This is a genomic window from Pseudomonas sp. HP_08, from assembly GCF_055284095.1.
In genome coordinates this window covers 115,344-226,042 of record NZ_JBTOQC010000053.1, presented here as the reverse complement: position 1 = coordinate 226,042, position 110,699 = coordinate 115,344, and the positions used below count along the sequence as shown (strand labels likewise).

103 protein-coding genes and 6 tRNA genes (2 of these 109 cut by a window edge) are annotated in these 110,699 nt (G+C 61.7%); 55 read left to right on the top strand and 54 right to left on the bottom strand.

The genetic code is table 11. The features are described from left to right. Window positions 1-24 carry the final stretch of a lipid kinase YegS gene (gene yegS / locus ACYAS9_RS30075; protein WP_463572139.1) on the top strand. 918 nt of this gene lie to the left of the window's left edge, so 24 of the gene's 942 nt are visible here — the last part of the coding sequence; its start codon lies off the left edge, out of view; the stop codon is at window positions 22-24. Here the strand turns inward: yegS and ACYAS9_RS30070 are convergent. The 3 genes from ACYAS9_RS30070 to ACYAS9_RS30060 form a co-directional block, all read right to left on the bottom strand. Continuing rightward, window positions 8-667: a response regulator gene (locus ACYAS9_RS30070; RefSeq protein WP_463572138.1), complete on the bottom strand. Its 660-nt coding sequence runs from the start codon at window positions 665-667 to the stop codon at window positions 8-10. The two genes, yegS and ACYAS9_RS30070, sit on opposite strands and share 17 nt — an antisense overlap. A gap of 10 nt (window positions 668-677) precedes the next feature. Next, window positions 678-1,583, bottom strand: coding sequence for a sensor histidine kinase (locus ACYAS9_RS30065; protein WP_463572137.1), 906 nt, complete (start codon window positions 1,581-1,583; stop codon window positions 678-680). A 79-nt stretch (window positions 1,584-1,662) separates the two neighbouring features. Beyond that, the gene (locus ACYAS9_RS30060; RefSeq protein ID WP_463572136.1) at window positions 1,663-2,052 is read right to left on the bottom strand and encodes a hypothetical protein; all 390 of its coding nucleotides are present in this window, start codon (window positions 2,050-2,052) and stop codon (window positions 1,663-1,665) included. Between the two features lie 552 nt (window positions 2,053-2,604). Between ACYAS9_RS30060 and ACYAS9_RS30055 the strand changes: the two genes are divergently transcribed. Together ACYAS9_RS30055 and ACYAS9_RS30050 are read left to right on the top strand one after the other, a co-directional pair. Further along, the gene (locus tag ACYAS9_RS30055) at window positions 2,605-3,537 is read left to right on the top strand and encodes a chemotaxis protein CheV (protein WP_463572135.1); all 933 of its coding nucleotides are present in this window, start codon (window positions 2,605-2,607) and stop codon (window positions 3,535-3,537) included. Window positions 3,538-3,604: 67 nt separating this feature from the next. Next, window positions 3,605-4,414, top strand: a complete 810-nt coding sequence (locus ACYAS9_RS30050; RefSeq protein ID WP_463572134.1) for an MOSC domain-containing protein — start codon at window positions 3,605-3,607, stop codon at window positions 4,412-4,414. 27 nt (window positions 4,415-4,441) lie between these two features. Here the strand turns inward: ACYAS9_RS30050 and ACYAS9_RS30045 are convergent, their stop codons facing one another. After that, window positions 4,442-6,370, bottom strand: a complete 1,929-nt coding sequence (locus tag ACYAS9_RS30045) for a transglycosylase SLT domain-containing protein (RefSeq protein WP_463572133.1) — start codon at window positions 6,368-6,370, stop codon at window positions 4,442-4,444. 214 nt (window positions 6,371-6,584) lie between these two features. Here ACYAS9_RS30045 and ACYAS9_RS30040 point away from each other — a divergent pair, with 214 nt between their 5' ends. Then, complete coding sequence (locus ACYAS9_RS30040) at window positions 6,585-8,501, top strand: ATP-binding cassette domain-containing protein (RefSeq protein WP_463572132.1); 1,917 nt, start codon at window positions 6,585-6,587, stop codon at window positions 8,499-8,501. Between the two features lie 48 nt (window positions 8,502-8,549). Here the strand turns inward: ACYAS9_RS30040 and ACYAS9_RS30035 are convergent, their stop codons facing one another. Further along, a complete protein-coding gene (locus ACYAS9_RS30035; protein WP_463572131.1) occupies window positions 8,550-8,990 on the bottom strand; it encodes a universal stress protein in 441 nt (146 codons plus the stop codon). Window positions 8,991-9,127: 137 nt separating this feature from the next. Here ACYAS9_RS30035 and ACYAS9_RS30030 point away from each other — a divergent pair, with 137 nt between their 5' ends. From ACYAS9_RS30030 to ACYAS9_RS30000, 7 genes are all read left to right on the top strand, one after another. Next, a complete protein-coding gene (locus ACYAS9_RS30030) occupies window positions 9,128-9,568 on the top strand; it encodes a hypothetical protein (RefSeq protein ID WP_463572130.1) in 441 nt (146 codons plus the stop codon). Between the two features lie 551 nt (window positions 9,569-10,119). Next, window positions 10,120-12,276, top strand: a complete 2,157-nt coding sequence (gene fadB / locus ACYAS9_RS30025; RefSeq protein WP_463572129.1) for a fatty acid oxidation complex subunit alpha FadB — start codon at window positions 10,120-10,122, stop codon at window positions 12,274-12,276. Between the two features lie 4 nt (window positions 12,277-12,280). After that, window positions 12,281-13,456 carry an acetyl-CoA C-acyltransferase FadA gene (fadA, locus tag ACYAS9_RS30020; RefSeq protein WP_463572128.1) on the top strand — a complete coding sequence of 392 codons (1,176 nt, stop codon included), beginning with the start codon at window positions 12,281-12,283 and terminating at the stop codon, window positions 13,454-13,456. A 105-nt stretch (window positions 13,457-13,561) separates the two neighbouring features. After that, window positions 13,562-13,798: a DUF1653 domain-containing protein gene (locus ACYAS9_RS30015; RefSeq protein WP_463572127.1), complete on the top strand. Its 237-nt coding sequence runs from the start codon at window positions 13,562-13,564 to the stop codon at window positions 13,796-13,798. Window positions 13,799-14,065: 267 nt separating this feature from the next. Continuing rightward, window positions 14,066-16,678: a type I DNA topoisomerase gene (gene topA, locus ACYAS9_RS30010; protein WP_463572126.1), complete on the top strand. Its 2,613-nt coding sequence runs from the start codon at window positions 14,066-14,068 to the stop codon at window positions 16,676-16,678. A 79-nt stretch (window positions 16,679-16,757) separates the two neighbouring features. Then, complete coding sequence (locus tag ACYAS9_RS30005) at window positions 16,758-17,279, top strand: DUF6586 family protein (RefSeq protein ID WP_463572125.1); 522 nt, start codon at window positions 16,758-16,760, stop codon at window positions 17,277-17,279. A 65-nt stretch (window positions 17,280-17,344) separates the two neighbouring features. Next, window positions 17,345-17,581 (top strand): hypothetical protein, encoded by a 237-nt coding sequence (locus ACYAS9_RS30000; protein ID WP_459745103.1) that lies wholly within the window; start codon window positions 17,345-17,347, stop codon window positions 17,579-17,581. A gap of 18 nt (window positions 17,582-17,599) precedes the next feature. Here ACYAS9_RS30000 and sulA read toward each other — a convergent pair whose 3' ends face one another. Together sulA and lexA are read right to left on the bottom strand one after the other, a co-directional pair. Then, entirely contained in the window at window positions 17,600-18,076 is a 477-nt protein-coding gene (gene sulA, locus ACYAS9_RS29995; protein WP_463572124.1) for an SOS-induced cell division inhibitor SulA, read from the bottom strand. Between the two features lie 14 nt (window positions 18,077-18,090). Further along, entirely contained in the window at window positions 18,091-18,702 is a 612-nt protein-coding gene (lexA, locus tag ACYAS9_RS29990; RefSeq protein ID WP_459745105.1) for a transcriptional repressor LexA, read from the bottom strand. Window positions 18,703-18,932: 230 nt separating this feature from the next. Here lexA and ACYAS9_RS29985 point away from each other — a divergent pair, with 230 nt between their 5' ends. After that, window positions 18,933-19,658 (top strand): TetR/AcrR family transcriptional regulator, encoded by a 726-nt coding sequence (locus ACYAS9_RS29985; protein ID WP_463572123.1) that lies wholly within the window; start codon window positions 18,933-18,935, stop codon window positions 19,656-19,658. 90 nt (window positions 19,659-19,748) lie between these two features. Next, window positions 19,749-20,747, top strand: coding sequence for a beta-N-acetylhexosaminidase (gene nagZ / locus ACYAS9_RS29980; protein ID WP_463572195.1), 999 nt, complete (start codon window positions 19,749-19,751; stop codon window positions 20,745-20,747). Between the two features lie 9 nt (window positions 20,748-20,756). Here the strand turns inward: nagZ and pssA are convergent, their stop codons facing one another. Both pssA and ACYAS9_RS29970 read right to left on the bottom strand, forming a co-directional pair. Further along, entirely contained in the window at window positions 20,757-22,100 is a 1,344-nt protein-coding gene (gene pssA, locus ACYAS9_RS29975) for a CDP-diacylglycerol--serine O-phosphatidyltransferase (RefSeq protein ID WP_463572122.1), read from the bottom strand. 81 nt (window positions 22,101-22,181) lie between these two features. After that, window positions 22,182-23,327: a glycerophosphodiester phosphodiesterase gene (locus ACYAS9_RS29970; protein WP_463572121.1), complete on the bottom strand. Its 1,146-nt coding sequence runs from the start codon at window positions 23,325-23,327 to the stop codon at window positions 22,182-22,184. A gap of 166 nt (window positions 23,328-23,493) precedes the next feature. Here ACYAS9_RS29970 and ACYAS9_RS29965 point away from each other — a divergent pair, with 166 nt between their 5' ends. From ACYAS9_RS29965 to ACYAS9_RS29940, 6 genes are all read left to right on the top strand, one after another. After that, a complete protein-coding gene (locus ACYAS9_RS29965) occupies window positions 23,494-24,765 on the top strand; it encodes a diguanylate cyclase domain-containing protein (protein WP_463572120.1) in 1,272 nt (423 codons plus the stop codon). 52 nt (window positions 24,766-24,817) lie between these two features. Then, the gene (locus ACYAS9_RS29960) at window positions 24,818-25,756 is read left to right on the top strand and encodes a 2-hydroxyacid dehydrogenase (RefSeq protein WP_463572119.1); all 939 of its coding nucleotides are present in this window, start codon (window positions 24,818-24,820) and stop codon (window positions 25,754-25,756) included. A 120-nt stretch (window positions 25,757-25,876) separates the two neighbouring features. Next, complete coding sequence (locus ACYAS9_RS29955) at window positions 25,877-27,499, top strand: methyl-accepting chemotaxis protein (RefSeq protein WP_463572118.1); 1,623 nt, start codon at window positions 25,877-25,879, stop codon at window positions 27,497-27,499. A gap of 259 nt (window positions 27,500-27,758) precedes the next feature. Continuing rightward, window positions 27,759-28,163 (top strand): TraR/DksA family transcriptional regulator, encoded by a 405-nt coding sequence (locus ACYAS9_RS29950; protein ID WP_463572117.1) that lies wholly within the window; start codon window positions 27,759-27,761, stop codon window positions 28,161-28,163. Between the two features lie 175 nt (window positions 28,164-28,338). Continuing rightward, window positions 28,339-29,949, top strand: coding sequence for a methyl-accepting chemotaxis protein (locus tag ACYAS9_RS29945; protein ID WP_463572116.1), 1,611 nt, complete (start codon window positions 28,339-28,341; stop codon window positions 29,947-29,949). A 275-nt stretch (window positions 29,950-30,224) separates the two neighbouring features. Continuing rightward, on the top strand, window positions 30,225-31,694 hold the full coding sequence (locus ACYAS9_RS29940; RefSeq protein WP_463572115.1) for a T6SS phospholipase effector Tle1-like catalytic domain-containing protein: 1,470 nt from the start codon (window positions 30,225-30,227) through the stop codon (window positions 31,692-31,694). A gap of 57 nt (window positions 31,695-31,751) precedes the next feature. On the opposite strand, the gene ACYAS9_RS29935 is transcribed toward ACYAS9_RS29940, so the two are convergent. Beyond that, the gene (locus ACYAS9_RS29935; protein ID WP_463572114.1) at window positions 31,752-31,991 is read right to left on the bottom strand and encodes a DUF2789 domain-containing protein; all 240 of its coding nucleotides are present in this window, start codon (window positions 31,989-31,991) and stop codon (window positions 31,752-31,754) included. 272 nt (window positions 31,992-32,263) lie between these two features. Between ACYAS9_RS29935 and ACYAS9_RS29930 the strand changes: the two genes are divergently transcribed. Continuing rightward, complete coding sequence (locus tag ACYAS9_RS29930) at window positions 32,264-32,731, top strand: hypothetical protein (RefSeq protein ID WP_463572113.1); 468 nt, start codon at window positions 32,264-32,266, stop codon at window positions 32,729-32,731. Between the two features lie 21 nt (window positions 32,732-32,752). On the opposite strand, the gene ACYAS9_RS29925 is transcribed toward ACYAS9_RS29930, so the two are convergent. The 9 genes from ACYAS9_RS29925 to ACYAS9_RS29885 all read right to left on the bottom strand — a co-directional run bounded on the left by ACYAS9_RS29925 (window position 32,753) and on the right by ACYAS9_RS29885 (window position 41,978). Further along, window positions 32,753-33,130, bottom strand: coding sequence for a Na+/H+ antiporter subunit G (locus ACYAS9_RS29925; RefSeq protein ID WP_463572112.1), 378 nt, complete (start codon window positions 33,128-33,130; stop codon window positions 32,753-32,755). Further along, entirely contained in the window at window positions 33,127-33,405 is a 279-nt protein-coding gene (locus ACYAS9_RS29920) for a K+/H+ antiporter subunit F (RefSeq protein WP_463572111.1), read from the bottom strand. The genes ACYAS9_RS29925 and ACYAS9_RS29920 overlap by 4 nt, the downstream gene beginning before the upstream one ends. Further along, the gene (locus ACYAS9_RS29915) at window positions 33,402-33,890 is read right to left on the bottom strand and encodes a Na+/H+ antiporter subunit E (RefSeq protein ID WP_463572110.1); all 489 of its coding nucleotides are present in this window, start codon (window positions 33,888-33,890) and stop codon (window positions 33,402-33,404) included. Before ACYAS9_RS29915 ends, ACYAS9_RS29920 begins: the two co-directional genes overlap by 4 nt. Next, window positions 33,887-35,569 (bottom strand): monovalent cation/H+ antiporter subunit D, encoded by a 1,683-nt coding sequence (locus ACYAS9_RS29910; RefSeq protein ID WP_463572109.1) that lies wholly within the window; start codon window positions 35,567-35,569, stop codon window positions 33,887-33,889. The genes ACYAS9_RS29915 and ACYAS9_RS29910 overlap by 4 nt, the downstream gene beginning before the upstream one ends. Beyond that, entirely contained in the window at window positions 35,566-35,910 is a 345-nt protein-coding gene (locus ACYAS9_RS29905) for a Na+/H+ antiporter subunit C (RefSeq protein ID WP_459745120.1), read from the bottom strand. Before ACYAS9_RS29905 ends, ACYAS9_RS29910 begins: the two co-directional genes overlap by 4 nt. Beyond that, window positions 35,911-38,895: a monovalent cation/H+ antiporter subunit A gene (locus tag ACYAS9_RS29900; RefSeq protein WP_463572108.1), complete on the bottom strand. Its 2,985-nt coding sequence runs from the start codon at window positions 38,893-38,895 to the stop codon at window positions 35,911-35,913. 269 nt (window positions 38,896-39,164) lie between these two features. Beyond that, window positions 39,165-40,085 carry a hypothetical protein gene (locus ACYAS9_RS29895; protein WP_463572107.1) on the bottom strand — a complete coding sequence of 307 codons (921 nt, stop codon included), beginning with the start codon at window positions 40,083-40,085 and terminating at the stop codon, window positions 39,165-39,167. 100 nt (window positions 40,086-40,185) lie between these two features. Further along, window positions 40,186-40,653: a hypothetical protein gene (locus ACYAS9_RS29890; protein WP_463572106.1), complete on the bottom strand. Its 468-nt coding sequence runs from the start codon at window positions 40,651-40,653 to the stop codon at window positions 40,186-40,188. A gap of 401 nt (window positions 40,654-41,054) precedes the next feature. Beyond that, the gene (locus ACYAS9_RS29885; RefSeq protein WP_463572105.1) at window positions 41,055-41,978 is read right to left on the bottom strand and encodes a DMT family transporter; all 924 of its coding nucleotides are present in this window, start codon (window positions 41,976-41,978) and stop codon (window positions 41,055-41,057) included. A gap of 100 nt (window positions 41,979-42,078) precedes the next feature. Between ACYAS9_RS29885 and ACYAS9_RS29880 the strand changes: the two genes are divergently transcribed. Both ACYAS9_RS29880 and ACYAS9_RS29875 read left to right on the top strand, forming a co-directional pair. Beyond that, window positions 42,079-42,645, top strand: a complete 567-nt coding sequence (locus ACYAS9_RS29880) for a helix-turn-helix domain-containing protein (protein WP_463572104.1) — start codon at window positions 42,079-42,081, stop codon at window positions 42,643-42,645. A gap of 30 nt (window positions 42,646-42,675) precedes the next feature. Next, window positions 42,676-44,073, top strand: coding sequence for an FAD/NAD(P)-binding protein (locus ACYAS9_RS29875; RefSeq protein ID WP_463572103.1), 1,398 nt, complete (start codon window positions 42,676-42,678; stop codon window positions 44,071-44,073). On the opposite strand, the gene soxR is transcribed toward ACYAS9_RS29875, so the two are convergent. Then, complete coding sequence (gene soxR / locus ACYAS9_RS29870) at window positions 44,064-44,525, bottom strand: redox-sensitive transcriptional activator SoxR (protein ID WP_463572102.1); 462 nt, start codon at window positions 44,523-44,525, stop codon at window positions 44,064-44,066. The two genes, ACYAS9_RS29875 and soxR, sit on opposite strands and share 10 nt — an antisense overlap. A 111-nt stretch (window positions 44,526-44,636) precedes the next feature. Between soxR and ACYAS9_RS29865 the strand changes: the two genes are divergently transcribed. Continuing rightward, a complete protein-coding gene (locus ACYAS9_RS29865; RefSeq protein ID WP_463572101.1) occupies window positions 44,637-44,951 on the top strand; it encodes an antibiotic biosynthesis monooxygenase in 315 nt (104 codons plus the stop codon). A gap of 11 nt (window positions 44,952-44,962) precedes the next feature. On the opposite strand, the gene ACYAS9_RS29860 is transcribed toward ACYAS9_RS29865, so the two are convergent. Both ACYAS9_RS29860 and ssuD read right to left on the bottom strand, forming a co-directional pair. Next, window positions 44,963-46,051 carry a sigma-54 interaction domain-containing protein gene (locus ACYAS9_RS29860; RefSeq protein ID WP_463572100.1) on the bottom strand — a complete coding sequence of 363 codons (1,089 nt, stop codon included), beginning with the start codon at window positions 46,049-46,051 and terminating at the stop codon, window positions 44,963-44,965. Next, on the bottom strand, window positions 46,051-47,196 hold the full coding sequence (gene ssuD / locus ACYAS9_RS29855; RefSeq protein WP_463572099.1) for an FMNH2-dependent alkanesulfonate monooxygenase: 1,146 nt from the start codon (window positions 47,194-47,196) through the stop codon (window positions 46,051-46,053). The genes ACYAS9_RS29860 and ssuD overlap by 1 nt, the downstream gene beginning before the upstream one ends. A gap of 322 nt (window positions 47,197-47,518) precedes the next feature. Between ssuD and ku the strand changes: the two genes are divergently transcribed. The 3 genes from ku to ACYAS9_RS29840 all read left to right on the top strand — a co-directional run bounded on the left by ku (window position 47,519) and on the right by ACYAS9_RS29840 (window position 51,892). Then, on the top strand, window positions 47,519-48,385 hold the full coding sequence (gene ku, locus ACYAS9_RS29850; protein ID WP_463572098.1) for a non-homologous end joining protein Ku: 867 nt from the start codon (window positions 47,519-47,521) through the stop codon (window positions 48,383-48,385). A gap of 24 nt (window positions 48,386-48,409) precedes the next feature. After that, entirely contained in the window at window positions 48,410-50,869 is a 2,460-nt protein-coding gene (gene ligD / locus ACYAS9_RS29845; protein WP_463572097.1) for a DNA ligase D, read from the top strand. 204 nt (window positions 50,870-51,073) lie between these two features. Beyond that, the gene (locus tag ACYAS9_RS29840; RefSeq protein WP_463572194.1) at window positions 51,074-51,892 is read left to right on the top strand and encodes an aldo/keto reductase; all 819 of its coding nucleotides are present in this window, start codon (window positions 51,074-51,076) and stop codon (window positions 51,890-51,892) included. 9 nt (window positions 51,893-51,901) lie between these two features. Here ACYAS9_RS29840 and ACYAS9_RS29835 read toward each other — a convergent pair whose 3' ends face one another. The 3 genes from ACYAS9_RS29835 to mfd form a co-directional block, all read right to left on the bottom strand. Then, window positions 51,902-54,616 (bottom strand): DEAD/DEAH box helicase, encoded by a 2,715-nt coding sequence (locus ACYAS9_RS29835; protein ID WP_463572096.1) that lies wholly within the window; start codon window positions 54,614-54,616, stop codon window positions 51,902-51,904. A gap of 74 nt (window positions 54,617-54,690) precedes the next feature. Next, window positions 54,691-55,227 (bottom strand): CsiV family protein, encoded by a 537-nt coding sequence (locus ACYAS9_RS29830; protein ID WP_463572095.1) that lies wholly within the window; start codon window positions 55,225-55,227, stop codon window positions 54,691-54,693. An 11-nt stretch (window positions 55,228-55,238) separates the two neighbouring features. After that, window positions 55,239-58,691 carry a transcription-repair coupling factor gene (gene mfd / locus ACYAS9_RS29825; RefSeq protein ID WP_463572094.1) on the bottom strand — a complete coding sequence of 1,151 codons (3,453 nt, stop codon included), beginning with the start codon at window positions 58,689-58,691 and terminating at the stop codon, window positions 55,239-55,241. A gap of 189 nt (window positions 58,692-58,880) precedes the next feature. Here mfd and ACYAS9_RS29820 point away from each other — a divergent pair, with 189 nt between their 5' ends. Then, window positions 58,881-60,344 carry a glyceraldehyde-3-phosphate dehydrogenase gene (locus tag ACYAS9_RS29820; protein ID WP_463572093.1) on the top strand — a complete coding sequence of 488 codons (1,464 nt, stop codon included), beginning with the start codon at window positions 58,881-58,883 and terminating at the stop codon, window positions 60,342-60,344. 93 nt (window positions 60,345-60,437) lie between these two features. Here ACYAS9_RS29820 and tcuC read toward each other — a convergent pair whose 3' ends face one another. Next, the gene (tcuC, locus tag ACYAS9_RS29815; protein WP_463572092.1) at window positions 60,438-61,724 is read right to left on the bottom strand and encodes a tricarballylate/proton symporter TcuC; all 1,287 of its coding nucleotides are present in this window, start codon (window positions 61,722-61,724) and stop codon (window positions 60,438-60,440) included. Between the two features lie 339 nt (window positions 61,725-62,063). Between tcuC and sthA the strand changes: the two genes are divergently transcribed. Continuing rightward, the gene (gene sthA / locus ACYAS9_RS29810; protein WP_463572091.1) at window positions 62,064-63,458 is read left to right on the top strand and encodes a Si-specific NAD(P)(+) transhydrogenase; all 1,395 of its coding nucleotides are present in this window, start codon (window positions 62,064-62,066) and stop codon (window positions 63,456-63,458) included. Window positions 63,459-63,500: 42 nt separating this feature from the next. On the opposite strand, the gene ACYAS9_RS29805 is transcribed toward sthA, so the two are convergent. Both ACYAS9_RS29805 and ACYAS9_RS29800 read right to left on the bottom strand, forming a co-directional pair. Continuing rightward, window positions 63,501-64,223 carry a glycerophosphodiester phosphodiesterase gene (locus tag ACYAS9_RS29805; protein WP_463572090.1) on the bottom strand — a complete coding sequence of 241 codons (723 nt, stop codon included), beginning with the start codon at window positions 64,221-64,223 and terminating at the stop codon, window positions 63,501-63,503. A 26-nt stretch (window positions 64,224-64,249) separates the two neighbouring features. Beyond that, entirely contained in the window at window positions 64,250-64,819 is a 570-nt protein-coding gene (locus tag ACYAS9_RS29800; RefSeq protein WP_463572089.1) for a PilZ domain-containing protein, read from the bottom strand. Window positions 64,820-64,920: 101 nt separating this feature from the next. Here ACYAS9_RS29800 and ACYAS9_RS29795 point away from each other — a divergent pair, with 101 nt between their 5' ends. The 3 genes from ACYAS9_RS29795 (at window position 64,921) to ACYAS9_RS29785 (ending at window position 68,170) form a co-directional block, all read left to right on the top strand. Beyond that, window positions 64,921-66,171 carry a lipoprotein-releasing ABC transporter permease subunit gene (locus ACYAS9_RS29795; protein ID WP_463572088.1) on the top strand — a complete coding sequence of 417 codons (1,251 nt, stop codon included), beginning with the start codon at window positions 64,921-64,923 and terminating at the stop codon, window positions 66,169-66,171. A 7-nt stretch (window positions 66,172-66,178) separates the two neighbouring features. Beyond that, complete coding sequence (gene lolD, locus ACYAS9_RS29790; RefSeq protein WP_463572087.1) at window positions 66,179-66,862, top strand: lipoprotein-releasing ABC transporter ATP-binding protein LolD; 684 nt, start codon at window positions 66,179-66,181, stop codon at window positions 66,860-66,862. 63 nt (window positions 66,863-66,925) lie between these two features. Further along, window positions 66,926-68,170 (top strand): lipoprotein-releasing ABC transporter permease subunit, encoded by a 1,245-nt coding sequence (locus tag ACYAS9_RS29785; RefSeq protein WP_463572086.1) that lies wholly within the window; start codon window positions 66,926-66,928, stop codon window positions 68,168-68,170. Between the two features lie 4 nt (window positions 68,171-68,174). Here ACYAS9_RS29785 and ACYAS9_RS29780 read toward each other — a convergent pair whose 3' ends face one another. Together ACYAS9_RS29780 and ACYAS9_RS29775 are read right to left on the bottom strand one after the other, a co-directional pair. Continuing rightward, complete coding sequence (locus tag ACYAS9_RS29780; RefSeq protein WP_463572085.1) at window positions 68,175-69,518, bottom strand: heavy metal sensor histidine kinase; 1,344 nt, start codon at window positions 69,516-69,518, stop codon at window positions 68,175-68,177. Then, on the bottom strand, window positions 69,515-70,192 hold the full coding sequence (locus ACYAS9_RS29775; RefSeq protein WP_463572084.1) for a heavy metal response regulator transcription factor: 678 nt from the start codon (window positions 70,190-70,192) through the stop codon (window positions 69,515-69,517). Before ACYAS9_RS29775 ends, ACYAS9_RS29780 begins: the two co-directional genes overlap by 4 nt. A gap of 155 nt (window positions 70,193-70,347) precedes the next feature. Here ACYAS9_RS29775 and queF point away from each other — a divergent pair, with 155 nt between their 5' ends. Beyond that, window positions 70,348-71,178 (top strand): NADPH-dependent 7-cyano-7-deazaguanine reductase QueF, encoded by an 831-nt coding sequence (gene queF / locus ACYAS9_RS29770; RefSeq protein WP_463572083.1) that lies wholly within the window; start codon window positions 70,348-70,350, stop codon window positions 71,176-71,178. Window positions 71,179-71,259: 81 nt separating this feature from the next. Here the strand turns inward: queF and ACYAS9_RS29765 are convergent, their stop codons facing one another. Both ACYAS9_RS29765 and ACYAS9_RS29760 read right to left on the bottom strand, forming a co-directional pair. Then, window positions 71,260-71,529 carry a DUF4404 family protein gene (locus ACYAS9_RS29765; protein ID WP_463572082.1) on the bottom strand — a complete coding sequence of 90 codons (270 nt, stop codon included), beginning with the start codon at window positions 71,527-71,529 and terminating at the stop codon, window positions 71,260-71,262. Window positions 71,530-71,638: 109 nt separating this feature from the next. Further along, the gene (locus tag ACYAS9_RS29760; RefSeq protein WP_463572081.1) at window positions 71,639-72,250 is read right to left on the bottom strand and encodes an HAD family phosphatase; all 612 of its coding nucleotides are present in this window, start codon (window positions 72,248-72,250) and stop codon (window positions 71,639-71,641) included. Between the two features lie 179 nt (window positions 72,251-72,429). Here ACYAS9_RS29760 and ACYAS9_RS29755 point away from each other — a divergent pair, with 179 nt between their 5' ends. Next, window positions 72,430-73,131: an MlaA family lipoprotein gene (locus ACYAS9_RS29755; RefSeq protein WP_463572080.1), complete on the top strand. Its 702-nt coding sequence runs from the start codon at window positions 72,430-72,432 to the stop codon at window positions 73,129-73,131. Window positions 73,132-73,192: 61 nt separating this feature from the next. Here ACYAS9_RS29755 and ACYAS9_RS29750 read toward each other — a convergent pair whose 3' ends face one another. Then, window positions 73,193-73,672, bottom strand: coding sequence for a GNAT family N-acetyltransferase (locus ACYAS9_RS29750; protein ID WP_463572079.1), 480 nt, complete (start codon window positions 73,670-73,672; stop codon window positions 73,193-73,195). 90 nt (window positions 73,673-73,762) lie between these two features. Between ACYAS9_RS29750 and ACYAS9_RS29745 the strand changes: the two genes are divergently transcribed. Continuing rightward, window positions 73,763-74,692 (top strand): LysR family transcriptional regulator, encoded by a 930-nt coding sequence (locus tag ACYAS9_RS29745; RefSeq protein WP_463572078.1) that lies wholly within the window; start codon window positions 73,763-73,765, stop codon window positions 74,690-74,692. Between the two features lie 4 nt (window positions 74,693-74,696). Here ACYAS9_RS29745 and ACYAS9_RS29740 read toward each other — a convergent pair whose 3' ends face one another. Then, on the bottom strand, window positions 74,697-74,996 hold the full coding sequence (locus ACYAS9_RS29740; protein ID WP_463572077.1) for a PilZ domain-containing protein: 300 nt from the start codon (window positions 74,994-74,996) through the stop codon (window positions 74,697-74,699). A gap of 271 nt (window positions 74,997-75,267) precedes the next feature. Here ACYAS9_RS29740 and rssB point away from each other — a divergent pair, with 271 nt between their 5' ends. Both rssB and rssC read left to right on the top strand, forming a co-directional pair. Then, window positions 75,268-76,449, top strand: a complete 1,182-nt coding sequence (gene rssB / locus ACYAS9_RS29735) for a two-component system response regulator RssB (protein WP_463572076.1) — start codon at window positions 75,268-75,270, stop codon at window positions 76,447-76,449. Then, window positions 76,449-76,934 (top strand): anti-sigma factor antagonist RssC, encoded by a 486-nt coding sequence (gene rssC / locus ACYAS9_RS29730; RefSeq protein ID WP_056840091.1) that lies wholly within the window; start codon window positions 76,449-76,451, stop codon window positions 76,932-76,934. Before rssB ends, rssC begins: the two co-directional genes overlap by 1 nt. Window positions 76,935-76,998: 64 nt before the next feature. On the opposite strand, the gene tal is transcribed toward rssC, so the two are convergent. Further along, entirely contained in the window at window positions 76,999-77,925 is a 927-nt protein-coding gene (tal, locus tag ACYAS9_RS29725) for a transaldolase (RefSeq protein ID WP_463572075.1), read from the bottom strand. A 200-nt stretch (window positions 77,926-78,125) separates the two neighbouring features. On the opposite strand from tal, the gene ACYAS9_RS29720 reads away from it, so the two are divergent. Then, the gene (locus tag ACYAS9_RS29720) at window positions 78,126-78,761 is read left to right on the top strand and encodes a LysE family translocator (RefSeq protein WP_463572074.1); all 636 of its coding nucleotides are present in this window, start codon (window positions 78,126-78,128) and stop codon (window positions 78,759-78,761) included. A 23-nt stretch (window positions 78,762-78,784) separates the two neighbouring features. On the opposite strand, the gene ACYAS9_RS29715 is transcribed toward ACYAS9_RS29720, so the two are convergent. The 3 genes from ACYAS9_RS29715 to ACYAS9_RS29705 form a co-directional block, all read right to left on the bottom strand. Continuing rightward, window positions 78,785-79,114, bottom strand: coding sequence for a type II toxin-antitoxin system RelE/ParE family toxin (locus ACYAS9_RS29715; protein ID WP_463572073.1), 330 nt, complete (start codon window positions 79,112-79,114; stop codon window positions 78,785-78,787). Beyond that, window positions 79,111-79,575 (bottom strand): hypothetical protein, encoded by a 465-nt coding sequence (locus ACYAS9_RS29710; protein WP_463572072.1) that lies wholly within the window; start codon window positions 79,573-79,575, stop codon window positions 79,111-79,113. Before ACYAS9_RS29710 ends, ACYAS9_RS29715 begins: the two co-directional genes overlap by 4 nt. Before the next feature lie 132 nt (window positions 79,576-79,707). Next, complete coding sequence (locus ACYAS9_RS29705) at window positions 79,708-79,848, bottom strand: hypothetical protein (RefSeq protein ID WP_463572071.1); 141 nt, start codon at window positions 79,846-79,848, stop codon at window positions 79,708-79,710. A gap of 34 nt (window positions 79,849-79,882) precedes the next feature. Between ACYAS9_RS29705 and dusA the strand changes: the two genes are divergently transcribed. Together dusA and ACYAS9_RS29695 are read left to right on the top strand one after the other, a co-directional pair. After that, window positions 79,883-80,899 (top strand): tRNA dihydrouridine(20/20a) synthase DusA, encoded by a 1,017-nt coding sequence (dusA, locus tag ACYAS9_RS29700; protein ID WP_463572070.1) that lies wholly within the window; start codon window positions 79,883-79,885, stop codon window positions 80,897-80,899. A 252-nt stretch (window positions 80,900-81,151) separates the two neighbouring features. Then, window positions 81,152-81,583 carry a universal stress protein gene (locus ACYAS9_RS29695; protein WP_463572069.1) on the top strand — a complete coding sequence of 144 codons (432 nt, stop codon included), beginning with the start codon at window positions 81,152-81,154 and terminating at the stop codon, window positions 81,581-81,583. An 8-nt stretch (window positions 81,584-81,591) separates the two neighbouring features. Here ACYAS9_RS29695 and ACYAS9_RS29690 read toward each other — a convergent pair whose 3' ends face one another. From ACYAS9_RS29690 to ACYAS9_RS29675, 4 genes are read right to left on the bottom strand one after another with little or no spacing between them, the layout of a single operon-like run. Further along, window positions 81,592-82,056 carry a response regulator gene (locus tag ACYAS9_RS29690; RefSeq protein ID WP_463572068.1) on the bottom strand — a complete coding sequence of 155 codons (465 nt, stop codon included), beginning with the start codon at window positions 82,054-82,056 and terminating at the stop codon, window positions 81,592-81,594. Further along, window positions 82,053-84,386: an ATP-binding protein gene (locus ACYAS9_RS29685; RefSeq protein ID WP_463572067.1), complete on the bottom strand. Its 2,334-nt coding sequence runs from the start codon at window positions 84,384-84,386 to the stop codon at window positions 82,053-82,055. Before ACYAS9_RS29685 ends, ACYAS9_RS29690 begins: the two co-directional genes overlap by 4 nt. Further along, entirely contained in the window at window positions 84,383-85,042 is a 660-nt protein-coding gene (locus ACYAS9_RS29680; protein ID WP_463572066.1) for a response regulator, read from the bottom strand. Before ACYAS9_RS29680 ends, ACYAS9_RS29685 begins: the two co-directional genes overlap by 4 nt. Next, entirely contained in the window at window positions 85,039-86,226 is a 1,188-nt protein-coding gene (locus ACYAS9_RS29675; RefSeq protein WP_463572065.1) for a sensor histidine kinase, read from the bottom strand. Before ACYAS9_RS29675 ends, ACYAS9_RS29680 begins: the two co-directional genes overlap by 4 nt. A gap of 174 nt (window positions 86,227-86,400) precedes the next feature. On the opposite strand from ACYAS9_RS29675, the gene ACYAS9_RS29670 reads away from it, so the two are divergent. After that, window positions 86,401-86,940: an SgcJ/EcaC family oxidoreductase gene (locus ACYAS9_RS29670; RefSeq protein ID WP_463572064.1), complete on the top strand. Its 540-nt coding sequence runs from the start codon at window positions 86,401-86,403 to the stop codon at window positions 86,938-86,940. Here ACYAS9_RS29670 and ACYAS9_RS29665 read toward each other — a convergent pair whose 3' ends face one another. From ACYAS9_RS29665 to ACYAS9_RS29625, 9 genes are all read right to left on the bottom strand, one after another. After that, on the bottom strand, window positions 86,941-87,861 hold the full coding sequence (locus ACYAS9_RS29665; RefSeq protein ID WP_463572063.1) for a metal ABC transporter solute-binding protein, Zn/Mn family: 921 nt from the start codon (window positions 87,859-87,861) through the stop codon (window positions 86,941-86,943). Further along, on the bottom strand, window positions 87,862-88,761 hold the full coding sequence (locus tag ACYAS9_RS29660; RefSeq protein ID WP_463572062.1) for a metal ABC transporter permease: 900 nt from the start codon (window positions 88,759-88,761) through the stop codon (window positions 87,862-87,864). Beyond that, window positions 88,761-89,528: a metal ABC transporter ATP-binding protein gene (locus ACYAS9_RS29655; RefSeq protein WP_463572061.1), complete on the bottom strand. Its 768-nt coding sequence runs from the start codon at window positions 89,526-89,528 to the stop codon at window positions 88,761-88,763. Before ACYAS9_RS29655 ends, ACYAS9_RS29660 begins: the two co-directional genes overlap by 1 nt. Then, complete coding sequence (locus tag ACYAS9_RS29650; protein ID WP_463572060.1) at window positions 89,525-90,454, bottom strand: metal ABC transporter substrate-binding protein; 930 nt, start codon at window positions 90,452-90,454, stop codon at window positions 89,525-89,527. The genes ACYAS9_RS29655 and ACYAS9_RS29650 overlap by 4 nt, the downstream gene beginning before the upstream one ends. 35 nt (window positions 90,455-90,489) lie before the next feature. After that, on the bottom strand, window positions 90,490-91,074 hold the full coding sequence (locus ACYAS9_RS29645; RefSeq protein WP_463572059.1) for a DUF6162 family protein: 585 nt from the start codon (window positions 91,072-91,074) through the stop codon (window positions 90,490-90,492). Continuing rightward, window positions 91,071-91,394: a hypothetical protein gene (locus ACYAS9_RS29640; protein WP_463572058.1), complete on the bottom strand. Its 324-nt coding sequence runs from the start codon at window positions 91,392-91,394 to the stop codon at window positions 91,071-91,073. The genes ACYAS9_RS29645 and ACYAS9_RS29640 overlap by 4 nt, the downstream gene beginning before the upstream one ends. After that, window positions 91,391-91,930: a thiamine pyrophosphate-binding protein gene (locus ACYAS9_RS29635; protein ID WP_463572057.1), complete on the bottom strand. Its 540-nt coding sequence runs from the start codon at window positions 91,928-91,930 to the stop codon at window positions 91,391-91,393. Before ACYAS9_RS29635 ends, ACYAS9_RS29640 begins: the two co-directional genes overlap by 4 nt. Beyond that, entirely contained in the window at window positions 91,927-93,153 is a 1,227-nt protein-coding gene (locus ACYAS9_RS29630; RefSeq protein WP_463572056.1) for a PepSY-associated TM helix domain-containing protein, read from the bottom strand. The genes ACYAS9_RS29635 and ACYAS9_RS29630 overlap by 4 nt, the downstream gene beginning before the upstream one ends. A 247-nt stretch (window positions 93,154-93,400) precedes the next feature. Then, window positions 93,401-94,597: an amino acid aminotransferase gene (locus ACYAS9_RS29625; protein WP_463572055.1), complete on the bottom strand. Its 1,197-nt coding sequence runs from the start codon at window positions 94,595-94,597 to the stop codon at window positions 93,401-93,403. A gap of 306 nt (window positions 94,598-94,903) precedes the next feature. On the opposite strand from ACYAS9_RS29625, the gene uvrB reads away from it, so the two are divergent. From uvrB to ACYAS9_RS29575, 10 genes are all read left to right on the top strand, one after another. Beyond that, window positions 94,904-96,919 (top strand): excinuclease ABC subunit UvrB, encoded by a 2,016-nt coding sequence (uvrB, locus tag ACYAS9_RS29620; RefSeq protein ID WP_463572054.1) that lies wholly within the window; start codon window positions 94,904-94,906, stop codon window positions 96,917-96,919. A 176-nt stretch (window positions 96,920-97,095) separates the two neighbouring features. Further along, a complete protein-coding gene (gene gltX / locus ACYAS9_RS29615; RefSeq protein WP_463572053.1) occupies window positions 97,096-98,577 on the top strand; it encodes a glutamate--tRNA ligase in 1,482 nt (493 codons plus the stop codon). Window positions 98,578-98,755: 178 nt separating this feature from the next. Continuing rightward, window positions 98,756-98,831, top strand: a tRNA-Ala gene (locus tag ACYAS9_RS29610). 45 nt (window positions 98,832-98,876) lie between these two features. Beyond that, window positions 98,877-98,952 (top strand) — tRNA-Glu (locus ACYAS9_RS29605). 52 nt (window positions 98,953-99,004) lie between these two features. Then, window positions 99,005-99,080, top strand: a tRNA-Ala gene (locus ACYAS9_RS29600). A 45-nt stretch (window positions 99,081-99,125) separates the two neighbouring features. Further along, window positions 99,126-99,201 (top strand) — tRNA-Glu (locus tag ACYAS9_RS29595). Window positions 99,202-99,253: 52 nt separating this feature from the next. After that, window positions 99,254-99,329 (top strand) — tRNA-Ala (locus tag ACYAS9_RS29590). 44 nt (window positions 99,330-99,373) lie between these two features. Then, window positions 99,374-99,449: transfer RNA gene (locus ACYAS9_RS29585), tRNA-Glu, on the top strand. 155 nt (window positions 99,450-99,604) lie between these two features. Next, window positions 99,605-100,066 carry an acyl-CoA thioesterase gene (locus tag ACYAS9_RS29580; protein ID WP_463572052.1) on the top strand — a complete coding sequence of 154 codons (462 nt, stop codon included), beginning with the start codon at window positions 99,605-99,607 and terminating at the stop codon, window positions 100,064-100,066. 29 nt (window positions 100,067-100,095) lie between these two features. Beyond that, the gene (locus ACYAS9_RS29575) at window positions 100,096-101,058 is read left to right on the top strand and encodes a tRNA dihydrouridine synthase (RefSeq protein ID WP_463572051.1); all 963 of its coding nucleotides are present in this window, start codon (window positions 100,096-100,098) and stop codon (window positions 101,056-101,058) included. A gap of 1 nt (window position 101,059) precedes the next feature. On the opposite strand, the gene ACYAS9_RS29570 is transcribed toward ACYAS9_RS29575, so the two are convergent. Together ACYAS9_RS29570 and ACYAS9_RS29565 are read right to left on the bottom strand one after the other, a co-directional pair. Further along, window positions 101,060-103,213, bottom strand: coding sequence for a putative bifunctional diguanylate cyclase/phosphodiesterase (locus ACYAS9_RS29570; protein WP_463572050.1), 2,154 nt, complete (start codon window positions 103,211-103,213; stop codon window positions 101,060-101,062). A gap of 63 nt (window positions 103,214-103,276) precedes the next feature. Then, on the bottom strand, window positions 103,277-104,155 hold the full coding sequence (locus ACYAS9_RS29565) for a LysR family transcriptional regulator (protein WP_463572049.1): 879 nt from the start codon (window positions 104,153-104,155) through the stop codon (window positions 103,277-103,279). A 153-nt stretch (window positions 104,156-104,308) separates the two neighbouring features. On the opposite strand from ACYAS9_RS29565, the gene leuC reads away from it, so the two are divergent. The 5 genes from leuC (at window position 104,309) to asd (ending at window position 109,581) form a co-directional block, all read left to right on the top strand. Then, window positions 104,309-105,733, top strand: coding sequence for a 3-isopropylmalate dehydratase large subunit (gene leuC / locus ACYAS9_RS29560; protein WP_463572048.1), 1,425 nt, complete (start codon window positions 104,309-104,311; stop codon window positions 105,731-105,733). A gap of 10 nt (window positions 105,734-105,743) precedes the next feature. Beyond that, entirely contained in the window at window positions 105,744-106,385 is a 642-nt protein-coding gene (leuD, locus tag ACYAS9_RS29555) for a 3-isopropylmalate dehydratase small subunit (protein WP_459745183.1), read from the top strand. A 103-nt stretch (window positions 106,386-106,488) separates the two neighbouring features. After that, window positions 106,489-107,253, top strand: a complete 765-nt coding sequence (locus ACYAS9_RS29550; RefSeq protein WP_463572047.1) for a class I SAM-dependent methyltransferase — start codon at window positions 106,489-106,491, stop codon at window positions 107,251-107,253. Window positions 107,254-107,319: 66 nt separating this feature from the next. Beyond that, window positions 107,320-108,402, top strand: coding sequence for a 3-isopropylmalate dehydrogenase (gene leuB, locus ACYAS9_RS29545; protein WP_463572046.1), 1,083 nt, complete (start codon window positions 107,320-107,322; stop codon window positions 108,400-108,402). A 66-nt stretch (window positions 108,403-108,468) separates the two neighbouring features. Next, window positions 108,469-109,581, top strand: a complete 1,113-nt coding sequence (gene asd, locus ACYAS9_RS29540; protein WP_056840058.1) for an aspartate-semialdehyde dehydrogenase — start codon at window positions 108,469-108,471, stop codon at window positions 109,579-109,581. Between the two features lie 55 nt (window positions 109,582-109,636). Here the strand turns inward: asd and ACYAS9_RS29535 are convergent, their stop codons facing one another. Continuing rightward, window positions 109,637-110,699: the 3' portion of an acyltransferase family protein gene (locus ACYAS9_RS29535; RefSeq protein ID WP_463572045.1), read on the bottom strand. The gene runs 92 nt beyond the window's last position; only the last 1,063 of its 1,155 coding nucleotides appear in the window; its start codon lies off the right edge, out of view — the gene reads right to left on this strand; its stop codon occupies window positions 109,637-109,639.

Sequence of the window (110,699 nt, the reverse complement as noted above, 5' to 3'; positions counted from 1 at the left end):
CCGTGGCTCAGTCGTCCAGACTGATGATCCGTTCGCGCACGCAATACAGCACCAGGCCTGCGACATCGTAGATGTGCAGGCGCTTCATGATCTGTGCGCGGTGGGTCTCGACGGTCTTGACGCTCAGGTTCAGGCCGCAGGCGATGTCGCGGGTCGTTGTGCCGCGCGCGATCAGGCGCAGGATTTCCAGTTGGCGGGCGGTCAGGTTATGCGTGTCGGCCTGCGGCGGCTTGCCGGGCTGGTTGATCAGCAATGCCTGGTTTATCACCGTATGGGCGATGGCAGGGCTCAGGTAGCGCTCGCCATCGCGCAAGGCGTGCAGGGCGTGCTGCAGTTCGCTGGCAGTGGTGTCCTTGAGCAGATAGCCGTGGGCCCCAAGGTGCAGGGCGCGCATGATCAGCTCGGGCTCGGTGTGCATCGACAGAATCAGCACCTTGCTGTCGGGCAGCACCTGCAACAAGTGGCTCAGGGCATCCAGGCCGTGGGTGCGTTTCATCGAGAGGTCGAGCAGGACGATGTCTGGCGCCAGTTGCAGGGCCAGGCGGCTCAGTTCGTCACCATCGCAGGCTTCGCCGATCACGCTGTAGCCGGGAATATCCGCCACCAGGGCGCGAATGCCGGCGCGAATCAGCGCGTGGTCATCGATCAACAGTAGCGTGCAGGTCATGGTCGGGTCTTCAGTGTGGCAATTGCGTGTGGGCGCGGGCATGGCTGCGCGGCGCCCAGGGAAGAACAACGTTGATGCGCGTGCCGTGACCCGGCGCGCTGTCCAGGGTCCAGCGGCCGCCGAGTAATGTCACCCGTTCACCGATACCGGCAATCCCGCGTTGGCCGGCCTGGGTCGGATTGCTGGCGGGGATGAAGCCTTCGCCGTCATCCTCGATGAACAGCGCCAGGCCTTCGGGTAAACGCTGCAGGCGCACCAACAGGTTACCGGCGCCTGCGTGACGCAGCATGTTGGTGACCGCTTCCTGGGTGATGCGAAAGGTCGCCACCGCCATTTCTTCGGCAATGCCGTGCAACGACTGATGGCAGTCCAGGCTCCAGTGCACCGGGCTACCGCCCAGGGTATTGATCAAGTGCAAGCGCAGGCTGGCTTCCAGTCCGAGGCTGGATAACTGCCGCGGGTTGAGAATGGCCGACAGGTCGCGGATCTTGTCCAGGGTTTCTTCCAGCGTGGCGTCGAGTTGTGTGCCGGGCGCCTGCAGATCGTCCGGCAAGCGCCGTTGCAGCCAGCCGAGTTGCAGCCTGGCGGCGGTCAGCATCTGGCCGATGTCGTCATGCAGTTCACGGCTCAGGCGATGACGCTCGCTTTCCTGAACCTGCAGCAGGCGGCTGGCCAGCTCACGGGGGTGCAGGCTGATGGCCCGCTTGCTGCGCAGACGCGCCAGCCAGATGCTGGCGAAGGTCAGTACATTGAGCAGCAACAGCGCTGCCGGCAGCGGTTGCTGATGTCCATACACGGCGATATTGCCCAGCACCGCGCCAATGCACAGGGTCGCCGTCAACCACTGCGCGGTTTTGCCGCTCAATGATCGAGACTTGCGATGTGTACGGTGCAAGGGCGTAGAGGATGAAATCATCGAATGGTCATGCTTGAGAGTCTGCTACAGGCCACGACCCTAACAATGCTGCCGGGTGATTGAAAGGACTGTGATCGACTCAGGTGTCGAACCTGTTCAACAATGCGTGCTGTTCTTCATCGTCAAGCGCCAGTCCGCCGGTGTACGGGTCAATCAATTCCAGTTGCCAGGCGATCAGATCAAGGCACTGCCTTAATGTCTCGATGGCCTCGGCATTCAGGGCATTGCGCTTGAGCCGCGGCCCTAGTCGATCCAGCAATTGCCCGGTGAATTCTGCGATGTTGTCCTGTGAGACCCGGGCTGACTGGTCGGCCAGGTTCAGCAGTGCCGCCTGCAAACCCGCAATGGCGTCTTCGTCGTCGGCGAACATCTGCAGGTGGGCCACGCATTCTTCCGAGCGCTGCAACAGGGCCTGGGACTGGTTCACAAACTCATTGTGTCGATGCAGCCATTGATTGCTGTTCAGCATCCTTGATCTCCATGCTTGATGGATGACGGGCGCAGGACGCCCGTTGTGAATGCCTGACAGTTAATTTTGATTTCATTGGAATGTCTGTAGGGCGTTTCTGAATGTTGCGTGATAGTGACATCAAGGCACTTTAAACACGCAATGTTCGGGGCCGGACGCAGGTGTTCAGGCGCAATGCGGGGTTCCCAAACGGTTTGCCGCTCGGGAAGACACAGGGGCCGCAAGGCCTGGGCAAAGATCAACTGCCTGACTCCATTCATGCATTGAGAAGGGCGTCACAATAATGGCTATTGATTATTGCGAATATCAGGCCAGCCCTGAGGGAGACTCAGGCGTACCCTTACTATCGAATTTTTAGATTTGTCGATCAGCCTTATATAAAGGCGCGCTTGTATCAGACAGTTGGCAATACACAATCAGTGAAGCATGATGCCGGTATGACATCAATGGCCTTGCGCACGCTCTTTAACGGGCCGTTAAGGTCTTGGCTTTAGCCGCCGATATACCGGCTGGCAGACTCATCGTTATCAACGCTCCAGGAGCTATAAACAAATGGCCGGCATTCTCGACACAGTAGATCAGCGCACGCAATTGGTGGGCGAGAATCGCCTGGAAATTCTCATGTTCCGCCTGGCCGGTCGCCAGTTGTTCGCGATCAACGTCTTCAAGGTTCAGGAAGTGCTGCAGTTGCCGAAACTGACGCTGATGCCGCAACGCCATTCGTTTGTGTGCGGTGTGGTCAACCTGCGTGGCCAGACCCTGCCGGTGATCGACCTGTCGCAGGCCATCGGCATGCGCCCGCTGGTGCCAGGCCCTGACAGCACGATTATCGTCACCGAGTACAACCGCACCGTGCAGGCGTTTCTGGTCGGTGGCGTGGACCGCATCATCAACCTGAACTGGGAAGCCATCATGCCGCCGCCGGCCAGCGCCGGTCGTCAGCATTACCTGACCGCGATCAGCAAGGTCGATGACCAGCTGGTAGAGGTCATCGATGTGGAAAAAGTGCTCGCCGAGATCGTGCCCTACAACGCCAAGGTTTCGCGCGAAAAACTCGAAGACCCGATTCTGGACCACGCACGCGGGCTGGAAGTGCTGCTGGTGGACGACTCCAAAGTCGCCCTGGCGCAGTTGCGCGATACCTTGTCGCAGCTCGGCCTGAAGTTGCACGTGGCCAGCGACGGCCTCAAGGGCCTGAACATGCTCAAGGCCTGGGCCGACAGCGGCGTGGACATGACCGAAAAACTGCTGATGGTGTTTACCGACGCAGAAATGCCGGAAATGGACGGCTATCGCCTGACCACCGAAATCCGCAACGATCCCCGCCTGAAAGGCCTGTACGTAGTGCTGCACACCTCGCTGTCGGGCAGCTTCAACGAGTCGATGGTGAAAAAGGTCGGCTGTGACAGCTTCCTGTCCAAGTTCCAGCCCGACAAGCTGGTCGACATCGTCCGCGAGCGCTTGAAAATGGTGCTTGAGGGCTAAAAGCCAGCGTAAAGCCTGTAAGCTGTGACGCGACTCTTTAGTGCTCGCGTCACACAAGGAACAGGCCATGTTGCAGCTCAGCGCGCTTTACCGTTATCCCCTCAAATCCTGCAAACCCGAGGTGCTCGACAGCGCGCATTTCGATGCATTGGGGCTGTCCGGTGATCGACGCTGGATGCTGGTCGATGCGGCCTCCGGCCGCTTTCTCACTCAGCGTGCCTTGCCGCACATGTCGCAGTTGTCGGTGCTGTGGAATGCCGCAGGCGGAGTGACTTTCGCCGCAGACGGCTTCGAGCCGCTGGAGGTTGCGCTGCCTGTTGAGCAGGCCGACACGTTGCGTGGCGTCACGGTCTGGCGCGACAGCCTGCAAGTGCCGGATGCGGGCGATGCCGCTGCCGACTGGGCCAGCGCGTTTATCGGCAAGCCGACCCGTGTGGTGTACATGCCCGAAGCCCGCGCCCGCTGGCTGCCCGACGGCTACGGCACAATCGAAGACAAGGTGAGTTTTGCCGATGGCTTTCCGTTGCTGCTGATCGGCCAGGCCTCGCTGGACGATCTGTCAGCGCGCATCGGCCGTCCTCAGGAAATGCTGCGCTTTCGGCCCAACCTGGTGATCAGCGGCGCCGAACCCTATGCCGAAGACCGCTGGAAACGCATTCGTATCGGCGCACTGGAGTTCCGGGTGCTCAAGGCCTGTTCGCGCTGCATCCTGACCACCATCGACCCGGCCACCGGCCAACGCAACCCCGACCGTGAACCGCTCGCCACCCTCAAGACCTATCGCCAGGTCGAGGGCGAAATCCTGTTCGGGCAGAACCTGGTGAGCGACGGGGCAGGGCAACTGACGGTGGGGATGAAGGTTGAGGTGCTGGAATAGGGCGGTGTTGCCACCGCCCCATGGCCATTACAGGTCGTCGAAGAAGCGTTCGTGCCAGTCCACCAGTGGCTGCGGCGAGTTGAGCTTCTGGCCGTAGATCACCGAATAAGACAGCACGTTTTGCACGTACTGGCGGGTTTCATCGAACGGGATGCTTTCTACCCACACATCGAACGCCAGGTGATTGGCGCCCTTGAGCCATTGCCGTACACGGCCCGGACCTGCGTTGTAGGCCGCCGAGGCCAGGACACGGTTGCCGTTGAACTGGCCGTGTACCTGGCTGAGGAAGGCGGCGCCCAACTGGATATTGGTGTCGGGGTTGAACACCTGCTGCGGTGAAGCCAGCGGGATGTTGAAGCGCTTGGCGGTCTCTTTGGCGGTGGCCGGCATCAGTTGCATCAGGCCGCTGGCACCGACGCCGGAGCGGGCGTCGTCCATGAATGCGCTTTCCTGACGGGTAATGGCGAACACCCAGCTCGAGTGCAGGCCACGCAGCTTGGCTTCGCGCACCAGCGTGTCGCGGTAGGCCATCGGGAAGCGGATATCCAGATCGTCCCAGTACTGCGCCTGGCTGATGGTGCGAATGGCCGGGAAATACCATTTCAGGTCATAGGCCAGCCTGGCCTGGGCAACCATTTCGTCGCGGCTGAAATGCCGGCTGACGTGATACCACTCGCGACGCCCGTCGACGATCTCGCCACGGTCGTGGAATTCCAGCGCGCGGCGCACACCCGGTGTGTTGCGTACTTTGGTGATCAACGCCTGGCTGAGCAGCAAGGGCTTGTTGTTGAGCTGATAAGGGTTCTGTGTGCGGTCGGCGGCCAGGAAACCGTAAAAGTCACGCTCCTTGGCCACTTCCTTGTACAGCGTCGGAATCTGCGGGTTGTTCGGTTGCGCCAGTTCCAGCGCGCGCGCTTCCCAGTAACGCCAGCGGTTGGTGTTGGCCAGGTCCGGCGGCAGGCGGCGCGCCAGGTCGTAGGCATCCTGCCAGCGGCCCAGGCGCAGCAGCAGGCGCATTCGCCATTCGCTGACGGTGTCGTCGCGCAATTCAGGGTCGTAGCGGGTCATGACGTCCAGCGCACGGTCGTCATAGCGGCGCGCCAGGGTCAGGCCGATCTCTTTGGCGATCTCGACCTGTTCTTCACGGGAGAAGCGCAGCGTGGTGGCATAGCCATCGAGCATCGACAGGGCTTTTTGCGGGTCCTGGCGCGCCAGGCGGCGCAGGCCCAGGCCAACGACGTCGGACATGGCTTCATCGACCGGCATGAACTGCGCCGGGTTGTTGAGCATTTCCGGTTTCTGCGCCACGGCCAGCAGCAGCTTGCCTTGCGGTGCCAGCGAATTGAGGCTGTCGACCAGGGTCTTGGCGAGCGTGTAGTTGCGAGCCTGCGCGGCCAGCTTGGCGCGTTGCCAGCGTTTCTGCTCGGTCAACTGGCCGGCGGCCGCCCACTGGGCGAAGAATGCATCGCAGGCGCCCGGCAGGGTTTTGCTGGTCATCCACAGCTTGTCGGCGCTGGCATAGCCTTCGGCGCGCTGCCCGCTACTGATCTGGTACTGGCCATACAGGCAGTCCAGTTCGGTGAAGTTCATCTTTGGGTCGTAGTATTTGACGAAGGTCTGCCAGTCGCCACGCTCGGACAGCCAGCGCAACCAGCGCAGCTTCATCCAGTTGGCCTGCGGCAGGTCGCCGTGCTCGGCCAGAAATTTCTCGATCTCGGCGTTGCTCGCGCTTTTCAGGCGCGCGGTCAGTTCGTCGTATTCGAGGTAGGGCTGCAACGGGTAATCGGCCAGTGCTGCAGTGCTGGCAAAGTAGGGACCGGTGTCACCTTTGGCCAGGGCGCGCTTGGCCTCGTCATAGAGTTTGCGCTGTTGGTTGATGTCCGCAGCCAGGGCAGGCGTGGCGGCTGTGATAGAGAGAAGCAGACAGGATACAAGGCTGAGCAAACGACCGCGCATGGGACTTCCGGGCTGGTGAGTCGTAAAAGTGCCGCTAGCTTAGCCTTTTGCCAGCTCCGGTTGAAAGCATTGCGGCCAATCGTGACTCACCTGGAAATAAATCTTTGCCCCACAGGCGCTCAGGGCCGGGCCTCAAGCACATTACCCGGCCATCGGATACCGACATTCGTGCGCCATCTCAGGTAGAATGCGCGCCCGGTTTTTGGAGAAGATCATGACCCTGCTCAAATTCAGCGATGTGTCCCTTGCCTTCGGCTCTATGCCATTGCTGGACAAGGTCTCCTGGCAGATCGCCCGTGGCGAGCGGGTGTGCATCATCGGCCGCAACGGCACTGGCAAATCCAGCATGTTGAAGCTGGTCAAGGACAGCCAGAAGCCTGACGAAGGCTCGATCTGGCGTGCGCCGGGGCTTAAAATCGGCGAATTGCCGCAAGAGCTGCCCGAAGCCGACGAGCGGACGGTGTTCGATGTGGTTGCCGAAGGCCTCGACGGCGTTGGCGCGCTGCTCGCCGAATACCATCACCTGGCGCAGAACTGCGTCACCGAAGAGGACCTCGACAAGCTGATGCATGTTCAGCAGGCCCTCGAAGCGCGTGATGGCTGGCGTCTGCAACAGGTGGTCGAAAGCACCCTGAGCCGCCTGCAATTGCCGGCCGAGAAAACTCTGGCCGAACTGTCCGGCGGCTGGCGCCGGCGTGTGCTGCTGGCGCAGGCGCTGGTGTGCGAGCCTGATCTGCTGCTGCTCGACGAACCAACCAACCACCTGGACATCGGCGCCATCGCCTGGCTGGAAGAAGCCCTCAAGGATTTCCAGGGCGCGGTGCTGTTCATCACGCACGACCGCTCGTTCCTGCAGAACCTGGCGACGCGCATTCTTGAACTCGACCGTGGCGGCCTGATCGACTGGAACGGCGACTACGCCAGCTTTCTGGTGCACAAAGAGGCCGTGCTGTCCGCTGAAGAGACCGCCAACGCGCTGTTCGACAAGCGTCTGGCCCAGGAAGAGGTGTGGATTCGCCAGGGCATCAAGGCGCGCCGTACCCGTAACGAAGGCCGCGTGCGTGCCCTCAAGGCCTTGCGTGTCGAGCGCGGCGAGCGTCGTGAACGCACCGGCAAGGCCAACATCCTGATCGAGTCGGCCGACAAGTCCGGCAAACAGGTGATCGTGCTGGAAAACGTCAGCTTCGCTCATCCGGGCGGCCCACAGCTGATCAAGGACTTCTCGATGGTCCTGCAGCGCGAGGACCGCATCGGCCTGCTGGGCGCCAACGGTACGGGCAAGACCACCTTGCTCAAGCTGATGCTCGACAATCTGCAGCCGACGTCCGGCACCGTCGAAACCGGCACCAAGCTTGAAGTGGCCTACTTCGACCAGTTGCGCCACCAGCTCGAACTGGAAAAGACCGTTATCGACAACATCGCCGAGGGTCGCGATTTCATCGACATCGATGGCCAGAGCCGCCATGTACTGAGCTATCTGGGCGACTTCCTGTTCAGCCCGCAACGTGCGCGCACGCCGGTCAAGGCGTTGTCCGGTGGTGAGCGTGCGCGCCTGCTGCTGGCCAAGCTGTTCAGCAAGCCTGCGAACCTGCTGGTACTCGACGAACCGACCAACGACCTGGACGTTGAAACCCTCGAATTGCTCGAAGAGGTGCTTTCCAACTACAAGGGCACCGTGTTGATGGTCAGCCACGACCGGGCATTCCTGGACAACGTGGTGACCAGCACCCTGGTGTTCGAAGGCGAGGGCAAGGTTCGCGAATACGTCGGCGGTTATCAGGACTGGCTGCGTCAGGGCGGCTCGCCACGTTTGCTCGGCGTTGCCGACAGCAAGTCGGGCAAGGCCGAGCTCAAGAGCGCGGTAGTGCCACCGGTGGCCGCTGCTGCTCCTGCGGCCCCGGCACCTGCGGCGAAAAAGAAGCTCAGCTACAAGGAACAGCGCGAGCTGGAAGCCTTGCCGGGGCAGATCGAACAGGCCGAAACGCAACTGGCGGCCTTGAGTGCCGAGATCGCCAGGCCTGCGTTCTATCAGCGCCCCTCTACCGAGGTAACGGCGACACTGGCCAACGTCGAAACGGTGCAGGCCGAGCTGGACGCGCTGCTTGAGCGCTGGGCCGAACTGGACGACTGATGAAACGAAAACGCCCGGCTGATGCCGGGCGTTTTCAGTCGTTGCCGGTTATTCCTGCTTTTTCAGCCGTACAGCCAGTACATCGCAAGGTGCGCCGTGCAACACATCGTTGGCGGTCGAGCCCAGCAGCAGTGCCAGGCCGTGGCGGCCATGGCTGCCGACCACGATCAGATCGCAATCCTGCTTCTTGGCCAGGTCATGGATTTCCTGGCGCGGCTGGCCGTAGACCAGGTGGCTTTCGCCGGCCTGGATCTGCGGGTACTTGATTTTAATCTTCTCGAGCTTTTCCTTGGCCTGATCGATCTGCTGCTGTTGCAGCTGCGAAAGGTCCATGGGCACGTCGCCGCCGAACGCCATGGCCATCGGTTCGACGATGTGCACGGTCGACAGCTTGGCGCCGCTGGCCAGGGCAAGCTCGCGAGCGCGGCGGATCACCGGATCGCATTCATCGGTGAGGTCGATAGCGACCAGAATGTGTTGATACGGCATGAGGGTATCCTCCGGAAGATTGCATGCAGCCAGTATGACCCTTTCGCGCCCTTGTGGGCAGGCCGTTGTGGGCCAGCGGTTTAGTGATTTTTGGAGTGGTTGTTTTGTAGTGCCTTGGTAAGGCGGGGGCAAGAAATATGACGAGCTGGATCATTCTGTCAATCATTTGTGTGATGTTGAGCCCTTTGGTGTGGATGATGCCCTCGCGTCGGCAGAGCGGCAGAATGGCCTTGCGCCTTGAGGCACGCCGCCTTGGCCTGGGCATGCAACTGAGTCGTGAAGAGTGGCCGCACTGGCTGCTGCGCGAGCCGCCGGGTTCCTGCGCGCAATATCACCGGCCACGCCAGGCGGGGCAGACGGCCTGCTGGGCTTACTGGCAGACAGAACCCGGAGCATGGGTCAACCGCTGGCGCGAACCGTGCGAGGACGAACGGTTGATGAACCATTTCAGGGCGTTACCGGAAGATGTCTACAAGGTCGAAGCCGACACTCAAATGGTCGCCCTGTACTGGGGAGAGCGCGGCGATGCTGAAGTGTTGCGCCATATTAACGAGGCGCTCAAAGCCCTGGCGGCTTGAAAGGCAGGCGTAAAAAAGCCCGATAGCAACATCGGGCTTGGGGTGTGGCCAGGCAGGCCGGTAATGCCTTGGGTTTGACGGTGCAACGCCGTTAAACCGGAAATTTCTGTGCTTCAAGCAATGGGCAGAACTCTAGCTGCTTTGCTCTTTTTTGTCGCTTTTTTTCTTGAAAATTTCTACTTGTGATCCGCCACGGTGCACGGGCGATGAGCAAACTTTGACCCATACTTCGCATTGCCGAGGCGACCAATGGCTCAGGCTTGAGCCTGCGCGTGCCTGTTCTGGCGGTCATCGAGCCTTGATGACGGCCCGGTTTCACTGGTTATTCTGGCGAATTGACAATTGGCCGGTTTTGCCTGAAGGTGTGCTACCCAAATCAAACGGGCGTATGAATTGATCGTTTGGTGTCAGATGGCTCTGACAGAATCCTGACTACCACGTCGGCGGGTTTGCCTTTGATTTGGCGTGTTCATTGACGGCGACGTCGTAGTCTCGTCGGACCTTAATGTTCGGCGTGTATTGTTCAGCTTCCATATCGTGGAGATCAGTTGATGATTTACGAAGGTAAAGCCATCACGGTTAAGGCTCTTGAAAGTGGCATCGTCGAATTGAATTTCGATCTCAAGGGTGAGTCCGTCAACAAGTTCAACCGTCTTACCCTCAACGAGCTGCGGCAGGCGGTCGACACCCTCAAGGCCGATGCGTCGGTCAAGGGCGTGATCGTTACCAGCGGCAAGGATGTGTTCATCGTCGGTGCCGATATCACCGAATTCGTCGAGAACTTCAAGCTGCCCGACGCCGACCTGGTGGCCGGCAACCTGCAAGCCAACCGTATCTTCAGCGACTTCGAGGACCTCGAAGTGCCCACCGTCGTGGCGATCAACGGTATTGCCCTGGGTGGCGGCCTTGAAATGTGCCTGGCGGCGGACTATCGCGTCATGTCGAACACGGCGAAGATCGGCCTGCCCGAAGTCAAACTCGGTATCTACCCGGGCTTTGGCGGCACGGTGCGTCTGCCACGCCTGATCGGCGCCGATAACGCCATCGAGTGGATCGCCTCCGGCAAGGAAAACGGCGCTGAAGATGCGCTGAAAGTCGGCGCGGTCGATGCCGTGGTCGAACCCGGCAAGCTCCAGGCGGCGGCCCTTGATCTGGTCAAGCGCGCGATTGCCGGCGAGTTCGATCACAAGGCCAAGCGCCAGCCCAAGCTCGACAAGCTCAAGCTCAATGCCATCGAACAGATGATGGCCTTCGAAACCGCCAAAGGCTTTGTTGCCGGTCAAGCGGGCCCGAACTATCCGGCCCCGGTCGAAGCGATCAAGACTATCCAGAAGGCGGCCAGCTTCGGCCGCGACAAGGCGCTGGAAGTCGAAGCTGCAGGTTTTGCCAAAATGGCCAAGACCTCGGCGGCACAAAGCCTCATTGGTCTGTTCCTCAACGATCAGGAACTCAAGCGCAAGGCCAAGGCCTACGACGCCCAGGCGCGTGACGTCAAGCAGGCAGCCGTACTGGGCGCCGGCATCATGGGCGGCGGCATCGCCTACCAGTCGGCGGTCAAAGGCACGCCGATCCTGATGAAGGACATCCGCGAAGAGGCCATTCAACTGGGCTTGAACGAAGCGGCCAAGCTGCTCGGCAACCGCGTTGAAAAAGGTCGCCTGACCCCGGCCAAGATGGCCGAGGCGCTCAATACCATTCGCCCGACTCTGTCGTATGGCGATTTCGGCCATGTCGATCTGGTCGTTGAAGCCGTGGTGGAAAATCCCAAGGTCAAACAGGCCGTACTGGCCGAAGTTGAAGCCCAGGTGGGTGAAAACACCATTCTGGCCTCCAATACCTCGACGATTTCCATCAGCCTGCTGGCCCAGGCGCTCAAGCGCCCGGAAAACTTCGTCGGCATGCACTTCTTCAACCCGGTGCACATGATGCCGCTGGTCGAAGTCATCCGCGGTGAAAAATCCAGCGAAGAGGCCGTCGCCACCACCGTTGCCTATGCCCGCAAAATGGGCAAGAACCCGATCGTCGTCAACGACTGCCCAGGCTTTCTGGTCAACCGCGTGCTGTTCCCGTATTTCGGCGGCTTTGCCCGTCTGGTCAGCGCCGGCGTGGACTTCGTCCGTATCGACAAGGTCATGGAAAAATTCGGCTGGCCTATGGGCCCGGCCTACCTGATGGACGTGGTCGGTATCGACACCGGCCACCACGGCCGTGATGTCATGGCTGAAGGCTTCCCGGACCGCATGAAGGACGATCGTCGCTCGGCCATCGATGCCCTCTACGAGGCCAAGCGCCTGGGGCAGAAGAACGGCAAGGGCTTCTACGCCTATGAAACCGACAAGAAGGGCAAGCCGAAAAAAGTCACCGACTCCACCGTGCTCGATGTGCTCAAGCCGGTCATCTACGAGCAGCGTGAGCTGAGCGATGACGACATCATTAACTGGATGATGATCCCGCTGTGCCTGGAGACCGTACGCTGCCTGGAAGACGGCATCGTCGAAACCGCTGCCGAGGCCGACATGGGCCTGATCTATGGCATCGGTTTCCCTCCGTTCCGTGGCGGTGCGCTGCGCTACATCGATTCCGTCGGCGTTGCCGAATTCGTCGCCCTGGCCGATCGTTATGCCGAGCTGGGTGCCCTGTATGAACCGACCGCGAAGCTGCGTGAAATGGCCCGTAACGGCCAGAGCTTCTTCGGCGCCAAGGAGTGAACCTATGAGCCTGAATCCGAGAGACGTGGTGATTGTCGACTTCGGTCGCACGCCCATGGGCCGCTCCAAAGGCGGCATGCACCGCAACACCCGCGCCGAAGACATGTCGGCGCACCTGATCAGCAAGTTGCTGGAGCGTAACGCCAAGGTCGACCCGGCCGAAGTCGAGGACGTGATCTGGGGCTGCGTCAACCAGACCCTCGAGCAGGGCTGGAACATCGCCCGCATGGCGTCCCTGCTGACCCAGATTCCGCACACGGCCGCCGCGCAGACCGTCAGCCGCCTGTGCGGTTCGTCGATGAGCGCACTGCACACTGCAGCGCAAGCGATCATGACCGGCAACGGCGACGTGTTCGTGGTCGGCGGCGTCGAGCACATGGGCCATGTGGGCATGATGCATGGCGTCGATCCCAACCCGCACCTGTCGCTGCATGCCGCCAAGGCCTCGGGCATGATGGGCCTGACCGCCGAACTGCTCGGCAAGATGCACGGCATCACCCGTGAGCAACAGGATGCCTTCGCCCTGCGTTCCCATCAGTTGGCCCACAAGGCCACCGTGGAAGGGCGCTTCAAGGACGAGATCATCCCGATGCAGGGTTATGACGAGGATGGTTTCCTCAAGGTCTTCTCCGAGGATGAAACCATTCGCCCGGACACGACGCTTGAAGGCCTCGCCGCACTCAAGCCTGCCTTCAACCCCAAGGGCGGCACCGTGACGGCCGGCACCAGCTCGCAGATCACCGATGGCGCTTCGTGCATGATCGTGATGTCTGCCCAGCGTGCCAAGGACCTGGGCCTTGAGCCGCTGGCAGTCATCCGCTCAATGGCGGTGGCCGGTGTGGACCCTGCAATCATGGGCTATGGTCCGGTGCCGGCGACGCAAAAAGCCCTCAAGCGCGCCGGTCTGTCGGTGGCCGATATCGACTATTTCGAGCTCAATGAAGCCTTTGCGGCGCAGGCCTTGCCCGTGCTCAAGGACTTGAAGGTGCTCGACAAGATGGACGAGAAGGTTAACCTGCACGGCGGCGCCATCGCCCTGGGGCATCCTTTCGGTTGCTCCGGTGCGCGGATCTCGGGCACCTTGCTCAACGTCATGAAGCAACGTGAAGGTCGCCTGGGCGTGGCGACCATGTGTATCGGTCTGGGGCAGGGTATCTCTACTGTCTTCGAACGCGTCTGATTTATCACGCGCCGATACCGGCCGGGGCCTTGTGCCCCGGCTTTTGTATTTTCCGGATACGGTTTTTTCAAGGGCCTGTGCGCCCCGTTTTTCAAGGACAACGACATGCAATTGCAGCCAGGGCTTTATCGCCACTACAAGGGCCCCGAGTACCGCGTGTTCAGCATCGCGCGCCATTCCGAGACCGAGGAATACGTGGTTTTCTACCAGGCGTTGTACGGGGACTACGGCATGTGGGTAAGACCTCTGACAATGTTTGAAGAGACTGTCGAGGTTGACGGCAAGCCTGTGCCACGCTTTGCTTTGGTCCAGGCCGAAGAAAGTCTTTTTTCCAGGCCGTGAGTCAAAAGGGCACATGAGGCTGTCTGAAAAATCGCTTCGGCGACGACAGCCGCTGTCGGTAATCGTCGATCAAGGTTGCTGCAGTGCCTGTTTTTATTGGTGCAAAGCGCGAGCCAGGGCTTGTTTTGTGCATGAGGTGATCGACCCGGCGACGCTTTTGCGGCACAGTCCCATGCTTGACCTCACCTTGTAGCCACTATATATAGCGGTGCCTTTACAGGTTCGCGTCTGTATTTCATTTATCGTTTTTCAGGAATTTACTGATCCATGGGCAAATCGCTGGTCATCGTGGAATCCCCGGCTAAGGCCAAGACCATCAACAAGTATTTGGGCAACCAGTACGTGGTGAAGTCGAGTATCGGCCATATCCGTGACCTGCCCACCAGCGGTTCGGCCAGTGCCAGCAAAGAGCCTGCAGCCAAGCGCGGCAAGGCGGCGGCTGGCGATGCGCCGGTCCTGACCCCGAAAGAGAAGGCCCGGCGCCAGTTGGTGGCGCGCATGGGCGTCGATCCGGATCAGGGCTGGAAAGCCAAGTACGAGATCCTGCCGGGCAAGGAAAAGGTCATCGAAGAGCTGCGCAAGCTCGCCAAGGATGCCGACACCATCTACCTGGCAACGGACTTGGACCGCGAAGGGGAAGCCATTGCCTGGCACCTGCGCGAAGCCATTGGTGGCGACGACGATCGCTTCAAGCGCGTGGTCTTCAACGAAATCACCAAGAAAGCCATCCAGGAAGCCTTCTCCCAGCCGGGCGAGCTGGACATCGACCGGGTCAATGCCCAGCAGGCGCGTCGCTTCCTCGACCGCGTAGTGGGTTACATGGTCTCGCCGCTGTTGTGGCAAAAGGTCGCCCGCGGCCTGTCCGCCGGTCGTGTGCAGTCGGTGGCGGTGAAGCTGGTGGTCGAGCGCGAGCGTGAGATTCGTGCGTTCAACCCTGAAGAATACTGGGAAGTGCACGCCAATCTCGGCACCGCCAAAGGTTCGCAGGTGCGCTTCGAAGTCGCCCGCCACAAGGGCGAGGCCTTCAAGCCGCTTAACGAATCCCAGGCCAACGCTGCGCTCGCCACGCTCAAGGCGTCCAGCTACAGCATCGTCAAGCGCGAAGACAAGCCGACCAGCAGCAAGCCGTCGGCGCCGTTCATCACCTCGACCCTGCAGCAGGCGGCGAGCAATCGCCTGGGCTTCGGCGTGAAGAAGACCATGATGATGGCCCAGCGTCTGTATGAAGCCGGTTACATCACTTACATGCGTACCGACTCGACCAACCTGTCGGCGGATGCGGTCGAGATGGCGCGCAGCTTCATCGAGAGCGAGTTCGGCAAGAAGTACCTGCCGGAGGCGCCAAACGTCTACAGCAGCAAAGAGGGTGCCCAAGAGGCGCACGAAGCGATCCGCCCTTCGGACGTCAATACCCACCCGAGCAAACTGACCGGCATGGAGCGCGATGCAGAGCGCCTCTACGAGCTGATCTGGCGCCAGTTCGTGGCCTGCCAGATGCCACCGGCGCAGTACCTGTCGACCACCGTCAGCGTCAGTGCCAGCGATTACGAGCTGCGCGCCAAGGGCCGTATCCTCAAGTTCGACGGTTACACCAAGGTGCTGCCGCAGATCGCCAAGCCGGGCGACGACAGTGTGCTGCCGGATATGGGCGAAGGTGAAGCACTTGAGCTGCTGGCCCTTGAGCCAAGCCAGCATTTCACCAAACCACCGGCGCGTTTCTCCGAAGCCAGCCTGGTCAAAGAGATGGAAAAACGCGGTATCGGTCGTCCTTCGACCTATGCGGCGATCATTTCGACGATCCAGGACCGTGGCTATGTGGCCCTGCATAACCGTCGTTTCTATTCCGAGAAAATGGGCGACATCGTCACCGAGCGTCTGGCCGAGAGTTTCTCCAACCTGATGGACTACGGCTTCACCGCCGGCATGGAAGAAAACCTCGACGACGTGGCCCAGGGCGAACGCGACTGGAAGAACGTGCTCGACGAGTTCTACGGCGATTTCCGCAAAAAGCTCGAAGTCGCCGAAGCGGCCGAAGGCGGCATGCGCGCCAACCAGCCGGTCATGACCGACATTGCGTGCAAGACCTGCGGTCGTCCGATGCAGATCCGTACCGCCTCCACCGGCGTATTCCTCGGCTGCTCGGGCTACAGCCTGCCGCCCAAGGAGCGCTGCAAGGCGACCATCAACCTCACCCCCGGCGACGAGATTGCCGAGGACGACGAGGGTGAGTCGGAGTCGCGGGTGCTGCGCGGCAAGCACCGCTGCCCGATCTGCAGCACGGCGATGGACGCCTATCTGCTCGACGAGAAACACAAGCTGCACATTTGCGGTAATAACCCCGATTGCACCGGCTACGAGATCGAAGAGGGCACTTATCGCATCAAGGGCTATGAAGGCCCGAGCCTTGAGTGCGACAAGTGCGGCAGCGAAATGCAGCTCAAGACCGGCCGGTTCGGCAAGTTCTTTGGTTGCACCAATCCTGACTGCAAGAACACCCGCAAGCTGCTCAAGAGCGGCGAGGCGGCTCCGCCGAAGATGGACCCGGTCAAGATGCCGGAGCTCAAGTGCGAGAAGGTCGACGACACCTACATCCTGCGTGACGGCGCTTCGGGGTTGTTCCTGGCGGCCAGCCAGTTCCCGAAAAACCGCGAAACCCGCGCGCCGCTGGTGATCGAGTTGTTGCCGCACCGTGAAGAGATCGACCCCAAGTATCATTTCCTGTGCGACGCACCGGCAAAAGACACCGAAGGCCGTCCGGCGGTCGTGCGTTACAGTCGCAAGACCAAAGAGCAATATGTGCAGACCGAAGTGGAAGGCAAGCCGACCGGCTGGCGTGCGTTCTACGACGGCAAGGCGTGGAAGGTCGAAGACAAGCGCTGATCGGCCCGGCCCTTGCCTGAAGTTCAGGCAAGGGCTCATTCAGTGCCGGTGTTATTGGTTATTCAGGGGAGGTGGCAGCATGGCTCAAGAGCGTTACACCCGTACCAACCAGAAAATCTACTTCGCAGGCCTCGCTCTCGAAGCACTGGCCAAGGCCGAGCAGGGTCAGGCCATCAACGCTCAGGCGCAGGTTCAGGCAGGGCGCGAGACGGTGTTGTTTCATTTATACGGTGCCTTGCTGGGCCTGTGCCATGAGATCGCCGGCTATTACCGCCTGCCGCAGGCCAATGCGCCGCGTGCCGAGCAGTTGCTGAGCCCGCAGGTGCTGGAGAGCGTGGCGATTCCCGAACTGGGCGAGCTGATCGAGCTGGCGCAGAATTCCCACACCTGGCTGGCCCGGCTGTTGGCGGAATATGGCGCATTGTTCGAGCCGCCGCGTGAAGTCGCAAAGCCCAAGGGCGATGTCACCCAGCCGATGATCGTAGCGGTGAATCTGGACCATGAACCTGAGCCGGAACTGAGCCGTGACGAGCTGGAAAGCTGGCGCCAATCGCTCAAATCGCTGGCCGTGCGTTTTCGCGAAGGCCTCAACGAGTTCTGAAACCTGTGATGTATGCGACGGTGCGGACTGTTACACTGTCCGCCTTTCGCGGAGTATTTGTACTGATGCCTACTTCTTTTCTTGAAATTGTCGAACTTCCTGATGGTCGCATCGAGCTGCGTCGTGCCGATGACGAAGGTTCACTGGTCACTCTGAATTTTTCCGAGGACGCCAAGGTCTTCTTGCAAGGTCAGCATGTGGAAGTCGCCAAGGCCATGTTGAGCGTAGGCGTGCAGATGGCAGGGCGCTTGGCAGAAGGCGTGCTGGAGAAGGAAGAAGACGGGCCTCGCGTTCTTCATTGAGGCCCTGCTGCACTATCTTCAGCCCAATCTGATATTCAGGCTTTGCGCATCACCGATGCGTGCGGCAGCTGTCAGTTGCTGACGCGCTGCAGGGCTGAGTGGATTGAACCAGCTCACAACCGTGTGGCTGTGTCCCAGACGCAGGACTTCGCGGGTGAGTTGCAACGCGCTCTGGTTACCGCTGGGCTGTAACAGCAGAATCCGCTCCCGATTCAACCCTGCATCGCGCAACCATGTCTGGGTCAGACTCGCCGGCGGCGCGACCAGCGTCAACCAGCGCGCATTGGGCTCCAGGCTCAGTTCCCTGAGCACCGGTGCCAGCAGATTCAGGCAGTTCCCGGCCGCACCACGCAACGATAATTCGCTGAACACTTCCTGAGCAGGCTCCTGGAGCGCTGTCGGCAATTGCTGAAAGGGCGTTGGCACAGGCATGGGCTGGGCCAGGAACGCCTCGAACAGGTGTAATTGGGTATTGGGGGCCGAGTGGAACTGCATGGTTACGTTCTCCCTTAGCGGCGAATCACGCCGACGCTCAAACCTTCGATGACCAGCTCTTGCTCCTTGAGATCGATTTCAATGGGGGCGAAATCGGGATTCTCTGCAATCAGCCAGACCTTGCTGCCTTCACGTTTGAAGCGCTTGACCGTGACCTCGTCACCGATACGCGCGACGACAATCTGGCCGTTACGCGCTTCACGCGTCGTGTGCACTGCCAGCAGGTCGCCGTCGAGGATGCCGACGTTTTTCATGCTCATGCCGTGAACACGCAGCAGATAGTTGGCGCTGGGATGGAAAAACGCCGGGTTGATGTTGCACGACTCTTCAATGTGCTGCTGGGCGAGGATCGGCGCGCCAGCAGCAACACGGCCGATGACCGGCAAGCTGTTGTTGTCGTCGGACCGTGCTTCGAAGCCGGGAATGCGGATGCCTCGTGAGGCGCCAGGCGTCATCTCGATGGCACCCTTGCGGGCCAGGGCCTTGAGGTGCTCTTCGGCGGCATTGGGCGACTTGAAGCCCAGCTTCTGAGCGATTTCAGCGCGGGTTGGCGGATAGCCGTTGTCTTCGAGGCACTGCTTGATGAAGCCCAGGATTTCGGCCTGGCGTGGCGTCAGTTTGATCATGGTGGGCGCTCTGGATTTTTGTACAGTGCCTGGGATTATATACAGTGAAGGCGTCTTGGCAATCGTCCTGTTTATTTTTTCGCCAGGTGGCCGTCTATATAGAGTGCAACCATGCGCTGGTCGGACCGGCTTGAATGAGTGACTGTTCGGCCACAAAATGAACCGCTTACTTGACAACCCACCTGGCTGAAACGTATGTTTCAAACGATTGTTTTGTCAGGCAGAGAGCCATGGCCCAGTCGGAAACCGTTGAACGTATTCTTGATGCTGCCGAGCAGTTGTTCGCCGAGCGGGGCTTTGCGGAGACTTCGCTGCGGCTGATCACCAGCAAGGCCTCGGTCAACCTGGCGGCCGTGAACTATCACTTCGGCTCCAAGAAGGCCTTGATCCAGGCCGTGTTCTCACGTTTTCTCGGGCCGTTCTGTGCCAGCCTCGACCGTGAGCTGGAACGCCGGCAGACCCGCCCTGAACACAAGCCAAGCCTTGAAGAACTGCTCGAGATCCTCGTCGAGCAGGCCATGGCCGTGCAGCCGCGCAGCGGCAATGACCTGTCGATCTTCATGCGCCTGCTGGGCCTGGCCTTCAGCCAGAGCCAGGGTCACCTGCGCCGTTACATGGAAGACACCTACGGCAAGGTGTTTCGCCGCTACATGGTGCTGGTCAACGAAGCCGCGCCGCGTATCCCGCCCATCGAACTGTTCTGGCGTGTGCATTTCATGCTCGGTGCTGCGGCATTCAGCATGTCCGGCATCAAGGCCCTGCGTGCCATCGCTGAAAACGATTTCGGCGTACACACCTCGATCGAGCAGGTCATGCGCCTGATGGTGCCGTTCCTCGCCGCCGGCATGCGCGCCGACAGCGGGCTGACCGACTCTGCAATGATTGCCGCGCAGCTCAAGCCACGGACCAAATCCTCCACGGTCCCTAATAGCCCCGCAGGCGTCGCCAAGGCCTGAGCGCCTGGATTATTGCGCCAGGCTTCAGGATCAAGCACCATGCCGCCCTGATCCACGGCAATGGTGTGAAGGTTTCTTATGAGTTCTGGCCTGCAAGGCTCCTTGATGGTCGATGTTGAAGGTTTTTGGCTGACCGCTGAAGACCGCAACTTTCTGCGTCATCCCGAAGTGGGTGGCCTGATTATCTTTGCGCGCAATATCGAACATCCACGCCAGGTGCGTGAGCTGTGTGCATCGATTCGGGCGATTCGCCCCGACCTGCTGCTGGCGGTCGATCAGGAAGGCGGGCGCGTGCAACGCCTGCGCCAGGGGTTTACCCGCTTGCCGGCAATGCGCTTGATCGCCGAGCGGCCCGATGCACAAGCGCTGGCGCGCCACTGTGGCTGGCTGATGGCGGCCGAAGTGCTGGCGGTAGGCCTGGACCTGAGCTTTGCCCCGGTACTGGACCTGGACCACCAGCGCAGTGCCGTGGTCGGCACGCGTGCCTTCGAAGGCGATCCCGAGCGTGCCGCGCAACTGGCCGGCGCGTTCATCGAGGGCATGAACGAGGCCGGCATGGCCGCCACCGGCAAGCACTTTCCGGGGCACGGCTGGGCCGAGGCCGATTCACACGTGGCCATCCCTACCGATGAGCGCAGCCTGGAGAGCATTCGTGCCCAGGACCTGGTGCCTTTCGCCCGCTTGAGCCGGCAACTGGCGGCGGTAATGCCGGCGCACGTCATTTATCCGCAGGTCGACGCGCAGCCCGCCGGCTTCTCGCGGCGCTGGTTGCAGGACATCCTACGCGGCGAGTTGCAGTTCGACGGGGTTATTTTCAGCGATGACCTGTCCATGGCCGGGGCTCATGTGGTCGGCGATGCGGCGAGCCGTATCGAGGCTGCACTGAGTGCCGGTTGCGACATGGGCCTGGTGTGCAACGACCGTGGCGCTGCAGAGCTGGCCCTGAGTGCTGCGCAACGCTTGCAGGTCAAGCCGTCGCCGCGTTTGGCGCGCATGCGCGCTCAGGCGCATGCGGCAGCCGGATACCGTCAGCATCCGCGCTGGTTGCAAGCGTTACAGGCCTTGCGCGCAGCGCAGTTGATCGACTGATCGACCGGGTCAGAGAATCCGGTACAGCAATCGCTCGATACGTACCCGGCTGACCCGACGCAGGAATTTGTGCACACCTTCGGGGTAGTCGGCCAGCGTTTGCAGCTCTTCATAGTTGCCGACGCGGCGGGTGTGCTGCATCAACTGAGCGATTTCTGCTGCGCGGGTCTCGCGCCATTTGCCTTGCGGGTCGTCGATCAGCAGGGCGTTTTCCAGGTCGAGGTTGAACGCGCGCGGGTTGAGGTTATTGCCGGTCAGCAGCGTGTAACGCTCATCGACCCAGATACCCTTGAGGTGGAAGGTATTGTCGCCGTCCTTCCACAGGTGCACGTTCAGGCGCTGACGCGTGATCGCTGCCTGGTGCTTGCGGGCAAAGCGCCGCAGGCTGATCTCGTAGAGATAGGGCAGGGCCGAAATAACCTTGAACGGCTCTTGCGGCGGGATGAAAAAGTCGTTGGCGGTCTTGTCGCCAATAATGATGTCGACCTTGACCCCACGCTTGAGCGCGCGGTTGATCTCCCGCGTGACGGCCACCGGCAGGTTGAAATACGGCGTGCAGATCGTCAGCTGGCGTTCGCTGCTGGCGATCAGTTCGCAAATCGCCCGATTGAGGGTGTTGCGCGGCCCGACGCCCAGCAGCGGCGTGATGCGCAGCTCGCCGTTGTCGGTGACGCCTGTCGAGGTGTCATAGGCCGCCCGCTTGAGCTGGCCGCGAAAGGTGCGGATCTCGCCGCGCAGGCTGCGCGAGGTCGGCGGTTGTGGCAGGTCGAGGCGATGCACCGCAGGCGAATCGATGATTTCGCGCTGCACCAGATCGACAAAGCTGTCGGCCAGCGCTGCGCTGTGAATCAGGTGATAGCGGTCGAGCCGGTACTTGTCCTGTTTGTGCAGATAGACATTGTTGATGCTCGCGCCGGTGTACAGCACGTTGTCGTCGATCACGCTGCCTTTGAGGTGCAACACGCCAAACAGCTCGCGGGTCTGCACCGGCACGCCATAGATCGGCACTTCCTGCTCGTATTCCAGATGCTGCGCTTGATACCAGGCACTGTTGCCGGGCTGGCGGCCGGCGCCGATCAGCCCGCGCTGGGCGCGAAACCAGTCGACCAGCACGCGGATGTCCAGGTGCGGGCGCGCCTGTTTGGCGGCGTACAGGGCATCGAGCACTTCCTGTCCGGCTTCGTCCTGTTGCAGGTACAGGGCGATGATATAGATGCGCCGGGTGGCCGAGGCGATCTGCTCCAGCAGGCGTTGACGGTAGTTGGCGGCGTCAGGAATCAAGGTGATTGCCTGGTCTTGCAAGACAAAACCGCGAAGCGTGTCCAGGGTCGAGCGTCTGAAGGGGGACTGCATAAGCCTCTCATGGGGTTTGCGCAACAGCCTGCGAGCTTACACCAGATTGGGCACGGCAACAGGCTGCCGTGCCCGTGTCGATCAATAGCCGTGGCGCTTGAGAAGTGCGTCACTGTCTTCACGGGCCGGGCGCTTGTAGTAGCGCAGCAGCTCGGCCGGGCGATTGGTGAAAAAGCCGTCGACACCGGCATCAGAGACCGCTTTGAAGTCCACTGCGTCGTCCACGGTATAAGGGTGGATGATCAAGCCTTTTTCATGGGTCAGGCGGTTCATCCACGGTTTGACCAGGTCCATGTAGCTTTGCCCGCCGCCCTGGGCAAGCCTGGCCGAAGGGCCGGTGCCGATGGCGCCGTTAGCCTTGGCCCAGTCGATCCAGGCCTGGAAATCGGCCTCGGACCTGACCTCTTGTGCGCCGTAATAACTGGCGCGGTCCTTGAAGCCTGAGTCTTTGAAGTCGACATCGGATTTCGCTGGGATCGAGCCCTTGCCAATCCACAGCAGCAACACTTTGGGCACCTGCGGCATTTCCTTGTGCAGCAATTGCAGGCTGTTTTTCTCGAACGTCTGCAGCACCACGCGCCCCGGCAAATGCGCCACATTGACCTGGCCTGCCGCCGCTGCTGGCCGCTCGCTGAGCCAGCCGCGTTTTTCCAGCGCCTTCTTCAGGTCGGCCTCGATGCCCGGAAACTGGCCGGGGGCCTTGGTTTCGATGTACAGCCCGGGCTTGTTCGCGCCGCCTTCGGCAATGTCGATCACCTCATCCAGGGTCAGGATCTTCAGCCCCGCGTAAGCGTTGCGGGCACGCTCCGGGTACGCCTTGTTGAACCAGCTGCCGGCATCGAGTTGTTTCAGCTCGGCCAGGGTAAAGCGGTTGACCGGCTCATCGGCGCGGGCGGCAAACACCTCGGCGACGTTGGTGGTACGTCGCAGGTTGTCGTCGTGCAGGGCGATCAGCACGCCATCCTGCGTGCGTTGCAGGTCCAGCTCCAGATAGTCCGCGCCCAGGTCGCGCGCCAGGGTATAGGCCGGCACGGTTTCTTCGGGGGCATCGAACGATGCGCCGCGATGGGCGATGACCGCAGGCCACGGGATGCCGGCTTTTTCACTCAAGGCTTTGCCGGCCGGCTCACTGGCACTGACCGAACTGGCGGCCAGCATCAGGCCGGCCATGAGCGGTGCCAGCAGGTGCCTGGCCAATGGAAAGCTGCGCGCTACAAATCCGTGCATAGTCGAGGTTCCTTGCGAGGTAAAAGACGCCATCCGGCAGGCAGTGATGGCCTGAGGCCTTTAATGCATGCAATAGTAGACCCATGATCCGGCGCTAATGTGCCCGGTCAGTCTGTGTGGCAAATGAGTCCAGCGTGTGAACGTTTCACTTTCCCAGGTGTGTCCGATGGAAAACAACGCTTGCAGGGCTCTGGAAGGTTTCGTCGATATGCTCATGGACGCGATCTGCGTGGTCGACACAGAAGGGCGTTTTGTCTATGTCAGCGCCGCGTGCGAGCGCATTTTCGGTTACGCCGCACAAGAATTGATCGGTACTCAAATGTTGCATCTGGTCCACCCCGATGATCGCCAGCGCACGCTGGCGGCCGCGCGGGAAATCATGGACGGCCAGCCCAAGTTGCACTTCGAGAACCGCTACCTGCACAAGAACGGTCAGGTGGTGCACATCATGTGGTCCGCGCGCTGGTCGGAGGTCGATCACTTGCGCATCGCCGTGGCCCGTGACGTCACCGAACTCAAGCGCGCCGATCACCTGCGCCTGGGGCTGTTGCAGATTTCCGAGGCGGCCAATGGCGGTGACGACCTGCCGGGTCTGTTCGTGCGCATCCATCAAGTGCTGGGCGATTTGCTGCCGGCACGCAACCTGTCGATTTCCCTGTACGGGCAAAGCCACGAGTCGTTGACGTTCGCCTACCACGTCGATGATCAGGACGACCCGGCCAGCGCCCGCACGCTGGCCCTGGAGATCGCGCACAGCGGCCAGCCATCGGCGTTGACCGACGATAAGACGCCCGCCTGGCTGGGCGTTCCATTGCAGACTGCCGGCGGCATCATCGGCGCATTGATGATCAAGGGCACGCCAGAGAGCCCGGCCTACAGCGTGCAGGACCAAGCGCTGCTGCAGTTCGTCTCCGGTCAGGTCGCGGCGGCGATCGAGCGCAATCAGTTGCATGAGCGGCTGCAGTTGATGGCCCGCTACGACCAGCTCACCGGGCTTGCCAACCGCATGCTGCTGCAGGAGCGCCTGCAAGGCGCGGTCGAACATGCCCAGCGCCATGACGACCGGCTGGCGGTGTTGTACCTGGACCTGGATAAATTCAAGCAGGTCAATGACACCCTCGGCCATGCGGCTGGCGATGCGCTGCTGCAAGAGGTCGCCCGGCGTCTGAAAGCCTGCGTGCGCAGCAGCGACACCGTGGCGCGCATCGGCGGCGACGAGTTCGTGGTGCTGCTGGAGCGGGTGCAGGCCGATACCGATGCCGTGCGCGTGGCGCAGACCATTCACAATGCCTTGCGTGTGCCGATGCAACTGGAAGGGCGCCGCTGGAGTATTTCTTCGAGCATCGGCATTGCCCGCTACCCGCAAGATGCGACCGATCTTGCGCAGTTGTTCCGCCATGCCGATCAGGCGATGTATCGCGCCAAACGCCAGGGCTGATCGGCATCAGTGTTATTGTCGGCGTTTTTTCAGGGCATAAGGACAACTCCCCATGACAACGACGGTGCTGGTGCTGGTCGAAAACCTCAACGAATACCTGCCGATTCTGGAGGACAGCGGGTTTCGTTTACTGCGCGCACCGACCGCCGCCCTGCGCGCCGAAGCCATTGCCCGGCATGCCGATGAAATCGAGGCGGTGGTCACTCGCGGGCCGCTTGGGTTTTTTGCCGAAGAAATGGACGCCTTGCCAAAGCTGCGGATCATCTGCGTCAGCGGTGCCGGCTATGAAAAGGTCGATGTGCCGGCAGCCGAAGCGCGGGGCATTCAGGTCACCAATGGCGCCGGGGTCAATGCGCCGACCGTGGCCGATCATGCCCTGGCGCTGTTGCTGGCCGTGGTGCGTGATATCCCGCAGGCCGATGCCTCGGTGCGTCGCAGCGAGTGGCGCAAGGCAATGTGTCCGTCGCTGGCCGGCAAGCGCCTGGGCATCGTCGGCCTGGGTGCGGTAGGCCTGGCGATTGCCCGCCGCGCCGCCGCCTTCGATATTCGGGTCGCTTACCACAATCGTCGCCCGCGTCAGGACACCGAATACGACTGGTACGCCTCGGTGCTGGAACTGGCCGAGGCTGCTGACTTCCTGCTGTTGGCCACGCCGGGCGGCGCCGCTACCCACCATCTGGTCGACGCGCCAGTGCTCAAGGCTCTGGGCCCGCAGGGTTATGTGGTGAATATCGCCCGTGCCAGCGTGGTCGACACCGCAGCGCTGCTCGAGGCCTTGCAAACGCGCAGCATTGCCGGCGCGGCGCTGGATGTCTTCGACGACGAGCCGAATGTGCCCGATGCCTTCAAGTGCCTCGACAACGTGGTGCTGACCCCGCATGTCGCCGGGCTTTCACCTGAGGCCTCGCATGACTCGGTGCGCCTGGTGGCCGACAACCTGCTGGCGTTTTTCGCAGGCTTGCCGGTATTGACGCCGGTGTCGTCCCGTTAAATTGCAGTACTGGGCGGTGTTCGCACAAAACCGCCCTTATACAGTCATCGTCTGTTAAAGCCCGGCCAGTCGCTCCCGATAATAAAGGCATCTTCCCTCTGTGCTTCACAAGGATCTGCCATGCGCCTCAATCAAATGAGCATCGCTACCCGGGCGTGCCTGAGTTTCGGTCTTATCGCTGCCCTGGTCGTGTTTCTCGGCCTGTTCGGCATGCACAACGCCTCAAGCATCCGCAGTGCGCTGGTGCATACCGAAGAGGTCACCCTGGCCGGCAGCCGCTCTCTGGCGCAGATCCGCGACAACCAGCTGGGTATTCGAGTGATTACCCTGCGCATGATGCTCAATCGCGAGCCTGCGGTGCTGACCCCGACGCTGGCACGCCTTGAGGTGTTGATCGGGCAACTGGACACCTCGATGCAGAATTACCAGAAGGTCGTGACCGGGCAGGGCAAGCCCGCCTTCGACGAGATGCTGACCACGCTGGGCAACTACCGGCGCCTGCTCGACGAGTACCGCAACCTGTCGAGCCAGAACCGCCTGGACGAGATGCGCAGCTTGCTCAACGGCGGCATTCAGGATGCCTCGAACAAGACCGGCGAGCTGTTTTCCGAGCTGCTGCGGATCAATATCGAAGAAAGCGCAGCGTCCAACACTCAAGCCACCGAGCGTTATGAAAGTACCCGGCTGTGGTCGATGCTGGTGCTCGGTCTGGCGCTGGTGCTGACCTGCGTGCTGGCCTGGGGCTTGATCCGCAGCATCGTCAGGCCGCTGCGCGAGGCCATCGATCTGGCCCGCGCGGTGGCCGACGGCGATCTCACTCATCGCTTGCAGGCGCAAGGCAAGGACGAGCCGGCGCAACTGATCGAGGCGCTGGCGCGCATGCAGCACAACCTGCGCGAAGCCTTGGGGCTGATCAACCAGACCGCCGTGCAACTGGGCCAGTCGAGCAACGATGTCGGGCAGATTACCCAGCGCAGCCTGAGCGAGACCGCGCAGCAGCACGATGAGATCGAACAGGCCGCCACGGCGGTCAACGAAATGACCGCCGCCGTGGAAGAGGTGGCCAGCAATGCGGTGTCGACCTCGCAGGTTTCCGATGATTCGCAGCGCATTGCCGAGCGCGGCAATCGGCAGGTGCAGCACACCTTGTCGACGATTCGTACGCTGGGCCAGGGCATGCAGCAAGCGTCTGCCAACATTGGCGAACTGGCGCTGGAGTCGCAGAAGATCGGCAAGGTGCTGGATGTGATCCGTGCGATTGCCGAGCAGACCAACCTGCTGGCGCTCAACGCTGCCATCGAAGCGGCGCGAGCCGGAGATGCCGGGCGCGGCTTTGCGGTGGTTGCCGATGAGGTGCGCGCACTGGCCGGGCGTACCCAGACCTCGACCCTGGAAATCGAGCAGATGGTTTCCACCATCCAGAACGGCACGCAACAGGCCGTGCAGGCCATGCAGGGCGGTACGCGCCAGGTTGACGACACGTTGCAAAGCGCGCAAGCCACCGGGCAGGCGCTGGAAGAAATCAACCTGGCCATCGTCGCCATTCACGAGCGCAACCTGGTCATTGCCAGCGCCGCTGAAGAGCAGGCCCAGGTGGCGCGTGAAATCGACCGCAATCTGGTCAATATTCGCGATCTGTCGGTCAGGACCTCCGAGGCCTCGACTGAAACCGGCCGCTCGGTCAATGCCTTGCGTGGCACGGTGGGCGCCTTGCAGGACATGCTGGGACGTTTTCATTTGTAAGCGGGAACCGCGCTTCAACAATCGGGTCTGACGCCTGCGCCTGGTTAACCCACGGCAAAAGACCCTTTTTTTTCTGGGCTTTTCCCACAATTGTTCGATATTCAGGCGCCCGGTGGGTTGCCGTGTCTTCAAGGCGGCCTTAGACTGCCGCCCCTCGTGAATGGAGTGCGCGGCAGCGCCTGACAGTCAGGGCGCTTGAAACGCCCGCGGCAAGCACTCTCCTTACCGGCTAAATGCACGTTTTTTATTAGAGAAATCAATGACAAAGGAACAGTTGCTGGCCATGCCGGCCGATGACTACATGAACGCCGAGCAGCAAGCTTTCTTCGTCAAGCTGTTGCAGTCCATGAAAGTCGAAATCCACGAGCGCATCGAGAAGAGCCGTATCGCTATCGAGAGCCTGGACACCCCGGCGGACCCTGCCGATGCAGCTTCGGTCGAAGAAGAGCGTCACTGGCTGGTGAACTCCATCGACCGCGACCAGCGCATGCTGCCCCAGCTGGAAATGGCCCTGACACGCATTACCGATGACAGCTTTGGCTGGTGCGACGACAGCGGCGAGCCCATTGGCCTGAAGCGCCTGCTGATCAGCCCGACCACCCGCTACTGCATCGAAGCGCAAGAGCGCCACGAGCAGATCGACCGGCACCAGCGCCAGGTCTGATTCTCAAGGCGGTGTGCGTTACCCGACCGGGAGGCAAGTAATTGCCTCCCGGTTTTGTTGTGCCCGGAATTTGCCTGCGGGCAATACCTTCATACGGCCAATGGCTGATAGCAAATAGCTGCCAGCTGGCGTTAAATGCCCCTGATAACAAAAAAATCAGCAGGGGTTAGGGATCATGACCGACAGCGTATCGTCTGCAGGGAAGCTGGCAATGTCCGGCGCGCAGGCCTCAGGTTTACCGTCTTTGTATTGGATAGCGCTCGGCCAAAGCCTGGGCATTGGCCTGTTGCTGGCCGCCGTGTCCTTGGCGGGGCTGGCGATCTGGCTGGCGGTGCCACTGGCGCTGGCGCTGATCTGGTGGCCGCGTCTGGCGACGCGCAAGCCTGTGCTGGCGCACGTCGAGCCTGGCAGTGGCGACATGTCGCGTTTGACCCGCGACTTGTCGTTCACCACCAGCCATAACGCCCTGTCAGCCGCCAGCGTCGCGTATTCAGTGCGTCAATTATCGGCCAGGGTCGAGTCACAACTTCAGGCTGCCGAGCAAGTGGTCGGCAATGCCGAAGTGATGATCGCCACCGAGCAGCAGACCGCCCAGTTGAGCCAGCAGGCGCTGGCCGCCGCCAGTCAGGCGCGGCACAGCAGCGAGGCCGGGCGCAGCGTGCTGATCGAGTCGATCGAGCGCATGCACCGCCTGAGCAAGAACGCGGTCGACAGCCGTCAGGTCATCGAAGCCTTGAGCCAGCGCAGCGAAGAGATTCAGCGCGTGGCCCAGGTCATTCAGTCGATTGCCAGCCAGACCAACCTGCTGGCGCTCAATGCCGCCATCGAAGCGGCGCGGGCCGGTGAGCACGGGCGTGGCTTTGCGGTGGTTGCCGATGAGGTGCGCGGTCTGGCCAGGCGCACCGCCACCGCTACCGATGAAGTGGGGCAGATGGTGGCCGATATCCAGCAGCGCACCGGCCAGGTGGTCGAGCAGATCCGTTCGCTCACCGACGACCTCAACAGCGGCGTGCAACAGGTTGAAGACACCGGCACTCATCTTGAACAGATCGCCCGGCTGGCTGCCGGCGTCGAAAGCCAGGTCGGCGAGATCGCCCAGGGCGCACAGATCAATCAGCAACAACTGGCCAGCCTGTTTGTGGCGGTGGAGCAGATGCGCAGTGACCTGGCGGTCAGCGACCAGCAGACCCGGCACCTGGCCCAGGCCGCCGTGCAGATGGAAGGCCAGGCCGAAACCATCAGCCAGCGCCTGGCCGAAGTGGGGCTGGACGATTACCACCAGCGCATCTACGACCTGGCCCGCGAAGGCGCGCGGCAGATCGGTGCGCGCTTCGAGGCCGATATCGAGCAGGGCCGGGTCAGCCTCGACGATTTGTTCGACCGTCATTACCAGCCGATTGCCGCGACCGTGCCGCCGCGCTTCCATACCCGTTTTGATCGCTACACCGATCAGGTTCTGCCCGAGATTCAGGAGCCGCTGCTCAAGCGCCATGAAGGCCTGGTGTTTGCCATTGCCTGCACCCAGCAGGGCTATGTGCCGACGCATAACAACGCTTTCAGCCAGCCGTTGACCGGCGACCCTGTGCTGGACACCGCTCACAACCGCAGCAAGCGCAAGTTCGACGACCGCACCGGCATCCGTTGTGGCAGCCATCAGCAGCCCGTACTGCTACAGACCTACACCCGCGATACGGGCGAATTGATGCACGACCTGTCGGTCCCGGTGATGGTCAAGGGCCGGCATTGGGGCGGTCTGCGCCTGGGTTATCGACCTGAGCAGGCATAAGGCGCTGATGGCCATAAGCAGTTGGGACTACAAGACCATGTATATAAGGTTTATCCAGCGTTACTTGAAGTCTCTATAAGACCTTGATTAACCAGTGTTATACGCGCTTATAAAATTCAAGGAGGAGATTTATATAATAGTCCCCGTCGTGTGGGAAATGTCTGAAATATCCATCGCCTATTGACTGTGGTCTCCAGCTGAGCAAGCTGCTTTTAAGCGCCCCTGACGCGCTTGAAAAAAGTCTGGAGTCCACAGCATCTAAGGATGGATATGCGATGAATAAGAAAGTAAGTACCCGCGGCGGCTCAGAGGCCCCGCACACCTTGCAAAAACGGGTCACCGTACGGGTCGGCCTGTTTTTCGACGGCACTGGCAATAACCGCATCAATACCCGGATCGGCAACGAATGCCGGGCGCTGATGGCCAGTGGCGAGATTGATCACAGCCGCGAATGCGCCGGGCGACATGTCCGTACCGACAGCAGTTACAGCAATGATTTAAGTAATATCGCCTGGTTGTTCGAGCTCTATGAGCAACAGAAAACCGCTTGCGCCTCCAACGGTGGATGGCGTGTGAGCTGGCCAGTGTATGTCAGTGGCGTGGGCACTCATTCCGGTGGCCGCGATTCCCTGTGGCCGGGGCTTAGTTTCGGGCGCGGCAATACCGGCGTGCTGGCCAGGGTCGAGCAGGCGCTTGTAAAGCTCGGTGCCGGGCTGGAAGCATTTGCCGTGGATAACCCCCATTGCGTCATCGAGGCGCTGGAGCTGGATGTGTTCGGTTTCAGTCGCGGTGCGGCTTCTGCCCGGCACCTGGTCAATGAAGTGCTCAAGCAGGCCAAGGGCGATCTGCAACCGCTGCTGGCCAGCCGCACTCTGGCCTTGAGCCCGGATTTTTCCTGGCGGCACGGCAGTGTCAGGGTCAAGGTCGTCGGTCTGTTCGATACGGTGGCGGCCATTGGCAGCCTGCGCGACCTGGGCAACCTGCGCGATGCCAACAATCGTCGGCTCAACCTGTACCTGCCGCCCGGTTGTGCCCAGCAGGTACTGCACCTGGTGGCGCGCGACGAATCCCGGCGCAACTTTGCCCTCAACAGCGTTGCGCCGGGTTGGCCGCGCGAGATTGTGCTGCCAGGGGCGCATTCGGACATTGGTGGCGGTTACCCTGAGAACATGCTCGAAGAGGTGCTGATCACCCGGCCGGGCACCAGTGTGATCGGGCGTGAAGTGGCATTGGAGGACAGCCCGGCCTGGCAACAGGCCGCGGATGAACTGCAGGCCATGGCCCGCGATGAGTGGATAGACCCGCTGGACCCTGAGGCCTGGCTGGGCGTGCAGTGTTCGCAGATTTCGCGCACCGGTTATGCGGGGGCGTTTGGCAGCCGGCTGGTGATGGCGGCGGTTTGCCTGCGCCGACCGGTGTCGGGTCAGCTGTCGCAGGTCTATCTGCGCATCATGCATGCGCTGGCGTGTGATGAGGGCGTGCCGTTATTGCCGATCGAGGCCATGGCTGAACCTGAGCTGGCAGACATTACCCGGCGGCTGCTGGCGCAGGCCCGAGGTGATGCGGCTGCCTTGACGCCGGAGCAGGAGCGCCTGTTGCGCTGGCACTATATCCATCATTCGGCGCACTGGAACCCGATCATCGGTACGCTCGGCAACCTGGGCAAGGGCTTGTTCGTGCATGCGCCGCAGCCTGGCGGCCGGGCGGTGCATCCCAATGTGGCGCAAGCGGGTTATCCGCATTGATCCGTGGGTTCAGGGCAATAGGGCCGGCATCGCCATGCGGTGCCGGCCATGGCGTCATTACGCGGGGTGCTCGTGCAGGCGTTCGTTCAGTTCGTCGACGACTGGCGCCCATTCGGCGTCAAAACGCAGTTCTTCCTGAAGAAATTTCGCCTGCGGCGGCGTCCAGAACTCCGCGTCGATCAGTTTGATTTCGTTAGGCAATTGATGGTTGGCAATAAACTCATCAATGCTCGCCTCATCCGACTCAAGGCCCAGTTGGTCAAACAGGTCTTTCAGGTTATGGGTTCCCGGTTCCATGTGATCTCCTCAGGTGATGCAGTGGCTGTCCAGTATCGGAGCGCAGGCGCGTGCCGGAGTTCGATTGATGTGCCGGTCGGTCGCCAGGTAGCCAATTGCTATGAACTGCATACAGGCGCAGGATGTCATTGCTTCACGGAGTCGGTAGAATCGCCGCCGGCCTCGCGCCTTAATCAGGAGTTTCAGCCGTCGCGCATCAGGAGTGATAACAATATCGTTGACCGCTGGATTTGATCCAGCCGGTCCATTTTCATTTGGTGAGGGTTTGTACTTTGGCTGTAAGTAACCTGGATACGCACGCTTTATTCGTGCTCGGTGATCTTCGTGCAAAGTTGGTAAAGCAATTTCAATCGCGCTTCGTCTACATCGCTGAACAATCGCCCGATGGCGTCTATATGGCGGAGATCGATACCGAAAGCAATCTGGTCGTCGACGACAAGCCGCGTCTTGAACTCAAGGTCGGTGATCATTTTCGCGCAGCCGTGCTGCCCAGCCGCGAAGGCGGCAAGTTCGAGCTGCGTTTTCGCGACATCAAAGTGACTATTTACGGCCTGGGCGAATACGCCTTTGTCGAGGTGCCCGAAGGGCATGGCATCGTGTTCAAGCAAGGACATGGCGTGCTGCTGGTATTTGCCGCCCATGAGCAGGTGCAGACCGGCCTGTCCAAGGTGCTCAAGGCTGCCGTCGGCAAGGCCGCCAAGTGGCGCAAGGGCGAGTTGACCTTCCGCGCCAGCGAATAATTCGTAACCAGCCAGTCGCGCTCAACTGTCGACCGGTCTGTGCTCGGGCCGGTCGCCGCTGACCTCGGGCGGCACGTCATCACCCGCCATGCGCTTGCGGAACAGGCTGGTGCGTGCCAGCAACAGCGTGGTGACCGGCACGGTGATCGCCAGCAGGATAGGGATCAGCCAGGCGTGCACCACCGGGCTTTGCTTGAGCGCCGAGAAATACAGGATCGAAGCCAGTGCCACGCACCATGCGCCCAGCGTCGAGGCCAGCGCCGTGGGGTGCATGCGCTGAAAGAAGTCTTTCAGGCGCAGCAGGCCCAGGGCGCCGGTCAGGGTGAACAGGCTGCTGATCAGCAGCAACGCTGCGGTGATGATCTCGACCCACAGGGGCAACTCTTGCAGGTTAGTCATTCGATCACCTCTCCGCGCAGCAGGAATTTGGCCAGCGCAAACGAGCCGACAAAGCCGAACAGGGCAATCAGCAGCGCGGCTTCGAAATAGGTATCGCTGGCATAACGGATGCCCAGCACCAGCATCATCAGCATGGCAATGATGTACAGGTAGTCCAGCGCCAGAACCCGGTCCTGGGCCGAAGGGCCCTTGAACAGGCGCGCCAGGGTCAGCACCATCGCCAGGGCGAAGATCGACAGGCTGATCAGAATGGCGATATTGAGCAGGGCACTCATTCGAAAATCTCCATCAAGGGACGCTCATAGGTGCGCTTGAAGTGCTCGATGAATTGCGCTTCGTCGTCCAGGTCGAACACATGCATCAGCAAAATGCTGCGGTCCAGAGCCAGTTCCGACCACACCGTGCCGGGCACCACGGTGCAGACCATGGCCAGTGCCGCCAGGCCCTGGGCATCGCGCATTTCCAGTGGCACGCTGACAAAGGCCGAACGTGGCGGCCGGCTCTTCAGCGTCCACACCGAGCGGGCGACTTGCAGGTTGGACCCCAGCACATCGACGCCCACCCGCAGGATGAAGCGCACAATCGTGCCCGGCTTGCTGATGCGCACCGGCATGGGCCGCAATGAAGCGAACATCAACGGCGCCAGAAAGCCCAGCAGCGCACCGAGCAGAATGTGCCCGGCGCTGAGCGACAGGTTCAGCACCAGCCACAAGACCCACAGGGCCAGAGAAAACCACGGAGCGGGGAAAAAGCGTTTCATGGTTTCACCCCTTGCACCGTCTCGACCAGCGGCCCCGGCACCGGCCGCGTGGCCATCACCGATTGCACGTACTGCAGCGGTTCGTGCAGCGCCGCCGCCGTGTCCTGGGTGTAACGCAGCAAGGCTTCGGCCTTGAAGGTCAGCGCAATGCACAAGCCCAGCAGCACCACGATGGGCAGGTATTCGCTGTGGCGCAGCATCGGTGGCGAAACCTCGTAAGGCGTCCAGAAGCGCTGCACGCCGAGCCTGACGAAAGACATCAGCGAGGCCAGGCCCGAGAAAATCAGCAGGGCGATCAGCATCCAGGCCTGAATCGACAGCGGCTCATCCTGTGCCACGTCCAGGCCCAGCGGGTTGAGCAGGGCGCTGAGCAGGGTCAGCTTGCCGATAAAGCCCGACAGCGGCGGCATGCCGATGACCAGCAGGGCGCAGGCGACAAAGCACAAGCCCAGAAACGCCATGGTCATCGGGATGACCTGGCCGACCACGATGTTCTCTTCTTCGTCGAGGTTGCTGCCACGCGGCGGGTGCAGCGATTCCAGGTTGTGCGGCAGCTGATCAGCCTCTTCGTCGTCGCCGAACTGGTTGGCTGAGCGCGAACGTTCGATCAGTTCGCCCAGCAAAAACAACGCGCTGAGCGCCAGGGTCGAGCTGACCATATAAAACAGTGCGCCACTGGTCAGGCTCGGCTGGGCAAAGCCGATGGCCGACAGCAGGATGCCTGCCGAGACCAGAATGCTCAGGCTGGCCATGCGTTCCAGGCGCTGCGCGGCGATCACCGCCACCGCCGCCGTGACGATGGTCGCCATGCCGCCAAAGATCAGCCAGTCACCGCCAAAGTACGCCGAGTCGTCGGCGTGGCTGGAAAACAGAAGGGTCCACAGGCGCAGCAAGGTGTAGATGCCGACCTTGGTCATGATTGCGAACATCGCCGCCACCGGCGCGCTGGCGGCCGAATACGCCGGCACCAGCCAGAAATTCAGCGGCCACATGCCGGCTTTGGCCAGAAACGCCGTGGCCAGAATCGCAGCACCCGCATGCAGCAGGCCACGATCGGCCTCAGGCACTTGCGGAATCTTGATCGCCAGATCGGCCATGTTCAGCGTGCCGGTGACGCCGTAGATCAACGCCGCCCCGATCAGGAACAGGGAAGAGGCGAGCAGGTTGATTGCAATGTAATGCAAGCCTGCCGACACCCGCGCACGTCCCGAGCCATGCAGCAGCAAGCCGTAGGAGGCGGCCAGCAGCACCTCGAAAAACACGAACAGGTTGAACAGGTCGGCGGTCAGAAACGCGCCATACAGGCCCATCAACTGCATCTGGAACAAGGCATGGAAGCTGGCGCCGGCCTTGTCCCAGCGGGCCAGGGCAAACAGCAGCGCGCACACGGCGATGATGCCGGTCAGCACCAGCATCAGGGCCGACAGGTGGTCGACCACCAGCACGATGCCGAACGGTGCTTCCCAGTTGCCCGGCATGTACACGCCGATCGAGCCCATGCTGCCGGTGGCTTGCACCTCCATCAGCAATCGGATCGACACGCCCAGGCCGATCAGGGTCGACAGCAGGTTGATGCGCGCCTTGAGCGGCCGGTGCTTTTCGCCCAGCCACAGCATCAGGCCAGCGGTCAGCAGCGGCAGCAGGATCGGGATGACAATCAGTTGGTTCAACACACTCATGCCTTGGGCTCCCGACCGTCTACGTGGTCAGTGCCGGTCAGGCCGCGCGAGGCCAGCAGCACTACCAGAAACAGGGCGGTCATGGCGAAGCTGATGACGATGGCGGTCAGCACCAGCGCCTGGGGCAGCGGGTCGGTGTAATTGAGCAGGTCCTGCGGCACGCCGTCCTTGATGATCGGCTCCTTGCCGATGAACAGGCTGCCCATGCTGAAAATGAACAGGTTGACCCCGTACGACAGCAGGCACAGGCCCATGATCACCTGAAAGGTCCGTGGGCGCAGGATCAGCCAGACCCCTGAGGCGGCCAGCACGCCAATGGCAACGGCAATGACTTCTTCCATTTACAGGGCTCCCTTCGTCGATGGGGCGGGTGTCGGTAATGCGGGTGCTGGTGAAGCGGTTGCGGACGGGCCGGGCTGCGGGTTGGCAATCGGCTTGGGCAACAGCGTCGGGCGATGGCTGCGCACCGACTGGTGCGCCAGTGCGGTGAGAATCAACAGTGTCGAGCCGACCACCACGGCGTAGACGCCGATGTCGAAGAACAGCGCGCTGGCGACATGAATCTCGCCCAGGATCGGCAGGTCCAGATGCGCGGTATGGGTGGTCATGAACGGATAACCCAAGGCCATCGCGCCCAGGCCGGTGAGTACCGAACACAACAGGCCGGTGCCGATCCAGCGCTGGGGTCGCAGGCTCATGTGCGCCTCGACCCACTGGGTACCGGCGACCATGTATTGCAGGATGAACGCCACCGACATCACCAGCCCCGCGACAAACCCGCCGCCCGGCTGGTTATGGCCGCGCATGAACAGGTACATCGAGACCATGAACGCCACCGGCAGCAGCAGGCGCACCAGCGCCGCCGGCACCATCATGAAGCCCAGCGCGGTGTCGCTGGCGCTGCGCGGGTTGACCAGGTCGGTGACCACATCGCGGGCCAGCAGGCGCTGCTGGGCCGGCAGCGCGATGCTCTCTTTGGGCGGGCGGAAGCGGCGCAGCAGGGCGAACACGGTCAGCGCCACCACGCCCAGCACGGTGATCTCGCCAAAGGTATCGAAACCACGGAAGTCCACCAGCATGACGTTGACCACGTTGGTGCCGCCGCCTTCGGGCAAGGCGCGGCTCAGGTAGAACGACGAAATCATGTTGGGGGTCTGGCGGGTCAACATCGCATAGGACAGCGTGGCCATGCCGGCACCGACCAGAACCGACAGGGTCAGGTCGCGCACCCGGCGACCACGAGCCCGCAAGCGCGTGCTGATGGCCGGCGGCACGTCTTCGCTACGACGTGGCAGCCAGCGCAGGCCGAGCAGAATCAACACCGTGGTGACCACCTCGACCACCAGCTGGGTCAGGGCCAGGTCCGGCGCGGAGAACCAGACAAAGGTGATGCAGGTCATCAGCCCGCAGACGCTGACCATGATCAGTGCCGCCAGACGGTGATATTTACCTTGCCAGGCCGCACCGAGGGCGCAGGCAATCGCAATCAGCCACAAGGTGACAAAGACCCCGGAGCCCGGAATCTTCGGCCGGTCGCCCCAGCTTAGGCCACTGAAATACAGCGGCATGAAGCCCAGCGCCAATGCTGCAAGTACCAGGGCAAACAGCTGCGGCTGCAGGCGGCGCGTACTGACCTGACGCTCGAAGCGCCGCGCCCAGTGCATCAGCACCACCAGAATGCGCTCGAACGAGCGCTTGCCGTTCAGGCGGCCAATCACGGGCGGACCGTTGAAGCGCTCGTTGCGCAACGGCTTGCGCAGCAGCAGGTACAACAGAATGCCGCCGCCCATGGCCACCAGGCTCATGATCATCGGTAGATTCAGGCCGTGCCAGATCGCCAGGCTGTACTCGGGCAACTCGCCACCGACCACAGGTTGCGCGGCAGCGGCCAGCAACGGCGCGACCGATTGGGCCGGGAAAATCCCCACCACCAGGCACGTGAGCACCAGAAACTCGACCGGCATGCGCATCCAGCGCGGCGGCTCGTGCGGGGTGATCGGCAGGTCCTTGGCCATCGGGCCGTAGAACACATCGACGGTAAAGCGCAGCGAATAGGCGACGCTGAATGCCCCGGCAATCGTCGCGATCACCGGCAAGGCGATCTCGACCCACAGGCTGGAGCTGATGAATACGGTTTCGGCGAAGAACATCTCTTTGGAGAGGAAGCCGTTCATCAACGGCACCCCGGCCATCGAGGCGCTGGCGACCATGGCCAGCGTCGCGGTGTACGGAATCATCCTGAACAGGCCGCTGAGCCTGCGGATATCGCGGGTGCCGCTCTCGTGGTCGATGATGCCGGCGGCCATGAACAACGAGGCCTTGAACGTTGCGTGGTTAAGAATGTGGAACACCGCCGCCACCGCGGCCAGCGGGCTGTTCAGGCCCAGCAGCAAAGTGATCAGGCCCAGGTGGCTGATGGTCGAGTAGGCCAGCAGGCCCTTGAGGTCATTCTGGAAGATCGCCGCATAGGCGCCCAGTATCAGCGTGCAAGCCCCGGCGCCGCTGACGATCCAGAACCATTGCTCGGTGCCCGACAGCGCCGGCCATAGCCGCGCCAGCAAAAACACCCCGGCCTTGACCATGGTTGCCGAGTGCAGATAAGCCGACACCGGCGTGGGCGCCGCCATCGCGTGGGGCAGCCAGAAATGGAACGGAAACTGCGCGCTCTTGCTCAGCGCGCCGATCAGAATCAGGGTCAGCAGCACCGGGTACAGCGCATGCGCGCGGATCGCATCGCCGGCTTCCAGCACCCGGTCCAGGTCATAACTGCCGACCACATGGCCGAGGATCAGCATGCCCGCCAGCAGCGCCAGGCCGCCGGCACCGGTGACCAGCAAGGCCATATAGGCACCGCGCCGTGCATCGTTACGGTGATGCCAGTAGCCGATCAGCAGGAACGAGAAGACGCTGGTCAGCTCCCAGAAAAATACGATCTGAATGATGTTGCCGGAAATGACCAGGCCGAGCATGGCGCCCATGAATGCCAGGAAAAATGCGAAAAAGCGCGGCACCGGATCGTCCGGCGACATGTAGTAGCGCGCATACAGCGACACCAGCGCGCCGATGCCCAGCACCAGCATGGAGAACAGCCAGGCAAAGCCGTCCATGCGCAACACAAAGTTCAGGCCCAGGCTGGGCAGCCAGAAGTACTCCTCGCGAATGACCCCGCCATCGACAATTTGCGGGTACCACAACGCAACCTGTATGGCGCCGGTCAGAGCAATCAGGCCTGCCAGAATGGACTCGGCGTTACGGGCGTTGTGCGGCAAAAAAGCCGCTATACAGCTGCCGATGAAAGGCAGAAGCAGGAGAACTATCAAGGACATAGGCTTCTAATCTGCGGAGAAATATTAAGCATCATACGTGCCAGAGCGTGCATGTCCAAACGCGCTTTTGTCGAATTTTCCTACAAAACGTGTCTGAAAAACCGATATCAGTTTCGGATGGACGAGCAGCTGGGTGGCTCAGGGCTATCAGCTACGACCGTGCGCAGTGAGGGAAGGTGCCGGGGAAAGGGGAAAATCGTGTCGTGCGGCCTGCCCGGTCATCAATACCGTTAGGTCGTGCAGGTGTTGTGGATCGCTCATATACAGGGCTATTTCGACAGCTCTTTAAACAACGCTTCACTGGACTGGGTGCTCGAACGTGGCGCCTTGACGAAGGGATGCTCGATATTGGCGGCAAGCAATCGAAAATTCGTGAACTTCGCCCCCCGGCCACTGGGCAGCCGTTGCGGTGTTTCCGGGGACACGCCGGCCAGCATGGAAAACAACGTGGTCAGGCGCGGTTGTTTGGCACGCCATTCGCGAATCATCTCGTAGGTCGAAGGCTTTGGCGCCTTCTTGCCTGAAAGACGCAGCGCCTCATCGCGCCTGGCGATCAGGTTCTTTTCATAGTCTTCGGAAAACTGGGCCTTTTCGATCAGAGGTTGGGACTTGTAGTGTTCAAGGACCTGGCCATAGATTTTGCTGTGCCGCCCGGTGCGGTTGTATTCCTCGGTGGCCTCGGCAATGACTTTGAGGCCCCAGGCCTGGTGTTGGTCACAGGATTCTGTGCGTGCCGCACGCCGCTCGTTAAGCGTAAAGGTTCCGCTGTCGTCATAAGCAATGGCTGTCAGCAATTCCGGGCGCATGCTTTTGAACGGGTTGGGGCCTGTGCCATTTTCAAAGTGGGTGGCCTTTCTGGCTCTGGCAAGTATTTCCGGATCGTCTGTCTTAGGCCGTTCGGCATTATCTTTTCCGCTGCCCTTTATATAGTCCGCTGGCCAGATCTGATCCAGTGCGGTTTGAAACCGCTGCCGCAATCCATCCCGGCCCAAAGAGGCGTCACGTTGCTCGGCACGTTGTAGTGCTTCACTCAATTGACGGGAGGCGGGCGCGATTTTATTGACTTCGCCAGGCATGGCAGCATTTGAAAAGGGCGGCGCAGTCGTTGGCAGGTTTTTATCTTGCTGCGCAGTTTTATAGGCTAGAAACTTATCAACGAGCGACGTGCCGGACATCTTCATGTTGATCATGATGAACTCCAATAGAGAGAGTGTCGGGTTGAAAGAGAACACGCGACGCTTCGCCCACTTGAATGTTTTTGACCCGTGTTGACGAAGCAGTGCGATGGGGTTATTTCATGGTGAATACGACGTGCCATGAGTGGTTGGTGAAGTGGGTGGAAGTGATAGTTGCCGTGCAGGTCGCGCCACTGTTACCCATGGCTTTTTTATTCCATTTCGGCGCCTGTTTGGTCGTGCCGGTAAAGAGCCCTCCCGGAGCAATAGTGTTCAGGTAGGACGTTGTGAAGTTGCAAGTTTTATTTCCAATGGTGTAACGCATTGAAGCTGTTGTGATATATGGAAAGGCGGGGTTTTCGACCTTGTAAGTATCCGAACTCATGGGGTCGATGGCGGCGCTCGGTTCTGGCAGGGCATGGGCTCTTGTTTGCGCGCCATTGGTGCTGTCGGCGTGGTAATTCGCAGTCTGGCTGCTCAGGTTCTTGATCGTGATCGTCACAGGCGGCCCGGCCTGTGCCAGCGTACTGGTCAGTAGAGTGATTGCAATCAAAGCGGTAAGCATGTTGTTTTTATAGTTCATGATTAATCTCTCAAATTCTATTTTTAAACAGGCAGGCACGCGCTGCTCAAAAAAGCAGGCAGTAGTTGTCTATTTGTATATGTGTAGGGTGCCGCGCTCATTGCCTGTCAAAAGCTGATGATCAGCCCCAGTGACGTGAAGGCGTGTCTTATCGTTGCAAAGTGTTGCGGGCTGACTGGATAGTGTTCTTGGTAGAAAGGTTTGGCTATCAGGCTTTTTTGATCGATGTTGTGGGAATCTTCCTTGAATTCGATTGGTTGAATAAAGATTTAAGGTTTATCAGTTTTAATCGTGCATTGAGGGGAGTGTTCAGAAGGGAGAAGCGATCACTGCCACGCAGATTGCGTGTGTTTAAAAACAGACGGCCTGGCATTGCGCTCAGGCCGTTACAGCGGTGTGCCTCAATCGTGCCTGTGCAAAACCTCAGGTGCTTCACTCTCATCGTTTTGCACCACAGGCCGGCGTTTCATCTCGCTGACAATCACCCCGGCCACAATCAGCGCGCCGCCCAGCAACGCCAGCCCCGGCAAACGCTCACCGGCCAGGCGGCCGACGATGCCGGCCCACACCGGTTCACCGGCGTAGATCACCGTGGCGCGGGTGGGCGAAACGCTTTTCTGTGCCCAGTTCATCGCCACCTGAATCACCGCGCTCATCGCGCCCAGGCCCAGTGCGGTGACCAGCAGCAGCCAGGAGAAATCGGGCAGGCGTTCGCCGGTCGGCACGACCATCAGAAAGGCCAGCAGCGAGGCGGTGGCCAGTTGCACCACGGTGACCCGGCGCACGTCGACTTTGCCGGCGTAGGCGCTGATCATGATGATCTCGGCAGCGATGGCGACCGCGCTGATAATGGTGGCGATTTCGCCGGGGCTGAAGTTCAGCGCTGCGCCTTCCGGGCCCGACAGCAGCATCAGTCCGGTGAATGCCAGGGCAATGCCCAGGCTGGGCATAATGCCGGGGCGCCGGCCGAGTACCAGCCATTGCAGCAACGGCACGAAGGGGACGTAAAGGGCGGTGATGAATGCCGACTGGCTGCTGGGGATGGTTTGCAGGCCCACGGTTTGCAAGCCGTAACCGAGCATGATCGACACACCGATAAATACCCCGGCGCGCAGTTCGAGCAAGGTCAGGCCGCGCAATACATTCATCGAGAACAGCGCGACAATGGCGGCCGCCGCCGCAAAGCGCAGGCCGACGAAAAACATTGGGCCGCTGACAGTCATGGCGTGCTGCACCAGCAGAAAGGTGCCGCCCCAGAGCATGGTGATAAAAATCAGTACAGCTTCTGCTTTACTGACGCGGGGCAGGCGGCGAGGGAAATTCATGTCATTACCAAAGGGTGAGGCGTGCAGGGACAGAAAAGGGTGACACATTGTGTCGCAAAGTGGGCAGTATAATGCGCAACAGCGTTAAGTGAGCACTACCATGCACAAAGAAATTTCCCCGCGCGCGCCGGTGTTGCAGCACGTCAGCCAGAACGTGCGACGCCTGCGCAATGCCGCCGGCATCAGTCAGAGTGCCCTGGCCGACAAGTCCGGGGTCAGCCGGCGCATGCTGGTGGCCATCGAGGCCGGCGAGAACAATGTCAGCCTGGCGACCCTGGACCGGGTGGCCGAGGCGCTGGAGGTGGCGTTCAGCGACCTGATCCAGGCGCCGGAACTGCGCGATCACAGCCGCATCAACGAACTGGCCTGGGCCGGCACTCAGCCCGGCAGCAAGGCGGTGCTGTTGTCCAAGGCCACGGCCCGGCGCGAAGTCGAGCTGTGGGAGTTCTGCCTGGAGCCGGGCGACCGTTATGAATCCGAGCCCGACCCTGAGGGCTGGAGCGAGCAGGTGTATGTGATCGAGGGCCATTTGAGCCTGGTTCTGGGCGAGCACGAACCGCAACAGGTTGGCCCTGGCGAGTTCTTCATGTTCCCCAGCAACCAGACGCATGCGTTCTGCAATGACGGCACGACGCTGTTGCGCTTTGTGCGCAACGTAGTGCTGTAAATCCATCCCCTTGTTCATCAGGACTCAACGTTGACCGAGATCGCCGATGTACTGATTGTGGGCGGCGGCCTGAGCGGCAGCCTGCTTGCCATGCAGTTGCTGCGCCTGCCGGGTGCACGCCGGCTGGTGGTTATCGAACCGCGTCCCGAGCTGGGGCGAGGCGAGGCCTACAGCGCTACCGAGCCTGGCCATACCCTGAATGGCAATGCGGCGCGCATGAGTGTCGAGCCGGACAACGCCGATGACCTGACCCAATGGTTGAGCGCGCATCTGGCCGCCGGCGGCTGGCCTGAAGCGCATGCGCAAGACGTGCCGGTCGCCGAACTGTTTGCGCCGCGTGGCCTGTTTGGCCGGTATGTGCAGCAACGGCTGGCAGAGGCGCAAGCGCTCGGTTTGCAATACGGCTCGACGCTTGTGCATACCCAGGCTGAGGTCGTCGATCTGCAAGTCGATGCCGAAGGCGTCACGCTGACCCTGAACGATGGCCGGCTGTTGCGCGGGCACAAGGCGGTGCTGGCCACCGGCATGTATGCCGCCGCACGCACGCCTCAATACCCATCGACCGGGCTCAATGCCGCGTCCCTCGATCCTTGGAATGTAGCCGCCCTGCGCGAGCTTGATGCCCAGGCGCGGGTGCTGATCATCGGCGCCGGCCTGACTATGGTCGATGCGCTGGTGTCCTTGCGCGAGGCCGGGCATCGCGGCCCCATCGAGGTGTTTTCCCGTCACGGGCTCTGGCCGCATGTGCGCCGCCAGCCGCCGCAATGGATCGATTTTCTCGCCGCAGACCACGCCATTCGTAGCCCGCGGCAATTGCTGCACGCGGTGCGTGAGCAGTGCCGCCAGGCCATTGAGCACGGCATCGACTGGCAGGCGCCGCTGGACACCGTGCGTGCGCATATCGGCAGGTTATGGAGCCAGGCCAGCGACCGCCAGCGCCGCCAGTTCGTGCGCCATGTGCGGCCGTGGTGGGAAAGCCATCACCACCGCTCGCCGCCGCAAGGCGCGGCACTGCTGGAACAATTGCGCGAGCAGGGCCGGCTGACGATTCAGGCGGCGACCTTGCAGGGCCTGGGCGCTCGGGACGGTGCAACGGTGCAGGTTCGCGTGCGCCGGCGTGGCGAGTCGCAACCTGTGCTGATAACCGGTGACGCGCTGATCAACTCCACCGGCATCGAATACGACTGGCGCCGCGTCGACCGTCCGTTGCCGCGCCAGTTGCTGGCGCGTGGCCTGATCCGTCCGGGACCGCTGGCACTGGGCATCGATGCCGACGCGGGTGGCGCGGTGCGTGATGCTCAGGGCCAGTGCGCTTCAAGGCTGTTCGCGATGGGCCCGCCATTGCGCGGCTTATGGTGGGAAAGCACGGCGGTCACCGATGTCGCCAGCCAGGCCAAGGCGCTGGCCGCAAGGTTGACTCAGGACTGATCGAGCAGTTGCGGCCCGGCGCCCTTATTGGCCAGTTCATCGCCCCAGTTGCGCAGCGGGCAGGCCTTCATCGACAGGCAACCGCAGCCAATGCAGCCGGTCAATTGATCGCGCAGCTCGCTCAGGCGCTGAATGCGCTCGTCCAGCTCGGCCTTCCAGCGCAGCGACAGGTTTTCCCAGTCTTCGGCGGTCGGCGTGCGCCCATGCGGCAGCGCTTCAAGGGCTGCATGAATATTGGCCAGCGGAATGCCCAGGCGCTGGGCAACCTTGATCAGCGCGACACGGCGCAGCATTTCCCGTGCATAGCGGCGCTGGTTGCCAGCGTTGCGCTGGCTGCTGATCAAGCCTTTGCTTTCATAGAAGTGCAGCGCCGTGACTGCCACGCCACTGCGCGCCGCCAGTTGCCCGACGCTCAATAACGGCTGGGTGCCGATCACCGGTGTTTTGCTCATGCTGGCAACTCTGCGCTTGACCTCAAGTTAACTAGAGGTTTTACCCTTCGCAGCCATTACCTGCAACTGCATTACCTGCAACTGCCCGGATGCCAACCAGTGGAGAAGCCCATGCCTGCCTACAGCCAACTTGTCGAATTCAGCGTCGACCCACGCCAGCAGTCGCGGTTGATCGCGGCACTGACCGCAGTCGATGAGCAGTTCACCTGCACCTGCCCCGGTTTTATCGGCGCCACGGTGCAGGCCAGCGAGGACGGGTTGCGGGTGCTGCATCAGGTGCTGTGGCGATCGCGTGAGGATTGCGAGGCGGCGCTGCGCAATGTCGAGGCCGGCGTGCAGGACGTACAGGGGCTGATGCGCCAGCACCGGGTGCGCGCCGCGACCTTCGCCAGTTTTCAGGTCATGAGCCAGGTTGCGCCACGCTGAGCAACGCTCATTCAGACCGACAGATTCAGCACCCTGTCGCCTTGCAGGTTTTCCCCGGCGCGGCGTTTGTTGACGTTCAGCTCGCCGATCCTGATCAGGTGGCTGCGCGTCACATGCCGGGTCAGGCCCAGCAGGTTGGCGGTGTGCACCTGATTGCGGTGGCAAAAGTGGTAGGCGGCGCGAATCAGCGCGTCCTCGACTTTTTCATGCAGGGCACCGGCCTGTTGCTCGAACAGTTTGCCGAAGGCCTGGGCCAGCAGGCTGTCGGCCGATTCATCACTGCGGGCCGGTGTTTCCTGGCGTTCGATGCGCATCGATGAAAGGCGCAAGTCACCGGCTTCGATCAGGTCGTTACGGCACAGCAACAAAGTGTGATGAATGACGTTTTCCAGCTCACGGATATTGCCCGGCCAGTCATAGGTCTTGAGGCGCAATTCGGCCTCGGCACTGATGCGCACCGGGGCAAAGCCCAGGCGCTGGCGGTAGGCATCGATAAAGTGCCGGGTCAGCGGCAGGATATCGCCGGGCCTCTCGCGCAGCGGGCAAAGCTGCAGGCTGACGACATTGAGGCGGTAAAACAGGTCTTCGCGAAAGTGCCCGGCATTGATGGCTTTTTCCAGGTGCACATTGGTGGCCGCCAGCACTCGTACATCGATGGGCTGGCTCTTGCGTGAACCCAGGCGCACCACCTCGCGCTCCTGCAACACGCGCAGCAGCTTGACCTGCATCGACATCGGCAAGTCGCCGATCTCATCGAGAAACAGGGTGCCGCCGTTGGCCGCCTCGAACCAGCCAGCCTTGGCGCAATGGGCACCGGTAAAGGCGCCTTTTTCGTGGCCGAACAGCTCGGCCTCGAACAGCGATTCGGAAAACGCCCCGCAGTTGACCGCCACAAACGGCGCGGCACGCCGGGCGCTGAGGTCGTGGATCTGCCGCGCGACCAGTTCCTTGCCGGTGCCGGTGTCGCCAATGATCAGCACACTGGCTTCACTGGGCGCCACCTGACGGATATGCCCCAGCAACGCCCGGGATTTAGGGTCCTCGAACACTTGCGTGGCGGCCGGCAAGGCGGCTGCAATGGCGGTCAACGGCAAGGCCATTACTTGGCCTGCTGCTGTGGCGGCAGGTCGTTGGCGATCATTTCGCCGAACGGCCCGGTCAGGTTGGTGATGCCACGCCCGGCCAGGCTCGCGTAGGGCTCGGGCAGCAGCGGGAACACCAGTTCGGCAAAGCGGTAGGCCTCTTCAAGGTGCGGGTAGCCGGAGAAGATAAAGCTCTCGATGCCAAGGTCTGCGTATTCCTTGATGCGCGCCGCCACTTCCTGCGGGTTGCCGACCAGTGCGGTACCGGCACCGCCGCGCACCAGGCCGACGCCGGCCCACAGGTTCGGGGCAATTTCCAGGTTGTCGCGGCGCCCGTCGTGCAGGGCCGCCATGCGCCGCTGGCCTTCGGAGTCGAAGCGGGCGAAGGATTTCTGCGCGGCGGCAATGGTGTCGTCGCTGATTGCGGCGATCAGGGTGTCGGCAGCTTTCCAGGCTTCCTCGCTGGTTTCACGCACGATCACGTGCAGGCGAATGCCGAACTTCACGGTGCGGCCCTTGCGCGCTGCGCGCTCGCGCACATCGGCAATCTTCGCCGCCACCGCTGCCGGCGGCTCGCCCCAGGTCAGGTAGACATCGACCTGATCGGCCGCCAGGTCATGCGCTGCGTCCGACGAGCCGCCGAAATACAGCGGCGGATAAGGCTGTTGCAGAGGTGGATACAGCGCCTTGGCGTTTTCGACGTGCAAGTGCTTGCCCTTGAAGTCCACGGCTTCGCCTTGCATCACCCGGCGCCAGATCTGCAGGAACTCGTCAGTCACTTCGTAGCGTTCGCTGTGGCTCAGGTGAATGCCATCGCCCCGGTTCTCGTCCGGGTCGCCGCCGGTGACCACGTTGATCAGCAGGCGTCCACCGGACAACCGGTCAAGGGTCGCGGCCATGCGCGCCGACACGGTGGGGGAGATGATCCCCGGGCGAATCGCAACCAGATAGCGCAGGCGCTGGGTCAGCGGCGTCAGGGCCGAGGCCACCACCCACGAATCCTCGCAGGAGCGGCCGGTGGGGATCAGTACGCCGTAATAACCCAGGTCGTCGGCCGCCTGAGCCACTTGCTTGAGGTAATTGAGAGTGACCGGGCGCGCGCCTTTGGTCGTGCCGAGAAGGTGGCCATCGCCGTGAGTGGGGAGAAACCAGAAAACATTCATGACAGATCCTTGGGCTGTAAGTGGCGCAACACCGGGTCGATTGAGCCACTGTCGTCTGCGCGACAGTTGGGGGCGCGGTGCATCAGTGACAGCCTTTATAAAGGGTCAGAAATATTCCGCAAAAGAACGTAAAACCATATTTTTAGACCTGAAATGAATATGTGAGCCACAACTGTCTGTGTGCTTACAGTGGCTCACTGTTGCTGTAGAAACAGCGTCCGCTGTGGCCAAGCCTTTCAGACCGATCACGCCTGTCCGGGCGGTGAAACTTTTGCAAAATCCGCCCGGTCATCCGTGAACACCACCTGCAGGAATTAATGCAATGGCAAGGGCAATCTGGAAGGGCGCGATCAGTTTCGGGCTGGTGCACATCCCGGTGGGGCTGATCTCGGCGACGGCGTCGCAGCGGGTCGATTTCGACTGGCTCGACAAGCGCAGCATGGACCCGGTGGGTTACAAACGCGTCAACAAGGTCACTGGCAAGGAAGTCAGCGCCGAAAATATCGTCAAGGGCGTCGAGTACGAGAAGGGCCGCTACATCGTCCTCAGTGAAGAAGAAATTCACGCAGCCCACCCCAAGGCGACCCAGACCATCGAGATCTTCGGCTTTGTCGACAGCCGTCAGATTCCCCTGCAAAACATCGACACGCCGTATTACCTGGCACCCGACAAGCGCGGTGAGAAAGTCTATGCGTTGTTGCGCGAAACCCTGGTCGACAGCAAAAAGGTCGCCCTCGCCAATGTCGTGTTGCACACCCGTGAACACCTGGCCGCGCTGATGCCGCTGGATTCGGCGCTGGTGCTAGTGATGCTGCGCTGGCCCAGCGAAGTGCGTGACCTGGCGGAAACCCTGGAGCTCGATGACTCGGTGACCAAGGCCGAGCTGACCAAGCGCGAGCGCGACATGGCCAAGCGTCTGGTCAAGGACATGAGCATCGACTGGAAGGCAGACGACTACCGCGACACCTTTCAGGACAAGATCATGAAACTGGTCGAGACCAAGGCCCGCGATGGCAAGCTGCAAACCGTGGGCGCTGACGAGCAAGAGACCGAGCGGCAAAGCGCGGATGTCATTGACCTGACCGACCTGTTGCGCCGCAGCCTGGCGGGCAAGGGCGGCAGCGCCAAACGCACGCCGAGTAAAAAGGCTGCTGGCGACAAGAGCAAAAAGCCGCGCAAGGCCTCATGAGAGATGTGAAGGAGATCCATTGCCATGGCCAGCCCTGACAGCGAGTACACCCGCAAGCGACGTTTCGATATCACCCCGGAGCCTCCCGAATCGGCACCCGGATCGGCGCCCGAACGCCGTGGTACAGGCAAAAACGCCGCGCTGGGGTTTGTCATCCAGAAACATGATGCGCGCAACCTGCACTACGACTTTCGCCTGGAACTGGACGGCACCCTTAAAAGCTGGGCCGTACCCAAGGGGCCGAGCCTTGACCCCAGCCAAAAGCGCCTGGCCGTGCATGTCGAAGATCACCCGCTGGGCTACGCCACCTTCGAGGGGCAGATTCCGGCCGGGCAATATGGCGCCGGTGACGTCATCGTCTGGGATCGCGGGGTCTGGCAGCCGCATGGCGACCCACGCCAGGCCTATGCGGCCGGCAAGCTGGAATTCACCCTGGTAGGCGAGAAACTGAACGGCGACTGGGCGCTGGTGCGTACCCGGCTCAAGGGCAGCGGCAGCAAGCAGCAATGGCTGCTGATCAAGGCCAAAGACGCCATGGCCCGTCCTGCCGATGAATTCGATATCACCCGCGAGCAGCCCGACAGCGTGCTGGGCAAGGCGTCGACGCAGGTCAAGTCACAGGCCTTTCCCGACAGCCTGACGCCGCAACTGGCGACGCTGGTGGACACCCCGCCCAGCGGCGAATGGCTGTATGAAATCAAGTTCGACGGCTACCGCATCATGGCCCGCATCCAGAACGGCAAGGTGCGCCTGCTCAGCCGTAACGGCCATGACTGGAGCCGGCGCATGCCCAGGCTGGTCAAGGCGCTGGCAGCGCTCGGTCTGCAAGACAGCTGGCTGGACGGCGAAGTGGTGGTGCTCAACGATCAAGGCTTGCCGGATTTTCAGGCCTTGCAGCGCGCGTTCGAAGAAGGGCGCGACCAGTCGATTCTTTATTACCTGTTCGATGCGCCCTGGCTCGATGGCCACGACCTGCGGCAGGCGCCGCTGGAAACGCGGCGCCAGGCCTTGTCTCAGGCATTGGCCGGGCACCATGAATCGTTGCTGCGCTTTAGTGATGCCTTTCGTTCCAGCCCGCGCGAGATCATCGAAAGCGCCAGCGCGCTGGGACTGGAAGGCGTGATCGGCAAGCACAGCGGCAGCCCTTATGCGGGGCGGCGTAATAACGACTGGATAAAGCTCAAATGCCGCCTGCGCCAGGAGTTCGTGATCATCGGCTATACCGCGCCCCAAGGCGGGCGGCGCGGGTTTGGGGCCTTGTTGCTGGGGGTTTACCAGGGTGAGGCGCTGGTGTATGCCGGCCGCGTCGGCACGGGGTTTTCCATGGCCGCCCTCAAGCACCTGAGCGAGCAACTCAAACCGTTGCAGTGTGAGCGCTCGCCGCTGGCCGAGGCATCAGGCCCGGCCTCGAGCCGTGGCGTGCAGTGGGTGAAGCCGCAGTTGGTGGGCGAGGTGCAGTTTGCCGAATGGACCCGCGACGGCCTGTTGCGCCAGGCATCTTTCGTGAGCCTGCGCAGCGACAAGCCGGCCCGTGATGTGGTGCGCGAGTACCCGCACGCGCCTGCCGACGGCAAGCCGGTCATCGCTGAAGTGACGATCACGCACCCCGAGCGAATCATTGACCCGCACAGCGGCACGCAGAAACGGCAACTGGCGCAGTTTTATGAGTCGATCGCCGACTGGCTGCTGCCCGAGCTGGCCAGGCGGCCGGTGGCATTGTTGCGCTGCCCGGAAGGCGTGCAGGGCGAACAGTTTTTTCAGAAACATGCCGAGCACCTGGCGTTGCCGCACATCACCCGGCTTGATCCTGCGCTGGACCCGGGCCATGCGCCGCTGTTGCAGATCGACACCCTCGCGGCGCTGATCGGCGCGGTGCAGATGGGCGCGGTCGAATTTCACACCTGGGGCGCCACCAGCGAGCGCATCGAAACGCCTGATCGACTGATTCTGGACCTGGACCCCGATCCGGCATTGCCGTGGCGCAGCATGATCGAGGCCACGCAAATGGTGCTGGCGGTGCTCGACGAGCTGGGGCTGGCGGCGTTTCTCAAGACCAGCGGCGGCAAGGGGTTGCATATTGTCGTGCCGTTGGCCCGGCATGCCGGCTGGGATGAGGTCAAGGGCTTTGCCAAAGCCATCGCCGGTTTCATGGCCGGGCAACTGCCTGAGCGCTTCAGTGCCACCGCCGGTCCGAAAAACCGGGTCGGCAAGATCTTCATCGATTACCTGCGCAACACCCGTGGCGGCAGCACGGTAAGCGCATGGTCAGTGCGGGCGCGACCAGGCTTGCCGGTGTCGGTGCCCATTGCCCGTGATGAGCTGGCAGGCCTTGAGTCGGCGGCGCAGTGGCATATCGGCAACCTGCAAGAGCGCTTGCGAAAACTGCATGAGGATCCCTGGGCGGGCTATCAACACCGGCAACGAATCACTCGCGCCATGTGGCGACAGTTGGGGGCCAGTCCTGTGGCGGCAAACAAGCCTTAGGCCTGTATTGGGTCTAGGCTTGGTCTTTGTCGTCGTAGAAGGAGAACCCGCATGAGCTCAAACCGCCTGACCCGTCGCCACCTGCTGACCCTGGCGGCCGGCGCCACGGCGGCGCTGGCCTTCGACTCGGCCGCCGGCAGCGACACGCCGGTGAGCAGCCCCAAATCCTCACCTTCAGGATCCTTACCCGCAGGAGGCCACGCCATGCAGACCCGTGTCATTGCGTCGAGCAACGAACCTTTGCCGGTGATCGGCCTGGGCACCTATCGCGGTTTCGATGTCGAGATTGGCAGCGACGCCTACAAGCCGCTTCGGGCGGTGCTCGATGCCTTGTTCGCCGCCGGTGGCAGCATGATCGACAGCTCGCCCATGTATGGCCGCGCCGAAGCGGTGACCGGCGAGCTGCTGTCGATCCACGAACCGCGCTCCCCGGCCTTCCTGGCCACCAAGGTCTGGACGCGGGGCCGCGAGGAAGGCATCGCGCAGATGGAAGAGTCGTTCCGGTTGCTGCGCACCGATCGTATCGATCTGATGCAGATTCACAATCTGGTCGACTGGAAGAGCCATTTGCCGGTGCTGCGTGACTGGAAGGCGCAGGGGCGGATTCGCTACATCGGCATCAGCCATTACACCGCCTCGGCCTACGATCAGGTCGAGGCAGTGCTCAAGGCCGAGGCGCTGGATTTTCTGCAGATCAACTACGCGCTGGATGACCGTGAAGCCGAAAAGCGCCTGTTGCCACTGTGTCGCGAACGCGGCGTGGCGGTGATCTGTAACCGGCCGTTCGGTGGCGGCGGGCTGTTGTCGCGGCTCAAGAGCAAACCCTTGCCGGGCTGGGCAGGGCAGGTGCAAGTCACCAGCTGGCCGCAACTGGCCTTGAAGTTCCTGCTCGCGCACCCGGCGGTGACCTGCGTCATTCCCGGCACCGGCAATCCGCGCTACATGGCTGAAAACGCAGGCGCCGGTGCCGGCCCGACCCTGACCGACGCCCAGCGCCAGCAGCTGATTGCGCTGGTGGGGTGATGTCGCGTTTCAGCCCCGGGCTTTTTTCGGCACCGGTGGCAGCGGGGCGAACAAGGCTTGCAGGTCTTCTTCGCCCAGTTTCCAGTCGCCGCTGGTGCGCCCGTCCAGCACGCCGGCGGCCAGTGCGGTCTTTTCCTGTTGCAGGCGCTGGATCTTTTCTTCCACCGTGCCACGGGAAATCATCTTGTAGACGAACACCGGCTTGTCCTGGCCAATGCGATAAGCGCGGTCGGTGGCCTGGTTTTCGGCGGCCGGGTTCCACCACGGGTCGTAGTGGATCACGGTGTCGGCGGCGGTGAGGTTAAGCCCGGTGCCGCCGGCCTTGAGGCTGATCAGAAACACCGGCAAACGGCCTTCCTGAAACTCGCGGATCGGCGTGCGCCGGTCGCGGGTCGCGCCGGTGAGCAGGGCATAGGCGATGCCGCGTTGTTTCAGCTCTTGCTCGATCAGGCTGAGCATCGAGGTGAACTGCGAAAACAGCAGAATCCGCCGTCCTTCGGCCAGCAGCTCTTCGAACATCTCCATCAGGCTGCCCAGCTTGGCCGAGCTGCCGTGGCGCGGGTTGATCGGGTTGTCGTTGACCAGCCGCAGGTCGCAGCACACCTGGCGCAGCTTGAGCAGCGCTTCAAGAATCACGATCTGGCTGCGCGCCATGCCTTTCTTGCCGATCTCGTCGCGGACCTTCTTGTCCATGGCCAGGCGCACGGTTTCGTACACATCGCGCTGGCTGTCGTTGAGTTCGACCCAATGCACGATTTCGGTCTTGGACGGCAGTTCGGTGGCCACCTGTTCCTTGGTGCGGCGCAGCAAGAACGGCTTGATGCGCGCATTCAAATGCAGCAGGCGGTCGCGGTTGCCGTGTTTTTCGATGGCGGTGCGGTAATTGCTGTTGAACTCCTTGCTGCTGCCCAGCCAGCCGGGCATCAGGAAGTGAAACAGCGACCATAGCTCGCCCAGGTGGTTTTCCAGTGGCGTACCGGACAGGCACAAACGTTGGCGCGCAGTCAGTTCGCGGGCGGCCTGGGCGGCCTTGCTCTTGGGGTTCTTGATGTACTGCGCTTCATCGAGAATCAGCACGTGCAGCGGCAGCTTTTGCAGATGCTCCAGGTCGCGCGGCAACAGGGCGTACGTGGTCAGGATCAGGTCGTAGTCGCGCAGGTCGGCAACGTCCTGATGACGCTGTGCGCCGTACAGTGCCAGCACCTTGAGTTGCGGCGTAAAGTGCGCCGCTTCGTCGAGCCAGTTGCCGATCAGGCTGGTCGGCATCACCGCCAGCGCCGGCCGGTCGAGACGCCCGGCCTGTTTTTCCAGCAACAGGTGCGCCAAGGTTTGCAGGGTCTTGCCCAGACCCATGTCATCGGCCAGCACGCCGCCAACTTCCAGCTCGCGCAGCGATTGCATCCAGCTCAGGCCTTCGAGCTGATACGGGCGCAGGCGTGCATTCAGGCCTTCAGGCAAATCGACCGGTGCATCCTTGATGTTGGCCAGCCGATCGGCGAACTGCCGTAGCCGGTCGCCGCCTTGCCAGGACAGCGGCAGGTCGTCGAGTTCGGTCAGGCGTGCGGCGTCGGCGGTGTTCAGGCGCAGGACGTTGCTGTCGTTTTCGCGCCAGTAGAAATCGCCCAGCGTCGCTAGCACCGGCTTGAGCCGGCCATAGGGCAGGGCGATCTGCACCGGTGCGCCGCCGTCGAGATCGCGCGGGTTAAGCTGCACCAGCAGTTGTTCTTCATCGCCACGCTTGGCCACCGCTGCCGGGCTGGTCAGTTCGGGGTGGCTGCGCAGCAGGTTGATCAGGATCGGCAGCAGGCTCAGGCGTTCGCCGTTGACGATGATCCCCAGCTCGAGGTCAAACCAGTTGCGGTCGGTCTGTTCGTCGATGACCGCGTACCAGTCATCGACCGGCGTGACATTGAAGCCGAAGCTGTCCTGTTGCTGGATTTCCCAGCCTTGCTCGCGCAGTTTGGGCAGTTCGTCGAGGACGAAATGCAGCCAGGCCTTGTCGTTGGGCAACTCGTACATTTCGCCGGCGCTGTCGGGCAGTGCCTTGCTTTGCCGGGTGGCGATCTTGAAACCGAGATTGGCCAGTTGCTGGCGGTACAGACGCTCTTGCTCGCCCTGGCGGCGAATGCGCAGGGTTTCGCTGGCGGTGTGCTCGATGATGTCGCTTTTCTGGTTGACCAGATCGCTGCCCAGCGTGCTGGTCAGAATGCTCACGTGGGTGGTGCCCACCGCGTAGTGCTTGCCGTAGGCGAACGCCAGCGCCGCCCGGTGCTGGACCTGGCGCTGCATGCGCCCGTTGCGCGGCTCGAAGGCACTGAATTCGACGCTGGCCAGAATCAGCCGCGGCTTGGGCATCAGGTCGTCGATCAGCCGTTCGGGCAGCGTGGCGCGCGGCTCGGGCGGCGCCTTGAGGCCAAGGGTTTCGCGGTTGCGCGGGTCTTGCAGGTAGTACAGCGCGGCCACGCAATGCTTGCAGTCCTTGCGCACCGGGCAGGTGCAGGTACACACCAGGTACTCGCTGAAGTGCGCAGGATCCTTGAACACCAGCGTCTGGGTGTAGCGATCCAGCCCGCTGCCGCGACATTGAGTACGGATCACCTGGTCACTGCTGTGCTCCAGCATGATCCGTTTTTGCAGGGCATAGTCGCGCCCGCGCTCAAGCGTCTGGGGTTTGAACAGGTATTTCCAGGGGCGAGCCAGGACTTTTTCGAGAATGGATGACACCGGTGTGCAAAACCCTTGTGCTGCTCAAAAAAAGACGAGCGCCTAAGCGCTCGCCCCGTGGACGAAGAAGAGGATCAGAGCGGCGAAACCTTGACCAGCAGCGCCAGGCTGCCGTAATCCAGAAAGGTCAGTTCGCCGTTCTTGATGCGTGCGCTCTGCTTCAAGCGCTCGCTGCTGACCAACTGGCCGTGGGCGTCGATCTGGTTGACCCAGAAGTCGGCTTCGTAATCGGTAAAGCGGGCGATAGCCAGCTTCAACGTGCCCTCGACCGGATAATGCCCGAACTGTTCCTGACCGTCGGTGACCGCCATCACGCCGGGTTCACTGCCGATCTTCTGTTGCCAGGCGCGGTGCAGCAACACTTGATACTGGCCGCTGGCCTGAAGCTTGTCGACCAGCGCATTGAGCGAGGTGCTGCGCTGATTCTGCGCCGTGACCCTGGTCGCGCCGGCATCCCAGTGCTCCGGAGGAAATTGCGGCGTGGCAGCCGCTTCGCCGATCTGGCGGAACAGGATGGTCTCGACCTGATACGACCCCTCGGCAAAGGCGTTTGGTGCGGCCAGCGTCAGGGCTACGGTCAGCAGCAGGATCAGTGAACGAAACACGCGCATCAATACATCCTTCAAGCAGTTTTCGGGGTCAGGCGCTCCAGCAGCGCCTCGATCGTATTGAAGCGCTCGTCGGGACGCTCCATCGGTACCATGAACTTGAACAGTGTCGCGCCTTCGAACTTGTAGCGATTGGGCTGGCCCTGAATCAGCTTGATCAGGGTCAGCGGCTCGACCGGCGTGGTGGCGGCAAACTCCAGGCGACCGCCTTGCGGGCCGGCATCGATCTTGGTGATGCCCAGTTGTTCGGCGACCAGCTTCAGCTGCGTGATGCGCACCAGATTCTTGGTCGGCTCGGGCAACAAGCCAAAGCGGTCGATCATCTCGACCTGCAGATCCTTGAGCGCTTCTTCGTCGGCGGCGTTGGCAATACGCTTGTAGAGGATCAGCCGCGTGTGCACATCCGGCAGATAGGCTTCCGGAATCAGCGCCGGCACCCGCAGGTTGATCTCCGGCCCGCCGCCCAGCGGCTGGTCGAGGTTGGGTTGCTCGCCCTTGCGAATCGCCTTGACCGCGCGTTCGAGCATTTCCATGTACAGGGTAAAGCCGACCGCCTGAATCTGCCCGCTCTGGCCGTCGCCGAGCAGTTCGCCGGCGCCGCGGATTTCGAGGTCGTTGGTGGCCAGCACAAAGCCTGCGCCCAGGTCCTGGGTGTTGGCGATGGCTTCCAGGCGCTTCTCGGCATCCGGGGTGATCTGCTTGCGCGGCGGGGTCAGCAGATAGGCATAAGCCTGGTGGTGACTGCGCCCGACGCGGCCGCGCAACTGGTGCAACTGCGCCAGGCCGAACTTGTCGGCGCGCTCGATCAGAATGGTGTTGGCGCTCGGCACATCGATGCCGGTCTCGATGATGGTCGAGGCCACCAGCACGTTGAAGCGCTTGTGGTAGAAGTCGCTCATCACCTGTTCGAGTTCACGCTCGCGCATCTGCCCGTGGCCGATGCCGATGCGTGCCTCGGGCACCAGTTCGGCGAGGTCGGCGGCGCATTTCTCGATGGTCTTGACGTCGTTGTGCAGGTAATACACCTGGCCGCCGCGCAGCAGTTCGCGCAACAGCGCTTCTTTGACCGTGGGCTTGTTGTGCTCCATGACAAAGGTGCGCACCGACAGGCGTCGTGCCGGTGGCGTGGCAATGATCGACAGGTCGCGCATGCCCGACACCGCCATGTTCAGCGTGCGCGGAATCGGCGTGGCGGTCAGGGTCAGAATGTCGACCTCGCTGCGCAGGGTCTTGAGCTGTTCTTTCTGGCGCACCCCGAAGCGGTGTTCTTCGTCGATGATCACCAGGCCCAGGTTCTTGAACTTGACGTCATCCTGCAGCAGCTTGTGCGTGCCGATCACGATGTCGAGCTTGCCCTCGGCCAGGTCGGCCACCGCCGCATTGACTTCCTTGGCCGACTTGAAGCGGCTCATCACCTCGACCTTGACCGGCCAGTCGGCGAAGCGGTCGCGGAAGCTGTTGTAGTGCTGCTGGGCGAGCAGGGTGGTCGGCACCAGCACCGCGACCTGACGTCCACCGTGCACGGCAATGAACGCCGCGCGCATGGCCACTTCGGTCTTGCCGAAGCCGACGTCGCCGCACACCAGGCGGTCCATCGGCCGGGCGGCGAGCATGTCGGCGCGCACTGCATCGATGCTCGACTGCTGGTCGGGAGTTTCTTCGAACGGGAAGCCGGCGCTGAAGGTCGCGTAGTCGGCCTTCGGGTCTTCAAAGGCATAGCCTTCGCGGGCGGCGCGGCGGGCATAGATGTCGAGCAGTTCGGCGGCGACATCGCGCACCTGCTCGGCGGCCTTGCGTTTGGCCTTCTGCCAGACTTCCGAGCCCAGCCGGTGCAGCGGCGCCAGTTCGTCGTCGCTGCCGGTGTAGCGGGCGATCAGGTGCAGGTTGGCCACCGGCACATACAGCTTGGCGTCGTCGGCATAGACCAGGGTCAGGAACTCGGCCACCTGATTGTCGATTTCCAGCGTGGCCAGGCCCTGATAACGGCCCACGCCGTGATCGATGTGCACCACCGGCGCGCCTTCGCGCAGCTCGGTGAGGTTCTTGATCACCGCATCGTTGTTGCCTTGGTCGGTGCGCTTCTCGCGGCGCCGGCGCTGCATGACGCGCTGGCCGAACAACGGGCTTTCGGCAACCAGCGCCAGCGACGGCTGGTCGAGCACCAGGCCTTCGTCGAGTGGCGCAATGGTGATCGCCAGACGGTCCTTGCCGTCGACGAAATCCTGCCAGCTGTCGACGGTTTTCGGCCGCAGCTTCAGGCGTTCGAGCAATTCGAGCAGCACTTCACGGCGGCCGGCGGATTCGGCGGTGAACAGCACCCGGCCCGGGAACTGGTCGAGAAAGTTCGACAGCGCCGCCAGTGGCTGGTTGGCCTTGGCCTCGATGGCCAGGTTCGGCAGCGGCTGGGCCGGGAAGCGCTCGCGGCCGACGCCGGCCTCGACGTCCTGCTGGCTGACCACGACGCGCGGGCAGCTTTTCAGGCGCGCAAAGCAGTCTTCGACCGGCAGAAACAATTCTGCTGGCGGCAGCAAGGGCCGCGACAGGTCGCCGCGGCGATCTTCATAACGGTTGCGCACATCGTTCCAGAAGTTCTCTGCCGCTTGCTCGATACCGGGCAGGGAAAACACCTGGGTGTCTTGTGGCAGGTAATCGAACAGGGTCGAGGTCTGTTCGAAGAACAGCGGAATGTAGTACTCGATGCCGGCCGGCGTGATGCCGCTGTTCAAGTCCTGAAAGATCGGGCTGCGGCGAAAGTCGACATCGAAGCGCTCGCGAAAGCGCGCCTTGAAGCGCACGACTTCATCTTTATGCAGCGGGAATTCCTTGGCCGGCAGCAGGCGCACCGAATCGACCTTGTCGATGGAGCGCTGGGTGTCCGGGTCGAAGGTGCGCAGGGTTTCGATCTCGTCGTCGAACAGGTCGATGCGGTACGGCACCTTGCTGCCCATCGGGAACAGATCGATCAGCGCGCCGCGCACGGTGAATTCGCCATGCTCGTAGACCGTGTCGACATAACGGTAGCCGCTGGCTTCAAGGCGGGTGCGCATGGCCTCGACATCGAGCTTCTGGCCAACGTCGAGCACCAGGCTGCTGCCGAGCAGGAACGAAGTCGGTGCCAGGCGGTGCAGGGCGGTGGTGATCGGCACCACCAGCACGCCGTGGCTCAGCTCCGGCAGGCGGTAAAGGCTGGCGATGCGCTGGGAAATAATGTCCTGATGCGGCGAGAACAGGTCGTAGGGCAGCGTTTCCCAATCGGGGAAATGCAGCACCGGCAAATCCGGGGCAAAGAACTTGAGCTCTTGCTCCAGGCGTTCGGCGCCCTGGCTGTCGGCAGTCAACAGCAGGGTGAAACGCCGGGCGGCATTGGCAGCCTCGGCGATGGCCAGGCTCAGGGCGGCACCGGGCAGATTGCCCCAGTGTTGTTTGCCGGCAGCGGCAGGCAGATGCGGTAGACGCAGGACAGGCACGGAAGGTCGGACTCCAGGCAGTGCGACAGGGCTGGCGATTGTAACGGGCGAAGGCGGTAGCTGTCAGTTTTCCAGCGCCATTGGCTGATTTTGCCGCCGGAATTTATGTAGTGCCAAAACATCTGATCGCCGTGCATTGCTCAGAAACACTGGTCCGGTCATAATGTAGCCCCTTTTTTCTGCCCCTACATGTGGAAGGTTCCCGTGACTCAGAAGCCCGACCAGTGTCTTGGTGAATGGATCGATCGTGAAGCCCTCGCCGAAGCTATGATCCCGCTTATCGGCCAGCTGTACCGCAATAACAATGTGGTCTCCTCGATCTACGGCCGCAGCCTGATCAACCGTTCAGTCATCGCGATTCTCAAAGCCCACCGTTTTGCCCGTCATCGCCAGGCCGATGCGAGCGAGCTGTCGGTGCACGAAACTTTCCCGCTGCTCAAGGCCATGAGCGAGCTCAAGCTGGGCGCCGCTTCCGTGGACCTGGGCCGTCTGGCGGTCAAGTTCAAGACCGAAGGCAATGGCCGCAACGCCGAGCAGTTCGTGCGTGAAGAGCTGGCCAGTGTAGTGGGCCAACAGAAGACTTCGGAGCGCAAGGGCACCGACGTCGTGCTCTACGGTTTTGGCCGTATCGGTCGCCTGCTGGCGCGCATCCTGGTCGAGAAGACCGGTGGTGGCGACGGCCTGCGCCTGCGTGCAATCGTGGTCCGCAAGGGCGCCGAGAACGACCTGGTCAAGCGTGCCAGCCTGCTGCGCCGCGACTCGGTACACGGCCCGTTCGATGGCACCATCACCATTGATGAAGCCAACAACACCCTGACCGCCAACGGCAACCTGATCCAGATCATTTATGCCAAGAACCCGACCGAGGTGGATTACACCCAGTACGGCATCCAGAACGCGCTGCTGGTGGACAACACCGGCGTATGGCGCGATGCCGACGGCCTGGGCCAGCATCTGGCCTGCCCGGGTGTCGGTCGTGTGGTCCTGACCGCACCTGGCAAGGGCAAGCTGAAGAACATCGTTCACGGCATCAACCATGGCCAGATCACCGATGACGACAAGATCGTTTCGGCCGCTTCCTGCACCACCAACGCCATCGTGCCGGTGCTCAAGGCTGTCAACGACAAGTACGGCATCATCAATGGTCACGTCGAAACCGTTCACTCGTACACCAACGACCAGAACCTGATCGACAACTTCCACAAGGGTTCGCGTCGTGGCCGTAGCGCCGCGCTGAACATGGTCATCACCGAGACCGGTGCTGCCACCGCTGCCGCCAAGGCCCTGCCTGAACTGGCCGGCAAGCTGACCGGCAACGCGATTCGCGTGCCGACGCCGAACGTGTCGATGGCGATCCTGAACCTGAACCTGGAAAAAGCCACGACTCGCGAAGAGATCAACGAATACCTGCGCGACATCGCGCTGTATTCGGACCTGCACAAGCAGATCGACTACGTCAGCTCGCAAGAAGTGGTATCGACCGACTTCGTCGGCTCCCGTCACGCCGGTGTCGTCGACGCCGAAGCGACCATTGCCAACGATAACCGCGTTGTCTTGTATGTCTGGTACGACAACGAATTCGGTTACAGCTGCCAGGTTGTCCGCGTCATGGAAGACATGGCGGGCGTCAACCCACCAGCCTTCCCTGCGTAACGACAGCGGTAAGCTTTTAGCTGCAGGCTGCAAGAAAAAACGGGTCGATTAGTCGACCCGTTTTTTTATGCGCAGATTTCAGGCCTACCGCTTTTAACTTGCCGCTTGAAGCTTGCCGCTTGCCTCTGCGCTGTTCCTGAACAGGAACAGCGTCGCCAGAAGTCCCATGATGGCGGCGGCGGTCAGCCAGATGCCGGGCGCTGCCTTGTTGTCCAGGGCGTGGATCAGGTAGGTGCAGGCCGCAGGCGTAAAGCCGCCGAAGGTCGCGGTGGCCAGGCTATAGGCCAGCGAGAAGCCGGTGGTGCGCACATCGACCGGCATGATTTCAGTCAGGGCCACGACCATGGCGCCGTTATACGAGCCATACAGGAACGACAGCCACAGCTCGACCATCAGCAGATGGCTGAAGCTTGGGTGCGCGACCAGCCACGACAGGGCCGGGTAGGCGGTGGCAATGGCCAGCACTGTCGCACCGATCAGCAGCGGCTTGCGGCCGATGCGGTCGGACACGGCGCCCATCAAGGGCAGCCAGATAAAGTTGGAAACCCCCACGCACACCGTCACCAGCAGGCTTTCCAGGTCCGACAGGTTCAGTTCGTTCTTGCCGAAGGTCGGGGTGTAGGCGGTGATCAGATAGAACGACACCGTGGTCATCACGACCAGCGCCATGCCGGCGATGACCAGGCCGAAGTTCTGCCGGATCGAACGCAGCACTTCGCTCAGGGTCGGGCGGTGCTTGCGGGCCTCGAACTCCGGCGATTCTTCCAGCGAGCGGCGAATGATGAACAGCGCCGGTACGATCATGCAGCCGATGAAAAACGGCAGGCGCCAGCCCCAGTCGCCCATCTGCTGCGGGCTCAGCCAGTGGTTGAGGGCCACGCCCAGCAGGCCTGCGAAGACCACGGCGGCCTGTTGGCTGGCCGATTGCCAACTGACGAAAAAGCCTTTGCGCCCCGGTGTGGCGATCTCTGCCAGGTAGACCGAGACGCCGCCCAGTTCCACGCCGGCCGAGAAGCCTTGCAGCAAGCGTCCGAGCAGCACCAGCAGCGGTGCGGCCAGGCCAATGCTGGCGTAGCTCGGCACGCAGGCGATCAGCAGGGTGCCCATGGCCATCAGCGCCAGGGTGATCAACAAGCCCTGACGGCGACCGTGACGGTCGATGTAGGCGCCGAGAAAGATCGCGCCCAGCGGGCGCATCAGAAAGCCTGCGCCGAAGGTGGCCAGCGACAGCATCAATGAAGCGAATGCACTGTCGGCGGGGAAGAAGGTCTTGGCGATGGCCGTGGCGTAAAAGCCGTAGACCATGAAGTCGAACATCTCGAGGAAGTTGCCGCTGACAACGCGAAATATCGCCTTGCCTTTACTTGTTGTTGAGGTCATTTGGCTGACTCTTCGGGCTGATTATCGTGGGTTTCTGGTCAGTCTGCTGGCTGCACGGGCAGCACTCCGGGTCTTCGCCCGGATGCGGGGCTATTTGTAACAGTATGTTTAAAGAATGACGGAGACAACCGTTGCAGAGCGGTTGCGGCAGGGAAGGGCAAGTGGTTCAAGGTTTGTTCAGGTTCGCCAGGCAGACGCCGGGAGCGTTTTCAGGAGAAAAATTGGCCTTCAACACGACCAAGGGGTAATGTTCCCCGCTTCGACGCAGCGCTAGACTGCGCCGCGTGATTTAGCCAGAGATGCCAGAGTGGCGCCTCGGCCTGTTCTATAGGAGTACGCATGGCTGTCTACAACTACGATGTCGTGGTATTGGGGTCCGGTCCTGCCGGGGAAGGCGCAGCGATGAACGCTGCCAAAGCGGGACGCAAGGTGGCGATGGTCGACAGCCGTCGCCAGGTCGGCGGCAACTGCACCCACCTGGGCACCATCCCTTCCAAGGCACTGCGTCACTCGGTCAAGCAGATCATCCAGTTCAACACCAACCCGATGTTCCGCGCCATCGGCGAGCCACGCTGGTTCTCGTTTCCCGATGTGCTGAAAAACGCCGAAATCGTCATTTCCAAGCAAGTGGCGTCGCGCACCAGTTATTACGCCCGTAACCGGGTCGATGTGTTCTTCGGCACCGGCAGCTTTGCCGACGAAAACAGTATCAATGTGGTCTGCGCCAATGGCGTGGTCGAAAAGCTGGTTGCCAGCCAGATCATCATTGCCACCGGTTCGCGGCCTTATCGCCCCTCCGATATCGACTTCTCGCACAAGCGTATCTACGACAGCGACACCATCCTCAGCCTGAGCCACACCCCGCGCAAACTGATCATCTATGGCGCCGGCGTGATCGGTTGCGAATACGCTTCGATCTTCAGCGGCCTGGGCGTACTGGTCGAGCTGGTGGACAACCGCGATCAGTTGCTGAGCTTCCTCGACAAGGAAATCTCGCAGGCGCTGAGCTATCACTTCAGCAACAACAACGTGATGGTGCGCCACAACGAAGAGTACGAGCGGGTCGAAGGCCTGGAAAACGGCGTTGTCCTGCACCTCAAGTCGGGCAAGAAGATCAAGGCCGATGCCTTGCTCTGGTGCAACGGCCGCACCGGTAACACCGACAAGCTGGGCCTGGAAAACATCGGCCTGAAGGCCAATGGCCGTGGGCAGATCGAAGTCGATGAAAGCTATCGCACCAAGCTGGGCAATATCTACGGTGCAGGCGATGTAATCGGCTGGCCGAGCCTGGCCAGTGCCGCTTACGACCAGGGGCGTTCGGCGGCCGGCAGCGTGGTCGAGAACGGCAGCTGGCGCTATGTCAACGATGTGCCGACCGGCATCTACACGATTCCGGAGATCAGCTCGATCGGCAAGAACGAAAGCGAGCTGACCGAGGCCAAGGTGCCGTACGAGGTGGGCAAGGCGTTCTTCAAAGGCATGGCGCGGGCGCAGATTTCCGGCGAGCGGGTCGGCATGCTGAAGATCCTCTTTCACCGCGAAACCCTGGAAGTGCTGGGCGTGCATTGCTTCGGCGACCAGGCTTCGGAGATCGTACACATCGGCCAGGCGATCATGAACCAGCCGGGTGAAGCCAATACCCTCAAGTATTTCGTCAACACCACCTTCAACTACCCGACCATGGCCGAAGCCTATCGGGTGGCGGCCTACGACGGGCTCAACCGGCTTTTTTGAGCGGCTCCGGCCGGTGGCCTGAGCCGGCCGGGGATACCGGTTTCAGCGATTCCCGAGGGTGGCGGTGGCCAAACCGGGAAAGTCTGTAATCAGGCTGTCTACGCCGAAGTCAGCGAGCCTGCGCATCAGCGCCGGTTCGTTGACCGTCCATACCGACACGTGCAACCCCTGGCGCTGGGCCTTGATCAGGCGCTCGGGGGTACACAGCGTCCAGTTCAGCGCCAGAATCTCGCAGCCATAACCCTGTGCGACCTTCAAAGGGTCCAGCCAGGCGTATTCGGCCACCAGGCCGCGCGAAATGTCCGGCGTCAGTTCCAGTGCCGCGCGCAGCACTTCGCGGGAGCTGGAGGTGATGGTGACCTTGTCGAGCAAGCCATGGCGCTGCACCAGTTCACGAATCGCCAGCACGGTGTTGGCGGCGCGGGTGCGTGAGGCGCTCTTGACTTCCAGTTGCCAGTGATCGAAATCGCACTGCTCGAACAGGGTTTCCAGCGTCGGGATCGGGCACGGCTGTGCCCAGCCAGGACCGCCGTGGCGGGCGTCATAGGTCACCAGGTCCTGTGCCAGATGCTCGTTGACCTTGCCGCCGCGCTGGGTGGTGCGCTTGAGGGTCGGGTCGTGAATGACCATCAGCTCGCCGTCACGTGACAGGTGCAGGTCCAGCTCGCAGCGGCGCACGCCGTGTTGCAGGCATTGCTGGAAGCTGGTGAGGGTGTTTTCCGGTGCTTCGCCTTTGGCGCCGCGGTGGCCGTAGATCAGGGTCACAAATACTCCTTGGGTTAGAACGCGGGTCAGGGCTCGGGCTGCTCGCGTGCCAGGCGGCGTTGCTGCGCCTGGCGTTGCAGCACATGGCGGGCCAGCAGCTGACGCTGCGCATCGGGCAGGTCGACAAATTCTGTATCGATTTCGTAATCGTCCTCGCCACGGGCCTCACAGCTCACGACCCGGGCCTGCAGCATCATGCCGGCGGCTTGTGGCATTAATACCATTTTGAGCGACAGATGCGAGTCCGGGCTATAGGGCTGGGCCGCGTGAAACTGCACGCCGGCTTCGGAGAGTAAAACCGGCTGCGGGGCGCCCAGTTCGCCCAGTGCGGTGTGGGCCACGACCTGGCCGAGCAGGTCGATGCGCTTGCTCAGGGTCTTGAGAAAACTGTTGAGCACCCGGTCGCGCTCGTCGAGCTGGCGCAGTAGATGTTGGGACTCGAACTCGCTGACATGCAGCTCGCTGAGCAACTGGAACAACACCGTAATATGCGGCATCGCGCAGCTGGCAGCCTCCGTGAGGGGGTTAATTTCCAGTGCGACGCTGTCCTCGATACGGTAGTATTCGCGGCGTCTTTCTTCATCTAATGTCGACATGGCGAACCCGTGCTAACGGCTGTGGTCAGAGAGCTTCGAGTGTAAGGCCGAGCGTTTCGGCCCGCCACACGGATGTCCCATTCCTGCGAACAATTCCTTACATGTTCAGACCTCTTTTTGCTTTCATCGGCACGCGTTATACCCGTGCCAAGCGGCGTAATCATTTTGTCTCCTTCATTTCCCTGACCTCGATCATCGGCCTGGCCCTTGGCGTGGTGGTGATGATCGTGGTGCTGTCGGTCATGAACGGCTTCGATCATGAGATGCGCACCCGCGTGCTGGGCATGGTGCCGCATGCCACCCTTGAGTCCGACGAGCCGATCCGCAACTGGCCGGCCCTGGCTGAAAAGGTCAGCAGCCATGCCGGTGTGCTGGCCGTTGCGCCGTTTACCCAGATGCAGGGCCTGCTTAGTCATGCCGGCACCGTACAAAAGGTGCTGCTCAATGGTATTGACCCGGCCCAGGAGAGCAAGGTTTCGATCATCGATCAATTCATTCGCCAGGGCGCGCTGAAGGCGCTGGCGCCGGGCGAATTCGGCATCATGATCGGCGACAAGGCGGCGGCGAAACTGGGCGTTGCCGTCGGCGACAAACTGACCTTCGTCGCGCCGGAAGTGGCGGTTACGCCGGCCGGCATGTTCCCGCGCATGAAGCGCTTCACCGTGGTCGGCATCTTTCATGTGGGCGCCGGTGAAATCGACGGCTATCTGGGCCTGACCAATATCGAGGACCTGGGGCGCCTGCGTCGCTGGCAGCCCGATCAGGTTCAGGGCTTGCGCCTGAAGTTCGACGACCTGTTCCAGGCGCCGCGTACTTCCTGGGAAATCGCCCAGCAACTGGGCAGCGACCACTATTGGTCGCGTGACTGGATGCGCACCCACGGCAACCTGTACCAGGCCATCCGCATGGAGAAATCCATGATCGGCCTGCTGCTGTTGCTGATCGTCGCGGTGGCGGCGTTCAACATCATTTCCACGCTGGTGATGGTGGTCAACGACAAGAAGGGCGATATCGCTATCCTGCGCACACTGGGCGCCACGCCGGGGCAGATCATGGCGATCTTCATGGTCCAGGGCACGGTGATCGGCGTGGTCGGTACGCTGATCGGCGCCGGTGTCGGTATTCTGGCCGCGCTCAATGTCAGCAGCGCGATTGCCGCCCTCGAGGGCCTGATCGGCCACAAGTTTCTCAATGCGGATGTCTATTTCATCGACTACCTGCCTTCGCAACTGATGGCCCAGGATGTGTTGCAGGTCTGCGGCGCCGCATTGGTTTTGAGTTTCTTCGCCACCCTGTACCCGGCCTGGCGCGCAGCGCGTACCCAGCCGGCAGAGGCGTTACGTTATGAGTGAGTCGGGCATGTCTGATAAAGCCGTATTGAGTTGCCGCAACCTGGGTAAATCCTACGAGGAGGGCCCGGAGTCGGTCGTGGTGCTGTCCAACCTGCAACTGGAGCTGTTCCCCGGTGAGCGGGTGGCCATCGTCGGCAGTTCCGGTTCCGGCAAGAGCACCTTGCTCAACCTGCTGGGCGGTCTGGATACGCCGTCCGAAGGCAGTGTCTGGCTGGCTGGCGAGCAACTGTCGGCGCTGAACGAGAAGGCCCGTGGCCTGCTGCGCAACCGGGCGCTGGGTTTTGTCTACCAGTTCCACCATCTGTTGCCTGAGTTCACCGCGCTGGAAAACGTCTGCATGCCCTTGCTGATCGGCAAGACGCCGATCCCCGAGGCGCGCAAGCGGGCTACCGTTTTGCTTGAGCGGGTTGGCCTGGGCCATCGCCTGGCGCACAAACCGGCCGAACTGTCCGGTGGCGAGCGCCAGCGCGTGGCCATTGCCCGCGCGCTGGTCAACGAGCCGGGGCTGGTGATGCTCGATGAGCCGACCGGCAACCTCGATCATCACACCGCACAAGGCATTCAGGACCTGATGCGCGAGCTTAGTACCTCGTCGCGCACCGCGTTTCTGGTGGTCACCCACGATCTGAATCTGGCCAGGCAAATGGACCGTGTCCTGAGCCTGGAAGACGGGCGTCTGGTCGCCGTCTGATTCATCCGGCCCGGAGCGCCATCAAGGCGTGCGGGCCGATCTTTTTGCCAAGGTGCCCTGCGAATGTTCCGACCCTTATCCATCTTCATCGGCGCCCGCTACACCCGGGCCAAGCGCCGCAAGAACTTTATCTCGTTCATCTCCATGACGTCGATGATCGGCCTGGCGCTGGGTGTGCTGGCCATGATCGTGGTGCTGTCGGTGATGAACGGCTTCCAGCGTGAAATGAGCTCGCGCATTCTCGGCATGGTCCCGCACGCCGCCATTCTCGGCGTCAAGCCGGTGGATGACTGGCAGAAAGTTGCCGATGCCGCCTTGCGCAATCCGCAAGTGGTGGCCGCCGCGCCGCTGACCGAGATGGAAGGCATGCTCTCCTATCGCGGCTCGATGCAGCCGATCCAGGTCAGCGGTATCGATCCTGCGCGTGAGCATGAAGTCTCGATCGTTACACAGCACATCACCCGTGGCAGCCTGGAAAGCCTCAAGCCCGGTGAGTTCGGCGTGGTGCTGGGCGAGATCACCGCCCGGCGTTTTCGCGTGAATGTCGGCGATGCACTGACCCTGATCGTGCCGGAAATCAGCAACGCGCCCGGCGGTATCACCCCGCGCCTGCAACGCCTGACCGTGGTCGGGCTGTTCAAGGTCGGCGCCGAGCTGGACGGTTCCATGGCGCTGATGCATATCAGCGACGCCGGGCAGATGCAGCGCTGGCAGCCGGGGCAAGTGCAGGGCGTGCGTCTGGCGCTGAAAGACCTGTACCAGGCGCCCAAGGTCTCGACCGACATTGCCAGCGGACTGGGCCAGGGCTACCGCGCCGATGACTGGACCCATACCCAGGGCAGCCTGTTCAGCGCCATGAAAATGGAAAAGACCATGATTGGCCTGTTGCTGCTGATGATCGTCGCCGTGGCGGCGTTCAACATCATTGCCACGCTGATCATGGTGGTCAACGACAAGGGCGCCGACATCGCGATCCTGCGCACCATCGGCGCCACGCCTCGGCAGATCATGGGCATCTTCATCGTTCAGGGCTCGCTGATCGGCGTGGTCGGTACCTTGATCGGCGGCGTGCTGGGTGTGATTGCCGCGCTGAACGTCAGCGCGCTGGTCGGCTGGTTCGAGCGCGTCAGTGGCCAGCACGTGTTCAGTGCCGATGTGTACTTCATCAGCAACCTGCCCTCGGAGCTGCAAGCCGGTGATGTGCTGCTGATCTGCGGTGCCGGTTTTGTGCTCAGCTTTCTGGCAACCATCTATCCGGCCTGGCGCGCCGCCCAGATCCAGCCGGCGCACGCCTTGCGCTACGAGTAACCGCTCAACCGGGCAGGTGGATCACAAAGCGGGTCAGCCCGGCGGCCGACTCGCAGTGAATCGTGCCGCCGTGGGCCTGGATGATCGAGCGACTGATCGCCAGCCCCAGCCCGGCATGGGTCTGGCTATCGGCCCTGGCCGGGTCGGCCCGGTAAAAGCGATCAAACAGACGCGGTAGCACATACGGCTCCAGCGTCTGGCCGGGATTCTCCACGCTCAGTTGCACGCCTTCGGCCAGCGCTTGCAGCGTCACCCGCAACTGGCCGCCCGCCGGTGTATAGCGCAGCGCATTGTCCAGCAGGTTCGAAAGCACCCGACGCAACAGCGCCCGATCCCCGCGCACCTGCGCCTGGCCCTCGCGCTGCAGGGCAATGCCGGCGTCGTCGGCCAGCGGGGTGAAATACTCCAGCACCGCGTCGACTTCATCTTCAAGGCACAAGGTGTCACGCGCAGGCGCCAGCAAGCCTTGTTCGGCCTTGGCCAGCAGGAGCATGTCATTGACCATCTGCGCCAGGCCTTGCAGCTCTTCCAGATTGCCTAGCAGCGCTTCGCGGTATTGCTCCAGCGAGCGCGGCCGGGTAAGGATCACCTGGGTCTGGGTCAGCAGGTTCGACAGTGGCGTGCGCAACTCGTGAGCAATGTCGGCACTGAACGCCGACAGGCGCTGAAAGCCTTCGTCCAGGCGAGTGAGCATGGCATTGAAGGCGCGGGTCAGCTCGGCCAGTTCGGCGGGCATTTCATGTTCGGGCAGGCGCGTGGTCAGCGAGCTGGCCGAAACGCCGGCCGCCACCGTGCTCATGCGTTGCAGCGGCCGTAGCCCGCTGCGCGTGGCCCAGGCCCCGAGCAGCGCGGTGGCCAGGGCGCACAGGCCGACGGTCAGCCAGATCAGGTGCTGCATGCGTTGCAGAAAATGCTGATGGTGGGTGATATCGAGCACCAGCGTGATGATCGGCGAGTTCGCTTGTTCCGGGTACAGGCGGGCGGTGAAGAGCCGATAGTCGCCGCGTGCGTCGCTGAAGGTCTGCAAGCCCGCCGTGTGCAGCGCGGCGGGCAGGGCGGGAGTGTTGTCGAACCACAGATTGTTCCGCGCATCGGTCAGGCGCAGCATCAGGTCCGCCGAATGCCCGGGCTGGTTCAAGGGCGTCTGGCGTGCCCTGAACGCCTCGAGGCTGTCCACACCGTGCAGGCTGCTGCGCAGGCTGGCCAGTTGGCTGTCGAACAGTTGCTGGTCCAGCTCGATGAAGTGGCTGGCGCTGGCCTGGCTGAACAGCAGCCCGGCAATCAATGAAACCGCCGCCGTGCAGCCCGCGAACAGCAACGCCAGGCGGCTGCGCAACGACAGCCTCATGGCGCCTGCTCCTGCAACACGTAGCCCATACCGCGCACGGTGTGGATCAGTTTTAGCGCAAAGTCATCGTCGATCTTCATGCGCAGGCGGCGGATCGCCACTTCGATGACGTTGGTGTCGCTGTCGAAATGCATGTCCCAGACCTGTGCGGCAATCAGCGATTTGGGTAGCACTTCGCCGTGGCGGCGCAGCAGCAGTTCCAGCAGGGCAAACTCCTTGGTCGTCAGGTCCAGGCGCTTGCCTGCGCGCTCGACCTTGCGTTGCAGCAAATCCAGGCGCAGCTCGCCCAGTTGCAACTGGGTGTCCGGCTGAACATTGAGGCGCCGCAACAGTGTACGAACGCGGGCGAGCAGTTCGGCAAAGGCAAACGGCTTAACCAGATAATCATCGGCGCCCAGTTCCAGGCCATGCACGCGGTCTTCGATGGCATCGCGTGCAGTCAGAAACAGCACCGGCGTCGGCAAGCCTGCAAGGCGCACCTGCTCAAGAATCTGCCAGCCGCTCAAGCCGGGCAGCATGACATCGAGAATCAGCAGCGCATGTTCGCCACTCAAGGCGCGTTGCAAGCCGGTGGTGCCGTCGCTTGCCAGCTCACTGTCGAAGCCGGCCTCGCTCAGCCCCTGGCACAGATAATGGCCAGTCTTGGGTTGATCTTCGACGATCAGTAGTTTCATTAAGGGCTCAGGCTGTGTCGCAAAAGGGCTTTATAACGTGTTGCTGCACATAATGGCGCAAGCTTACAGCGATGTAATGCTGATCGGCCCTGGCTGAAAGCTGCGCGCAAACCCGATAGACTTGCCGGGTTAATTCTTGAAGTCCAGGTATCACCATGCATCCCGCCGCCGAACACTCGCCACTGGGCAAGTCCAGTGAGTACATTTGCACCTACACGCCTTCGCTGTTGTTTCCGATTCCGCGCGCCGCGAAATGGGCCGAACTGGGGCTGACCGCGCAGACCTTGCCGTATCAGGGTGTCGATGTCTGGAACTGCTACGAGCTGTCCTGGCTGCTGCCGTCGGGCAAGCCGGTGGTGGCCATCGCCGAGTTCAGCGTCCCGGCCGACTCGCCGAATATCATCGAGTCGAAGTCGTTCAAGCTGTACCTCAACTCCCTCAACCAGAGCATGTACGCCAGCCGTGAGCAGTTGCAGGACGTCCTGATCAGCGATTTGTCCGCCGCAGCCGGTAAACCGGTCGGTGTGATCATCCGCAGCCTCAATGAAGTCGAGGCGCAAGGCGTGGCCGCTTTGCCGGGCGTCTGCATCGACGAACTGGAGATCGAGGTCAGCAGCTACGATCACCCGCGTCCCGAGCTGTTGCAGTGCGACCCCTCGCGTGTGGTCGAAGAGAGCCTGCACACCCATTTGCTCAAGTCCAACTGCCCGGTCACCCGCCAGCCCGACTGGGGCAGCGTGGTGGTCGAGTACCGTGGCGCGGCGCTGGATCATGCCAGCCTGCTGGCCTACATCGTCAGCTTCCGCCAGCACTCCGATTTCCACGAGCAATGCGTAGAGCGCATCTTTCTTGACTTGCAGCGTCTGCTCAAGCCGCAGTCGCTCACCGTCTATGCGCGTTATGTGCGTCGGGGCGGGCTGGACATCAACCCTTATCGCAGTACTGAAATGCTGCAGGTGACTAACGGACGTCTGGCGCGCCAGTAAGCCTGCGCATAAAAAATAAGCCTGCGCGCATAAAAAAAGGCCTGTCAGATGACGGGCCTTTTTGTGCGTTGGGCAGAAAGATCAGATGCCCATGCTGCCCAGCGTGTTGACGATATTGCGCAAGGTCGCTGCAATACCGGGGTGTTCAACCTCGAAGCGTTCGACCGCCAGGTTGACCCCATCGGACAAGCTGGAGTCCTGCTCTTGAGTGAGGTTTTCCAGCTCTATTTTAGTTTCAATTTGTTGCGCGAGCTCTCGTAGATGAACACGCTCTTCTTCAAGCAGCGGCGGATTCTGCTCCAGTTGCTCGCGCAGGGCGTTGAGTTGTTCTTGCAGTTCGCGGGCAGGCATGAGGTGCTCCTTGATCGATAAGTCTTTGTCATGGACTGCGCCAACAGACGAAAGGTCCGTGATGCTTGTAAGACTACTCCATCGCAGAGGATCCTGCTTCTGACCGGGGTCAGGGTTTTTCGCCCTTGCTGCGCCGCAGGCTGATATCGGCCAGGCACGACTCCAGCTCGCCCAGATGATCGATCACCGAATGGGCGCCCAATGCGTACAGTTGCAGGGTTGCCTGGGCGCGCAGGCGTTCGCGTTCCATGCCGTCCAGCGCCTGCCATTGTGCCGGCGACAAGCCGCACAACGGCCCGCACGAGGCCAGGCCGATGGTCCACAACCCGGCATTGAGGCCCGATTGCAACAGGCGCGGCTCGCCGCTGACCAGCACGCAGCCTTCAAGCTTGTCGACCTTCAGTGCCATCAGCGCCAGCCAGCAGGCATCCGGCGCAGGCCATTGCACCGGGCTGCGCGAGGTGGCGGTGATCAGGCTGCCCAAGGGGGCGCACAAGGTCTGGCTGACGGTGTCGGGCAAGTCGTCCAGCCAGGCACAGGGAATGCCTTGCTGGCGCAGGCTTTGCAAATTCACCAGTGCGCCGGGCGTGAGCTGCGCGTTGCCTGCAAGGTCGTGTGAAGAGGTGGCGTCTGCCTGCGCGCCAAAGTCCACCAGGCAGCCACGCAGGCCGAACAGCAGGGCACAAAAGGCAGGCATGGGCGTGGCAACCGGTGCGAGCATGTCGGGGATCTCTGAAATACTGATGCACGCTACCGGCTGTGGATGACAGAAATATGAATGCGCAATGACCGAAGTGCATTTGCGTTGGTCTGACTTATTTCCTTGTGAACACTTTATACTGGCCACCTTTGCCTGCAGCCTTATGCTCGGGGCATCACTTTCTGACAGGAGTTTGCGTTATGCCCTTACCGCGTAGCGGCTTTATCGAGCGATTGGCACGGCTGTCCCTGTGCGCCGGCGTCGCAATGGCCCCGGTTGTCGTCCAGGCGGCTGAGGACGATCCGTGGGAAGGCGTCAACCGCGCCATTTTCCGTTTCAACGACACGGTCGACACCTACACGCTCAAGCCGATTGCCCAGGGCTATCAGTTCATCGCACCGCAGTTTGTCGAAGACGGTGTACACAACTTCTTCAACAACATCGGCGATGTCGGCAACCTGGCCAACAACGTGCTGCAACTCAAGCCGGCCGACGCCGGGGTCGACAGCGCACGGCTGATCTTCAACACCACTTTCGGCCTGCTGGGCTTCATCGATGTCGGCACGCGCATGGGCCTGCAACGCAATGATGAAGACTTCGGTCAGACCCTCGGTCACTGGGGTGTGGGCAGCGGCCCTTACGTGGTGCTGCCGCTGTTGGGCCCCAGCACTGTGCGTGATGCGCTGGCTCGCTACCCGGACACCTACACCTCGCCGTACCGCTACATCGACCATGTGCCGACCCGCAACACCGCGCTGGGCGTTAACCTGATCGACACCCGCGCCAGCCTGCTGTCGGCGGAGCGTATGGTCACCGGTGACCGCTACACCTTCATTCGCAACGCCTACCTGCAGAACCGCGAATTCAAGGTCAAGGACGGTCAGGTCGAAGACGACTTCTGATCACTTGGGCATCTCAGGTCGGCTCGCGCACGGTGCGCCGGGCCGACCTGGCATGCACCGGTCAACTTTCGGCAAACGCCTTCAGTGCGTCGCCTTCCATTCGATAGCGCACCCATTCGTTCTGCGGCTGCGCTCCGATCGATTCATAAAAGCGGATCGCCGGCTCGTTCCAGTCCAGCACGCTCCATTCGAAACGCCCGCAGTTTGAAGCGCAGGCTTCCCTGGCCAGGTACTTGAGCATCTGTTTGCCGGCACCGGTGCCGCGATGGTCGGGACTAATGTACAGGTCTTCCAGATACAGGCCATTGCGGCCCTGCCATGTCGAATAGCTGAAAAAATACACGGCAAAACCGATCGGCCGATCGTTGTGTGAACAGATCAGTGCCTTGGCGCTGGCCTGTGGGCCGAACAGCGTGCGTTCGATGTCCTCAATGCTGGCAATGACTTCATGCCGGGCTTTTTCGTAGTCGGCCAATTCGGTGATGAAGGCCAGGATCTGGGGCGCATCCTCGAGGCGGGCAGGGCGTATAGGCAGGTTCACGTGGGCGGATCCCTTGAAAGAAAGAGCGCCCATGCTAGGTGAAGTCATAAACTGCATGTACTGCAATTTCTTCAGGTCTTATTGAATTTCATGCATCCAGCCTTGCGCCGTCTCGATCTTAATCTGCTGTTGATCTTTGATGCCCTGTACCGCCATCGCACCGTTGCCAGTGCGGCGCATGAGTTGTCCATGAGTGCCTCGGCTTTCAGCCATGCGCTGGGGCGTCTGCGTGAAGCACTCAACGATGAGTTGTTCGTTCGCCAGGGCAATCGCATGCACCCGACCCAGCGCGCCGAGGTGCTGGCGTCGGCGGTTACGCACAGCCTCAAGGTGCTGTCCGATCAACTGGGACAGTGGGAGCCTTTCGATCCCTCAAGCAGCGAGCGCACGTTTATTTTCGCGGCCAGCGACTACACCGCCTTGCAACTGCTGCCGCCATTGCTTGAGCAACTTCAGCAGGTCGCGCCGCGGTTATGCGTGAGAGTGGTGCATTCGGAGCGCAAGGTGTGTATCGATGACCTGGCCAGTGGGCGAATCGATTTTGCCCTGGGTTATGGCGAGGATCGCGACCAACTGCCCATGGGCGTAGAAAGCGAAGACTGGTTGACCGGCAATTACACGGTAGTCGTTCACCGTGATCATCCACGGGTCAGGGGAAAACTCGATCTGCAGGGTTATCTGGCCGAGCGCCATGCGGTGGTCACGCCGTGGGGCGAGGCCTGCGGTGTGGTGGACCTGGTGTTACAGGGCATGGGCCTGAAGCGCGATGTGGCCTTGCAATTGCCTTTTGTGATGCTGTGCCCGTTCATCATCGCGCGCAGCGACCTGCTCATGACCATGCCTGAACAGGCGGCCCGTATGTTGAGCCCGTCGACGGATATCGTGTTCTACCCGCCACCGTTTGCGCTGGCGCCTTATACCTTGCGGCTTTACAGCCATCGCAAATATGCACGCAGCGATGCTCATGTGTGGATGGCCGGGCAACTGCGTGCGTTGTTCGGCCGGTTGCAATCGCGCTGACCGGTCATTTCATCGTGATGATCGACAATCCCAGTTTTTGTCCGCCGCCGTCCTGATCGGCAATCCAGACCACCTCGGTGTCGGCTTCAAGGCCAGAGAGTGCCGGGTGATCCGAATCGATGCGCACACTGAGCTTGTCACCTACCTGAAAGGCCTGTGGTGCCTGGACCTGCATGCCGCTGCTGGAGAGGTCCAGGCAGACTGCCGAAATCACCTGGCCGGCGTGAATGATGCTGATATCGGCTTCGACGCGCATGCGGATGAAGTCACGCTTCTCGGCATAGTTCTGATCGATTCGGCTCATGGTTCGTCCTATGTTTTGGTTGCTGATTTGTGCGTTCTTATAACTCCCGGTGATTTGCGATGTAAAGTCGCAAATCGAGCAAGGCAGCACGCTTGAAACGCCCGTCGGATGGGAGTACCGTCTGCGCCTTGAAGGGCACCTCTGAAGACCGACATCATGGCCGAACCTTACCGGCTTGTCCTCGCAGAGTGGCTAGAAAGCGAATCCAGTAAGCAGAACCCGGAACGCACCGGGTCGCCTACCTCAACCTGATCTGGCGCCGTTTGCCCACATGCCTAAAACCAGTGCAACGCTGCTGATTATCGACGACGACGACGTGGTGCGCGCAAGCATCGCGGCCTACTTGGAAGACAGCGGCTTCAATGTCCTGCAGGCAAATAACGGCCTGCAAGGCGTACAGATTTTCGAGCAGGAAACCCCCGATCTGGTGATCTGCGACTTGCGCATGCCTCAGATGGGCGGGCTCGAACTGATTCGCCAGGTGACCGCCATTTCCCCGCAAGTGCCGGTGATCGTCGTTTCCGGCGCAGGCGTCATCAGTGACGTGGTCGAAGCCCTGCGCCTGGGCGCTGCCGATTACCTGATCAAGCCGCTTGAAGACCTCGCCGTGCTTGAGCACTCGGTCGGCCGCGCACTTGACCGTGCCCGTCTGGAGCAGGAAAACCAGCTCTATCGCCAGAAGCTCGAAACCGCCAATCGTGAGCTCGAGGCCAGCCTGCATCTTCTCCAGGAAGATCAGGATGCCGGTCGCCAGGTGCAGATCAACATGCTGCCGGTCAGCCCGTGGTCCATCGAGCAATTCAATTTCGCTCACGAAATCATCCCGTCGTTGTACCTGTCAGGTGATTTCGTCGATTACTTTCGGGTTGACGAGCGTCGCGTGGCGTTCTATCTGGCCGATGTCTCGGGTCATGGCGCATCGTCGGCGTTCATCACCGTGCTGTTGAAGTTCATGACCACGCGGTTGCTGTTCGAGTCCAAGCGCGGCGGCACGCTGCCGGAATTCAAGCCTTCCGATGTGCTGGGTCATCTCAACCGTGGCCTGATCAGCTGCAAGCTGGGCAAGCATGTGACCATGGTCGGTGGCGTCATCGACGAGCAGGCGGGTACGCTGACCTATGCCGTGGGCGGCCATTTGCCGCTGCCGGTGCTGTTTACCGGGGGCAAGGCCAGCTATCTGGAAGGCCGCGGCCTGCCGGTCGGGCTGTTTCAGGAAGCGACCTACCAGAATTATGTGATCGAGTTGCCGCCATCGTTCAGCCTGACGTTGTTGTCTGATGGCATACTGGATTTGCTGCCCGGTGATACACTCAAGGAAAAGGAAGCCGCTTTACCTGTTCTGGTCGAGACGGCGGGCGGCAGCCTGGATGGTCTGCGCGAGGTTTTTGAATTGGCTACGCTAGGGGAGATGCCGGATGATATCGCCTTGTTAGTGTTAAGCAGGAATCTTTGATGAGTACCGGTAGAATCCAGTTCGCCGAGCAGGAAGGCACCTTCGTTCTCAAATTCGTGGGCGAAGTGCGATTGACGTTGTGCTCGGCCTTGGATGCGACGATCGAGCGGATCTTCACGGCGCTGAATTTTTCGGCTGTTGTGATCGACCTGACCGAGACACGCAGCATCGACAGCACGACACTTGGCCTGCTGGCCAAGCTTTCCATCCTGTCACGGCAAAAAGTCGGGCTGTTGCCCACCGTGGTCACCACCCACGAAGACATCACGCGGCTGTTGCAGTCGATGGGCTTCGATCAGGTGTTCAATATTGTCGATCACCCGGTGCCGTGTCCCGAGTGCCTGACCGACCTGCCATCCCAAGATCAGGGCGAAGAAGTGGTCAAGGCCAAGGTGCTGGAAGCGCACAAGATCCTGATGGGGCTCAATGAGTCCAATCGCGAGGCGTTCCATGATCTGGTCAATGCTCTGGAAGGTCAGCGCTGAGCGCTGCTTGAATCTTCAGGCATGAAAAAGGGCGATACCCCTGCGGGTATCGCCCTTTTTTGCATCAGGACTTTTTCGACAGCAAAGCTTCGAGCTTTTCCTGGTCACGGGCGAACTGGCGAATGCCTTCAGCCAGCTTTTCGGTGGCCATGGCGTCTTCATTCGACAGCCAGCGGAACTCACGCTCGCTGAGGCTCTGGCGCGGCTCGCCACCCTGGCCTGGAATCAGTTTGCGTTCCAGGCTGCCTTGATCTTCAGCCAGTTGCTTGAGCAGGTCGGGGCTGATGGTCAGGCGGTCGCAACCGGCCAGTTGTTCGATCTGGCCGATATTGCGGAAGCTGGCGCCCATGACCACGGTATCGAAACCGTTGGCCTTGTAGTAGTTGTAGATGCGCGTCACCGACTGCACACCCGGATCTTCGGCGCTGGTGTATTCCTGACCGGTCGACTTCTTGTACCAGTCGTAGATACGGCCCACGAACGGCGAGATCAGAAACACTCCGGCTTCGGCGCAGGCCACTGCTTGCGCGAAGGAGAACAGCAGCGTGAGGTTGGTCTGGATACCTTGCTTCTCAAGCGTTTCGGCGGCGCGAATACCTTCCCAGGTCGACGCCAGCTTGATCAGGATACGCTCGCGACCGATGCCGGCTTCTTCATACAGGCCGATCAGGCGCTGACCGCGCTCGATCATGGCAGAGGTGTCGAACGACAGTCGTGCATCGACCTCGGTCGATACCCGGCCTGGCACCACATCGAGAATCTTGCGGCCGATGGCCACGGCGAAGCGATCGCTGGCCAGGCCGATATCACCCTTGCTGCCGCTGAACGCTTCTGCCAGCAAGGCAGCGTTGCTTTCACTGGATGCGGCCTTGAGCAGCAGGGAAGGGTTGGTGGTCGCATCCACTGGCTTGAGGCGGGCAATGGCATCGAAATCGCCGGTATCGGCGACGACGGTAGTAATTTCTTTGAGTTGTTCCAGCTTGGAAGTCATGAGCGTGCTCTGTCCTGTGGTGGAGTGACATTACCCGAGCGTAGTCGAGCGCTCAAGGGCAGGGTCGTGACGGCGCGCAAACGCCATGCAGACTAGCTTGGAACCTGCTGACGGCGGCTTGTTCCCGAATATTGACGATTCGGGCAGGCCGCTCTTTACAGTAAACTGGCCGCACGCAAACTCATCAGGGAAGTGTATTGATGCCTGAACTCTCCAGCCTGCTGGCTTTCGCCCTTATCTGCCTGGGCATGGTGCTGACCCCCGGCCCGAATATGGTCTATCTCATTTCGCGTTCGATCTGCCAGGGCCGCATGGCCGGGCTGATCTCACTGGGCGGCGTGGCGATGGGGTTTGTCGTCTACATGCTCTGCGCGGCTGTCGGCATCACGGCGCTGGTCATGGCCGTTCCTTACGCCTACGACGCCTTGCGCCTGGGCGGCGCGCTCTATCTGTTGTACCTGGCCTGGCAGGCGGTCAAGCCCGGTGGCCGTTCACCGTTCCAGGTCCGCGACCTGCCCAAGGACAGCCCGCGCAAACTGCTGACGATGGGCTTTGTCACCAGCCTGCTGAACCCCAAGATTGCGGTCATGTACCTGTCATTGCTGCCGCAATTCATCCAGCCCGAAGGCCACGGCAGCGTATTGCTGCAATCGTTGATTCTGGGCTCGACCCAGATCGTGGTCAGCGTGAGCGTCAATGCACTGATTGCGGTAATGGCAGGTTCGATTGCGGCTTTTCTGGCGGGCAGACCCTTTTGGCAAGTGCTGCAACGCTGGCTGATGGGCACGGTGCTGGCGGGGCTGGCGGTGCGGATGATTGTGGAGGGGCGGCGGTAACGGATGATGCAAGTGTCACTTCTTCATGGCGTTTGCTGAGCTACGTGCCTGACTCGCAAAATCTCGACGACGCGTGTGTCATCAAGCACGCGATAAAAAACAATGTAGTTTCGATGGACTACCAATTCGCGCACATTTTCTGGCAAACCGGGCCGACCTGTTCGGCCACTCTCAGGGTATTGAGAAAGCTGTAGGGTTTTGTCGCGCAGTTCATAGCCAAAACTGCGCGCACGGGCGGCGCTGTCTTTGCCGATGTATTGAACGATTGAGCGCAAATCTTCGCGGGCCATGGGTCGCCACTCGATACAGAAAGGCGGCTGTGTCCTCTTGGTTGATCCACTCGCCGCGCTCAAACTTGACCTCTTTTGGCTGGTTTCTGACCGACGGCAAGGGCGGCGATATCAGCCTCCATTTCAGCCATCACCTCATCGTGCGAAAGGTTTGGTCGAGTATCTTCAATGGATTCCTTAATATCGGTGGCAAGCGATTTGTTGTAGGCCGCCGATTGGTGCGCGTCTCGCAATGCAGCAGAACGGCCTCGAACACCGGCCGTAAGTTCCTTCTCGTCGGGATTCCACTCGCTGGCATCGAACTGGCCTACCGTGATACCGATATCGCGCAAGACATTCAAGGCAGCAGCCGGATTGCCGAAACGACGAGGCTCGGTGCTTCGTGCTTTCGCCAGGACGGCTTCGCCACCGCTAAGTGTGTCGATCTGGACAAGAAACGAGCCGCCCCGGCCTTTGAGGGTAACGCCTGAAACGCCGCCAGCATTGCTGGCGGCACGCAGCTGTTCAAGGGTCATGCTCTGCATGATTTGCTCCGCTGGAGGGTTGTAATCCAGATTTATGGTGTATGAGATATAGATAACCTGCAAGCCATGTCTAAAAAACATGTGTTTTTTGTCGATCTGCCTTGGCTAATGGATATCGCAGCACGCCAAGAGTCAGCGATCCAATTCAATCGTCTTGCCAAGATCACAGCCCAGCGCTTCCTGATAAACTGCCCGGCTTTCGCGTTTGATCCCGGTCTGTGCTGTTTGGCTGATCGGGTTATATTCGCGCTCACGTGCGGCGATGACCCTCATCGACACCGCCCAGGAATTTGCTACAAACCGACAGATGAATATGCCACCAGATATTACCTCAAGCCCCCGTACCACAAGGCCTGCACTGTCGCGCCGGTTCTCCGTTGCGCCCATGATGGACTGGACAGATCGCCATTGCCGGTACTTCCTGCGCCTGCTTTCAAAGAACGCTTTGCTCTACACCGAGATGGTGACCACCGGCGCGGTATTGCATGGCGATAAGGAGCGCTTTCTGGGGCACGACGAAACCGAGCACCCTCTGGCTTTGCAACTGGGCGGCAGTAATCCGGCCGATCTGGCGGCGTGTGCGCGGCTGGCCGAGGCGGCGGGGTATGACGAGGTCAATCTGAATGTCGGTTGTCCGAGCGACCGGGTGCAGAACAACATGATCGGCGCTTGCCTGATGGGGCATCCGGCGCTGGTCAGCGATTGCGTCAAGGCCATGCTGGATGCGGTGAGTGTCCCGGTCACGGTCAAGCACCGTATCGGTATCAATGGCCGCGACAGTTATGAACAGTTGTGCGATTTCGTTGGGCAAGTGCGAGAGGCGGGTTGTCGGAGTTTTACCGTGCATGCGCGGATTGCGATTCTTGAAGGGCTGTCGCCCAAGGAGAACCGTGATATCCCGCCATTGCGCTATGACGTGGCCGCGCAGTTGAAGGCGGACTTCCCGGACCTTGAGATCATTCTCAATGGCGGGGTCAAGACTCTGGATGAGTGCCGTGAGCATCTGCAAGTGTTCGATGGCGTGATGCTGGGGCGTGAGGCCTATCACAACCCTTATTTGCTGGCCGAAGTGGACAGCCAGCTGTTTGCGGCGAGCCAGCCGCCCATCAGCCGCGCCGAGACCATGGCGGCCTTGCGGCCCTATGTTGCCGATTACCTTGCGCAAGGCGGCAACATGCACCACATCACCCGGCATATCCTGGGGCTGGCTCAGGGCTTTCCGGGTGCTCGACGTTTTCGGCAGATGCTGTCGAATGACATTCACAAGGTCGATCAACCGCTGGCGCTGTTCGATCAGGCGGCTCTGATGCTTGAAGGGCGCTGAGTCGTTGCGTATGCAACCAGCCACGATGCTGGTTGCAAGGCGCCATTCCTGATAATTCAACGCTTTATTAATACCACCCCTAAGTAGCTTCTTTTCTTGGCGATACCTACCTCCGCGGCATTCAGCTGAACAAGGCGGGGCAAGAAATAATCCACCGCTCTTTGCCCTGGATCAATTGCCGGGAAGATCACGCTGGCCGCTCTTTTACCAAGTGACTATCTTCACTGCATACCCACTTGCAGGAGCGCTGTCATGCACAAGGTTCTGGTTCCTTTCGATGGTTCGGTTCATGCAAAACATGCACTGGACTATGTCATCAACTTGGCCGGGCAGATGGCCCGGCCGCTGGAAGTTCATGTGCTCAATGTCCAGTCCAGCCCGCTGGTCTACAGCGACTATCTGGCGCCGGACATGATCGAGGGCGTCAAGGTCGGGTTGTTCAACTCGGCCAAGGGTGTGCTCGGCCAGGCCAGCGCGTTGCTCGACGCCAGTGGCGTCGCTTATCAGGTGCATGTCGATCTGGGCAATGTCGCCGAGCAGATTGCCGCCCAGGTCAAGACGCTGGGGTGTGACACCGTGGTGATGGGCACTCGTGGCCTCGGCAGTTTCGGTGGCTTGCTGCTGGGATCGGTGGCCAACCGGGTCATTCATGATGTGCCGGTGCCGGTCATCCTGATCAAGTAATCGACGGCCTACCGTTGCGCCGGTACCGGATGCTGGCGCAACAGTTCGATGGATTCGTTCGGCACCAGTTGGCGCAGCCGTTTGTACAGGGCGCGGGTTTCCAGCAGGTTCCAGATGCGCAGCATGGTTTCCAGGGCGTCCAGGGGTTTGCTGATGAAGTCGCGTGCGCCCAGCGCCAGAGCGCGCAGGCGCGTATCGCGGGTGGCGTCGGCGGTCAGTACCAGAATCGGCAGGTAGTCGTTGCCGGGGATGCGCCGGTTCAATTGCTCCAGTACGGCAAAGCCGTCGAATTCGGGCATGTGCAGATCGAGAATCACCAGGTCCGGCTCAAAGCTGTTGAACAGGTCCAGGGTGCGCAGCGGTTCGCTGCTGCTCAGCACGTTGTGCAGCCCTTCGCGCGCCAGTAGCTGCTCCATCAGCTCCAGATTGGGGCGCTGGTCGTCGACGATCAGAATGCGAAAATCGGTGTTCATGCCGGCTCCGGTAAATACTGGTCCAGGTAAGCGAGAAAGCCCGGTACATGCAAGGGCTTGACGAGAACGCCCGTGGCGCCTGCACCCTGCAAGGTGCTGCGGGTCAGGTCGCTGGCATCGGCAGTCAGGATCACCACCGGCGTGTGCGCGGTCACCGGCGCCTGACGCAGGCGGCGCAACACGTCCAGGCCTTGCAGGTCCGGCAGGTCGATGTCGAGCACAATCAATTGCGGCGCATGCTGGCGGGCGAGGTCCAGGCCAAGCTGGCCGAGCATGCTCGACAACAGGCGGATGCCCGGGCGGCGTTGCAGCAGGGTTTCGATCAGCGCCATGCTCGACAGGTTGTCCTCGATGCACAGCAGTGTGCCGCGGCTGCGTGCCGTGGGCGGCATCGCGATCGGCAAGGCCGGCAAGGACAAGGGCGTCGAGCTTGCGGGCGGTGCCTTATGTGCCTGTGTGGCCGGCAGCTCCAGCGTAAAGCAACTGCCCTGGCCGGGGGTGCTGTGTACGCCGAGGCTGCCTTGCATGGCGTGCAGCAGGTTTTTGCTCAGGGCCAGGCCCAATCCCGTGCCTTCGACGCGAGGGTCGGCTTCAAGTCGCTCGAAGGGGGTGAACAGGCGTTCAAGCTTGTCGGCGGCAATGCCGAACCCTGTGTCGTTGACCGAGATGCTCAAGCGTCCTGCCTGCACTTTCACCTCGATCCACACCCGCCCGGCCGGGCGATTGTATTTGATGGCATTGGACAGCAGGTTGAGCAACACCTGAATCAGCCGTTGGCGGTCGGCAAGGACGCCATGATGTTCGGCTTGCGTCGGCACCGGGCACAGTTCGATGCCCGCATCGCGGGCCATCGGCCAGACCAGTGTCAGGGCTTCTTGCAATGCCGGCGCCAGGGACACCGGTTCCGTATTCAAGGCCAGCCGGCCGGCTTCGATCCGGGCGATGTCCAGCACCTCGTTGATCAGCGTCAGCAAGTGCTGCCCGGCGCTCAGAATATGCCCGGCATGCGTGCTGTGGCCGGGTGCGGCATCCATGTCGAGCAACTGTGCAAAGCCCAGAATCGAGTTCAGTGGCGTACGCAGTTCATGGCTCATGCGCGACAGGAATTCGCTCTTGGCCCGGCTGGCGCGCTCGGCCTGTTCACGCGCCGTACGCAAGTCGATCTCGGCGGCTCGACGATCGGTGATATCGCGGGTGATCTTCGAGAAGCCGCGCAGGGCGCCGCTGGCATCATGTTGTGCGGTGATCACCACGCTGGCCCAGAAGCGGCTGCCATCCTTGCGGCAGCGCCAGGCTTCTTCCATGTAATGGCCGTCGCGGGTGGCCGCAGCCAGCGCCATGGCCGGATGCTGAGGGCATTCATCGAGCAGATAAAAAACCGAAAAGTGCCGGCCGATGATTTCCTGCTCGGTATAGCCCTTGATGCGTTCGGCGCCGACGTTCCAGCTGGTGACATAGCCTTCGGTGTCGAGGGCGAAGATCCCATAGTCCTTGACCCCGTCGATGATCAGGCGCAGGCGTTCTTCGTTGTCGCGCAGCGCCCGTTCACGCTCGGCGAGCAACTGGCCGGCTTCGACCAGGCGGCTGCCCAGCTGGCCCACCTCGTCGTTCTCCGGTGGCTGGGGTTGCAGCGGCTGGCCGAGCGCCAGGCGTTGCGCATTGCCCTGAACCTGCTGGACGCGGGAAACGATGCCGCGTGACAGCAGCAACACCGCGATAATCGCGCCGAACAGCCCGCTGCCGGCGGCGAGCAGGGTCGAGAGCAGCAAGCGCTGGCGGGTGGCGGCAGCGGCGGCGGTGCGTTCGGCCAGCAACGTATCTTCGCGCAGGCGCATGGTGTCGATGCGTTGGCGAAGCTCGTCGAGGATGTACTTGTTTTCGACCAGAATGCTGGCGATCGATTCGCGATCGGCCTCACTGAGGCTGCGCAGCGATTCCAGGCCTTGCTGTTTCGTGTCGATCAGCGGGGCTATGGCTTGAAGATGCTCACGCATCTGTGGGTCACGGACATTGCTGTTCAGGCGCTGCAAGGCCGCCTCGATCAGTGCACCGGCCTGTAGCCATGCCGGCAAAAAGTCTTCGTTGCGCGTCAGTAAATAGCCACGCACGCTGGCGGCCGCTTCTGCCAGTTGGGTGTGTACGGTCTGGATATCGCCCTGCACCAGCAGCACCCGGCGCACGTCTTCTTCGGCATGGGCAGTCTGGCGTTCGGTGATATAGATCAGCACCAGAGAGCCCATCAGCAGCACCAGTGGCAGAGAAATTGCCACCAGCGCCTTGCCGCGCAACGGCAGGTTGGCCCAGCGGCTGGCCGGTGTATCGGTGCTCATGACCACTGTCCGGGCACCAGGCCCAGTGCCACACCGCGCACGGCCGCCTGCGTGCGATCGGACGCCCCGAGCTTGCCGATCACCCGCTCCACATGGGCCTTGGCGGTGCCGGTGGTGATGCCCAGGCGTTCACCGATCAGGCGATTGCTGCAGCCGCCGGCGACCAGTTCCAGCACCTGACGCTCGCGTGCGGTAAGAATTTCCAGCGTGGGTGCCGCCTGGCCGCCGCGCTCGGCCATGCGCCGCAGCAGGCGGGCGCTGACGGCGCTGTTCAGGGCTTCTTCGCCGCGCGCCACGCGCTGCAGGCTGTCGATCATTTCGTCGCGCCGGGCGTCCTTGAGCAGATAGCCCACGGCGCCGGCACTGATGGCCGCTTCAAGGTGGTCGGTGCTGTCATCCATGGTGAAGATCACCACCTTGAGCGTGGGCATGCGCTGTTGCAGCAGCCGCGCCGCGCCCAGGCCGTTGAGGACGGGCATGCGGATATCGAGAATGGCGATGTCCGGTCGCAGCGCTTCACACAGGGCCACGGCCTGCTGGCCGTCGCTGGCTTCACCGACCACGACGAATTCCGGGTGGCCGGCCAGCAATGAGATAAAGCCGGTGCGGGTCACTTCATGATCATCGGCCAGCACCAGGCGTATGGGCGTGGTCATGGGGTGAGCTCCTGTATCGGCGCCAGCGGCACCACGGTCTGCAAGCGGGTTCCGCCCTCAGCCTGGCGGCTGCAACTGAAGTGCCCGCCCAGCAGGCTGGCACGCTCCTGCATGGTGACCAAGCCAAGCGAGCGGGCCGGGTGATGCGTTTGCGCGCTGTCGGTGTCGAGGCCGCAGCCGTCGTCGCTCAGGTACAGCGAGACCTGTTCGGGATGGCGTTGCAGGCCAAGTTCCACGCGCTGGGCGCCAGCATGCTTGAGCACATTGTTGATGCCTTCCTGGGCGATGCGAAACAGGGCGATTTCCACCGGGTCCGGCAGGCGTTCGTGTGAACGCGTTTGCCAGTGCACTTCGATACCGGCATCGCGCAGGCGGTCGGCTTCTTTATCGATGGCGCGCCACAGGCCGAAGTCGTCCAGCACGCTGGGGCGCAGGCCGCCAATCAACTGGCGGGCCTCGCCCACGCAATGCCGGGCCAGATCAAGAATGTTTTCCAGGTCGCCGTCCAGTGGCTCAGGCAGCGGCGGGCAGCGGCCGGCGAAACCTTGCAGGCGCTGGTGCAACCCTGCCAGGGTCTGGGCCAGGCCATCGTGCAGGTCGTAGGCCATGCGTTTGCGTTCGTCCTCTTGCGCGGTGAACAGGCGATGCACCAGCTCCGACATGCTGCGTTCGCGGGCGACCAGGGTTTGCAGCAGGCGGTCGTTCTCCAGGTGCGCGGCCAGCAGGGTGGCCAGCAGTTGCAGCGACTCGATGTCCTCGCTGTCCGGTGCGCTGATGGGCAAGCTGTTGGCCAGTAACAGCAGGCCGAAAGGACGGTCGTCGGCGCCGCGCAGCGGCAACTGCAACACCGCACTCAAGGGCGCACCTTGTTGCTCCAGCCACTGCGGCTCACGCAGTGAGGTATCGGCCTGGCAGCCCAGGCCGTTCAGGCGCTCCTGGCTGCCGAGACTGGCGGTGCAATGTGCGGCTTGACCGGGTGCCCACTCCAGCAGCAGGCCGTGGTCCATGGCGACGAAGGCGCAGGCCCGCTGCAAGACTTTGCGGCGCATGGCGTCGGGGCCCAGCCGGGTCAGTTGCTGGCCGGTGTCGACCAGCAGCCGCAGGCGCGCTGCCCGGCTTTGTGCCTGACGATACTGGGCGCGGATAGCCAGGGCACTGGCCGGGTCATGGGGTGGGCTGGGCATGTCGAAGTGTTCCTGCAGGGGTCGCCCACGCGGGCAAGCGTGCGCTATTAAAACCTGCCAGGGCCAGCGCTGCCTATCTGCCGAATGGCATAGACAGATAGCGCCGGTTGGCCGATGGCCAGGCGCGCGATGCCGGGCACAGTAGCACCCTGATCAACTTGCAGGAGTGACGCCATGAAACTGAAAGTCGCCGTTGTCGCCTTGGCCCTCGCCGTTAGCGCCCCTTGGGTGCAGGCCGTGGAAAACACCCCGTATGTGTATCGCACGGTGGCCGAGCTGCCGAGTGACGCCAGCGAGCGTGAAATTGCCGGCTTGTTCGACCAGTGGAACGCTGCATTGAAAACCGGTAACGCCAAGGGCGTGACCAGCCTGTATGCAAGCAATGCGGTACTGCAGCCGACGGTGTCCAATGAGGTCCGCGCCACGCCTGCGCAAATCACCGACTACTTCGATCACTTCCTGGTGCTCAAGCCGGTGGGGCGGATCAATTACCGGGAAATCCGCCGGCTGGGCGGCGATGCGGCCATGGACAGCGGCGTCTACACCTTCAGCCTGACCGGCGCCGACGGCAAGGTCCGCGAGGTCCAGGCGCGCTATACCTTCCTGTACACGCGGGTCGACGGGCAGTGGAAGATTCTCAACCATCACTCTTCGGCAATGCCGCAAGTGCAGCCGATGTTGCAGGCCAGCCATGCGCCTGCAACCGCCCAGTGATCAGCCCTTGGTCAGCGCCTTGAGCAACTGATCGACATCCGCTTGCAGCCCGGCCAGCGGATCGTCGTTTTCGCTGCCCACCACCAGCAACTGGCTGCCGGCAGCGCTGATGGCCGCCTTGACCGGTGCCGGCGGGTCGCGGTGATCGAGCACCACGGCCACATCGTTGTCCTTGAGCGTGGTGGTCAGTTTCTGCAAGGCCTCGGGCGTCCACTGTTCATCGGTGAGTACCTGGCGCTCGACCAGTTCAAGGTTGAGCCCGCTGATCAGGTAGTTCAGGCGATCGGACAGGCTGACCACCGCAACGTTGTCGGCGTGTGCCAAACGCTTTTCGCTGTCGGCACTGAGCCTGAGCAACCGCTGCTTGAACCCCGCCAGGTTGGCTTCGATACGCGGCTTGGCCGCAGGCGCCAGGCGCACGAGGTCGGCTGCCAGCACATCGGCCATGCGGCCCAGGTTGTGGCTGGCGAGCCAGGGCTGGCTGTTCAGGCCGTCGATGCCTTGCTCGGGCTGCAGGGCAACACCGGGCAACGCGCCGTCCACCGGACGTGCAGCATCTATTTCAACAATACGGATATTGCTGCGCCGGGCATTGGGGTACAGCGGGTCTTCGCTCCAGATCGAACGCAAGCCGATTACCGCATCGGCGCCTGTGGCCAGTTTGTGCAGGGCTTCGGCACCGCGGCCGGTGAAGTAGGCACTCTGCCGCGAGCCGGGCAGGTTGGCGGCGGCTGCACGTTCCAGCACCACACCACTGTCCTTGAGCAGGATTTGCCCCAGCCCGTAGGTGATCGGCAGGCTGGCCAGAATGCGCACTGGCTGGGCGACTTCGATTTTTGTCTCGGCGGCCAGCACGCTGTGGCTGAATACGCCGCCCAAGGCGAGCGCGAGGGCGAGGCTACGCAGGTTTGAAGTGGGCATTTATCCGATATTCCCCTTGAGGCTGGGCAGTGTGCCGCGCGCAATCGCCGCCAGGGCAAAGGCGACGCCGCAGACCAGGATGATCGCTGCGCCCGAAGGCACCGGCAGGTCGAAAACGATGGGCATCAGGATGCCGCACAGCGTACTGACCGTGGCAATCAGCACCGAGGCCCAGAAAAAGCCCTTGAGCGACTGGCTCAGCAGGCGCGCGGCAGCGGCCGGGATCACCAGCAGCGCACCCACCAGAATGGCGCCGATGACTTTCACCGCCGCGACGGTGATCAGCGTCACCAGAATCACGAACAGATAGTCCAGCACCTTGACCGCCACGCCGCGCACGGCGGCCAGTTGCGGGTTGAAGCTGGCCAGCATGATGCGGTTGTACAGCGGCAGGCTCAGGCCCATGACCAGCGCACCGACGATGGCCAGCACCAGCAGGTCATTGCCATTGACCGTCAGCACCGAGCCGAACAGCACATTCTCCAGGATATGGACGTTGATCTTGCCGGCCAGCACCAGCAGCAGGCTGGCGCCCAGTGCCAGCGACACCGAGAGGAACACGCCGATCAAGGTATCCGGGGTCAGGCCAGTGCGGTTGCGCAGATAATTGAGCACGATGCCGAACAGCAGGCAGTAGCCGAACAGGCTGCCATACGGGCCGGTGTACGGCTCGCCGAGCAGAATGCCGATGGCCACGCCGGTCAATGCCGCATGACCGACGGCTTCGGAGAAAAACGCGAAGCGCTTGACCACCACCAGCGTACCCAGACCGCCGAGCACCGGGCCGATCAGCAGGCCGGCGAGCAGGGCGTTGACGACAAAACCATAAGCCAGGGCCTCGGGCAGATAGCCCGAGCTGGCCAGGTCCTGAATGAACAGGCGAAAACTCTCGTAGGACATTACCCGGCGCTCCCTGCGCTGCGTGGGTGGGCGGAGAACAGCGTCAACAGCCGCTCCGGGGTCAGGGCCGTCTGCGCCGGTTCATCGAACAGCACCCGGCGGTTCAGCCCGGTGACCCGATCGGCCAGGCGCTTGACCGCCTCCAGATCGTGCTCGATCCACAGCACGGTGATGCCGCTCTGGCGCCAGTCCACCAGCAACCGCTCGAAGACCTGAATACCCGGCTCGTCGAGGGCCGACATCGGCTCGTCGAGCACCAGCAGTTGCGGCGCCGGAATCAGGCCTTGGGCCAACAGCACGCGCTGACGCTCGCCGCCGGACAGCGCGCCCATGCGCCGCTTGCGTTTGTCTTGCATGCCGACCCGTTCCAGCGCCTCGCCGATGGGCTTGGCGTAATGCCGCGACAGGCCCAGAAACGCAGGCCGGCGCTGGCACATGGCGGCCATGAAGTCCTCGACGGTCATCGGCAGGCCGCGATCGAACTCCAGGGCTTGCGGCACATAGCCGATCACGCCCTGAGCTCCCGGCCACTGCAAGCTGAGCTGGCCTTGATGCGGCATCTGCCCGAGCAGGGTCTTGATCAGCGAACTCTTGCCGCCGCCGTTGGGGCCGACCAGCGCGTGCACGCTACCGGCACGCACGTTGAAGCTGATGCGGTCCAGAATCGTGGTGCGGCCCAGCGTCAGGCTGACCTCGGCGAATTCGACGCCAGGGCCCTTGTCAGTGATCGGCGTGCCGGCCACCTGGATGTGTTCGGCGGCGGTCATGCGCCGCTCTCCTGAATGGCACGAACCACGGTATTGAGGTTGCCGGTCATGTCTTTCTCATACTTGTCGGCGGTGTACTCGCCATAGGAAATATGCGACAGCGGATACAGCTTCACACCCGACTCGCGCTGGATGGTCTCGACATAGCTGGACGGGAAGTCCATCTCCGAGAAAATCACTTTCACGTCCAGTTCGCGCAACTGGTCGATGGTCTTCTTCAACTGGCTCGGGCTGGGCTCGATGCCATGCGCGGGCTCGACCACGGCTGTCACTTCCAGGCCGAACTCGCGCAGCAGGTAATCGTAAGCTGCATGCACGGTGGCGACCCGCAGCTCGGCGTTGGGCGCCTGGGTCAGCTTGGCCAAGGCGTCGGCGCGCATCTGCCGCAGGCGCTTGCCATAGGCGCGGGCGTTGGCGGTATAGGTCTTGGCGTTGTCCGGGTCGAGCTTGCCCAGTTCGCGGGCGATGTTATTGACCTGGGCAATCGAGGCGCTGATCGACAGGAAGGTGTGCGGGTTGACCACCTTGCCGGCACCGCGCGCAGCAATGCCGGTGGCGGCCAGCAACGGCACGTCGGCGTTGGCCTCGATGACCGGCACATCGGGTTTTTCACTGGCCTGGATCATGCGGTCGGCGAAGTCGTCATGGCCGACACCGTTGAGCACGATGACATCCAGCGAGCCGATGCGCTTGATGTCTTCGGCGCGCGGCTCGTAGGCGTGCGGGTTGAAGCCTGCCGGAATCAGCGGCACCACCTCGGCCTTGTCGCCGACGATATTGGCAACATAGCTGTAGTAGGGATGCAGAGTAATACCGATACGCAGGCGCTTGGCCGGGTCGGCACTGGCCAAAGGAGTCAGTAGCGTGGCGAACAGGCCGGCCAGCAGCACGCGCAGCAAAGGGCGGCGTTTGAATGAGATGGGCATGGTCAGGCGATCTTCTGTGCGATGAATGCGTGGGTTCAGTGCCGATGCTGGCGGGTGACCCCGGCATCGAATTGGGCGACGACCTGTTTCCAGCCGGCAGCGATCAGGGCCTGGTCGCTCAGGTCGGTCGGCGCTGTGGGCGATGCAGTGCGGCTGAGCCAGATGTCCGGTTGCTCATCGCCATGCTTTTCGGCCTCGGGATGACCGCGCAGCAGAAACGAGCCGGCCACTTCAGTTGCCTGGCTCAGCCCCAGATAGGACTGATCCTGCAAGTGCCAGGCATGCGCGCCGCGGGCGGCCGAGCTGGCGTCCTGGGCGAACGGTGCAAAGCCGTCGTCGGCCAGTTGCTGCACGGTCACCGGCGTTTGCTGCTCCTGCGCCAGCAGACGGATTTCATCCAGCGTGACGCGCAGGTCGGCATAAATCCCTTGCTCGGCTGCGTTCAGGTCGCGTCGGGCATCGAGCTGATGGCTGGCCACCGCTTCAGGCTCATGGCTTTGCCCGCGCAGCCCGACCACCGAGCCTGCAACCGCAAGGATCAGCAGGCACAGCAGCAGGACATAGAGGGTTTCATGCCCGGCGCCGGCCGGACGGATGATTTGGCGGGTCGAAGTAGTCATCGGGAGGCAATGTCCGCCTGGTCGATTTCCACGACGTGGCCGGGGCCTGCATCGAACAGCACATAGAACTCGGTCGCCGGTTTCTTGAAGGTCACGGTCGAATCGTCGCCCAGCTTGCCGGGCACCAGGATGGTTTCGTCGTAGCCGATCACATCCAGGGTTACGCCAGCGGCGCCGCTGCCATCGGAGAAACCGCCGGTGCAACGGATGGTCTCGCTGTCGACCTGTTGGCATTCGCAGATCGGGTTATGCGCCAGAGCGGTGCCGCTCAGGCCCAACAGGCCCAGCATCGCGAGGCGGCGTAAATACGCGTTGATCATTTTTTGACTCCTTGCTTTTTCAGCCAGGCAACCGTGCTTGGCGAGGCCTGTGCCAGCGGGATCGAGGCTTGGTGGACGGCGCCATCCCAGCCTTCCATGGTGATCCACAGTTCGGCGTCAGGGTCGGTGGTTGGCGGGATTTGCATGAATGCGCCCATGCGGTAGCCGGAGCCAAAGAAAATAAACCCGGCGGTGCGCAGGCTGCGCGGCTTGCCGATGCGCAGGTAAGTGGCCTTGACCCGGTCGATGCATTCGGCGCACAGCGTGGCATTGAAGCTTTTGCTGGGGCCGGCACCGAATGAGCGTGGTGGCTCCATACTTTCCTCGGCCAGGCGCAGGCTCCATGGGCCCACTTGCACCTGACCGATATCGCGCTCACCCAGCCCTTTGTCGCCGCGAAACAATGCGGCATCGGCAAAGTATTTGGGCATGAAGCCCAGCGGAATCAGCAGCAACAGTACGTTGATGTGGAAGCGCCACTTGTACCAGAAACGGCTCAGGGGCGAGGACGGTTGAACAGTCGCAGCCTTGCTCACAGGGCGTTCTCCGCAGTTTCGTTGGCCAGGGCAGGGCGAGTGCCCGCTTGCGGCACGGGGCTGGCTTTGGGCCTGGCTGCCTTGGCTTCACGCTTGAGGGCATTGAGGGTGGCTTGCGCGGTGCGCTTGGTCCAGATCAGCAGGCCGCTCAAGACCATCATGCTCAGCACCAGGCCGAAGAAGGCCCAGATCAGCTTGATCCAGATGCCGCCAAAGTCACCGGTGTGCAACGGTCGCATGGACTCGGTGACGAACTCGATCTTGTTGCGGTCCGACAGCAAGTGCGTGGAGGCGATTTCGCCGGTATACGGGTTGATTTCGGCGGTCTGGAACATCAGCGGGTACCAGCTGCGGCCAGCAATGTTCATGTTGCTGTAGGCGTTGGAAGGCGGGCTGATGAAGCTGGCTTCCAGGCCTGGAATTTTTGACTGGGCAATCTCGATGGCCTTGTCCAGGCTGATGGTGGGAACCGGTTTGCCGTCGACAGTCAGCGGTACGGCGCTGTGCGGCAGGATCGAGGCCGCTGCCGCGCGGCTGGACAGGCTGATCTGGTTATCGCCCAGAATCGCCTGAATCAGAAACCAGGTGCCGGTGATCGAGATCACCACGATGAACCAGATCGACCAGATACCGCTCAGGCGATGGAAGTCGCCCCAGAAAATCCGCGAGCCATGGTTGAAGCGCAGGGTCGGCTTGAAAAAGCCCTTCCAGAACTTTTTGTAGACCACCAGCCCGGTGATCAACGACACCAGCATCGGGATGCCGAGAAACGACACCAGGTACCAGCCCCACGAATAACCATTGGTGAACGGCACCAGCCACCAGCCATGCAGTGCCCGGGTGAAAAAGCGGAAGTCAAATGAAGGGGTAACGCCCTGGATAACCCCGGTGTACGGGTTGACGTATGCCGCCACGGCGCGCCCGTCCGGGTAGGTCAGGCGGGCACTGAGTGCGAAATAATCACCATCTGGCTGGGAAATCGAGCCTACGTACACATCGGGCTCGTTCTGCTTGATGATGGTGCGCACCTGTTCAAAGCTCAGGCGTGGTGCATCGTCCGAAGGGGCATTGGCGCGCATTTCGGAGTTGGCCAGCCACATGATCTCCTTGCTGACCACGGCCAGCGTGCCGGTCACGCAGACGATCAGGACAAAGAACCAGATAGGCAAGGCCACCCAGCTGTGCACCAGGAACCAGAGTTTTGAGCGGGATTTCTTGGACATGAATAACGGTCTCGATTCACGGAGTGGAGTGGCCCTTCTGGGCAGACTCCGTTGCTTCCATACGGCCGTGGCTAGAGCAGACGTAGCCGTCGTATCTAGATAAAGACGAACGAGAATGAAATACCCGTAAAGCCGGGCAGGGGAAAAGATGTAAAAAAATATTTCAAAGGCCGTTCTGGCTCGAAGCAATCGAGGCAATCGCCCGTAAACACGGGGCCGTGTCTACGGGCGATCAAGGCCGAACGTGCTACAGCACCTGGATGATGGCGTTGCACACCTGGTCGATGTTTTTCTGGTTCAGCGCGGCCACGCAGATGCGGCCGGTGTCCAGGGCATAGATGCCGAACTCTTCACGCAGGCGCAGAACCTGGGCGGCGGTCAGGCCCGAGTACGAAAACATGCCCTGCTGGCGGCTGACAAAGCTGAAGTCCTGACCGGCCGGGTTGTTGGCCAGGCGCTCGACCATGGCTTTGCGCATGCCGTGAATGCGTACGCGCATTTCACCCAGTTCCTCTTCCCACACCTGGCGCAGGGCCGGGTCGTTGAGCACCGCGGCGGAAATGATTGCGCCATGGGTCGGCGGGTTGGAGTAGTTGGTGCGGATCACACGTTTGACCTGCGACAGCACGCGACCGGTTTCTTCCTTGGAGTCGGTAATGATCGACAGCGCGCCGACACGCTCGCCGTACAGCGACAGCGACTTGGAGAACGAGCTTGAGGCGAAGAAGGTCAGCCCCGAATCGGCGAACAGGCGCACGGCGGCGGCGTCTTCATCGATGCCTTTGCCGAAGCCCTGGTAGGCCATGTCCAGGAACGGCACGTGGCCTTTGGTCTTGACGACGTCCAGCACCTTTTTCCAGTCGTCCAGGTTCAGGTCGACGCCGGTCGGGTTGTGGCAGCAGGCGTGCAGCACGATGATCGAGCCGGCTGGCAGGTTCTGCAGGTCTTCGAGCATGCCGGCACGGTCTACATCGTGGCTGGCAGCGTCGTAGTAGCGGTAGGTCTGCACCGGGAAGCCGGCGGTTTCAAACAGGGCGCGGTGGTTTTCCCAGCTCGGGTCGCTGATGGCGACAACGGCGCCCGGCAGCAGTTGCTTGAGGAAGTCGGCGCCGATCTTCAGTGCGCCGGTGCCGCCCACGGCCTGGGTGGTCAGCACCCGGCCAGAAGCGATCAGCGGCGAGTCGGCGCCCAGCAGCAGCTTTTGCACCGCCAGGTCGTAGGCGGCGATGCCGTCGATCGGCAGGTAGCCACGCGGGGCGTGTTGAGCCACGCGGATCTTCTCGGCTTCGGCCACCGCGCGCAGCAGCGGGATGCGCCCGTCTTCGTCACAGTAGACACCCACACCAAGATTGATCTTGGTGGTGCGGGTGTCGGCGTTGAATGCTTCGTTGAGGCCCAGGATAGGATCGCGTGGTGCCATTTCGACAGCGGAGAACAGGCTCATTGTTTGCGGCAGCTCTGAGTAGGGAAGGGGTAATGAATGCACGCCCGGTCCGAATGCCCCAGAGCAGTGCACAAACGGGGAGTCAGTATAGTGAGCTGTGTGCGGCACGGCGACTGCGCGGGCATGGTTTTTTCAAGATATTTCACATTTTTTGCCGAACGATGGCGCGCCCTTAACCTCCACTCTGTATTGGCAGGTTGTATGGCTGTCTTGAAAAGCCCGGTGCCCGGCTCCATCTGAGCAGGTCAGGCGCATTTCGAGAGCGGCACAGGTTGCTGTCGGCGCTTATCACCCAAGAGGCACGCTATGTCCGAGTTTCAGCTCGTCACCCGTTTTCAACCCGCTGGCGACCAGCCTGAAGCCATCCGGCAGATGGTCGAAGGCATCGAGGCCGGGCTGGCGCACCAGACCCTGCTGGGTGTGACCGGCTCGGGCAAGACTTTCAGTATCGCCAACGTCATCGCCCAGGTGCAGCGCCCGACGCTGGTGCTGGCGCCGAACAAGACCCTGGCTGCGCAGTTGTACGGCGAGTTCAAGGCCTTTTTCCCGAATAACGCGGTGGAGTATTTCGTTTCCTACTACGACTACTACCAGCCCGAAGCCTATGTGCCGTCGTCGGACACCTTCATCGAGAAGGACGCCTCGATCAACGACCACATCGAGCAGATGCGCCTGTCGGCGACCAAGGCACTGCTGGAGCGCAAGGACGCCATCATCGTCACCACGGTGTCGTGCATCTATGGCCTGGGCAGTCCAGAAACCTACCTGCGCATGGTCTTGCACATCGACCGTGGCGACAAACTCGACCAGCGCGCCTTGCTGCGCCGCCTGGCCGACCTGCAATACACCCGCAACGACATGGATTTTGCCCGCGCCACCTTCCGGGTGCGCGGCGATGTGATCGACGTTTACCCGGCCGAATCGGACCTTGAGGCGATCCGCATCGAGCTGTTCGACGACGAGGTTGAAAGCCTGTCGGCCTTCGACCCGCTGACCGGCGAGGTAATCAGCAAGCTGCCGCGCTTCACCTTCTACCCCAAGAGCCACTACGTCACGCCGCGCGAGACACTGCTAGAGGCCATCGAGGGTATCAAGGTCGAGCTGCAGGAGCGTCTCGAATACCTGCGCGGCGCCAACAAACTGCTGGAAGCGCAGCGCCTGGAGCAGCGCACCCGCTTCGATCTGGAAATGATGCTGGAGCTGGGCTACTGCAACGGCATCGAAAACTATTCGCGCTATCTGTCCGGTCGGCCTTCCGGTGCGCCGCCGCCGACCCTGTTCGATTACCTGCCGGCCGATGCGCTGCTGGTCATCGACGAGTCCCACGTCAGCGTTTCGCAGGTCGGCGCCATGTACAAGGGCGACCGTTCGCGCAAGGAAACCCTGGTCGAATATGGCTTTCGCCTGCCTTCGGCGCTGGATAACCGGCCGATGCGCTTCGATGAATGGGAGGCGATCAGCCCGCAGACCATCTTCGTCTCGGCCACGCCCGGCACTTATGAGGCCGAGCATGCCGGACGAATAATCGAGCAAGTGGTGCGCCCGACGGGGCTGGTCGACCCGCTGGTCGAGATCCGTCCGGCGCTGACCCAGGTCGACGACTTGCTGTCGGAAATCAAGAAATGCGTGGCGCTCGACGAGCGGGTGCTGGTCACCACGCTGACCAAGCGCATGGCTGAAGACCTCACCGACTATCTGGGTGATCACGGTGCGCGGGTGCGCTATCTGCACTCGGACATCGACACCGTGGAGCGGGTCGAGATCATCCGCGACTTGCGCCTCGGCGCCTTCGATGTGCTGGTGGGCATCAACCTGTTGCGTGAAGGCCTGGACATGCCCGAGGTGGCGCTGGTGGCAATCCTCGACGCCGACAAGGAGGGTTTCCTGCGTTCCGAGCGTTCGCTGATCCAGACCATTGGTCGCGCCGCACGTAACCTCAACGGCCGGGCGATTCTGTATGCCGACCGCATGACCGGCTCGATGGAGCGGGCCATCGGCGAGACCGAACGCCGGCGAGACAAGCAGATCGCCTTCAACGAGGCCAATGGCATCACGCCTGTCGGTGTGTCGCGCGATGTGGCTGACATTCTCGAAGGCGCCACTGTGCCCGGCGCACGCAGCAAGAAGCGCAAGGGCGCTGCCAAGGCCGCCGAGGAACTGGCCCGCGCCGAGAACGAACTGCGCTCGCCAAGCGAAATCACCAAGCGTATTCGCCAACTGGAAGAAAAAATGTACGAACTGGCCCGCGACCTGGAATTCGAGGCTGCGGCCCAGATGCGCGACGAAATCACCAAACTCCGCGAACGCCTGCTCAAGGTATGAAAACGCGCAGGAGTGAGCGTAAAGCTCGCGAATGCAGACTGTCAGCCACCGAACATGTTGAAGGTGCAGGCCTCTTCGCGAGCTTTACGCTCACTCCTACGGCTGTGGCTTGCAGCTTACAGCTGCGTTGGGTCCTGCTAAGATTCGTCGTTTGATCGACCTATCCGGGATTATCCATGACCACCGTTCGTACCCGCATCGCGCCATCGCCTACCGGCGATCCCCACGTCGGCACCGCGTATATCGCGCTGTTCAACTACTGCTTCGCCAAGCAGCATGGCGGCGAGTTCATTCTGCGGATCGAAGACACCGACCAGGTACGTTCCACCCGCGAGTCCGAGCAGCAGATTTTCGACGCGCTGCGCTGGCTGGGCATCGAGTGGAACGAAGGCCCGGATGTCGGCGGTCCGCACGGTCCGTACCGGCAGAGCGAGCGGGGCGATATCTACCGCGAATACGCCCGCCAACTGGTTGAAATGGGTCACGCCTTCCCGTGCTTCTGCACCGCCGAAGAGCTGGACCAGATGCGTGCCGAGCAGCAGGCGCGCGGCGAAACCCCGCGTTATGACGGCCGTGCGCTGTTGTTGTCGCCAGAAGAAGTCCAGCGCCGCCTGGCCGCCGGCGAGCCGCATGTCATCCGCATGAAGGTGCCAAGCGAAGGCGTTTGCGTGGTGCCTGACCTGCTGCGTGGCGATGTCGAGATTCCGTGGGACCGCATGGACATGCAGGTCCTGATGAAGGCCGACGGCCTGCCGACCTACTTCCTGGCCAACGTGGTCGATGACCACCTGATGGGCATCACCCACGTGTTGCGCGGCGAAGAGTGGCTGCCCTCGGCGCCCAAGCTGATTCTGCTTTACGAATACTTCGGCTGGGACAAGCCGCAGTTGTGCTACATGCCGCTGCTGCGTAACCCGGACAAGAGCAAGCTGTCCAAGCGCAAGAATCCGACCTCGGTGACCTTCTACGAGCGCATGGGCTTCATGCCTGAGGCGATGCTCAACTATCTGGGCCGCATGGGCTGGTCGATGCCTGACGAGCGCGAGAAATTCACCTTGCAGGAAATGGTCGACAACTTCGACCTGTCGCGTATTTCTCTGGGTGGGCCGATCTTCGATATCGAGAAGCTCTCGTGGCTCAATGGTCAGTGGCTGCGTGAACTGCCGGTCGAGCAGTTTGCCAGCCGCCTGCAGCAGTGGGCGTTCAACCCCGAGTACCTGATGCAGATTGCCCCGCATGTGCAGGGCAGGGTAGAGACCTTCAGCCAGGTTGCACCGCTGGCCGGTTTCTTCTTCGCCGGTGGCGTGAACCCCGATGCGGCCCTGTTCGAGCACAAGAAGCTCTCGCCTGAGCAGGTGCGTCAGTTGATGCAGTTGCTGCTGTGGAAGCTTGAGTCGCTGCGTCAGTGGAACAAGGAGGCGATTACCGCCACCATCCAGGCGGTGGTCGATCATCTGCAGTTGAAGCTGCGCGATGCCATGCCGCTGATGTTTGCAGCGATCACAGGCCAAGCCAGCTCGGTGTCGGTGCTCGATGCCATGGAAATCCTCGGCCCCGACCTGACCCGCTTCCGTCTGCGCCAGGCGCTTGATCTGTTGGGCGGTGTGTCGAAGAAAGAAAACAAGGAATGGGAAAAGCTGCTGGGCGCTATCGGCTGACTCCTCAGGAACGGCTGCCGGCCCCCTGAAAACAGGGCGTCGGCAGCCGTCCGGCTACAGGTTTTTTCGGCTTGAGGCGGTAAGTGGTTGTTATATCGGAATTTTTTTTTGAAATTCCTCGAAAATAAATTTGACAGATATTCCAAACGCTCTTAACATGCGCCCCGTCCACTGATGTGGGGCTATAGCTCAGCTGGGAGAGCGCCTGCATGGCATGCAGGAGGTCAGCGGTTCGATCCCGCTTAGCTCCACCAATTTTGCCAGGTTCGCCGTAAGGCGGATCCGATAGAAGGTTTTGCGTCCCCTTCGTCTAGTGGCCTAGGACACCGCCCTTTCACGGCGGTAACAGGGGTTCGAGTCCCCTAGGGGACGCCAGTTTTACCCAGTGATGCCGTAAGGCTGATCTGCGCCGCAGGGCGTTAAATTCGGGGCTATAGCTCAGCTGGGAGAGCGCCTGCATGGCATGCAGGAGGTCAGCGGTTCGATCCCGCTTAGCTCCACCAATTTTGCCAGGTTCGCCGTAAGGCGGATCCGATAGAAGGTTTTGCGTCCCCTTCGTCTAGTGGCCTAGGACACCGCCCTTTCACGGCGGTAACAGGGGTTCGAGTCCCCTAGGGGACGCCAGTTTTACCCAGTGATGCCGTAAGGCTGATCTGCGCCGCAGGGCGTTAAATTCGGGGCTATAGCTCAGCTGGGAGAGCGCCTGCATGGCATGCAGGAGGTCAGCGGTTCGATCCCGCTTAGCTCCACCAATTTGCCAGGTTCGCCGCAAGGCGGATCCGATAGAAGGTTTTGCGTCCCCTTCGTCTAGTGGCCTAGGACACCGCCCTTTCACGGCGGTAACAGGGGTTCGAGTCCCCTAGGGGACGCCACAATTTTCCGCGTATGCGGGCCCAAGGGTCATTCGTTTATTGAATGGCCCTTTTGTTTTTTCAGCGTTTTGTTTTCCCTGTCCCCACCCGCCATGCTCTGCACTTGCGCTTGCTACACTGCTGCGTCTATTGAAGCCGCCACCGCAGGAGCACGCATGGTCTGGGACCTCGCAACGCCTTTCATCATCGATCTGACTGTCACCGCTGACGATATCGACGGGTTGGGCCACGCCAACAATGCGGTGTATGTCACCTGGCTGGAACGCAGTGCCTGGCGCCATTCGCAGCAGCTTGGTCTGGATCTGAGCGAATACCGGCGTCTGGATCGGGCCATGGCCGTCACCCGCCATGAAATCGATTACCTGGCCAGTGCTTACGAAAACGATGAGCTGCAACTGGCGACCTGGATTGTCGGCTGGGACAAGCGCCTGAAAATGACCCGGCGCTTTCAACTCCGCCGCGCCGCCGATGGCGTGACCCTGCTGCGTGCGCACACCACATTTGTCTGTATCGAGCTGTCCAGCGGTCGTCCCAAACGCATGCCCGATGAGTTTATCGGCGGTTATGGCGCAGCAATCTGCCCGGCTGACGTTTCCATTCCCGGTGGCGCCCAGTAAACTGCCGGACTTTTTTTCGAGTATCACCCATGCAAATTGCCCTGGCGCCCATGGAAGGCCTGGTTGACGACATTCTGCGCGATGTACTGACCCGGGTCGGTGGCATCGACTGGTGCGTGACCGAGTTCATCCGGGTGACCGACCGGCTGATGCCTGCCAGTTACTTTTACAAACTGGCCTCCGAGCTGCCCAACGGTGCAAAAACCGCCGCCGGTGTGCCGATGCATGTGCAGTTGCTCGGCTCCGATCCCGGTTGCCTGGCGGAAAATGCAGCCTTTGCCTGTGAGCTGGGCGCGCCGGTGCTGGACCTCAACTTCGGCTGCCCGGCCAAGACCGTCAACCGCTCGCGCGGCGGTGCGATCCTGCTGCGCGAGCCAGAGCTGCTGCATTCCATCGTCAGCCAGGTGCGCCGGGCGGTGCCGGCCGATATTCCGGTCACCGCCAAGATGCGCCTGGGCTATGAAAATACCGATCAGGCGCTTGATTGCGCCCGTGCGCTGGTCGATGGCGGCGCAGCACGCATCGTGGTGCATGCCCGCACCAAGCTCGACGGCTACAAGCCGCCGGCGCATTGGGAGTGGATTGCGCGCATTCAGGAAGTGGTCAAGGTGCCTGTGGTCGCCAATGGCGAGATCTGGAGCGTCGAAGACTGGCAGCGTTGCAAGTCTGTCTGCGGCGCGAAAGACATCATGCTGGGCCGTGGCTTGGTGGCAAAGCCTGACTTGGCGCGGCAGATCGCGGCCACAGCGCGCGGCGAGACCGTCGAGCCGCTGACCTGGGCCGAGCTGCAGCCGATGCTGCGGCTGTTCTGGGCCGCCTGCCTGGTCAAGCTGACCGCGCTGCAGGCGCCGGGCCGTCTCAAGCAATGGCTGGCGCTGCTGACCAAGAGCTACCCGGAAGCAACGGTCATGTTCGACCTGCTGCGCCGTGAAACCGACTGCGAGCGGGTGGGCAGGCTGCTGGGTTGTGCGCCTGAGCATCACGCGGCGTAGTTCAGGTCGGCACCCTTGATACATCTTCCTGCAAATGCCCCTGCAATCGCAGCAGGGCTTCGAATGCCGGGTCTTCCAGTGGCTCGCTGAACAGATAGCCCTGATAGACATGGCACCCCGAGTGCTGAAGAAACGCCAGTTGCTCGGGGGTTTCCACGCCTTCGGCGATGACGTGCAGGTTCAGGCTCTGGGCCATGGCGGCAATGGCGCGGATGATTTCAGCATCATTGGGATCACTGCACGCATCGCGCACGAACGACTGGTCGATCTTCAAGGTGTCGATCGGCAAGCGTTTGAGGTAGGTCAGCGACGAGTAGCCGGTGCCGAAATCGTCCATCGCGAAACTGATGCCTGTTTTCTTCAGACGCTGCATCTTGGTGATGGTGTCGTCCATGTTCTGGATGACCATGCTTTCGGTGATTTCCAGTTTGAGCATGCTGCCGGGCAATTGGCAGGTTTGCAGCGTGCGCTCGATGCGCTCGACAAAGTCGATCTGATGAAACTGGCGCGGACTGATATTCACACCCATCTTGAAGTCGTTTCTTTCGATCAGCCCCTGGCGCAGCAATTGGCTGCATGCCTGGCAAGCCTGTTCCAGCACCCGGCTGCCGACCTCCAGAATCATCCCGCTTTCTTCCAGTACCGGCACAAATTGCGAGGGTGCCAGCAGGCCGTGTTCAGGGTGATGCCAGCGCAACAGGGCCTCGGCACCAATGATGCGTTGGTCGCGGGCGTCCACCTGGGCCTGATAGCACAGGTAAAACTCGCTGCGCACCAGCGCCATGCGCAGATCGTTTTCCAGGCGCAGGCGATCGCTGGCCGCCCTTTGCATGCTGTAGTGAAACAGCTGTGAGGTGTTGCGTCCCGAGTCCTTGGCGCGATACAGGGCGATATCGGCGCGCTTGAGCAAGTCGGCGGGGTGGGTGCCGTGATCGGGAATCAGGGCAATGCCGATGCTGGGCGTGACCTGCAGGCGGTGACCATCCAGGAACATTGGCTCGGATAACAGCTCGCGCAGCGTGTCGGCCTGTTCGCGGACCTGCTCGGTCACCTGTTTGCGGCTGCCCGCAAGGCCGCTGATCAGGACCACGAACTCATCGCCGCCCAGGCGCGCCACGGTGTCTTCCTGGCGCACGCTGGCTTCCAGGCGGGCGGTGACGATTTTCAGCACGCTGTCGCCCAGCGGATGGCCCAGCGAATCGTTGATGTGCTTGAAATGATCCAGGTCGAGAAACATCAAGGCGCCGCGCAGGTTGTGATGCCTGAGCAGGGAAATCTGTTGGCTGAGCCGGTCGGTGAGCAGGGCGCGGTTGGGCAGGTTGGTCAATGAATCGTGGTAGGCCAGGTGCTGAACCTGCGCCTGGGCACTCTTGAGCTGGGTGATGTCGCGCGCGGTCATCAGCAGGCAGTCGATGTCATGCAGGGTAATGGGCTCGACGCAGACATCCAGCACCAGCAAATCGCCCTGTTTGTTGCGTCCGATCATTTCGCGGTGATTGATGCGGCCATGCTGTTGCAGGTACGCGACCATTTGCAGGCGCTGCTCGACGCTGCCCCAGATGTTGATGTCGTGGGCGGTACGCCCGAGCACCTCCTCGATGCTGTAGCCAGTCAGGCGACAGAAGCCGTCGTTGACCTCCAGATAGCGACCACTGGTGCGCTCGGTGATGGTGATCGAGTCGGGGCTGGAGTGAAACGCCTTGGCGAACTTCTCCCGGGTGTCGTCCAGTGCCGCCTGGGCCTGCTGGCTGGTGATGTCGAGCAAGGTGCCGAACAGGCGCAACGGGGCGCCATGCTCGTCGCGGTACAGGTGCGCACGGGTTTCCAGCAGGCGTGTGCTGCCGTCGGGCAGGTCAAGGCGATAGGTAGCTTGCAGAGGCTCGCTGTGGCCGTCGAGCCAGCCGCGATAGAGGCTGAGCAGGCGCTGACGCTCATCGCTGGGCAAGCGCTGGAAAAAGGCTTCGCCGGGTTGCTGCCAGTGCGCTGCGGGCAGGCCATGCAGTTGCGCGGCGCGCGGTGAGGCGTCGAGCATATTGCTGGGAATATGCCAGTCCCAGGTGCCCATGCAGGCGGCTTCCAGAACCAGCTGCAGTTGCTCGCGGGTTTGCTTGAGCGTCTGCTCCAGCAGAGAGTTACGGTCCACGGGATTGGGCATGGGATCACGAGCCTGAATGAAAAAGCCGGTAAAACGATCGTTCTGCGTCCAGCAGCCCTCAGGTTACGAGGGTCGTGTCTCTGCGTCGAGCAGCGCCATGAATGCCTTGGCGGCATTCGACAGGGTACGCTCGGTGTGCAGGATATAGCCTAGCTGGCGATTAAGCTGTATGCCGGGCAAAGGGATGCGTGCCACCTGCTCGTCGAGCATGGTACGCGGAAGTACGCTCCATGCCAGACCAATGGAAACCATCATTTTGATGGTTTCCATGTAATTGGTGCTCATCGCGATGTCCGGCTTCAATCCGCGTGCCTCGCACAATCCGCTGACAATGTGATGGGTAAAGGTATTGCCGCCAGGAAATACCGCAGGGTAACGCACAATATCCTCAAGGCTCACCGGGCCGCTATTGGCCAGCGGATGCTCGGGCGCTGCGACAAAGTCCAGCGGGTCATCCCACACCGGCACCGCACGCACCAGTGAATGCGGAGTGGGTGCCAGGGTAATGACGGCCAGTTCGGCGCGGCCATGCAAAATTTCTTCGTAGGCAATTTCCGAGTCCAGAAACTGAATGTCCAGCGCCACTTGTGGGTAGAGGCGGGTAAAGGTGCGCAATACCGGCGGCAGGCGATGCAGGCCGATGTGGTGACTGGTGGCCAGCGTCAGGCGGCCACTGATCTCGCCGGTCAGGTTGGTCAGGGCTCTGCGGGTGTCATCGAGCACATTGAGGATCTGATAGGCGCGCGGCAACAGTGCGCGGCCTGCCTCGGTCAGGCTGACTTCACGGCCCAGGCGATCGAACAGCCGGACATCGAGCTGCTGCTCCAGCCCGGCAATGCGTTTACTGATCGCCGGCTGGGTCAGGTGCAAGCGTTCGCCGGCCCCGGAAAAGCTACCGATTTCGGCAATCGCGATAAAAGCGTTGAGATTAGCGAGATCCATGGCGTCGCATTCCAGTTGGTTATCCAAAGCATGAAAATTATGAATTTGAGTTATTTAAACATATTCCATAGCATTGTCCGCACAAGCCAAGGGGTCATCGAGCCTTCATTGATTACCCAAGGCATAGAAAGACGCTGATGAGGAAGATGTCTGATGGCTGGCAAAACGCTTTACGACAAGTTGTGGGATTCGCACGTGGTCAAGCAGCGCGACGACGGTTCGTCGCTGATCTACATCGACCGCCATATCATCCACGAAGTAACGTCGCCGCAAGCCTTCGAAGGTCTGCGCCTGGCCGGGCGCAAGCCATGGCGGGTCGACTCGATCGTCGCCACGCCGGACCACAACGTGCCGACCACCGCCGAGCGCAAGGGCGGTATCGAAGCCATTGCCGATGAAGTCTCGCGTTTGCAGGTCCAGACCCTGGACGACAACTGTGACGAATACGGCATCACCGAATTCAAGATGAACGACCCGCGCCAGGGCATCGTCCACGTTGTCGGTCCCGAGCAGGGCGCAACCTTGCCTGGCATGAGCGTGGTCTGCGGCGACTCGCACACCTCGACCCACGGCGCCTTCGGTGCACTGGCTCACGGCATCGGCACCTCCGAAGTCGAGCACGTACTGGCCACCCAGTGCCTGGTCGCCAAGAAAATGAAGAATATGCTGGTCAAGGTCGAAGGCCAGTTGCCGTTCGGCGTGACCGCCAAAGACATCGTGCTGGCCGTGATCGGCAAGATCGGCACCGCCGGCGGTAACGGCCATGCCATGGAGTTTGCCGGCAGCGCGATTCGCGACCTGTCCGTCGAAGGCCGCATGACCATCTGCAACATGTCCATCGAGGCCGGTGCCCGGGTCGGCATGGTTGCCACCGATGAAAAGACCATCGCCTACGTCAAGGGCCGTCCATTCGCGCCCAAGGGGCAGGACTGGGACAAGGCGGTAGAGGCCTGGAAAGACCTGGTGTCCGACCCCGATGCGGTGTTCGACACCGTGGTCGAGCTCGACGCTGCGCAGATCAAGCCGCAAGTCAGCTGGGGCACTTCGCCTGAAATGGTGCTGGCCGTCGATCAGAACGTGCCCGATCCTGCCCAGGAGCAAGACCTGGTCAAGCGCGGCTCCATCGAACGCGCCCTCAAGTACATGGGCCTGCAGGCCAACCAGCCGATCACCGATATCAAGCTGGACCGGGTGTTCATCGGCTCGTGCACCAACTCGCGGATCGAAGACCTGCGCGCTGCCGCCGAGATCGCCAAGGGCCGCAAGGTCGCCTCGACCATCAAGCAAGCCATTGTTGTACCAGGCTCTGGCCTGATCAAGGAACTGGCCGAGCAGGAAGGGCTGGACAAGGTGTTTATCGAAGCCGGCTTCGAATGGCGTGAACCGGGCTGCTCGATGTGCCTGGCCATGAACCCCGACCGCCTGGGCTCCGGCGAGCACTGCGCGTCGACCTCCAACCGTAACTTCGAAGGGCGTCAAGGCGCCGGTGGTCGTACTCACCTGGTCAGCCCGGCCATGGCCGCGGCCGCTGCCGTGACCGGCCGTTTCATCGATGTTCGCGAACTGATCCAGCACTAAGGAGCCCAGCATGAAAGCCTTTACCCAGCTCAACGGCCTTGTGGCGCCTCTGGACCGTGCGAATGTCGACACCGACCAGATCATCCCCAAGCAGTTTCTGAAATCGATCAAGCGCACCGGCTTCGGCCCGAACCTGTTCGACGAGTGGCGTTACCTGGACGTGGGCCAGCCCTACCAGGACAACTCCAAGCGCCCGCTGAACCATGATTTCGTGCTCAACAACGCCCGTTATCAAGGCGCCAGCGTGTTGCTGGCGCGGGAGAACTTCGGTTGCGGCTCCAGCCGTGAACACGCGCCATGGGCGCTGGAAGAGTACGGTTTTCGCGCGATCATCGCGCCGAGCTATGCCGACATCTTCTTCAACAACAGCTTCAAGAACGGCATGTTGCCGATCATCCTGGCGGAAGATGAAGTCGACCAGCTGTTCAAGCAGGTTGAAGCCGAGCCTGGCTATCAGCTGAGCATCGACTTGCAGGCACAGACCGTGACCCGTCCCGACGGCAAGGTGCTGAGCTTTGAAGTCGACGCCTTCCGCAAGCATTGCCTGCTCAACGGCCTGGACGACATCGGCCTGACCCTGGTCGATTCGGACTCCATCCAGAGCTTTGAAGCCAGACACCGTGCCAGCCAGCCATGGCTGTTCCGCGACTGATGCATTGACGGGTGTTTCGCAGCACGGATCACCGACGGGCCGCTCCTACGGATAACGTGGGCGCGGCCATGGCTGCGAAAAACCCCACACAAGGTGTATCGACATGACCCAATCCCCGCATACCCAGGTTGTTCAGCGCCAGTTCGGCGAACAGGCCGCCGCGTATCTGACCAGCGCCGTACACGCTCAAGGCACCGAGTTTGCGCTATTGCAGGCCGAAGTTCAGGGCCGCAGCGATGCGCGGGTGCTGGATCTGGGTTGCGGGGCAGGGCACGTTAGCTTTAATGTCGCAGCCGCTGTTGGCGAAGTAGTGGCTTATGACCTGTCGCAGCAGATGCTCGACGTGGTTCGTGACACCGCAGAGGCCCGTGGGCTGGACAATGTTCGTACCCAGCGCGGCGCCGCCGAGCGTTTGCCGTTCGAGGATGGCGAGTTCGACTTCGTCTTCAGCCGTTATTCGGCGCATCACTGGAGCGACCTGGGCCTGGCCCTGCGCGAAGTGCGTCGGGTACTCAAGCCGGGCGGCGTCGCGGCCTTTATCGACGTGATGTCACCGGGCAGCCCGTTGCTGGACACCTACCTGCAAACGGTGGAGGTACTGCGCGACACCAGCCATGTGCGCGACTATTCGGCCGCCGAGTGGCTGCGTCAGGTCAGCGAGGCGGGCTTGTTTACCCGCAGCCATACACGTCAGCGGCTGCACCTGGAATTTGCTTCGTGGGTTGAGCGCATGCGCACCCCACAAGCCCTGCGCGTGGCGATCCGTGAGCTGCAACAGGCCATGGGCAGCGAGGTCCGCGAATATTTTGAAATCGCTGAAGACGGCTCGTTCAGCACCGATGTTCTGGTGCTGTGGGCCGGGCGATAAGTTTTTCACCGGGCACAGCGTCTATAAGCAGGCGCTCTGCGCGGCAAGCACACAACCGAGGATGTTATGAGCAAGCAGATTCTGATTCTCCCAGGTGACGGCATCGGTCCTGAAATCATGGACGAAGCGGTCAAGGTACTGGAACTGGCCAACCAGAAGTACAACCTGGACTTCGAGCTGGGCTTCGACGTGATCGGTGGCGCGGCCATCGACAAGCACGGCGTGCCACTGGCCGATGAAACCCTGGAACGCGCCCGCGCAGCAGACGCTGTACTGTTGGGCGCGGTCGGTGGCCCGAAGTGGGACACCATCGAGCGTGACATTCGTCCTGAGCGCGGCCTGCTGAAAATCCGTGCGCAACTGGGTCTGTTCGGCAATCTGCGTCCGGCCATTCTGTACCCGCAACTGGCTGAAGCCTCGAGCCTGAAGCCGGAAATCGTTGCCGGCCTCGACATCCTGATCGTTCGCGAGCTGACCGGTGGCATCTACTTCGGTGCGCCGCGCGGCACACGTGTGCTGGAAAACGGCGAGCGCCAGTCTTACGACACCCTGCCGTACAGCGAAAGCGAAGTCCGCCGCATCGCCCGTGTCGGCTTCGACATGGCCCGTGTGCGCGGCAAGAAGCTGTGCTCGGTCGACAAGGCCAACGTTCTGGCCTCCAGCCAGTTGTGGCGTGAAGTGGTCGAGCAAGTGGCCAAGGACTACCCGGACGTCGAACTGAGCCACATGTACGTCGACAACGCCGCCATGCAACTGGTGCGTGCGCCCAAGCAGTTCGATGTGATCGTGACCGACAACATGTTCGGCGACATCCTGTCTGACCAGGCTTCGATGCTCACCGGCTCCATCGGCATGCTGCCGTCGGCGTCGCTGGACACCAATAACAAGGGCATGTACGAGCCTTGCCACGGTTCGGCCCCGGACATCGCAGGCCAGGGCATTGCCAACCCGCTGGCGACCATCCTCTCGGTGTCGATGATGCTGCGTTACAGCTTCAACCTGGGCGATGTGGCCGACGCGATCGAGAAAGCGGTCAGCGTGGTACTGGATCAAGGCCTGCGTACCGGTGATATCTGGTCGGACGGCAAACAGAAAGTCGGCACCCGCGAAATGGGTGATGCGGTAGTCGCCGCGCTGCGAAATCTGTAATCTCTCTGGCCCGTCGCCATTCCCCACAGGCGCGGCGGCGGTCCCACTTTTAGGTAAGGTGTAGCGATGAAACGTGTAGGTCTGATCGGTTGGCGTGGCATGGTCGGTTCCGTGCTCATGCAGCGGATGCGTGAAGAACAGGACTTCGACCTCATTGAGCCGGTGTTTTTCACCACCTCCAATGTCGGCGGAACAGCGCCATCGGTCGGTAAGGACGTAGCGCCTCTGAAAGATGCGTACAGCATCGAAGAGCTGAAAACCCTCGACGTGATTCTGACCTGCCAGGGCGGCGACTACACCAACGAGGTGTTCCCCAAGCTGCGTGAGGCCGGCTGGCAGGGTTACTGGATCGATGCCGCTTCCAGCCTGCGCATGCAGGACGATGCGGTCATCGTGCTGGACCCGGTCAACCGCAAGGTCATCGACCAGCAGCTGGATGCGGGCACCAAGAACTACATCGGCGGCAACTGCACCGTCAGCCTGATGCTGATGGGCCTGGGCGGTCTGTTTGAAGCCGGTCTGGTCGAGTGGATGACCGCCATGACCTATCAGGCGGCCTCGGGCGCCGGTGCGCAGAACATGCGCGAGCTGATTCGCCAGATGGGCGCGGTCAATGCCTCGGTAGCCGATGACCTGGCCAACCCGGCCAGTGCCATCCTCGACATCGACCGCAAGGTGGCCGACGCCATGCGTGGCGATGCGTTCCCGACCGAGAACTTCGGCGCGCCGCTGGCCGGCAGCCTGATTCCATGGATCGACAAGGAACTGCCGAACGGCCAGAGCCGCGAAGAGTGGAAGGCCCAGGCCGAGACCAACAAGATTCTGGGCCGCTTCAAGAGCCCGATCCCGGTCGACGGCATCTGCGTGCGCATCGGCGCCATGCGTTGCCACAGCCAGGCGCTGACCATCAAGCTGAACAAGGATGTGCCGATTGCGGACATCGAAGGCTTGATCAGCCAGCACAACCCTTGGGTCAAGCTGGTGCCGAACCACCGCGAAGCCAGCATCAAGGAGCTGAGCCCGACGGCCGTCACCGGCACCATGAGCGTGCCGGTTGGTCGTCTGCGCAAGCTGAACATGGGTTCGCAATACCTGGGCGCCTTCACGGTCGGTGACCAGTTGCTGTGGGGCGCGGCCGAGCCGCTGCGTCGCATGCTGCGGATCCTGCTGGAGCGCTGAGTTGCCTTGCTGAACAAAAAACCGCCTGTGAAGGCGGTTTTTTTATGAGTACGATTCAGGCTGCCGGTTTGCCGAAATCAGCGCTGCCGGCTGTGGCGCCAGGCCTGCTCATGCGCTTGCCGAGGGCGATGCCGGGCTGCTCGATGAAGCGCCAGGTGAGCACCGACACGCCCAGCACCAGCGCCAGTTGCGCGAGCAGGAAGGCGTTATCGCCCATCGCGCTGCCCGAGCTGAAATAACGGTGCAGGCCGTCTGTGCCGCCATGCTGCACCGTCAGCGCGTGCCCGCTGATTTTCTCGATCAGGCTGGCCGTGATCGACAGCAACATGAGCACCAGCGCATGGGTCAGGTACACCGAATACGACAAGGTGCCAAGCCAGATAAACCCCGCACTGCGCAGTCCCCTGGAAACCACGCCGGCTTCAAAGGCGAACACGCCGACCACCAGGCAGAACAGCAATGCCAGCGCCAGATTCTGCCCGTCACCGGCATAAGTGATTGCCAGTCCTGTCGTGATCAATGCGATCAGCTCCAGAACACTTGCCTGCCAGGTGCTCAAGCGCAGGCCTTGCGCCTTCAGATACAACTGATAAGTCATGCAGCCGGCGAAAAAGCAGCCGATGCCACGCAGTGCCAGTTCGGTGGGCAGCCCGGCTTCACGGTACAGGGCCACAAACGCGCCCAGCGCCAACAGGCCGAAGGCGTATCTGGCAAGGCTCGGCAGGACCAGGCTCAGCAGGCCGAACAGCAGATACAGATAGAACTCGACGCTGATGCTCCAGGCCGGGTAATTGAACGACATGGCATCGAAGCCCGGCCACCACGACTGGATCAACAGCAGGTTGGGCAAAATTTCTGCCGGTGCCCGCGGGCCGCTGAAACTGCCGCTGCCAAAGGGCACGCCTGCCTGCTCGGCCACTGCCTTGACGCACTCCAGGCCCACGGCCGCCAGCAGCATTGCCAGGTGCAACGGATAAATCCGCCAGGTGCGCGATACCACGAATTGCCGCAATTGCTGGCGTGAATGCAGCCGGCCGGCATAAGCGTGGCTGATCACAAAGCCGCTGAGTACGAAGAAGAACGCCACCAGAGAGTGGGCGTTCCTGAAAAACAGCCAT

What these genes read in the sequence shown, in the direction of transcription:
- ACYAS9_RS30070 (WP_463572138.1), bottom strand. Translation starts at nt 667, where the DNA reads ATGACCTGCACGCTACTGTTGATCGATGACCACGCGCTGATTCGCGCC.
- ACYAS9_RS30065 (WP_463572137.1), bottom strand. Translation starts at nt 1,583, where the DNA reads ATGATTTCATCCTCTACGCCCTTGCACCGTACACATCGCAAGTCTCGA.
- ACYAS9_RS30060 (WP_463572136.1), bottom strand. Translation starts at nt 2,052, where the DNA reads ATGCTGAACAGCAATCAATGGCTGCATCGACACAATGAGTTTGTGAAC.
- ACYAS9_RS30055 (WP_463572135.1), top strand. Translation starts at nt 2,605, where the DNA reads ATGGCCGGCATTCTCGACACAGTAGATCAGCGCACGCAATTGGTGGGC.
- ACYAS9_RS30050 (WP_463572134.1), top strand. Translation starts at nt 3,605, where the DNA reads ATGTTGCAGCTCAGCGCGCTTTACCGTTATCCCCTCAAATCCTGCAAA.
- ACYAS9_RS30045 (WP_463572133.1), bottom strand. Translation starts at nt 6,370, where the DNA reads ATGCGCGGTCGTTTGCTCAGCCTTGTATCCTGTCTGCTTCTCTCTATC.
- ACYAS9_RS30040 (WP_463572132.1), top strand. Translation starts at nt 6,585, where the DNA reads ATGACCCTGCTCAAATTCAGCGATGTGTCCCTTGCCTTCGGCTCTATG.
- ACYAS9_RS30035 (WP_463572131.1), bottom strand. Translation starts at nt 8,990, where the DNA reads ATGCCGTATCAACACATTCTGGTCGCTATCGACCTCACCGATGAATGC.
- ACYAS9_RS30030 (WP_463572130.1), top strand. Translation starts at nt 9,128, where the DNA reads ATGACGAGCTGGATCATTCTGTCAATCATTTGTGTGATGTTGAGCCCT.
- fadB (WP_463572129.1), top strand. Translation starts at nt 10,120, where the DNA reads ATGATTTACGAAGGTAAAGCCATCACGGTTAAGGCTCTTGAAAGTGGC.
- fadA (WP_463572128.1), top strand. Translation starts at nt 12,281, where the DNA reads ATGAGCCTGAATCCGAGAGACGTGGTGATTGTCGACTTCGGTCGCACG.
- ACYAS9_RS30015 (WP_463572127.1), top strand. Translation starts at nt 13,562, where the DNA reads ATGCAATTGCAGCCAGGGCTTTATCGCCACTACAAGGGCCCCGAGTAC.
- topA (WP_463572126.1), top strand. Translation starts at nt 14,066, where the DNA reads ATGGGCAAATCGCTGGTCATCGTGGAATCCCCGGCTAAGGCCAAGACC.
- ACYAS9_RS30005 (WP_463572125.1), top strand. Translation starts at nt 16,758, where the DNA reads ATGGCTCAAGAGCGTTACACCCGTACCAACCAGAAAATCTACTTCGCA.
- ACYAS9_RS30000 (WP_459745103.1), top strand. Translation starts at nt 17,345, where the DNA reads ATGCCTACTTCTTTTCTTGAAATTGTCGAACTTCCTGATGGTCGCATC.
- sulA (WP_463572124.1), bottom strand. Translation starts at nt 18,076, where the DNA reads ATGCAGTTCCACTCGGCCCCCAATACCCAATTACACCTGTTCGAGGCG.
- lexA (WP_459745105.1), bottom strand. Translation starts at nt 18,702, where the DNA reads ATGATCAAACTGACGCCACGCCAGGCCGAAATCCTGGGCTTCATCAAG.
- ACYAS9_RS29985 (WP_463572123.1), top strand. Translation starts at nt 18,933, where the DNA reads ATGGCCCAGTCGGAAACCGTTGAACGTATTCTTGATGCTGCCGAGCAG.
- pssA (WP_463572122.1), bottom strand. Translation starts at nt 22,100, where the DNA reads ATGCAGTCCCCCTTCAGACGCTCGACCCTGGACACGCTTCGCGGTTTT.
- ACYAS9_RS29970 (WP_463572121.1), bottom strand. Translation starts at nt 23,327, where the DNA reads ATGCACGGATTTGTAGCGCGCAGCTTTCCATTGGCCAGGCACCTGCTG.
- ACYAS9_RS29965 (WP_463572120.1), top strand. Translation starts at nt 23,494, where the DNA reads ATGGAAAACAACGCTTGCAGGGCTCTGGAAGGTTTCGTCGATATGCTC.
- ACYAS9_RS29960 (WP_463572119.1), top strand. Translation starts at nt 24,818, where the DNA reads ATGACAACGACGGTGCTGGTGCTGGTCGAAAACCTCAACGAATACCTG.
- ACYAS9_RS29955 (WP_463572118.1), top strand. Translation starts at nt 25,877, where the DNA reads ATGCGCCTCAATCAAATGAGCATCGCTACCCGGGCGTGCCTGAGTTTC.
- ACYAS9_RS29950 (WP_463572117.1), top strand. Translation starts at nt 27,759, where the DNA reads ATGACAAAGGAACAGTTGCTGGCCATGCCGGCCGATGACTACATGAAC.
- ACYAS9_RS29945 (WP_463572116.1), top strand. Translation starts at nt 28,339, where the DNA reads ATGACCGACAGCGTATCGTCTGCAGGGAAGCTGGCAATGTCCGGCGCG.
- ACYAS9_RS29940 (WP_463572115.1), top strand. Translation starts at nt 30,225, where the DNA reads ATGAATAAGAAAGTAAGTACCCGCGGCGGCTCAGAGGCCCCGCACACC.
- ACYAS9_RS29935 (WP_463572114.1), bottom strand. Translation starts at nt 31,991, where the DNA reads ATGGAACCGGGAACCCATAACCTGAAAGACCTGTTTGACCAACTGGGC.
- ACYAS9_RS29925 (WP_463572112.1), bottom strand. Translation starts at nt 33,130, where the DNA reads ATGACTAACCTGCAAGAGTTGCCCCTGTGGGTCGAGATCATCACCGCA.
- ACYAS9_RS29920 (WP_463572111.1), bottom strand. Translation starts at nt 33,405, where the DNA reads ATGAGTGCCCTGCTCAATATCGCCATTCTGATCAGCCTGTCGATCTTC.
- ACYAS9_RS29915 (WP_463572110.1), bottom strand. Translation starts at nt 33,890, where the DNA reads ATGAAACGCTTTTTCCCCGCTCCGTGGTTTTCTCTGGCCCTGTGGGTC.
- ACYAS9_RS29910 (WP_463572109.1), bottom strand. Translation starts at nt 35,569, where the DNA reads ATGAGTGTGTTGAACCAACTGATTGTCATCCCGATCCTGCTGCCGCTG.
- ACYAS9_RS29905 (WP_459745120.1), bottom strand. Translation starts at nt 35,910, where the DNA reads ATGGAAGAAGTCATTGCCGTTGCCATTGGCGTGCTGGCCGCCTCAGGG.
- ACYAS9_RS29900 (WP_463572108.1), bottom strand. Translation starts at nt 38,895, where the DNA reads ATGTCCTTGATAGTTCTCCTGCTTCTGCCTTTCATCGGCAGCTGTATA.
- ACYAS9_RS29895 (WP_463572107.1), bottom strand. Translation starts at nt 40,085, where the DNA reads ATGATCAACATGAAGATGTCCGGCACGTCGCTCGTTGATAAGTTTCTA.
- ACYAS9_RS29890 (WP_463572106.1), bottom strand. Translation starts at nt 40,653, where the DNA reads ATGAACTATAAAAACAACATGCTTACCGCTTTGATTGCAATCACTCTA.
- ACYAS9_RS29885 (WP_463572105.1), bottom strand. Translation starts at nt 41,978, where the DNA reads ATGAATTTCCCTCGCCGCCTGCCCCGCGTCAGTAAAGCAGAAGCTGTA.
- ACYAS9_RS29880 (WP_463572104.1), top strand. Translation starts at nt 42,079, where the DNA reads ATGCACAAAGAAATTTCCCCGCGCGCGCCGGTGTTGCAGCACGTCAGC.
- soxR (WP_463572102.1), bottom strand. Translation starts at nt 44,525, where the DNA reads ATGAGCAAAACACCGGTGATCGGCACCCAGCCGTTATTGAGCGTCGGG.
- ACYAS9_RS29865 (WP_463572101.1), top strand. Translation starts at nt 44,637, where the DNA reads ATGCCTGCCTACAGCCAACTTGTCGAATTCAGCGTCGACCCACGCCAG.
- ACYAS9_RS29860 (WP_463572100.1), bottom strand. Translation starts at nt 46,051, where the DNA reads ATGGCCTTGCCGTTGACCGCCATTGCAGCCGCCTTGCCGGCCGCCACG.
- ssuD (WP_463572099.1), bottom strand. Translation starts at nt 47,196, where the DNA reads ATGAATGTTTTCTGGTTTCTCCCCACTCACGGCGATGGCCACCTTCTC.
- ku (WP_463572098.1), top strand. Translation starts at nt 47,519, where the DNA reads ATGGCAAGGGCAATCTGGAAGGGCGCGATCAGTTTCGGGCTGGTGCAC.
- ligD (WP_463572097.1), top strand. Translation starts at nt 48,410, where the DNA reads ATGGCCAGCCCTGACAGCGAGTACACCCGCAAGCGACGTTTCGATATC.
- ACYAS9_RS29840 (WP_463572194.1), top strand. Translation starts at nt 51,074, where the DNA reads ATGCAGACCCGTGTCATTGCGTCGAGCAACGAACCTTTGCCGGTGATC.
- ACYAS9_RS29830 (WP_463572095.1), bottom strand. Translation starts at nt 55,227, where the DNA reads ATGCGCGTGTTTCGTTCACTGATCCTGCTGCTGACCGTAGCCCTGACG.
- ACYAS9_RS29820 (WP_463572093.1), top strand. Translation starts at nt 58,881, where the DNA reads ATGTGGAAGGTTCCCGTGACTCAGAAGCCCGACCAGTGTCTTGGTGAA.
- tcuC (WP_463572092.1), bottom strand. Translation starts at nt 61,724, where the DNA reads ATGACCTCAACAACAAGTAAAGGCAAGGCGATATTTCGCGTTGTCAGC.
- sthA (WP_463572091.1), top strand. Translation starts at nt 62,064, where the DNA reads ATGGCTGTCTACAACTACGATGTCGTGGTATTGGGGTCCGGTCCTGCC.
- ACYAS9_RS29800 (WP_463572089.1), bottom strand. Translation starts at nt 64,819, where the DNA reads ATGTCGACATTAGATGAAGAAAGACGCCGCGAATACTACCGTATCGAG.
- ACYAS9_RS29795 (WP_463572088.1), top strand. Translation starts at nt 64,921, where the DNA reads ATGTTCAGACCTCTTTTTGCTTTCATCGGCACGCGTTATACCCGTGCC.
- lolD (WP_463572087.1), top strand. Translation starts at nt 66,179, where the DNA reads ATGTCTGATAAAGCCGTATTGAGTTGCCGCAACCTGGGTAAATCCTAC.
- ACYAS9_RS29785 (WP_463572086.1), top strand. Translation starts at nt 66,926, where the DNA reads ATGTTCCGACCCTTATCCATCTTCATCGGCGCCCGCTACACCCGGGCC.
- ACYAS9_RS29780 (WP_463572085.1), bottom strand. Translation starts at nt 69,518, where the DNA reads ATGAGGCTGTCGTTGCGCAGCCGCCTGGCGTTGCTGTTCGCGGGCTGC.
- ACYAS9_RS29775 (WP_463572084.1), bottom strand. Translation starts at nt 70,192, where the DNA reads ATGAAACTACTGATCGTCGAAGATCAACCCAAGACTGGCCATTATCTG.
- queF (WP_463572083.1), top strand. Translation starts at nt 70,348, where the DNA reads ATGCATCCCGCCGCCGAACACTCGCCACTGGGCAAGTCCAGTGAGTAC.
- ACYAS9_RS29765 (WP_463572082.1), bottom strand. Translation starts at nt 71,529, where the DNA reads ATGCCTGCCCGCGAACTGCAAGAACAACTCAACGCCCTGCGCGAGCAA.
- ACYAS9_RS29760 (WP_463572081.1), bottom strand. Translation starts at nt 72,250, where the DNA reads ATGCTCGCACCGGTTGCCACGCCCATGCCTGCCTTTTGTGCCCTGCTG.
- ACYAS9_RS29755 (WP_463572080.1), top strand. Translation starts at nt 72,430, where the DNA reads ATGCCCTTACCGCGTAGCGGCTTTATCGAGCGATTGGCACGGCTGTCC.
- ACYAS9_RS29745 (WP_463572078.1), top strand. Translation starts at nt 73,763, where the DNA reads ATGCATCCAGCCTTGCGCCGTCTCGATCTTAATCTGCTGTTGATCTTT.
- ACYAS9_RS29740 (WP_463572077.1), bottom strand. Translation starts at nt 74,996, where the DNA reads ATGAGCCGAATCGATCAGAACTATGCCGAGAAGCGTGACTTCATCCGC.
- rssB (WP_463572076.1), top strand. Translation starts at nt 75,268, where the DNA reads ATGCCTAAAACCAGTGCAACGCTGCTGATTATCGACGACGACGACGTG.
- rssC (WP_056840091.1), top strand. Translation starts at nt 76,449, where the DNA reads ATGAGTACCGGTAGAATCCAGTTCGCCGAGCAGGAAGGCACCTTCGTT.
- tal (WP_463572075.1), bottom strand. Translation starts at nt 77,925, where the DNA reads ATGACTTCCAAGCTGGAACAACTCAAAGAAATTACTACCGTCGTCGCC.
- ACYAS9_RS29720 (WP_463572074.1), top strand. Translation starts at nt 78,126, where the DNA reads ATGCCTGAACTCTCCAGCCTGCTGGCTTTCGCCCTTATCTGCCTGGGC.
- ACYAS9_RS29710 (WP_463572072.1), bottom strand. Translation starts at nt 79,575, where the DNA reads ATGCAGAGCATGACCCTTGAACAGCTGCGTGCCGCCAGCAATGCTGGC.
- ACYAS9_RS29705 (WP_463572071.1), bottom strand. Translation starts at nt 79,848, where the DNA reads ATGAGGGTCATCGCCGCACGTGAGCGCGAATATAACCCGATCAGCCAA.
- dusA (WP_463572070.1), top strand. Translation starts at nt 79,883, where the DNA reads ATGAATATGCCACCAGATATTACCTCAAGCCCCCGTACCACAAGGCCT.
- ACYAS9_RS29695 (WP_463572069.1), top strand. Translation starts at nt 81,152, where the DNA reads ATGCACAAGGTTCTGGTTCCTTTCGATGGTTCGGTTCATGCAAAACAT.
- ACYAS9_RS29690 (WP_463572068.1), bottom strand. Translation starts at nt 82,056, where the DNA reads ATGAACACCGATTTTCGCATTCTGATCGTCGACGACCAGCGCCCCAAT.
- ACYAS9_RS29685 (WP_463572067.1), bottom strand. Translation starts at nt 84,386, where the DNA reads ATGAGCACCGATACACCGGCCAGCCGCTGGGCCAACCTGCCGTTGCGC.
- ACYAS9_RS29680 (WP_463572066.1), bottom strand. Translation starts at nt 85,042, where the DNA reads ATGACCACGCCCATACGCCTGGTGCTGGCCGATGATCATGAAGTGACC.
- ACYAS9_RS29675 (WP_463572065.1), bottom strand. Translation starts at nt 86,226, where the DNA reads ATGCCCAGCCCACCCCATGACCCGGCCAGTGCCCTGGCTATCCGCGCC.
- ACYAS9_RS29670 (WP_463572064.1), top strand. Translation starts at nt 86,401, where the DNA reads ATGAAACTGAAAGTCGCCGTTGTCGCCTTGGCCCTCGCCGTTAGCGCC.
- ACYAS9_RS29665 (WP_463572063.1), bottom strand. Translation starts at nt 87,861, where the DNA reads ATGCCCACTTCAAACCTGCGTAGCCTCGCCCTCGCGCTCGCCTTGGGC.
- ACYAS9_RS29660 (WP_463572062.1), bottom strand. Translation starts at nt 88,761, where the DNA reads ATGTCCTACGAGAGTTTTCGCCTGTTCATTCAGGACCTGGCCAGCTCG.
- ACYAS9_RS29655 (WP_463572061.1), bottom strand. Translation starts at nt 89,528, where the DNA reads ATGACCGCCGCCGAACACATCCAGGTGGCCGGCACGCCGATCACTGAC.
- ACYAS9_RS29650 (WP_463572060.1), bottom strand. Translation starts at nt 90,454, where the DNA reads ATGCCCATCTCATTCAAACGCCGCCCTTTGCTGCGCGTGCTGCTGGCC.
- ACYAS9_RS29645 (WP_463572059.1), bottom strand. Translation starts at nt 91,074, where the DNA reads ATGACTACTTCGACCCGCCAAATCATCCGTCCGGCCGGCGCCGGGCAT.
- ACYAS9_RS29640 (WP_463572058.1), bottom strand. Translation starts at nt 91,394, where the DNA reads ATGATCAACGCGTATTTACGCCGCCTCGCGATGCTGGGCCTGTTGGGC.
- ACYAS9_RS29630 (WP_463572056.1), bottom strand. Translation starts at nt 93,153, where the DNA reads ATGTCCAAGAAATCCCGCTCAAAACTCTGGTTCCTGGTGCACAGCTGG.
- ACYAS9_RS29625 (WP_463572055.1), bottom strand. Translation starts at nt 94,597, where the DNA reads ATGAGCCTGTTCTCCGCTGTCGAAATGGCACCACGCGATCCTATCCTG.
- uvrB (WP_463572054.1), top strand. Translation starts at nt 94,904, where the DNA reads ATGTCCGAGTTTCAGCTCGTCACCCGTTTTCAACCCGCTGGCGACCAG.
- gltX (WP_463572053.1), top strand. Translation starts at nt 97,096, where the DNA reads ATGACCACCGTTCGTACCCGCATCGCGCCATCGCCTACCGGCGATCCC.
- ACYAS9_RS29580 (WP_463572052.1), top strand. Translation starts at nt 99,605, where the DNA reads ATGGTCTGGGACCTCGCAACGCCTTTCATCATCGATCTGACTGTCACC.
- ACYAS9_RS29575 (WP_463572051.1), top strand. Translation starts at nt 100,096, where the DNA reads ATGCAAATTGCCCTGGCGCCCATGGAAGGCCTGGTTGACGACATTCTG.
- ACYAS9_RS29570 (WP_463572050.1), bottom strand. Translation starts at nt 103,213, where the DNA reads ATGCCCAATCCCGTGGACCGTAACTCTCTGCTGGAGCAGACGCTCAAG.
- ACYAS9_RS29565 (WP_463572049.1), bottom strand. Translation starts at nt 104,155, where the DNA reads ATGGATCTCGCTAATCTCAACGCTTTTATCGCGATTGCCGAAATCGGT.
- leuC (WP_463572048.1), top strand. Translation starts at nt 104,309, where the DNA reads ATGGCTGGCAAAACGCTTTACGACAAGTTGTGGGATTCGCACGTGGTC.
- leuD (WP_459745183.1), top strand. Translation starts at nt 105,744, where the DNA reads ATGAAAGCCTTTACCCAGCTCAACGGCCTTGTGGCGCCTCTGGACCGT.
- ACYAS9_RS29550 (WP_463572047.1), top strand. Translation starts at nt 106,489, where the DNA reads ATGACCCAATCCCCGCATACCCAGGTTGTTCAGCGCCAGTTCGGCGAA.
- leuB (WP_463572046.1), top strand. Translation starts at nt 107,320, where the DNA reads ATGAGCAAGCAGATTCTGATTCTCCCAGGTGACGGCATCGGTCCTGAA.
- asd (WP_056840058.1), top strand. Translation starts at nt 108,469, where the DNA reads ATGAAACGTGTAGGTCTGATCGGTTGGCGTGGCATGGTCGGTTCCGTG.